This window comes from Pandoraea anapnoica, assembly GCF_902459765.1.
Classification (GTDB): Bacteria; Pseudomonadota; Gammaproteobacteria; order Burkholderiales; family Burkholderiaceae; genus Pandoraea; species Pandoraea anapnoica.
In genome coordinates, this window is sequence record NZ_CABPSP010000001.1 from 169,928 (window position 1) to 283,192 (window position 113,265).

At 63.6% G+C, this 113,265-nt stretch carries 109 protein-coding genes and 1 pseudogene (2 of these 110 only partly in view); 49 read left to right on the plus strand and 61 right to left on the minus strand.

What is annotated here, in order from left to right:
- The 12 genes from PAN31117_RS00820 to PAN31117_RS00870 form a co-directional block, all read right to left on the minus strand.
- Positions 1–248: the 5' end (the start) of a hypothetical protein gene (locus PAN31117_RS00820; protein ID WP_150736531.1), read on the minus strand. 1,978 nt of this gene lie to the left of the window's left edge; the window shows 248 of its 2,226 coding nt (coding positions 1–248); its start codon is at positions 246–248; its stop codon lies off the left edge, out of view.
- Positions 249–346: 98 nt separating this feature from the next.
- Positions 347–523: a hypothetical protein gene (locus PAN31117_RS26990; RefSeq protein ID WP_174990741.1), complete on the minus strand. Its 177-nt coding sequence runs from the start codon at positions 521–523 to the stop codon at positions 347–349.
- 213 nt (positions 524–736) lie between these two features.
- Complete coding sequence (locus tag PAN31117_RS00825) at positions 737–2,797, minus strand: hypothetical protein (RefSeq protein WP_150736532.1); 2,061 nt, start codon at positions 2,795–2,797, stop codon at positions 737–739.
- Between the two features lie 208 nt (positions 2,798–3,005).
- Complete coding sequence (locus tag PAN31117_RS00830) at positions 3,006–3,953, minus strand: NAD(P)H-dependent flavin oxidoreductase (RefSeq protein ID WP_150664043.1); 948 nt, start codon at positions 3,951–3,953, stop codon at positions 3,006–3,008.
- Between the two features lie 402 nt (positions 3,954–4,355).
- Positions 4,356–5,279 carry an MBL fold metallo-hydrolase gene (locus PAN31117_RS00835; protein ID WP_150736533.1) on the minus strand — a complete coding sequence of 308 codons (924 nt, stop codon included), beginning with the start codon at positions 5,277–5,279 and terminating at the stop codon, positions 4,356–4,358.
- 50 nt (positions 5,280–5,329) lie between these two features.
- Complete coding sequence (locus tag PAN31117_RS00840) at positions 5,330–5,761, minus strand: MaoC family dehydratase (protein ID WP_150736534.1); 432 nt, start codon at positions 5,759–5,761, stop codon at positions 5,330–5,332.
- 59 nt (positions 5,762–5,820) lie between these two features.
- Positions 5,821–6,063 (minus strand): DUF1289 domain-containing protein, encoded by a 243-nt coding sequence (locus PAN31117_RS00845; RefSeq protein WP_150736535.1) that lies wholly within the window; start codon positions 6,061–6,063, stop codon positions 5,821–5,823.
- Positions 6,064–6,096: 33 nt separating this feature from the next.
- Complete coding sequence (locus PAN31117_RS00850) at positions 6,097–6,534, minus strand: thioesterase family protein (protein WP_150736536.1); 438 nt, start codon at positions 6,532–6,534, stop codon at positions 6,097–6,099.
- Between the two features lie 50 nt (positions 6,535–6,584).
- Positions 6,585–7,103, minus strand: a complete 519-nt coding sequence (locus tag PAN31117_RS00855) for a YbaK/EbsC family protein (protein WP_150736537.1) — start codon at positions 7,101–7,103, stop codon at positions 6,585–6,587.
- Positions 7,104–7,145: 42 nt separating this feature from the next.
- Positions 7,146–8,081, minus strand: a complete 936-nt coding sequence (locus tag PAN31117_RS00860) for a hydroxymethylglutaryl-CoA lyase (protein ID WP_150736538.1) — start codon at positions 8,079–8,081, stop codon at positions 7,146–7,148.
- A 92-nt stretch (positions 8,082–8,173) separates the two neighbouring features.
- On the minus strand, positions 8,174–9,118 hold the full coding sequence (locus PAN31117_RS00865) for a 2-hydroxyacid dehydrogenase (protein ID WP_150736539.1): 945 nt from the start codon (positions 9,116–9,118) through the stop codon (positions 8,174–8,176).
- 127 nt (positions 9,119–9,245) lie between these two features.
- Positions 9,246–9,797: a YaeQ family protein gene (locus PAN31117_RS00870; RefSeq protein WP_150736540.1), complete on the minus strand. Its 552-nt coding sequence runs from the start codon at positions 9,795–9,797 to the stop codon at positions 9,246–9,248.
- A gap of 246 nt (positions 9,798–10,043) precedes the next feature.
- On the opposite strand from PAN31117_RS00870, the gene PAN31117_RS00875 reads away from it, so the two are divergent.
- The gene (locus PAN31117_RS00875; RefSeq protein ID WP_039395148.1) at positions 10,044–10,880 is read left to right on the plus strand and encodes an alpha/beta fold hydrolase; all 837 of its coding nucleotides are present in this window, start codon (positions 10,044–10,046) and stop codon (positions 10,878–10,880) included.
- 97 nt (positions 10,881–10,977) lie between these two features.
- Here PAN31117_RS00875 and PAN31117_RS00880 read toward each other — a convergent pair whose 3' ends face one another.
- From PAN31117_RS00880 to PAN31117_RS00890, 3 genes are all read right to left on the minus strand, one after another.
- Positions 10,978–11,361 (minus strand): helix-turn-helix domain-containing protein, encoded by a 384-nt coding sequence (locus PAN31117_RS00880; protein WP_150736541.1) that lies wholly within the window; start codon positions 11,359–11,361, stop codon positions 10,978–10,980.
- 604 nt (positions 11,362–11,965) lie between these two features.
- A complete protein-coding gene (locus PAN31117_RS27670) occupies positions 11,966–12,700 on the minus strand; it encodes a helix-turn-helix domain-containing protein (protein WP_281349084.1) in 735 nt (244 codons plus the stop codon).
- A 128-nt stretch (positions 12,701–12,828) separates the two neighbouring features.
- Entirely contained in the window at positions 12,829–13,752 is a 924-nt protein-coding gene (locus PAN31117_RS00890; RefSeq protein WP_150736542.1) for a DMT family transporter, read from the minus strand.
- 374 nt (positions 13,753–14,126) lie between these two features.
- On the opposite strand from PAN31117_RS00890, the gene PAN31117_RS00895 reads away from it, so the two are divergent.
- The gene (locus PAN31117_RS00895; RefSeq protein ID WP_150736543.1) at positions 14,127–15,395 is read left to right on the plus strand and encodes a diguanylate cyclase; all 1,269 of its coding nucleotides are present in this window, start codon (positions 14,127–14,129) and stop codon (positions 15,393–15,395) included.
- Positions 15,396–15,420: 25 nt separating this feature from the next.
- Here PAN31117_RS00895 and PAN31117_RS00900 read toward each other — a convergent pair whose 3' ends face one another.
- Positions 15,421–15,666 (minus strand): hypothetical protein, encoded by a 246-nt coding sequence (locus PAN31117_RS00900; RefSeq protein ID WP_150736544.1) that lies wholly within the window; start codon positions 15,664–15,666, stop codon positions 15,421–15,423.
- A gap of 699 nt (positions 15,667–16,365) precedes the next feature.
- Between PAN31117_RS00900 and PAN31117_RS00905 the strand changes: the two genes are divergently transcribed.
- Positions 16,366–16,608, plus strand: a complete 243-nt coding sequence (locus PAN31117_RS00905) for a hypothetical protein (RefSeq protein ID WP_150736545.1) — start codon at positions 16,366–16,368, stop codon at positions 16,606–16,608.
- A gap of 180 nt (positions 16,609–16,788) precedes the next feature.
- Here the strand turns inward: PAN31117_RS00905 and PAN31117_RS00910 are convergent, their stop codons facing one another.
- Positions 16,789–18,003: a porin gene (locus PAN31117_RS00910; protein WP_150736904.1), complete on the minus strand. Its 1,215-nt coding sequence runs from the start codon at positions 18,001–18,003 to the stop codon at positions 16,789–16,791.
- A 220-nt stretch (positions 18,004–18,223) separates the two neighbouring features.
- The gene (locus tag PAN31117_RS00915) at positions 18,224–19,132 is read right to left on the minus strand and encodes an NAD(P)-dependent oxidoreductase (RefSeq protein ID WP_150736546.1); all 909 of its coding nucleotides are present in this window, start codon (positions 19,130–19,132) and stop codon (positions 18,224–18,226) included.
- A 209-nt stretch (positions 19,133–19,341) separates the two neighbouring features.
- Between PAN31117_RS00915 and PAN31117_RS00920 the strand changes: the two genes are divergently transcribed.
- Positions 19,342–20,145, plus strand: a complete 804-nt coding sequence (locus tag PAN31117_RS00920; protein WP_150736547.1) for an AraC family transcriptional regulator — start codon at positions 19,342–19,344, stop codon at positions 20,143–20,145.
- Positions 20,146–20,201: 56 nt separating this feature from the next.
- Here the strand turns inward: PAN31117_RS00920 and PAN31117_RS00925 are convergent, their stop codons facing one another.
- The 16 genes and pseudogenes from PAN31117_RS00925 to PAN31117_RS01000 all read right to left on the minus strand — a co-directional run bounded on the left by PAN31117_RS00925 (position 20,202) and on the right by PAN31117_RS01000 (position 38,159).
- Positions 20,202–22,223 (minus strand): acetyl/propionyl/methylcrotonyl-CoA carboxylase subunit alpha, encoded by a 2,022-nt coding sequence (locus PAN31117_RS00925; RefSeq protein WP_150736548.1) that lies wholly within the window; start codon positions 22,221–22,223, stop codon positions 20,202–20,204.
- A gap of 199 nt (positions 22,224–22,422) precedes the next feature.
- Positions 22,423–23,412, minus strand: a pseudogene (gene bioB, locus PAN31117_RS00930) (biotin synthase BioB); the annotation flags it as partial.
- Between the two features lie 147 nt (positions 23,413–23,559).
- Positions 23,560–24,363, minus strand: coding sequence for a dethiobiotin synthase (gene bioD / locus PAN31117_RS00935; RefSeq protein WP_246188859.1), 804 nt, complete (start codon positions 24,361–24,363; stop codon positions 23,560–23,562).
- The gene (gene bioF / locus PAN31117_RS00940) at positions 24,356–25,564 is read right to left on the minus strand and encodes an 8-amino-7-oxononanoate synthase (RefSeq protein WP_150736550.1); all 1,209 of its coding nucleotides are present in this window, start codon (positions 25,562–25,564) and stop codon (positions 24,356–24,358) included. The genes bioD and bioF overlap by 8 nt, the downstream gene beginning before the upstream one ends.
- The gene (gene bioA, locus PAN31117_RS00945; RefSeq protein ID WP_150736551.1) at positions 25,561–26,931 is read right to left on the minus strand and encodes an adenosylmethionine--8-amino-7-oxononanoate transaminase; all 1,371 of its coding nucleotides are present in this window, start codon (positions 26,929–26,931) and stop codon (positions 25,561–25,563) included. Before bioA ends, bioF begins: the two co-directional genes overlap by 4 nt.
- Before the next feature lie 319 nt (positions 26,932–27,250).
- On the minus strand, positions 27,251–28,042 hold the full coding sequence (locus PAN31117_RS00950; RefSeq protein ID WP_150736552.1) for an enoyl-CoA hydratase/isomerase family protein: 792 nt from the start codon (positions 28,040–28,042) through the stop codon (positions 27,251–27,253).
- Positions 28,043–28,074: 32 nt separating this feature from the next.
- Positions 28,075–29,682: a carboxyl transferase domain-containing protein gene (locus PAN31117_RS00955; RefSeq protein WP_150575285.1), complete on the minus strand. Its 1,608-nt coding sequence runs from the start codon at positions 29,680–29,682 to the stop codon at positions 28,075–28,077.
- An 86-nt stretch (positions 29,683–29,768) separates the two neighbouring features.
- On the minus strand, positions 29,769–30,176 hold the full coding sequence (locus PAN31117_RS00960; protein WP_150736553.1) for a YchJ family protein: 408 nt from the start codon (positions 30,174–30,176) through the stop codon (positions 29,769–29,771).
- Between the two features lie 29 nt (positions 30,177–30,205).
- Entirely contained in the window at positions 30,206–30,811 is a 606-nt protein-coding gene (locus tag PAN31117_RS00965) for a 2-hydroxychromene-2-carboxylate isomerase (protein ID WP_150736554.1), read from the minus strand.
- A gap of 104 nt (positions 30,812–30,915) precedes the next feature.
- Positions 30,916–31,593 carry an SDR family oxidoreductase gene (locus PAN31117_RS00970; RefSeq protein ID WP_150736555.1) on the minus strand — a complete coding sequence of 226 codons (678 nt, stop codon included), beginning with the start codon at positions 31,591–31,593 and terminating at the stop codon, positions 30,916–30,918.
- Positions 31,594–31,678: 85 nt separating this feature from the next.
- Positions 31,679–32,863, minus strand: coding sequence for an acetyl-CoA C-acetyltransferase (locus PAN31117_RS00975; protein ID WP_246188860.1), 1,185 nt, complete (start codon positions 32,861–32,863; stop codon positions 31,679–31,681).
- A gap of 141 nt (positions 32,864–33,004) precedes the next feature.
- Positions 33,005–33,685: a carbonate dehydratase gene (gene can, locus PAN31117_RS00980; RefSeq protein WP_150736557.1), complete on the minus strand. Its 681-nt coding sequence runs from the start codon at positions 33,683–33,685 to the stop codon at positions 33,005–33,007.
- A gap of 63 nt (positions 33,686–33,748) precedes the next feature.
- Positions 33,749–35,578 carry a bifunctional isocitrate dehydrogenase kinase/phosphatase gene (aceK, locus tag PAN31117_RS00985; protein WP_150736558.1) on the minus strand — a complete coding sequence of 610 codons (1,830 nt, stop codon included), beginning with the start codon at positions 35,576–35,578 and terminating at the stop codon, positions 33,749–33,751.
- A 94-nt stretch (positions 35,579–35,672) separates the two neighbouring features.
- On the minus strand, positions 35,673–36,854 hold the full coding sequence (locus tag PAN31117_RS00990; protein WP_039395188.1) for an isovaleryl-CoA dehydrogenase: 1,182 nt from the start codon (positions 36,852–36,854) through the stop codon (positions 35,673–35,675).
- Positions 36,855–36,982: 128 nt separating this feature from the next.
- Positions 36,983–37,456 (minus strand): PaaI family thioesterase, encoded by a 474-nt coding sequence (locus PAN31117_RS00995; protein WP_150736559.1) that lies wholly within the window; start codon positions 37,454–37,456, stop codon positions 36,983–36,985.
- A gap of 268 nt (positions 37,457–37,724) precedes the next feature.
- Positions 37,725–38,159 carry a MerR family transcriptional regulator gene (locus PAN31117_RS01000; protein ID WP_150736906.1) on the minus strand — a complete coding sequence of 145 codons (435 nt, stop codon included), beginning with the start codon at positions 38,157–38,159 and terminating at the stop codon, positions 37,725–37,727.
- Positions 38,160–38,313: 154 nt separating this feature from the next.
- Here PAN31117_RS01000 and PAN31117_RS01005 point away from each other — a divergent pair, with 154 nt between their 5' ends.
- On the plus strand, positions 38,314–39,396 hold the full coding sequence (locus tag PAN31117_RS01005; RefSeq protein ID WP_150736560.1) for an MBL fold metallo-hydrolase: 1,083 nt from the start codon (positions 38,314–38,316) through the stop codon (positions 39,394–39,396).
- A 116-nt stretch (positions 39,397–39,512) separates the two neighbouring features.
- Here the strand turns inward: PAN31117_RS01005 and PAN31117_RS01010 are convergent, their stop codons facing one another.
- From PAN31117_RS01010 to argS, 6 genes are all read right to left on the minus strand, one after another.
- Positions 39,513–40,832, minus strand: coding sequence for an MFS transporter (locus PAN31117_RS01010; RefSeq protein ID WP_150736561.1), 1,320 nt, complete (start codon positions 40,830–40,832; stop codon positions 39,513–39,515).
- A gap of 229 nt (positions 40,833–41,061) precedes the next feature.
- Positions 41,062–41,541, minus strand: coding sequence for a hypothetical protein (locus PAN31117_RS01015; RefSeq protein WP_150736562.1), 480 nt, complete (start codon positions 41,539–41,541; stop codon positions 41,062–41,064).
- 90 nt (positions 41,542–41,631) lie between these two features.
- A complete protein-coding gene (locus PAN31117_RS01020) occupies positions 41,632–42,453 on the minus strand; it encodes an SDR family oxidoreductase (protein WP_150736563.1) in 822 nt (273 codons plus the stop codon).
- Between the two features lie 55 nt (positions 42,454–42,508).
- Positions 42,509–43,189: a thiol:disulfide interchange protein DsbA/DsbL gene (locus tag PAN31117_RS01025; protein ID WP_039395208.1), complete on the minus strand. Its 681-nt coding sequence runs from the start codon at positions 43,187–43,189 to the stop codon at positions 42,509–42,511.
- A 279-nt stretch (positions 43,190–43,468) separates the two neighbouring features.
- A complete protein-coding gene (locus tag PAN31117_RS01030) occupies positions 43,469–44,149 on the minus strand; it encodes an SPOR domain-containing protein (protein ID WP_150736564.1) in 681 nt (226 codons plus the stop codon).
- A 60-nt stretch (positions 44,150–44,209) separates the two neighbouring features.
- Positions 44,210–45,973: an arginine--tRNA ligase gene (gene argS, locus PAN31117_RS01035; RefSeq protein ID WP_150736565.1), complete on the minus strand. Its 1,764-nt coding sequence runs from the start codon at positions 45,971–45,973 to the stop codon at positions 44,210–44,212.
- Positions 45,974–46,205: 232 nt separating this feature from the next.
- Between argS and PAN31117_RS01040 the strand changes: the two genes are divergently transcribed.
- Positions 46,206–46,532 (plus strand): DUF1840 domain-containing protein, encoded by a 327-nt coding sequence (locus PAN31117_RS01040; RefSeq protein ID WP_150736566.1) that lies wholly within the window; start codon positions 46,206–46,208, stop codon positions 46,530–46,532.
- A 232-nt stretch (positions 46,533–46,764) separates the two neighbouring features.
- Here PAN31117_RS01040 and PAN31117_RS01045 read toward each other — a convergent pair whose 3' ends face one another.
- From PAN31117_RS01045 to PAN31117_RS01060, 4 genes are all read right to left on the minus strand, one after another.
- The gene (locus PAN31117_RS01045; protein WP_039395219.1) at positions 46,765–47,091 is read right to left on the minus strand and encodes a hypothetical protein; all 327 of its coding nucleotides are present in this window, start codon (positions 47,089–47,091) and stop codon (positions 46,765–46,767) included.
- A 198-nt stretch (positions 47,092–47,289) separates the two neighbouring features.
- A complete protein-coding gene (locus PAN31117_RS01050) occupies positions 47,290–48,009 on the minus strand; it encodes an MgtC/SapB family protein (RefSeq protein ID WP_072633173.1) in 720 nt (239 codons plus the stop codon).
- A gap of 279 nt (positions 48,010–48,288) precedes the next feature.
- The gene (gene metH / locus PAN31117_RS01055) at positions 48,289–50,994 is read right to left on the minus strand and encodes a methionine synthase (protein WP_150736907.1); all 2,706 of its coding nucleotides are present in this window, start codon (positions 50,992–50,994) and stop codon (positions 48,289–48,291) included.
- A gap of 54 nt (positions 50,995–51,048) precedes the next feature.
- On the minus strand, positions 51,049–52,131 hold the full coding sequence (locus PAN31117_RS01060) for a homocysteine S-methyltransferase family protein (protein WP_150736567.1): 1,083 nt from the start codon (positions 52,129–52,131) through the stop codon (positions 51,049–51,051).
- A 145-nt stretch (positions 52,132–52,276) separates the two neighbouring features.
- Between PAN31117_RS01060 and PAN31117_RS01065 the strand changes: the two genes are divergently transcribed.
- Positions 52,277–52,669 carry a rhodanese-like domain-containing protein gene (locus tag PAN31117_RS01065; protein ID WP_039395229.1) on the plus strand — a complete coding sequence of 131 codons (393 nt, stop codon included), beginning with the start codon at positions 52,277–52,279 and terminating at the stop codon, positions 52,667–52,669.
- A gap of 136 nt (positions 52,670–52,805) precedes the next feature.
- Here PAN31117_RS01065 and PAN31117_RS01070 read toward each other — a convergent pair whose 3' ends face one another.
- From PAN31117_RS01070 to PAN31117_RS01085, 4 genes are all read right to left on the minus strand, one after another.
- Complete coding sequence (locus PAN31117_RS01070; protein WP_039395232.1) at positions 52,806–53,063, minus strand: BTH_I0359 family protein; 258 nt, start codon at positions 53,061–53,063, stop codon at positions 52,806–52,808.
- A 196-nt stretch (positions 53,064–53,259) separates the two neighbouring features.
- Entirely contained in the window at positions 53,260–54,054 is a 795-nt protein-coding gene (gene pcaD / locus PAN31117_RS01075) for a 3-oxoadipate enol-lactonase (protein WP_150736568.1), read from the minus strand.
- Positions 54,055–54,330: 276 nt separating this feature from the next.
- Positions 54,331–55,416 carry a DUF3108 domain-containing protein gene (locus PAN31117_RS01080; RefSeq protein ID WP_174990742.1) on the minus strand — a complete coding sequence of 362 codons (1,086 nt, stop codon included), beginning with the start codon at positions 55,414–55,416 and terminating at the stop codon, positions 54,331–54,333.
- Positions 55,417–55,593: 177 nt separating this feature from the next.
- Entirely contained in the window at positions 55,594–56,451 is an 858-nt protein-coding gene (locus PAN31117_RS01085) for an IclR family transcriptional regulator (RefSeq protein WP_150736570.1), read from the minus strand.
- A gap of 178 nt (positions 56,452–56,629) precedes the next feature.
- Between PAN31117_RS01085 and PAN31117_RS01090 the strand changes: the two genes are divergently transcribed.
- The 6 genes from PAN31117_RS01090 (at position 56,630) to PAN31117_RS01120 (ending at position 63,639) form a co-directional block, all read left to right on the plus strand.
- Positions 56,630–57,616 (plus strand): fumarylacetoacetate hydrolase family protein, encoded by a 987-nt coding sequence (locus PAN31117_RS01090; protein WP_150736571.1) that lies wholly within the window; start codon positions 56,630–56,632, stop codon positions 57,614–57,616.
- Positions 57,617–58,174: 558 nt separating this feature from the next.
- Positions 58,175–59,326 carry an ABC transporter substrate-binding protein gene (locus tag PAN31117_RS01100; protein ID WP_039395246.1) on the plus strand — a complete coding sequence of 384 codons (1,152 nt, stop codon included), beginning with the start codon at positions 58,175–58,177 and terminating at the stop codon, positions 59,324–59,326.
- A gap of 146 nt (positions 59,327–59,472) precedes the next feature.
- The gene (locus tag PAN31117_RS01105; RefSeq protein ID WP_150736572.1) at positions 59,473–60,294 is read left to right on the plus strand and encodes an enoyl-CoA hydratase/isomerase family protein; all 822 of its coding nucleotides are present in this window, start codon (positions 59,473–59,475) and stop codon (positions 60,292–60,294) included.
- 87 nt (positions 60,295–60,381) lie between these two features.
- A complete protein-coding gene (locus tag PAN31117_RS01110) occupies positions 60,382–61,359 on the plus strand; it encodes a PhaM family polyhydroxyalkanoate granule multifunctional regulatory protein (RefSeq protein WP_150736573.1) in 978 nt (325 codons plus the stop codon).
- A gap of 79 nt (positions 61,360–61,438) precedes the next feature.
- Positions 61,439–62,725, plus strand: a complete 1,287-nt coding sequence (locus PAN31117_RS01115; RefSeq protein ID WP_150736574.1) for a patatin-like phospholipase family protein — start codon at positions 61,439–61,441, stop codon at positions 62,723–62,725.
- A gap of 62 nt (positions 62,726–62,787) precedes the next feature.
- Entirely contained in the window at positions 62,788–63,639 is an 852-nt protein-coding gene (locus PAN31117_RS01120) for an AraC family transcriptional regulator (protein WP_150736575.1), read from the plus strand.
- Positions 63,640–63,668: 29 nt separating this feature from the next.
- On the opposite strand, the gene PAN31117_RS01125 is transcribed toward PAN31117_RS01120, so the two are convergent.
- The 3 genes from PAN31117_RS01125 to PAN31117_RS01135 all read right to left on the minus strand — a co-directional run bounded on the left by PAN31117_RS01125 (position 63,669) and on the right by PAN31117_RS01135 (position 65,357).
- Positions 63,669–64,256 (minus strand): LysE family translocator, encoded by a 588-nt coding sequence (locus tag PAN31117_RS01125; RefSeq protein WP_150736576.1) that lies wholly within the window; start codon positions 64,254–64,256, stop codon positions 63,669–63,671.
- Between the two features lie 129 nt (positions 64,257–64,385).
- Positions 64,386–64,823, minus strand: a complete 438-nt coding sequence (locus PAN31117_RS01130) for a nuclear transport factor 2 family protein (protein WP_150736577.1) — start codon at positions 64,821–64,823, stop codon at positions 64,386–64,388.
- A 24-nt stretch (positions 64,824–64,847) separates the two neighbouring features.
- Positions 64,848–65,357 (minus strand): chalcone isomerase family protein, encoded by a 510-nt coding sequence (locus tag PAN31117_RS01135; protein ID WP_174990744.1) that lies wholly within the window; start codon positions 65,355–65,357, stop codon positions 64,848–64,850.
- A gap of 812 nt (positions 65,358–66,169) precedes the next feature.
- Here PAN31117_RS01135 and PAN31117_RS01140 point away from each other — a divergent pair.
- The 3 genes from PAN31117_RS01140 (at position 66,170) to PAN31117_RS01150 (ending at position 68,681) form a co-directional block, all read left to right on the plus strand.
- Complete coding sequence (locus PAN31117_RS01140) at positions 66,170–67,042, plus strand: ferritin family protein (protein WP_174555920.1); 873 nt, start codon at positions 66,170–66,172, stop codon at positions 67,040–67,042.
- A gap of 131 nt (positions 67,043–67,173) precedes the next feature.
- Positions 67,174–67,677: a D-glycero-beta-D-manno-heptose 1-phosphate adenylyltransferase gene (rfaE2, locus tag PAN31117_RS01145; RefSeq protein WP_150736579.1), complete on the plus strand. Its 504-nt coding sequence runs from the start codon at positions 67,174–67,176 to the stop codon at positions 67,675–67,677.
- The gene (locus PAN31117_RS01150) at positions 67,674–68,681 is read left to right on the plus strand and encodes an asparaginase (RefSeq protein ID WP_150736580.1); all 1,008 of its coding nucleotides are present in this window, start codon (positions 67,674–67,676) and stop codon (positions 68,679–68,681) included. Before rfaE2 ends, PAN31117_RS01150 begins: the two co-directional genes overlap by 4 nt.
- Positions 68,682–68,718: 37 nt before the next feature.
- Here the strand turns inward: PAN31117_RS01150 and PAN31117_RS01155 are convergent, their stop codons facing one another.
- The 3 genes from PAN31117_RS01155 to PAN31117_RS01165 are packed head-to-tail and all read right to left on the minus strand — an operon-like array spanning position 68,719 to position 71,703.
- Positions 68,719–69,600 carry an SPOR domain-containing protein gene (locus tag PAN31117_RS01155; protein WP_174990746.1) on the minus strand — a complete coding sequence of 294 codons (882 nt, stop codon included), beginning with the start codon at positions 69,598–69,600 and terminating at the stop codon, positions 68,719–68,721.
- Positions 69,572–70,639 (minus strand): type III pantothenate kinase, encoded by a 1,068-nt coding sequence (locus tag PAN31117_RS01160; RefSeq protein WP_174990748.1) that lies wholly within the window; start codon positions 70,637–70,639, stop codon positions 69,572–69,574. The genes PAN31117_RS01155 and PAN31117_RS01160 overlap by 29 nt, the downstream gene beginning before the upstream one ends.
- A 47-nt stretch (positions 70,640–70,686) precedes the next feature.
- Positions 70,687–71,703: a biotin--[acetyl-CoA-carboxylase] ligase gene (locus PAN31117_RS01165; RefSeq protein ID WP_174990750.1), complete on the minus strand. Its 1,017-nt coding sequence runs from the start codon at positions 71,701–71,703 to the stop codon at positions 70,687–70,689.
- Positions 71,704–71,931: 228 nt separating this feature from the next.
- On the opposite strand from PAN31117_RS01165, the gene PAN31117_RS01170 reads away from it, so the two are divergent.
- The 11 genes from PAN31117_RS01170 to PAN31117_RS01220 all read left to right on the plus strand — a co-directional run bounded on the left by PAN31117_RS01170 (position 71,932) and on the right by PAN31117_RS01220 (position 82,528).
- Positions 71,932–73,053, plus strand: coding sequence for an MlaE family ABC transporter permease (locus tag PAN31117_RS01170; RefSeq protein WP_370855708.1), 1,122 nt, complete (start codon positions 71,932–71,934; stop codon positions 73,051–73,053).
- On the plus strand, positions 73,053–73,988 hold the full coding sequence (locus PAN31117_RS01175; RefSeq protein ID WP_246188861.1) for an ABC transporter ATP-binding protein: 936 nt from the start codon (positions 73,053–73,055) through the stop codon (positions 73,986–73,988). The genes PAN31117_RS01170 and PAN31117_RS01175 overlap by 1 nt, the downstream gene beginning before the upstream one ends.
- Positions 73,978–74,943 carry an MlaD family protein gene (locus PAN31117_RS01180; RefSeq protein ID WP_150736584.1) on the plus strand — a complete coding sequence of 322 codons (966 nt, stop codon included), beginning with the start codon at positions 73,978–73,980 and terminating at the stop codon, positions 74,941–74,943. The genes PAN31117_RS01175 and PAN31117_RS01180 overlap by 11 nt, the downstream gene beginning before the upstream one ends.
- On the plus strand, positions 74,940–75,752 hold the full coding sequence (locus PAN31117_RS01185) for an ABC-type transport auxiliary lipoprotein family protein (protein ID WP_246188862.1): 813 nt from the start codon (positions 74,940–74,942) through the stop codon (positions 75,750–75,752). The genes PAN31117_RS01180 and PAN31117_RS01185 overlap by 4 nt, the downstream gene beginning before the upstream one ends.
- Positions 75,753–75,767: 15 nt before the next feature.
- Positions 75,768–76,940 carry a VanZ family protein gene (locus tag PAN31117_RS01190; RefSeq protein ID WP_150736585.1) on the plus strand — a complete coding sequence of 391 codons (1,173 nt, stop codon included), beginning with the start codon at positions 75,768–75,770 and terminating at the stop codon, positions 76,938–76,940.
- A gap of 275 nt (positions 76,941–77,215) precedes the next feature.
- Positions 77,216–78,757, plus strand: a complete 1,542-nt coding sequence (locus PAN31117_RS01195; RefSeq protein WP_150736586.1) for an MFS transporter — start codon at positions 77,216–77,218, stop codon at positions 78,755–78,757.
- A 156-nt stretch (positions 78,758–78,913) separates the two neighbouring features.
- The gene (locus PAN31117_RS01200; protein ID WP_150736587.1) at positions 78,914–79,246 is read left to right on the plus strand and encodes a (2Fe-2S) ferredoxin domain-containing protein; all 333 of its coding nucleotides are present in this window, start codon (positions 78,914–78,916) and stop codon (positions 79,244–79,246) included.
- A 63-nt stretch (positions 79,247–79,309) separates the two neighbouring features.
- Positions 79,310–79,948 carry an alpha/beta hydrolase gene (locus PAN31117_RS01205; RefSeq protein ID WP_150736588.1) on the plus strand — a complete coding sequence of 213 codons (639 nt, stop codon included), beginning with the start codon at positions 79,310–79,312 and terminating at the stop codon, positions 79,946–79,948.
- A gap of 129 nt (positions 79,949–80,077) precedes the next feature.
- Positions 80,078–81,394: a D-alanyl-D-alanine carboxypeptidase family protein gene (locus PAN31117_RS01210; protein WP_442417687.1), complete on the plus strand. Its 1,317-nt coding sequence runs from the start codon at positions 80,078–80,080 to the stop codon at positions 81,392–81,394.
- Positions 81,395–81,413: 19 nt separating this feature from the next.
- Positions 81,414–82,262: a D-amino acid aminotransferase gene (locus PAN31117_RS01215; protein WP_150736589.1), complete on the plus strand. Its 849-nt coding sequence runs from the start codon at positions 81,414–81,416 to the stop codon at positions 82,260–82,262.
- On the plus strand, positions 82,259–82,528 hold the full coding sequence (locus tag PAN31117_RS01220; RefSeq protein ID WP_150736590.1) for an HP0495 family protein: 270 nt from the start codon (positions 82,259–82,261) through the stop codon (positions 82,526–82,528). The genes PAN31117_RS01215 and PAN31117_RS01220 overlap by 4 nt, the downstream gene beginning before the upstream one ends.
- A gap of 89 nt (positions 82,529–82,617) precedes the next feature.
- Here PAN31117_RS01220 and PAN31117_RS01225 read toward each other — a convergent pair whose 3' ends face one another.
- A complete protein-coding gene (locus PAN31117_RS01225; RefSeq protein ID WP_150736591.1) occupies positions 82,618–83,667 on the minus strand; it encodes a transcriptional regulator GcvA in 1,050 nt (349 codons plus the stop codon).
- 100 nt (positions 83,668–83,767) lie between these two features.
- Here PAN31117_RS01225 and PAN31117_RS01230 point away from each other — a divergent pair, with 100 nt between their 5' ends.
- The 12 genes from PAN31117_RS01230 to PAN31117_RS01285 all read left to right on the plus strand — a co-directional run bounded on the left by PAN31117_RS01230 (position 83,768) and on the right by PAN31117_RS01285 (position 97,125).
- Positions 83,768–84,100 (plus strand): DUF2917 domain-containing protein, encoded by a 333-nt coding sequence (locus PAN31117_RS01230; protein ID WP_150575328.1) that lies wholly within the window; start codon positions 83,768–83,770, stop codon positions 84,098–84,100.
- 205 nt (positions 84,101–84,305) lie between these two features.
- Positions 84,306–85,241, plus strand: coding sequence for a DMT family transporter (locus tag PAN31117_RS01235; protein ID WP_150736592.1), 936 nt, complete (start codon positions 84,306–84,308; stop codon positions 85,239–85,241).
- Between the two features lie 109 nt (positions 85,242–85,350).
- Positions 85,351–86,064: a lipoyl(octanoyl) transferase LipB gene (gene lipB, locus PAN31117_RS01240; RefSeq protein ID WP_150736593.1), complete on the plus strand. Its 714-nt coding sequence runs from the start codon at positions 85,351–85,353 to the stop codon at positions 86,062–86,064.
- A 24-nt stretch (positions 86,065–86,088) separates the two neighbouring features.
- Entirely contained in the window at positions 86,089–87,096 is a 1,008-nt protein-coding gene (lipA, locus tag PAN31117_RS01245; protein ID WP_039402093.1) for a lipoyl synthase, read from the plus strand.
- A gap of 456 nt (positions 87,097–87,552) precedes the next feature.
- Positions 87,553–88,437, plus strand: coding sequence for an N-formylglutamate amidohydrolase (locus PAN31117_RS01250; protein WP_150736594.1), 885 nt, complete (start codon positions 87,553–87,555; stop codon positions 88,435–88,437).
- A gap of 1 nt (position 88,438) precedes the next feature.
- Entirely contained in the window at positions 88,439–89,218 is a 780-nt protein-coding gene (locus PAN31117_RS01255) for an IclR family transcriptional regulator (protein WP_046290609.1), read from the plus strand.
- 410 nt (positions 89,219–89,628) lie between these two features.
- Entirely contained in the window at positions 89,629–90,597 is a 969-nt protein-coding gene (locus PAN31117_RS01260; protein ID WP_150736595.1) for an ABC transporter substrate-binding protein, read from the plus strand.
- Between the two features lie 14 nt (positions 90,598–90,611).
- Positions 90,612–91,448 carry an ABC transporter permease gene (locus tag PAN31117_RS01265; protein ID WP_217429624.1) on the plus strand — a complete coding sequence of 279 codons (837 nt, stop codon included), beginning with the start codon at positions 90,612–90,614 and terminating at the stop codon, positions 91,446–91,448.
- A 10-nt stretch (positions 91,449–91,458) separates the two neighbouring features.
- Complete coding sequence (locus PAN31117_RS01270) at positions 91,459–92,253, plus strand: ABC transporter ATP-binding protein (protein ID WP_095178512.1); 795 nt, start codon at positions 91,459–91,461, stop codon at positions 92,251–92,253.
- A gap of 44 nt (positions 92,254–92,297) precedes the next feature.
- Positions 92,298–93,584, plus strand: coding sequence for a dicarboxylate/amino acid:cation symporter (locus PAN31117_RS01275; RefSeq protein WP_150736596.1), 1,287 nt, complete (start codon positions 92,298–92,300; stop codon positions 93,582–93,584).
- Between the two features lie 191 nt (positions 93,585–93,775).
- A complete protein-coding gene (locus PAN31117_RS01280) occupies positions 93,776–95,776 on the plus strand; it encodes a sensor histidine kinase (protein WP_150736597.1) in 2,001 nt (666 codons plus the stop codon).
- Entirely contained in the window at positions 95,776–97,125 is a 1,350-nt protein-coding gene (locus PAN31117_RS01285; RefSeq protein WP_150736912.1) for a sigma-54-dependent transcriptional regulator, read from the plus strand. Before PAN31117_RS01280 ends, PAN31117_RS01285 begins: the two co-directional genes overlap by 1 nt.
- Before the next feature lie 147 nt (positions 97,126–97,272).
- Here the strand turns inward: PAN31117_RS01285 and PAN31117_RS01290 are convergent, their stop codons facing one another.
- Both PAN31117_RS01290 and PAN31117_RS27390 read right to left on the minus strand, forming a co-directional pair.
- Entirely contained in the window at positions 97,273–97,797 is a 525-nt protein-coding gene (locus PAN31117_RS01290; RefSeq protein WP_150736598.1) for a TlpA disulfide reductase family protein, read from the minus strand.
- A 97-nt stretch (positions 97,798–97,894) separates the two neighbouring features.
- Positions 97,895–98,650, minus strand: a complete 756-nt coding sequence (locus PAN31117_RS27390) for a thioredoxin domain-containing protein (protein WP_246188863.1) — start codon at positions 98,648–98,650, stop codon at positions 97,895–97,897.
- 73 nt (positions 98,651–98,723) lie between these two features.
- Here PAN31117_RS27390 and PAN31117_RS01300 point away from each other — a divergent pair, with 73 nt between their 5' ends.
- The gene (locus PAN31117_RS01300; protein WP_150736599.1) at positions 98,724–99,272 is read left to right on the plus strand and encodes a hypothetical protein; all 549 of its coding nucleotides are present in this window, start codon (positions 98,724–98,726) and stop codon (positions 99,270–99,272) included.
- A gap of 144 nt (positions 99,273–99,416) precedes the next feature.
- On the opposite strand, the gene PAN31117_RS01305 is transcribed toward PAN31117_RS01300, so the two are convergent.
- Positions 99,417–100,997, minus strand: coding sequence for a YifB family Mg chelatase-like AAA ATPase (locus PAN31117_RS01305; RefSeq protein ID WP_150736600.1), 1,581 nt, complete (start codon positions 100,995–100,997; stop codon positions 99,417–99,419).
- A 401-nt stretch (positions 100,998–101,398) separates the two neighbouring features.
- On the minus strand, positions 101,399–101,647 hold the full coding sequence (locus PAN31117_RS01310) for an accessory factor UbiK family protein (protein ID WP_150736601.1): 249 nt from the start codon (positions 101,645–101,647) through the stop codon (positions 101,399–101,401).
- A gap of 395 nt (positions 101,648–102,042) precedes the next feature.
- Between PAN31117_RS01310 and PAN31117_RS01315 the strand changes: the two genes are divergently transcribed.
- From PAN31117_RS01315 to ptsP, 9 genes are all read left to right on the plus strand, one after another.
- Positions 102,043–102,888 carry a TorF family putative porin gene (locus PAN31117_RS01315; RefSeq protein WP_150736602.1) on the plus strand — a complete coding sequence of 282 codons (846 nt, stop codon included), beginning with the start codon at positions 102,043–102,045 and terminating at the stop codon, positions 102,886–102,888.
- A gap of 13 nt (positions 102,889–102,901) precedes the next feature.
- The gene (locus PAN31117_RS01320) at positions 102,902–103,240 is read left to right on the plus strand and encodes a P-II family nitrogen regulator (protein ID WP_010804740.1); all 339 of its coding nucleotides are present in this window, start codon (positions 102,902–102,904) and stop codon (positions 103,238–103,240) included.
- A gap of 25 nt (positions 103,241–103,265) precedes the next feature.
- Positions 103,266–104,792, plus strand: coding sequence for an ammonium transporter (gene amt, locus PAN31117_RS01325; RefSeq protein ID WP_150736603.1), 1,527 nt, complete (start codon positions 103,266–103,268; stop codon positions 104,790–104,792).
- 475 nt (positions 104,793–105,267) lie between these two features.
- Positions 105,268–106,557 (plus strand): glutamate--cysteine ligase, encoded by a 1,290-nt coding sequence (gene gshA / locus PAN31117_RS01330; protein WP_039395348.1) that lies wholly within the window; start codon positions 105,268–105,270, stop codon positions 106,555–106,557.
- A 503-nt stretch (positions 106,558–107,060) separates the two neighbouring features.
- On the plus strand, positions 107,061–108,320 hold the full coding sequence (locus tag PAN31117_RS01335) for a helix-turn-helix transcriptional regulator (RefSeq protein ID WP_150736604.1): 1,260 nt from the start codon (positions 107,061–107,063) through the stop codon (positions 108,318–108,320).
- A 59-nt stretch (positions 108,321–108,379) separates the two neighbouring features.
- A complete protein-coding gene (gshB, locus tag PAN31117_RS01340) occupies positions 108,380–109,318 on the plus strand; it encodes a glutathione synthase (protein ID WP_150736605.1) in 939 nt (312 codons plus the stop codon).
- Positions 109,319–109,552: 234 nt separating this feature from the next.
- Positions 109,553–109,966 (plus strand): PTS sugar transporter subunit IIA, encoded by a 414-nt coding sequence (locus tag PAN31117_RS01345; RefSeq protein WP_046290624.1) that lies wholly within the window; start codon positions 109,553–109,555, stop codon positions 109,964–109,966.
- 3 nt (positions 109,967–109,969) lie between these two features.
- Positions 109,970–110,239 carry an HPr family phosphocarrier protein gene (locus tag PAN31117_RS01350; protein WP_046290625.1) on the plus strand — a complete coding sequence of 90 codons (270 nt, stop codon included), beginning with the start codon at positions 109,970–109,972 and terminating at the stop codon, positions 110,237–110,239.
- A 69-nt stretch (positions 110,240–110,308) separates the two neighbouring features.
- On the plus strand, positions 110,309–112,045 hold the full coding sequence (gene ptsP, locus PAN31117_RS01355) for a phosphoenolpyruvate--protein phosphotransferase (RefSeq protein WP_150736606.1): 1,737 nt from the start codon (positions 110,309–110,311) through the stop codon (positions 112,043–112,045).
- A gap of 142 nt (positions 112,046–112,187) precedes the next feature.
- On the opposite strand, the gene PAN31117_RS01360 is transcribed toward ptsP, so the two are convergent.
- Complete coding sequence (locus PAN31117_RS01360) at positions 112,188–112,940, minus strand: HesA/MoeB/ThiF family protein (protein ID WP_150736607.1); 753 nt, start codon at positions 112,938–112,940, stop codon at positions 112,188–112,190.
- A gap of 70 nt (positions 112,941–113,010) precedes the next feature.
- A protein-coding gene (locus PAN31117_RS01365; RefSeq protein ID WP_150736608.1) for a S41 family peptidase crosses the window boundary here: on the minus strand, positions 113,011–113,265 show its 3' portion. The gene runs 1,302 nt beyond the window's last position; only the last 255 of its 1,557 coding nucleotides appear in the window; the start codon falls outside the window, past its right edge; it ends in the stop codon at positions 113,011–113,013.

Consider the following 113,265-nt stretch of genomic DNA (forward strand, 5'->3'; position numbering starts at 1 on the left):
GGCGTGGACGAGGCTGCGGTTTTGCGTCGCGGGCGGTCCTGCATCAGAGGCGAATGAGTTTGCGATGTGCGCAACGTATGCGATTGCGTCGTGAGGCGCGCCAGAGCGAAAGCAGTGCTGAAGGGTTGTTCCGTTTGCACATGCACACGGGTGTCTGCGCGCGTCGACGCCTTGCGATGCTGCACGGCGTGCGAGAGCGAATAAGCGGGAGCCACGGCGGTGGCGCGACGATAGGAGGCATAAGGCATAGCAGCGTCTCCGAAGGTGCGTCCTGTCACGACGCGCGACGAGTACGAATGGGGAAATCGAACGGTTCGCGTCGCGTGACGACGCAGGCATTCACTTTTTAGCGTTCCGGCACGCCTGCCGCCGACAGCTCGTCCGGTGACGATGGCGTGTCCGCTTCGTGTCTGAGACCGTCGACATCCGGCGCATGCACATCTGCCGGGGCCGGACGACGAATCACGATGCTGACGTAGTGGGGTGTGAAGTGCCGGGGACTGTGATGCAAGGCGTGCGGCATGGCGTCCTCTCTCGAAGTGGTGGGCCACCGGTTTCGGCAAACGCGCTGCGCCGCGTCATTCCGGTGGCCCGGGAGAACAAGACTGCCATCGCACCGATGTGCCGGGCTTGCGCATCGGTCGGAACGGTTATCGTTTTTGGATGATCATTATTTCGGATAGCGATGTAAATGCGGGTTACGCGCGAAGCGTTTCATCCCGCCTAAACGCTCGCGTCACGTTGTACGGGCGGTCAGACTTCCCCCGCTTCCCGAACCGCCGGAGTCTTTCGATCCCTGAGATCCTTGAGATCCGCTTGACCCCTGTGAGCCATGCGAGCCACGGGATCCGCTCGGGTTCGGCCGCTGTGCGAGTGCACGATCGCGAGGTGCCGGGTATGGGCGCGTCAGCGAGACCCGGAAAGGCCTCCCGGGCCGGTGTCCAGTGTCGGACAACGCTATATCCAGCTCGCTCATCAGTTCCTCGATGCAGTCCGTATCGACGAACGAGGAGGCTTTGACCCGGCTCCATGGGTCGAGAAGAACGGTGGAGTCGCGCGTCAGGAACAGCGCCGCAGTGAAGCGCTCTCCACTGATGCCGTCGACGTAGCCCGCGACCGGTGGTTGCGGCGTCGACAGATCGAGAAGATCGATGAAATGATCCGACTCGGTATAGAGCACCATGACGTGCGCGGGCTGACTCCTGGGTTGCACCGTCAAGATGCGGATGTGATGACTGGGTACACCACGCGCAAGCAGGTAGTGAAACAGAATCTCGGCGTTCTCCTGACAGAACGCTTCCGGGCTGAGGTCGTAGGTGCCGGTGTCGACATAGGCGTCGTAGTGAATCGCCGTGATCTCGGCCGCTTCGCGTTGTTGCTCGAAAAGCGTCGCGTACGGATCGAGACGCATGAGCTGCGGGACCAGAATCTTCCGGTGGCCGACGATGGAGTTGTCGCGAAACGGACGCAGATCTTCTCGATTCGTGCGCATCAGATGCAGATGGCTGAGATCGCGATAGGCGAGCTGAATGGAGTCCCGCACGTCGCGGTCGGGAATGTGGCGAATCGCATCGGCGATCTGGTTCTGACTCATCGCAACGCTGTCGGGCGTCGACTCCCGGCTTGGACCGCACCCGCCACCGCATAGCCGCAGCGGCGCTTGTGTCTGCCATCTGCCGGTCTGCGGGTCGTACGTCACGGGCACCTGCGCGCGGGTGCCGCGCGGAGCGTCGACCAGCCAGTGATTCGCATGCGGCGACTTGGTCAGACGATAGAACCCGGCCTCTCCGCCGAGATAGTGGCGAGCACCGACGACGAACAACTGGGGATGTGATGCGTCGGGGTGTGCCCCGGTCGGGAGCACCTGCTCGTATCCGCGGAGATGGTCGCGTTCGCCTTCGATGCGAGGTTCGTCGAGGCCCTCCCCGACACTTGCGTCAGCGGGCGCGGCCGCAACGACGTCGTCTTCGGCTCCGGCTTCGACGTCGAGGACCTCGTGAACCGACGCGGAGCGCTCAACGACCATCACTTCCGAAGCCACGAGACCTGCCGAGGGATCATTCGTGCGCGTCGGCATTGACACGCCTAATGCGCGTGGGTGGCTCATCTGGATCAAGGCACCGATGCGTTCGGCATTCGTAGGTTTGCCCTCGGCCGCATCGGCTGCCGCTTCCGCCATATAGCCGCCGAGACGCGCGCTTTGTACCGATGGAATCAACGCCGTCACCATGTCGATGAAGCTGCCGACGTCCTTCACGGTTTCCAGCGTTTCCCGGTCGAGCTCTTCGCCAGCGACGAGGACATGCATCTCGTTGATCACCCGCCCAAGATTCTGGAACGGCGCGCTCGATGCGCCGAAGGCGCGCATCACTTGAGGCAATGAGTAGTCGGACTTGATGGCGGCACGAGGTGCGGGAACGCGTTGCATGTCTTCCAACGCGCCTGTGGCGATATCGGAGGCATGGAGTGCGGTGTCATCGGAATGGACGTCGACTGGGCGATGCTTGTCTTTTGAAAGAGGAAGCCCCGGTCCCGCCAGCGTGTGCTGCGCGAGATTGGCGACGACCGTCAGCGCGAACACTGTCTGCCAGCGCGCAGCGGAGGATGCGCTGCCCGGCGTGTTTCGGCACGGACCATTCGCCGGGGTGACGTGCGCACGCGGCGAGGCGCGCGTCCCGCGAAAATGATGCGGAAACTCATGCGCGCCGAAGCGGCTGCTCTGGCGACGGTTTGCGGTAGGGGAGAGTCTGTAGCAGGGCGCGGAACCGATCGCGCGATGGTGTGGCACATGCGACATGGGAAGGCCTCCGTAGAGCATATAAGGCGGGCCGTGCATGTGTTCTCGACGACAGTGTCATGCGCCAGCCCTGGGGGAGGAGATTGCCACTGGCATGCGTGCGAATGCTTGCGTTTCGTTGGGTCGCGCTGTCGGTTCTGCGAAATTGCGAGGGGATGTCGAGGCTGTTATACGACGCGAGACGAAAGCCGCCTCGCGCCGTGACACATCAGCCCGCCAGACGCTTGCGCGTGTCGTCGTACTCCTGCTTCAGGCGCGCAACGATGTCGGCCGCCGGACGCACGTCGTCCATCAATCCCACCCCCTGACCCGCACCCCAGATGTCCTTCCACGCTTTTGCCTTGGAGAAGTTCATCGCGGTCTTGTCGGCCGTGGGAAGGTTTTCGGGATCGAGACCTGCATTCAGAATGCTCTGGCGGATGTAGTTGCCAGACACGCCGGTGAAGAGGTTCGTGTAGACGATGTCGTTGGCGCTGGCGTCGACGATGGCCTGCTTGTAGGTGTCGCTCGCGTTCGCCTCGGTGGACGCGATGAAGCGCGTGCCGATGTAGGCGAGGTCTGCGCCCATCGCTTGCGCGGCGAGAATCGAACCGCCGTTGGCAATCGAGCCGGAGAGCACGATGGGGCCGTCGAAGATCTTGCGCACTTCGCCCACGAGCGCGAACGGCGAGAGCATGCCCGCATGTCCGCCCGCCCCGGCAGCCACCAGAATCAGGCCATCCACACCGGCTTCGAGCGCCTTGTTGGCGTGACGCAGATTGATGACGTCGTGCAGCACGATGCCGCCGTAGCTGTGCACGGCGTCGAGCACTTCCTTGGGCGGCGCACGCAGGCTCGTGATGAAGATCGGCACCCGATGTTCGACGCACACCCGCACATCGTGCTCAAGCCGTTGATTCGACTGATGCACGATCTGGTTGACGGCGAGCGGGCCGACGACGGCATCGGGGTTCGCGGCCTTGTACGACGCGAGCTCTTCGGTGATGCGCGACAACCAGTCTTCGAGAATCTGCGGCTCGCGCGCGTTGAGCGCCGGGAACGAGCCGACGATACCGGCCTTGCATTGCGCGAGCACCAGTTCCGGGTAGCTCACGATGAACATCGGCGACGCCACGACAGGCAACGCCAGGTTTTGCAGAATCTTGGGAAGGGCCATGAAGTCTCCTGAGGCAGGACGTTCGGTGCGCGCTCGCCGGGACGTGATACTCGGGACGTGGCATGGCCGTCACGGCAATTTCGCGAACGATCGTTCGATTATAGGGGGATTCGGACGTCGCCCGGTGAGCGGTCACTCGAAGAAAGCTTCGGTTCCGATACGCTCATTGCTGCCCTATCAGGGAAAGTCCTCTTGGGTCGACGCCTTGTGCTGACTACGATAAAGACGCGTGCCAGGGGACACCGGTAGCCGGTGTCGCAGGACGAGCGCCGCGTTAGCGACCGCAGCGTTCGTCCGGCACGTCACGTCCTCAAACGCCGCTTGCCGTCACTGGCGAGTGGCGTTATTTTTTTGCCGCCGGAAAGGGACCTGCAATGCCGTCACACGCAGACGCGCACCCGCTTACACAGCGTGCAACGTGTCCGTCTCGGTGTCGTAGCGCAGCGCACCGGCCTTGGCCAGTTCCGCGACGAGCGTGTCGAGTAACGCAGGCCATCCGGAAGGCGGGGCGAGCATCGCCGCCGCATTGCGCCAGGCGCGCGCGGTGTCGAGCGTCGCCTTGAGCGTTGCACCCGTCATCCGGCCTTCCGCCATCAACTTGAACACGATGAGTACCTTCAGCGCGTTGCGGGCGTTGCGGGCGGGATCGCTTTGCAGATAGTCGAGACGTCCGCGCGCGGCAGCGAGTGCACCGTCGATGTCGTCGAACGGCTTGCCGTGTCCGGGAATCACCAGCGAGACGTCGAACTGCTCGATGAGGTCGAGCACGGCGGCCTGCTCGGTGAATCCCGACTCGCCGTCGAGTTCCGGGAAGATCACGCCGAAGCCGCGCTCCCAGAGCGCGTCGCCGGAGATGAGAATGCCGTCGGCGGCGTTGTAGAGCATCAGCGCGTGCGGATCGTGTCCCGGCGCGCCGAGCACCAGCCATTCGTGCTCGCCGAGCGGCACGGTGTCGCCCGGCGAGAGCGTGTCGTCGAACGTAAAGCGCGCGCATTGCTGGCCGGTCGCGTCGAACGACAGGCGGCGCTCGTCCCAGTGACGCACGGGATCGGCCTCGGCGGCGGGCACCCATGTGCGGCAGCCATAGCGGGCCTGCAAGGCCGCGTTGCCGCCGCAGTGGTCCGAGTGCAGATGCGTGTTGATGAGGCGGGCGAGCGTCCGGCCTTCGGGCAGCGCGTGCGCCACGAGGGCCAGCGTTTGTTCCGAATGACTGACGTAGCCGCTATCGACGAGCGCGGGCTCGTCGCCGAGGAACAGCACATTGTTCGATGAGAGCCAGCCGCGCTCGAACACGCGCAACCCGGCGGGCAGGGTAAGCGAGGTCATTGGGCGTATCTCGTTAGGCGATGGGGATGTTCTTTCGCTTGCGTCAGCGATCAGGTCGGTTTGGCGCAGACGAGAATCTTTGCCGTGGCCGCGATCACCGTCTCGCCGTGCTGATTCACGGCCTCGCCGTCGAGCGACACGATGTCGCCTGCCAGCTTCTCCTTCCACAAACTGTCGGTGACCGTCCAGCGCACGGTGATGTCGTCGCCCGCGTGCACGGCGCGGCGCAGCTTCATGTCGAACTCCAGGCCGAGCGGTTGCGCCGTCTTCGAGTAGTGCGTGGCGAGGAGTGCTGCGAGATACGACATCTGCTGCGTGCCCGACGAGATCAGTCCCCCGAAACGCGGATCGGCTGCGGCGTACTCGGCGTCGAGATGCAGCGGATTGAAATCGTGCGCGAGCGCGGAGAATTCGCGAATCGAATCCGGCGAGAAGTGATGGCTGGCGGAGAACGTCTCGCCGACGGCAACGATTTTTCCCATGAGTAATGACGATAGTTGGGCAGAAATTGCGTGAGTGGTGGCGCGTATCGCGATAAGGGCTACGCGTCGCCGACGCCCGGTTTGTTCACGACCACGCGACGATGCATCTCGGGCGGCGCTTCATGCTCCGCACGGCGCGCGGGTAGTAGCGACCAGACGAGGCGTTTGGCGTCGTCCGCCATTGTCGACCACGCGGCGATCTCGTCGAGGGTGCGCCAGCAGCCCGAGCACCAGCCCGTCGCAGGATTCATGCGGCAGATGTTGGTGCAGGGCGACGGGACAGGGGAGTCGAACGAGGTCATAAGCGTGGGGGGCGAGCGCGTGGGGAGACGGCTTCAGATGGGCAGGCCGAGCTTGGCCGCTTTCTCGCGCAATTTGCCGTGAAAGCGCTCCTGATCGACGATCACGCGCTCATGCGTGCCCGAACTGATCTTGTCGAGACCGTCCCAGGCCGCGACTTCGAAGCGCAGCGTGCGCCCGTCGACGTCGATCAGCTTGCCCCGGATGCGCAACATGTCGCCTGCCGGTGTTGCCGCCAGATGCGTGAAGGAGACGAGCGTGCCGAGCGACTGCTCGCGCGGCCAGTCCAGATAGGGACGGATCGCCTGAAGACACGCACATTCCAGAATGCCCGCGAGATAGCCCGTGGCCAGCACCGCAGGCATGTCGCGGCAGAGTTCGACATCGTCGTAGAGTTCGGGGACCACGGCCTTCTTCGGCACGCGATACGTCCACTCGAATGTCAGGCCCGGCACAAGTTCGGGGCTCGGCATGGCAGGTCTCCTTGTTCTTGTGAGCGGTGACGGTGCGTCGACCGCTACGGTCAGCTTCGCAGCGCGACGTCGACGACCGGTGCGCCCGTCATCGCCACCAACTGCTGCGGCGTGAGGTTAAACACCGCGTGCGGGTGGCCAGCGGCGGCCCACAGGCTCGCGAGCTTCAGCAGGTCTTCGTCGATCAGCGTGACGGGCGAGACGACATGCCCGATAGGGCTCACGCCGCCAATCGAGTAACCGGTCTTCTCCTTGACGAAGCGTGCGTCGGCGCGGGCGAGTTCGCCCACTTGCGCGGCAACCTTCTTCTCGTCCACGCGGTTGATGCCGCTGGCAATGACGAGCACCGGGGTGTCGTCGGCCGCGCGACGGAAGATGATCGACTTGGCGATCTGTGCGACTTCGCAGCCGAGGCCTGCGGCCGCTTCTGCCGACGTCTTGCCGGTGGCGGGCAGCAGCACGATCGGCTGGTCGTGGCCCATGCCCGCGAGCAGCCGCGCGACGTGGCGCGCACCTTCGGGCAGTTGATGTTCGTCGGCGGATTCAGGGATCTGTGGCGTGTCGCTCATGGTCGGGGCGGTCGGGGCCGTGGGGGGCTTCAGGGGGCAGCGTTAATTAGTCGAGGCAGCGGCGTCTTTCAGTTTCGCGAGCATGGCGCGGCCCACGCGCGAGGCGTTCGGGCGGCCGATGGCTTGCGAAATGAAGTCGCCCGTATGCACGACTGCTTCGAGATCGATGCCCGTCTCGATGTCCAGTCCTTGCAGCAAATACAGCACGTCTTCCGTCGCGACGTTGCCGGTCGCGCCCTTGGCGTACGGACAGCCACCGAGACCGGCGACGGACGAATGGAAGATCGAGATGCCCGAGAGCAGCGCGGCGTAGATGTTCGCCGTGGCCTGACCGTAAGTGTCGTGGAAGTGACCCGACAGACGCTCAATGGGGAACACCTTCGCGCAGGCGTCCATGACTTCGCGCGTGCGGGTAGGCGTGCCGACGCCGATGGTGTCGGCAATGTCGATCTCGTCGCAACCGAGCGCCGCGAGTCGCTTGACGACGTCGACCACGCTCGCGACCGGCACTTCACCCTGATACGGGCAGCCGAGTGCGCACGAGATGCTGCCGCGCAGACGCAGCCCCGCGTCTTTGGCCGCGCGAGCGACCGGCTCGAATCGCGCGATGCTTTCTTCGATGGAGCAGTTGATGTTGCGTTGCGAGAAGGCTTCGCTCGCGGCGGCGAAGATCACCACTTCGTTCGCCTTCGCGGCGACAGCGCCTTCGAAGCCGCGCATGTTCGGTGTGAGCACCGAATAGATCGTGCCCGGGCGACGCGTGATGCCCGCCATGACTTCGGCCCCGTCGGCCATCTGCGGCACCCATTTCGGCGAGACGAACGACGTCGCCTCGATGTTGGCGAAGCCCGCGGCTGAGAGACGGTCGATCAGCGCGATCTTGATGTCCGTGGCGACGGGCTGCTTTTCGTTTTGCAGGCCGTCGCGCGGGCCGACTTCAACCACTTTCACACGTTGCGGCAGATGAGATGCGGACATGGGGATCGGTCTCCTCTAATTCGTCTGGTGGGGATCGGCCGCGACGCGCCGGGCGGCGGCTCAGTCGTTTGTTGGTTCGCTTGTTCGTTTGCTCAATAGCCGCGCGTCAGGTCGACGATGCCGGTAATGGCTTCGCCGCGTGACATCGCGGCAATCTTTCCTGCGATCTGCGCGACGGTCTCGTCACGTAGCGTCAGCGCCGAGATGTGCGGCGTGACGGTGACCTTCGGGGCGCGCCAGAACGGATGTTCGGCTGGCAACGGCTCGGTGCGGAAGACGTCGAGCGTAGCACCGGCGATCTGGCCGCTGTCGAGGGCGGCCAGCAGGTCGTCGTCGACCAGATGCGCGCCGCGCGCCACGTTGATCAGGTAGGCACCCTGCGCGAGTTTCGCGAACAGGTCGGCGTTCAGCACATCCACCGTTTGCGGCGTGAGCGGCAGCAGGTTGACAAGAATGCGTGCGCCCGACACGCAGGCGTCGAAGCCTGCATCGCCGTGATAGAGGGTGATGCCCGTGTCGTCGTGACGTTCGCTGCGGCTCCACGCGCGCACGGGAAACCCGAACGTCTTCAGCGCTTTGGCCACGTGTGCGCCGAGGGTGCCGTAACCCAATACCGCGACGGGGAAGTCGGCGAGTCGGTTCGGTTTCTGGAATTTCCACTGGCCCTCGGTTTGCTGCGTCTGGAAGTCGTCGAGGCGGCGGAAGTATCGCAATGCGGCGGCGCTGACGTATTGCGCCATCTGGTCGGCCATGCCCGCATCTTCGAGGCGCACGAGCGGAACGCCCGGCGGCAGACGGTGCGCACTCTCGCCGCGCGCACCGAGCACGCCGTCGACGCCCGCCCCCATGTTGAAGATCGCTTTCAGACGCTCACGGGCTTGCAGGACTTCGGCGTTCGGCTTCCACAAGACGATGTAGTCGGCGGGGGCAGTGTCGCCCGGCTGCCAGCCGCGGATGTTGGCCTGCGGCAGATGCTCGGCGAGGCCGGTTTCATAGGCGGCGGTCTTGCCGTCCGGAGAGAAGATCAGGATGTCCATGAGGTGCGCGGCAGGCGTGGGTGGACGCGTGCCGTCGCAACAGCTGCGTTCACTCGATTTACGTTAACGTCAAGTGTAACGCAGCTTCGGCTCGCCCATGTATTGGGGCGAGGCCTGAGCCGGAGGCTCAGTTGCGGGCGGCCGCGCGCAGGGTTTCGAGCTTCACCGCGAAATTGTGGCTGTCGTCTGCGACCCAGACTTCGCCGTCCTGAATCGTGCATTGCAGGCGCATCGTGCGCGAGGCCAGCGCCGTCAGGGCTTCGGCGGATTCGTCGTCGAGCATCCGCACGGTGAGGTTCGACAGCCGGTTGACCTCCTTCTCGGTAGTTTGCCACCACACGGCGGCGGGCTTGCCGCCGTAGGCAATCACGTCAACGTGCTCGGCACGGCCTGCTGCTTTGACCAGACGACGGGCGTCCGGCTGGCCGACATCGATCCAGCGAACGATATCGCCACCGAAATCGTGCTCCCACAGGTCTGGCTCGTCGGCCGTTGAAATGCCCTTGCCGAACGAGAGACGTTCGCCCGCATACAACATGAACGCGAGCACGCGCACCATCATGCGCTCGTCGGTTTCCGACGGATGACGGGCAATCGTGAGGTTGTGGGATGCGTAGTAGTGACGGTCGAGGTCGGTGATTTGCACCTCGGCCTTATAGATAGTGGCTTTGAGCGCCATGCCGGGAAACCGCAGGATTGAAGAAAGTCGCAAGCATACACCAGGCGGTGCGGCGCGCTGTGTCAGGCGCGAGAGGGCCTTCGCGGGGCCGTTGAACGTAGCCAGGGCGCGTTTCGTCGCGTTTGGGCGCGTCGCCATCGAGGTCCGGTGGCACGCCTCCGACCGGCCCCTTAGCCCGTGGCGCGCCGCAGCAAAGGGGCCGCAAGCTCGGTATACTGGCGCCTTCGTCTTACCTGATGTATCGCCATGCCGGTTCCTGCACCGCAAACGATCGACGTCAACGGCTACCCGATGGCCTACGTCGAAACTCCCGCCCCCGCCGATGCTGTCGGCGCGCCGCTAGTGCTGGTTCACGGATCGCTCTGCGACTACCGATACTTCAAGCCGAACATGGCCCCGCTGGGGCAACGTCGGCGCGTCATCTCGGTCAGCCTGCGTCACTATTTCCCGGAAGCCTGGAATGGCCACGACGGTGAGTTCTCCGGTGAGCAACACGCCGAGGACCTTGCGGCCTTTATTACGGCGCTCGGTGTCGGCCCCGTTCATGTGCTGGGCCATTCGCGCGGCGGCTATGTCGCGCTGCGCACCGCGTTGCTCGCACCCGACACCGTCCGCTCGCTGATCCTCGCCGACCCGGGCGTGGAAATCAGCGGCGGCCCGGTGCAGATTCCGCTCGACAGCGAGCGCGGCAATTTCCGTGAAGCGGCATTGAAAGCCATCGAAGCGGGCGATATCGACGGCGGTCTCGCACTGTTTATCGATACGGTGAGCGGTCCGGACACGTGGCGTCGCATGGTGCCGTGGTTCAAACAGATGGTGCGCGACAATGCGCGCACGCTGATCGGACAAGTCGCCGAGCCGCGCACGCCGTTGCCGATCGATGCCCTCGGCGCACTCCACGCGCCGGTGCTGCTGATGGGCGGTGCCGAGAGTCCCGCGCCGTATCCGGACGTGCTCAACGCGCTGGCGTACGCGATGCCCGAAGCCCGTCGCATGGTGATTCAAGATGCGTCGCACGGCATGAACCTCGCCAATCCGATCGCCTTTCACCGCGCGGTCGACGCCTTCCTCGGCACCGACTGATCGCGCGAGCGCAGCGTCGGGTCCGGCGTCGTTCCCTGGCGCTGCCGCCCGCGCCTCGCCTGTCATGTGCGCTCGCTGCCGGGCGCGTCCTTCGATCTCATTCGTCACGCAACAAACCGTGGCCCAGCCGCAGGCTCAGAGTGCGGACCAGGTCGGCCATCCATGCCTGATCGCGATCGGACAACTTCTGCATGGCACGATTGAGCGACGGATACGGATCGCAGGGGACCGACACGCTCGCGCCGATGTCCGCCGTCATGCCGTTCGACGCGTCGAACGCCAGCAACTCATGTGGGGGTAGCCCCAACGTGTCGGCGAGAATGCAGATGTTGCGCAGCGAGATATTGCGTTTGCCGCGCTCGACACCACTCAGATAGGAACGTGCGAGACCGCTCTCCAGCGCAAGCTTGTCCTGCGCCCAGTTGTACTTCTTGCGCAAACCGGCGAGATGTCTGCCGAATCGAAATAAATTGGTGTCCATAAAAAAGTTTCCTTGTTCGGGACGAGAAGATTGGAACAAAAATCCGGCATCGGGGACGGTGCCTCGGGTGTCCATCGTTTGTGAGGCACGAACTACCGGGAGCGTCGCGCAGATTTTTTGCGGACTTTCGGAGAAGGCACAACGAGTGCAGACGTCCCGACGGTGGTGGCGGCGCTATTTCGCGTACGGCCCACCGCAGCGACGCGCTGTGAGACGCGTTGCCGCCTCCCCGTCAACCAGCGCCGCGCAGTGTGACACTGGTCTGACCGGTAGAAGTAGAGCGGGGATTCTGAAAGGTTCCGCGTTGGGATGTCACTCGATGATGACGAGCTGAGCCGGATATTGTGTCCAGCCTCGTGGAATTGCAGTAGGCGTCGACGCGCTGTCGCTCCTGTCGTCGTTGACGCGCACGTCGCCACGTTCTCTCCGTTCGGTGACGACGCGGTCCGCGCAAGAGCGGCTATTTTTAATAGGTTAACAAGTTACTTTTACGAGACGAATCAGTGCGCGACGCCCCCCGCGTGGCCGGGGGACTTTGCGCGATGTCCTAAGCACTAATGGCGTGGAGATGGCGCACGCTTTCGACCATCCCTCGCTTGCGCCCTCACTCGTGCTCTTCCCTTCTGGCAGGCCAGCGCAGTGGGTTCTCTTGCGCCACGACGTTCGTGCCCGGCGCTGCGGCCGGGCCGGGCGATCGATCCATTTCGCCGTCCTGCCGACGGTCCGGATCGGCGATGCGGCGAGAGACTTCGCTCGCCTGCGCGTCAGCATGCGTCACGTTGGCTTCAGAAGATGCGTCCGAGATTGCGGGGTAGCGGGTTGGCGAGGCGGAGGAGGTCTGATGTCGGACGGGAGATCCGGCGTCCAGGTCCCCACTGCGGTCGGGCGTGTCGCCGTCGAATGCGTCCTCATGCGCGCCGACGGACGCCGCGCCGTGGGAAGACTGTGCGTAGGCGCTCGTGGCTGACGGTGGGGCTGCATGACTCAGGCGTGAGCTGAGACTGCGAATGATCTCCGCGAGCCAGACCTGATCGCGGTTCTCCAGCTTGCACAGTGACCGGCTGATCTGTGGCAGCGGGGTGCGCTCGGACGCCACCGCCGCGTCTTCTGCGTTGCCTGCCGCCTGAGCGAAACGCAGCATTTCGGACGTTGGCACGCCCAGCGTGTCTGCCAACACGCAAATGTTGACGAGGGCGACATTGCGTCTGCCCCGTTCGATACCGCTGACGTACGAGCGTGCCAGACCGCTCTCGAGGGCAAGCTTCTCCTGCGACCAGCCGCGCGCCTTACGCAAGCGGGCCAGATGGTCTCCGAACAGGGCGAGTGGATTGGTTTGCATGGCGAACTCCGTTGACGAGTCACACAGCGTAATCAATCCCCCCGCGCCCTGCGACGTTATATCGCTCTCCTCCCCATGCGTGACGGGCGGGCCTCTATAAAGAGTCGGTGACGTTAATAGCGCAAAATTTATCGGACGCTTCCCAATTCATCCGCCACAACGGGCATGGGTTCACGCGCTTTGCGAATCGGCAGATGCCAGTTTTCGCCAAGCGCCACGCCCGCGAGAATCAGCGCGCCGCCCAGGAGGTGATAACCGGCGAGGTGCTCCCCGAGACCTAAGGCTGCGATCAGCGCTGTGAAGATCGGCACCAGATTGATGACGACGGTCGCGCGACGCGGGCCGATGCGCGCAACGCCGATCATCCAGATGAACGGGGCGGCGATGGACACCGGGATCGTCGCGAAGGCCAGCTCCGGCAGGTTGTCCATCGAAACCCCAGCCTTTTCCGAGATCAGATAGAACGGCAGCAGCGCGACCACGGCAAACATGATTTGTGCATACAGCGACGGCAGTGGCGCGAGTGGCAGATGCCATTTGCGCAGCAATACGCAGTACACGGCGTACGCGAGCATGGCGGCGACCATCATGGCGTCGCCCACACCGATGCCCTGATCGGCAAGATGCAGCAGCGAGCCGTGCCCGACGACCAACAGCACGCCACCGATCGACAGCAAACCGCCGGCCAGCGCCCCGGCCGTGAGGGCGTCGCCCAGCAGCATGACCGCCAGCGCGAGTGTCGTGAGAGGCAGCAGCGCCAGAATGATCCCCATATTGGTGGCACTCGTGTAATGCGCCGCCGAATAGGCGAGCCCCTGATAGATCGCCATGCCCAGCACGCCGAGGGTGGCGTACTGCGCCATATGCGGCACAAATTGACGCCGGGCGCGCCACAACGCGGGCAACGCCAACGGCGTCAGTAGCAACCCGGCGGCGAACCAGCGCAGGAAGGCGATTTCGGCAGGGAAGATGTGACCGACGGCGAGCTTGTTGACGATCACGTTGGCCGACCAGATAAGCACTGCGGTCAGCGGCAGAATGAAATTAGCCATGATGTATGCGATGTACCGGTCTGACGGTGAAACTGTCGGAAAGTCCGACCGGCGGGTGACTTGCGAACTGAGGCAAATTGTCCGCCCTAACGGTGTCCGTCGCATAGCGAATTTCAGACAAACGATAAGGTATTTCGGACGCGGCGTCCGGGGCCACATTGACAATCCTCAACGTCATGCGCTTCGGAGTCGCGCGCCGACGTTGCACGAAGGTAGAATGGCGCCTCCGGGCTCTCGCGGCGACCGTATGCCGATGTGTTCGCACACACGAAGCACAACGCCCGCCCCCACGGTGCGATGGCATCGTGCGTCCATTTCGTAGTCCGTCGTTCTTGATTCGTGGTCCGTGGTTCGTGAGGGTCGATCGGAGCAGCATGGTGTCAGTGAGTCAGCAAGACAGCAACGCGCGCGCCGACGGCTCGCCACAACGCCGAGGGACGCGGGCCGTCGCTTCGGCATCTTCCGCTGCCGGTATCGATCCCGCCGTCGCGGGCAAGGGCAAGCGTTTCGTACGGCGCATCTATCGCCTGCGGACCATCGGTCTGGGCATCGGATTCGTCTGCGTCGCAGGCGTCTTCTATCGACTCGATCCGCCCACGCCGCTGTGGCTGTGGGCGCTGGTGTTCTTCCACGGTTTCGTCTGGCCGCATCTGGCCTGCGTCCTTGCGCTGTCGCGCCCGGTCCCATACCGCGCCGAGCGCGCGAATCTGATGATCGATGCGGCATTCGGTGGTTTCTGGGTCGCCGCGATGCAGTTCAATCTGCTGCCGAGCGTCGTCGTCCTCGCGATGATGTCGATGGATAACATTGGCGCGGGCGGCGTACGCCTTTTCCTTCAGGGGCTGCTGGCCAATGTCGTTGGCGGACTGATCGGGATCGCCTTGCTTGGATTCGTCTGGGCACCCGCGTCCGATACCTTCAACGTCATCACGAGTTTGCCGATGGTGATTCTGTATCCTGTCGCGCTCGGCAAGGTGACGTATGACCTCGCGCAGAAGTTGTCGCAGCGCTCGCGGGAAATGGAGTATCTGTCGCGACACGATGGCCTGACGGGCCTGCTCAATCGACGCGCGTGGGAGCAGAGGCTGGCCGACATTCACGAGCATTGCGCACACACGGGGCAACCGGCGTGTCTGGTGCTGATGGATCTGGATCACTTCAAGCGCATCAACGACACGCTTGGTCACGCCGCTGGTGACTCGGCGCTACGGCGCTTTGCCGGACTACTGCGTCAACGTCTGCGGGAGATCGACGCGGTCGGGCGGTATGGCGGGGAAGAGTTCGGTGCCGTGCTGGTGAACACCGGCGAAGTCGCGGGACGCGATCTGATGCATCGGCTGCTCGCCGATTTGCGCGCCCGCGTGGCGCAGGCAGAAGCGCAAATGCGGCAAGACGAAGCGCTGCGAGTGTCGCTCACGGATTGCACGGTGAGTATCGGGCTGGTGCCGTTTTCGAGCGCTTTCGATACCCCGCAGGCGTGGCTTCAGCAAGCCGATCGCGCGTTGTATCGGGCCAAACGTCAGGGGCGCGACGGTATGGTGGTGCTTGACGCCGGTGCCTTCGGCATGTCTGGCGCAGGGGCTGCGCCGGATCGCGAAGATGCTCCCGGCGGTACACGCGCCCAAGATACCAAAGGCGCCTAGCCCTTAGCGACTCGGGCTCGGCGACTCAGCGCGTGCACAGGCGTGCGAGCGCACCGCGCAGCGCCGCAGGCAGACCGGCGGCGAAATTGAACGGACGGGCAAGTGCGGCCAGACCCTCGCCATTGAGCACGCGAGCGCCCTCCAGATGCGTGGCCAGCACGCAGAAATCTTCACGGCGCATGCCCACACGCTGACACGCGTGATCGAGTTGCTTGAGGTCGTTCGGATGCAGGCTGATGGTGAGGGTAATGCGCTCTGGGTCGGTGTTCATGACTTTCAATTTTCTCTTTTTCGATACATCGGGCATGACGCGCGGGTAGGCGCATGCCAAGCGCCCGCGCGATAACGCGGGCGAGCCGGATCCGACTGCGTGGGATCGGGCCTGTGGGGCGCACATGGCGGACACGTCGAGCGAACGAAACGTCTTCAGGGTAAAGACGATTTCGGTCCGCCGATGCGCGCGATGTCTGATCGTGGCGTCGGGCTGTTTTAGTAACGCGTGGGCAATACGAGGCTGTGGGCGCGCAATCCGCCGCCTGAGTGCTGCGCGGGCGGCGGTACGGCACTAACGCGTGGGAGCGATGCCTCGTAACAGCAGGGAGGGATGACTCTCCATCCGGCCATCGCACAAGCGCCGGAATACAGCATGAGTACTGCGGGACTGCGAATTGCAACTACGGGTATTGCTTAGGTATTGCTTGAATATTGCAGGGTACTGCGGTGATGCGAGACCTTCTGAACTACAGGACTGCGATTGATGCGTGTACAGCGATGCAGACTTCTAACTACCGATACTGCGACTTGCTGAACGGCTACTGCGGATAAAGCGGAACGACGAGAACTACAAGACTTCCGAACTGCGACTGCTACCACCTGCTGCAAGACGACGCTGAATTACGCGGCGTCCTTAAACTGAATGCGGGGGCACGGCGTGACACGGTGGCTACGGCGATAGCGCAACACGCGGTCCATGTGCGCTGCCGAGGCGGTGCGCATCGCACGGCGGTGCAACTGCTTCACTCGCGCTGCCGACACCGAAACGGCCAATGCCGCGACAACCAACCAACTGACGAAAACCACAACACTTCTCCCCGTTGAGTGCAGCGCCGAGACGATCCGGGATGAACCGGTACGCATCGAATTCGGAGGGAAATCAAAAAGCGTGGTGAGCGCCGGTCGCAACTGCATGAAACTTCAATGGAGTGAATTCTAAATAGATTCCCGAATAGGGTAAACCCTTAAAATCGTAAATAGTGTATTTTTTTAGACGAATCAATACGAAATTCCAAACGCTCGTTTTAATTTGAGTGCCATTGATTCCAAGGGAAAATCGACCCAAACCCGCATGCCTTCACGGGTTCGGGGCGAATGCCGATGGGCCGGAGGCGGACGATCAGAAGCTGTGCTTCAGCCCCATGCCCAGCAACAACTGGGTGCGGGCACCGGCGTCGATGCCATAGGAGCCTACCGAGGCCGTCGCTTCCACGGCTTGTCCCTGATTCAGGGTTTTGCCGACCGCTTGCTGATAGCCGCCAATCACATAAGTGGACGTGCGCTTGGACAATGCATAGGTGACGCCCGCATTGAACTGGTTGTAATGCGCACCGAGGGTACCGTCGGCACGCATGCGCGTGTAGCTGTAGCCGATACCGGTATTGATAGCTGGCGTAAGCGCATAGGTGGCGAACGCATTCACGCTGTCGAATTTCGCCGTGCCGGTGAACATCGACATGGCATCGCTCGCGTACTGAGCGTTCGAGAACGTCACGCCGAGAATCGCCGGACCGATCGCGTACTTACCGCCCACCCGCGCAATGCTCACCTTGCTTGCTGTGCGGAAACCGGCGTTGATCGGCGAGTTGAACAGCGAACCTGCGCTGCTCGTCCATTCGCGATACGGCCAGTCACCGTTGGTGAAGGGGTTCCCGCGATTGCTGCCGCCATCTGCGAAGAAGTAACCGGCCGCGAGAGCCACCGGCCCATTGCTGTAGGCCCCCGCGAGGCCGTATGCGCGGCCCGCGCCCGTCTTCCCTGCGACGTTGCCGGTCGCATACATCCCTTCGAATTGCAGACCACCGAAATTCGGCGTGGCGTAACGGATCGAGTTGTTGATGCGTGCGCCGTTGTCGTAGTTGTCGACGTCGCCGGGCGTGGCGAAGAAGCCGCCGAAGTAGCCGTCTGCGGTCAGACCCTGCACGAGATTGACGACCGGATCGTACTGACGGCCGATCGTCACTTCGCCCCATTCGCTGCTGCGCAGGCCGACGATGGCCTTGCGCCCGAATGCGAGGCCGCCGTTGCCCATCGATCCGTTGACGGCATTGAAACCGCTTTCGATCTGGAACAGCGCCGAGAGGCCGTTCCCCAGCGACTCTGTGCCGCGCAGGCCCCAGCGGCTGCCGCCGATGATGTTGCTCGTGATGCCGGTGAACGACTCGGGGCCATTGGCGACCGCTGTGTGATTGGCGTGCACGATACCGGAGTCGATCGTGCCGTAGAGCGTGACGTCGCTTTGTGCGCTGACGCCGGACGGCAGTGCGAGCAACGCGAGCGTCGCGGCGAGCGCGACGGTGCGCAAGCCGGTGTTCAGGTGTGGACGTTGGTTCATGATGTCGAGCGCGTTGGCGCGCATGGTTGAAATCGACATCGAGAATATTGGCGAACACCTATTCGGATTCCTTATGAAAATTCCGAATCCCCGGAGATCCGCATGGCAGCGACCGGCGTCCGAGGCCGCTGCCCGATTTTCTAGGAACCCTCCTTAGGAACCTTGTGCAAACACCGCGATAAGCGTGCTGACGAAGTTCCCGCTGGACGCGTAGCTAACGTCACGATTCGTCGCGGTCTTCGCCCTGACCTCGCGGCAAACCCGCGCGGCGCAAGGCGACGCGCGAAAGCGCGGCCCAGTCGAGCTGCCCCTCATCGTGCGCGAGGCTGTCGAGGTGGCTGTCGCGCAGCACGCTGGCGAACGGCATGGGAACGTTCGCGGCTTCACTGGCGAGCAACGCCAGGCGCACGTCCTTCGCGCCGAGCGCGAGCTTGAAGCCAGCCGGTTCGAACACTTGCTTCGAAATCGCCCCGCCGTATCCGGTGTAGGCGGGCGTATTGAAAACCGTCGACGTGACCATCTCGAGGAAGTCGCTGCCTGCGACCCCGTGACCTTGCGCGAGCGCGGCCGCCTCGCTCATCGACTCGATGGCGCTGGCGATCATGAAGTTCGACGCGAGCTTCACGACGTTCGCCTGTTCGGGCGTGTCGCCGAACCGCCAGGTGCGCTGACCGAGCACGTCGAACAGCGGCTGGACCGTATCGATGACGCACGCTTCGCCCGCTACCAGCACGTTGAGCTTCCCGGCCTCGGCCACATTCACGCGTCCCAACACCGGTGCTGCCAGATATCGCAGGCCCAGCGTTTCGCACTGCGCGCGCATCTCTCGGGCGAAGTCGAGCGAGACGGTGGCCATGTTCACCACAATGGCACCGCGCGTGAGCGCGTGGAGCGCGCCACCGTCGCATAGCACCGTGCGCGAGGTGTCGTCGTCGGCCAACATGGCGATCAGCACGTCGACACCCAGCGCTGCCTGTGCGGGGCTCGCCGTCGGCGTGGCACCCTCAACCGCGAGGGCGTCCACGGGGCCGCGCGAACGGTTCCACACACGCAGCGAGTAGCCTGCCTTCAACAGATTGCGCGCCATCGGGGCGCCCATTGTGCCGAGTCCGAGAAATCCGATATTCATACGTTCTCCTGATGCAAAGGAATGCGTTGCAGCGCGTGATGCCAACGGCCTCCCGGCCGAACGAGTCCATCGAGTGCCCACCGGGGCGACGCGCGTCAGCCAGCAGCATGACACCGGAAGCGAGTTTTCGCAGATGAGACCGGCGAACGGTAAGATGGACGCCATCGACCCGCACGGGCAGGCTGCCCCTCAACGTCTACGCCCTCACCATGACCGTTCGCTACAACTGGCCGACCTTCAAGACGCTGCCGTACCCGGTCTACTTCCGCTACGACGAGTTCGACGCGCAGACCGCCTGGGTGCCGCATCGTCACGACTGGGGCACGTTCAGCTACGTGGCGAACGGCGTCATGCAGATCGAGATCGAGGGCACGCGCTTTCTCTCGCCGCCGCAATACGCCGTGTGGGTGCCGCCGAAGGCGACGCACGCGAGCTTCAACGCGGACGCCGTCATCTACCGATCCGTGTACATCGATGCCTCGCTCGCCAGCGGCCTCCCGGCGAAAGCGGCGACATTGCGCATCAGCGGCTTGCTGCGCGCGATCCTGCTGGACTTCGCGGAGCGCGGCGTCGCGTGCCCGCAGACCGACGCCGACCGTCGGCTTGCGCAGGTGCTCATCGACCAGATCGCGCTGGCCCCGGCGGAGCCGCGCTTCTTGCCGCAGGCGAGATCGCCGTCGCTGGTGCGCGTGCTGGATGCGTTACAGAGCGAACCAGCCGACAACCGCACACTCGCCGCGTGGGCGAAAACGATGTCGATGACGGAGCGCACGCTGGCGCGTCACTGTCTGACGGAGCTGGGGATGACGCTGGGGCAATGGCGACAGCGCATGCGCTTTCTGCGAGCCATCGAGGGACTGGAGGCGGGACGGACGGTGAAGTCGATCGCGTTCGATCTGGGCTACGCCACACCGTCGGCGTTCATCGAAATGTTTACGCGCCAGTCGGGACTGACGCCGGAGCAGTTCCGGCGTCAGACGATCCTCAGCGCGTGCGCGCACGATTCAGCGTGATTTCGGCGTAATACCGGGCCTTCGTGCGCGACGCAGGACTTACGTCGCGATAAAACTCACCGCTTGAACGCCAGCAACTGCGCCCCTTCCGGCACCTGATCGCCTACGGCGTACAGGACTTCTTCGATCTCGCCATCGGCCGGTGCGCTGATGGTGTGTTCCATCTTCATCGCTTCCATCACGAGCAGCGGTGCGCCTTTCTCGACCTTGGTACCCGGCACCGCGAGTACCGCGATGACCTTGCCCGGCATCGGTGCGGTCAGACGGCCTTCGCCGCCTTCCTGCGCGCCTGCCTGTGCGAGCGGATCGTGCCAGCGCAGCGTCCACGACTGGCCGTCGGCGAAGACGTGGGCCGTCTCGTGTTCGAAGTCGACGTGGCCTTGCACGCGGCGCTCGCCGAGCGTCACGCGGTACACGCCCGCGTCGTGGGCATACCGGTAAGGGAACGTTTGCCCGTCGACGGTCAGCGTGCTGGCCTGCGCGCCGCTCGTGAGCACGACGTCAAGGCGCGTTTCGCCATGATCGAACGAGAGCGTGCGCTGATAGTCGCCGTTCAGCCGCCAGCCCGTCGCGAGTTGCCACGGCGAGTGACGGTCGATGCTGTCCTGATACTTACGGAAGCCGACGACCGTCTCGCGCGCGAGTTGTGCGGCGACGGCCAGTGCGAGCGTCGAGGCGGGCACCGGCGCGGCGGCCGGGAACAGCGTGTCGCGATGGCGTTCGATGAGGCCTGTGTCGAGATCGGCCCCGGCGAACGGTTCGCTTGCCACGAGACGTCCCAGGAACGCGATGTTCGTCTGCACGCCGACCACGCGGTACTGGCCCAGCGCACGACGCATGCGCGCGAGCGCTTCGTCACGGTCCTGCCCCCACACGATCAGCTTGGCGATCATCGGGTCGTAGAACGGGGAGATGGCGTCGCCCTCGCGCACGCCCGAGTCGATCCGCACGCCCGCCGGGGACGTCGTACCGCCGATCTCGAACTGCACCGCTGCGGGCGGACGCAGCGTCGTAAGCGTGCCTGTAGAAGGCAGGAAGTTGTTGTCCGGATTCTCGGCGTAGATACGCGCTTCGAGTGCGTGGCCGTGAATGCGCAGCTCGTCCTGCTTGCGCGGCAGCACCTCGCCAGCGGCCACGCGCAGTTGCCATTCGACCAGATCGAGGCCGGTGATCATTTCGGTGACGGGGTGTTCGACCTGAAGACGCGTATTCATCTCCATGAAGTAGAACGAGCCGTCCTGGTTGGCGATGAACTCGACGGTGCCCGCACCGACGTAGCCCACGGCGCGTGCAGCATTGCACGCCGCTTCGCCCATCGCACGGCGACGCGCTTCGGTCATGCCCGGCGCAGGCGCTTCTTCCAGCACTTTCTGGTGGCGACGCTGCACCGAGCAATCGCGCTCGAACAGATAGACGCAGTTGCCGTGCGTGTCGGCGAACACCTGAATTTCGATGTGACGCGGACGCGTCAAATACTTCTCCACGAGCACGCGCTCGTCGCCGAAGCTGCTCGCGGCTTCGCGCTGGCACGAGGCGAGCGCGGCGCGGAATTCCTCGCTGCGCTCGACCACACGCATGCCCTTGCCACCCCCACCGGCGCTGGCCTTGAGCAGCACCGGATAGCCGATCTCGTCGGCGCGCGCGTGGAGGAAGGCGGCGTCCTGATTGTCGCCGTGATAGCCCGGCACGAGCGGCACGGCCGCGCCTTCCATCAGCGTCTTGGCGGCGCTCTTGCTGCCCATTGCGTGAATTGCACCGACCGGCGGGCCAATGAAGACGATGCCCGCCTCATGGCAGGCGGCCGCGAACGCTTCGTTTTCTGACAGGAAGCCGTAGCCCGGATGGATCGCCTGCGCGCCCGTGGCCTTGGCGGCCGCGATGATGGCGTCGATGCGCAGGTAGCTTTCGCGCGCGGCCGCACCGCCTACGTGCACCGCTTCGTCGCACACGGCCACATGCCTGGCGTGCGCATCGGCGTCGGAATAGACGGCGACCGTGCGGATGCCCAGCCGTGCGGCTGTGGCCGCCACGCGGCAGGCGATTTCGCCGCGGTTGGCGATAAGGATTTTGTCGAACATGTTGCCTCCGGAAAATGATCGATTTGGGCGGCATCGATGGCCAACGTCCCCGCTTGTGACGGAGCGTCAGCGCACTGACACCATTCTCTTTGCTATTCAGCTTTGCCGCCACACCGGATCGTCTTGTGCGATCTGATCGATGTGGCGGCTTTCATCCTTAAACATCATCCACGCCTGCGCGGCGACCGCGTTGCTCCGCTTAGTGGGTCGCGCAGGGCTTCAAGGCGTCGCAATCGCTCGCGTCGCCAGCATTCTCCGCACCGAGCTTCTCTTCGGTCGACGTACGCATGCCGAGGCGCGCGAGCAGCGCGCGGTCGGCTTCGGCCTGCGGGTTCTGCGTCACAAGCAGCTTCTCGCCGTAGAACATCGAGTTCGCCCCGGCGAGGAAGCACAGCGATTGCAGCGAGTCGTCCATCATTTCGCGCCCGGCCGACAGACGCACCATCGCGCGCGGCATCGTGATACGTGCCACGGCGATCATGCGCACGAAGTCGAACGGATCGACGCTCTCGTTGTTCTCCAGCGGCGTGCCCTCGACCTTCATCAGGTTGTTGATGGGCACCGATTCCGGATACGGCGACATGTTCGCGAGCTGCGCGATCAGACCGGCGCGTTCACGGCGCGTCTCGCCCAGACCGACGATGCCGCCGCAGCACACTTTGAGACCGGCATCGCGCACGCGGGCGAGCGTGTCGAGACGGTCCTGATACGTGCGCGTGGTGATGATCTGACCGTAGAACTCGGGGGACGTGTCGAGGTTGTGGTTGTAGTAATCGAGACCCGCGTCGCGCAATTGCTGCGCCTGCCCGTCGCGCAGCATGCCGAGCGTCACGCACGTCTCAAGACCCAGCGCCTTCACGCTGCGTACCATCTCGCCCACGGCATCGACCTGATGCGGCTTCGGGCTGCGCCATGCGGCACCCATACAGAAGCGCGTGGCACCCGCTTCCTTGGCGCGTTGCGCCGCCGCGACCACTTCCTCAACGGGCATCAGCTTCTCGGCTTCCACGCCGGTGTCGTAGCGCGCCGACTGCGGGCAGTACGAGCAGTCTTCCGGGCAACCGCCGGTCTTGATCGAGAGCAGCGTCGAGAGCTGGACGGCGTTGGCGTCGAAATGCTCGCGGTGCACTTGTTGCGCGCGGAAGATCAGGTCGTTGAACGGCAGGGCGAACAGCGCTTCGATGTCGGCGACGGTCCAGGGCGTGTCGTTACGGCGCAGGGCTTCGTCGTGGCCGTGAGCGGCAGTGTGGGCGTGAACTTGCATGGTGAGATTCCTTGAATTCTGTGTGTTCGGTGTTGGCGCGGTATCGGTGCGATGTCGGTGCGTGGATCGCGCTCAGGGGGCGGTGTGTGGGCGAGGGCCGGACGACGTCTGCGCAGTGCGATGCAGTGCGGTGTCGACCAGCGGCGCAATGTCGAGGTAGCCGGATGCGGTCGCCGCGTCGGGGTGCGGCAGATGCGGCACGCGTCCCAGTAGCGGTGCGCCCAGTCGCGCAGCAATCGCATCGACGTTGGCATCCACATGACGCATGTCCGGATCGACGTGGTTAGCAATCCATCCCGCAATCGTGAGACCGCGCGACGTAATCGCCTCGGCCGTCAGCAGCGCATGGCTGATGCAGCCCAGGCGCAGGCCGACGACGAGGATCACCGGCAGGCCGAGCTGACGCGCCAGATCGGCGGTGTCGGGCGCGCTGGCGTCGGGGCCGAGCGGCACGCGAAAGCCGCCGACGCCTTCGACGATAACGAGGTCTGCGCGCGCGGCGACCCGCGCATAGCCTGCCCGGATTACGCTGCAATCGAGGTCGATACCCTCGGCGGCGGCGGCGATGTGTGGCGCGGTCGCGTCCTTGAGCACATACGGGCAGTACCAGTCGTCGGGCAGCTTCAGATTGCTCGCGTCGTGCAACTGCTCCACGTCTTCATTGACGAAACGACCGTTGTGTTCCGACGCGCCTGCGGCCACTGACTTCAACCCGGCGCACACCAGCCCGCGACGCGCAGCGGCATGCAGCAACGCCGACGAGACTAGCGTCTTGCCGATCTCGGTGTCGGTGCCCGTGACGAAGAAGGCGTGACGCGCGGGCGTCGCACGCTCGGTCGGGGCATTGGCGGCGGTGATGAGGTTGCGTTCAGCCATGCGCTTGCTCCGTCCAGTCGTTGTCGAGTTGATTGATGGCGCGGGTCAGGCGCGCGACGTCGTCGGCCGTATGCGCGGTGCTGAGCGTGAGGCGCAGGCGCGACGTGCCCGGTGCGACCGTCGGCGGACGAATCGCGGGCACCCACAATCCGGCCTCGGCCAGCCCGGCCTGCGCATGCAGTGCGGCCGCGTTCTCGCCGAGGATGATCGGCTGCACGCCCGTGGGCGAGACCATGTGATGCCAGTGCTTGAGCGTCAGCGAGTCGCGCAGTTGCGCAATGCGCGCCTGCAACGTCGCGCGACGTTCGCGGCCTTCGTCGCCCGCGATGATCGAGAGACTGGTGAGCAACGCATGCGCCTGCGAGGGCGCGGCCGCCGTCGTGAAGATGTACGGACGGGCGCGATTGATCAGCCACTCGATCACGCTGCGATTGGCCGCGACGAACGCGCCACCGACACCGGCAGCCTTTCCGAGCGTGCCGATGATCACGAGGTTCGGCGAGCGCATGTCGAAGTGTTCGAACACGCCGCGTCCGTTCTCGCCGATCACGCCGAAGCCATGTGCGTCGTCCACGATGAGCCACGCGTTATGGCGCTCGGCGAGCGCGAGCAACTGCGGCAGCGGCGCGATATCGCCATCCATCGAGAACACGCCGTCGGTGACGATCAGCTTCGTCTCGGCAGTGCTGGCTTCGAGCAGGGCGGCGAGGGCGTCAACGTCGCCGTGCGGATAGACGTGAGTCTTCGCGCGCGAGAGCCGCGCACCGTCGATCAGCGAGGCGTGGTTGAGCGCTTCGGAGAAGATCTCCGAGTCCTTGTTGGCGAGCGCGGAGATCGTCGCCAGATTGGCCATGTAGCCGGTGCAGAAGTACAGCGCGCGCCCGTCGATCAGATGCGGCGACATGAACTCGGCGAGCGCGTCTTCGAGTTCCGCGTGCGCCTGCGAATGGCCGCTGATGAGGTGCGAGGCGCCGCTGCCTGCGCCGTAGCGCTGCGCACCTTCGATGAGCGCTTCGACGACCTTCGGGTGTGCCGCCAGCCCGAGATAGTCGTTGCTCGCGAAGGCGAGGACGTCGCGGCCGTCGGCGCTTAGATGCGGCTGGCACGGCGTGCTTACCACGCGATGACGGCGACGCAGGTGCTGACGGTCGATCTCGGCGAGCCCGGCGTCGAGGCGGTCAAGCAGGGGATGGGTCGTCATGCCGACACCTCCTCTTGCATCGATGCATCGAAGGCGGCGAGCGTTTGCGTGGCCAGCCAGTCGATTGTGCCGTCGTCGAGTACGTAAGGGGGCATCAAGTACACCGTCGAGCCGATAGGGCGCAGCAGCACGCCACGCGCGCGTGCTTCGGTGTAGAAGCGCTTCGCGAAGACACCCGCCGCGCCGGGGGTGTCCGGCAACACGGCGTCGAACGCCCAGATCATGCCGCGATGACGGAAATGCTTCGCGCGCGGATCGTCGGCCAGCGGTGCGAGGGCTTGCGTCAGACGCGCCGCGCGCACGGTATTTCTCGCGAGGACGTCGTCGTCCGCAAAGATGTCGAGCGTGGCCAGCGCGGCACGGCACGCCAGCGGATTGCCGGTGTACGAGTGCGAGTGCAGGAAGCCACGCGCGGTGTCGTCGTCGTAGAAGGCGTCGTAGATCGCGTCGCGCGAGAGCACGAGCGAGAGCGGCAGATAGCCGCCGCTGATGCCCTTGGAGAGCGTCAGCAGATCGGGCCAGATACCGGCCTGCTCGCTGGCGAAGAACGTGCCGGTGCGGCCACAACCGACGGCGATTTCGTCCGCGATCATGTGTGCGCCGTGCTTGTCGCAGAGCGCGCGTACGAGGCGCAGGTATTCGGGATCGTGCATCGCCATGCCCGCGGCGCATTGCACGAGCGGCTCGACGATGACGGCGGCGATGCGTCCTTCGCGTTGCGTGAGCAGCGTGTCGAGTTCGTCTGCGGCACGACGCGCGACATCCACGGCCGTCTCGCCATCGCGCGCATGACGGGCATCGGGCGACGCTACGACGTGCGCATGTCGCAACAGCGGATCGTAGGCGTCACGGAACAGGGCAACGTCGGTAACGGCCAGCGCACCGAGCGTTTCGCCGTGGTAGCCGTTGCGCACGCAGACGAATTCGCATTTGTCGCTGTGGCCCTGATTGCGCCATGCGTGAAAGCTCATCTTCAGCGCGATCTCGACGGCCGACGCACCGTCGGACGCGAAGAACGCGTGGCCGAGCACGCCGCCGGTCAATGCCGACAGGCGTTCGGACAAGGACACGACGGGCTCATGCGTGAAGCCTGCGAGCATCGCGTGTTCGAGGCGGCCCAACTGATCGATCAGCGCCGCATTGATGCGCGGGTTCGCGTGGCCGAACAGATTGACCCACCACGAACTGATCGCATCGAGGTAGCGTTCGCCGCCGGTATCGACGAGCCATGGCCCTTCGCCGTGAGACAGCGCGACGAGGGGCAGCTTTGCCTGTTGCTTCATCTGCGTGCAGGGGTGCCAGACCTGTCGCAGACTGCGCGCGGCGAGATCGCCGGGACCATTGGGGGGGCGCGGGGAGGCGTCCATCTTTGACTCCTTGGAGGGCCGTGACGGGCGATGAGCCGGGCGAGATGCCCGACGCTCGTCGTCCGTCTGGCTGGCCGGTGCGGGGCATTGCGCGCTGCGCTGCTGCACGTGGCCGGAGGTGGGGGATGGGCGCATGGTAGGCAAAGCGATTTGGCAGGGCAATAGGCGGATTTGGTGCGAAAACTCGCTGTTTTGTGAGCCGTAAAGAGACGTTATCGACAATTTCGTAAAACCCGCCGATAACGTTCCGGCATCTCCGCCGTCACCCCTTCCAAAAAAATTTTGTAACCGTCGAAATGGAGGATTTCCGTGCGTTCGCTCAGGACGCGTCGCGCCACGACGGCGAGCGCTTCTCCAGGAACGAACGCACCCCTTCACGACCCTCGTCGGAGGCCCGGATCTTCGCGATGCGCTCGGCCGTGTCGGCGATGGCCGTCTCGTCGATGGCGCGCACGGCGAAGTCCTGCACAAGGCGCTTGCACTCTTTCACCGCGTTCGGGCTGTTGTCAACGAGTGCCTTCGCCAGTGCGCCGATGGTGCTGTCGAGCGTATCGGCGGTAACGACTTCATGTACCAGGCCGAGACGCTGCGCCGTGGTGGCAGTGAAGCGTTCCGCCGTCACGAAGTAGCGGCGCGACGCCTGCTCGCCCAGCGCGCGAATCACATATGGGCCGATGGTGGCGGGAATCAGACCGAGCTTGGCTTCGGACAGGCAGAAGTGCGCCGTGTCGACGGCGACCACGATGTCCGCCACGGCCGCGAGGCCGACACCGCCTGCGTACGTGTCGCCCTGCACGCGCGCGATCACCGGCTTCGGGCAGCGATAGATCGTGCTGAGCATGACGGCGAGCGTCATGGCGTCGGCGCGGTTCTCGGTGTCCGAGTAACCGGCCATCTTCTTCATCCAGTTCAGATCGGCGCCTGCGCAGAACGCGACGCCTTCAGCGGCGAGCACGATGGCGCGCACGTCGTCGTTCGTCGCCAGCGCGCGAAACGTGCCGGTCAGTTCTTCGATGACGGTTTCGTTGAACGCGTTGCGCACGTCCGGACGGTTGAGCGTGACGGTGGCGACGTGGGCGTCGACACTGAGCTTGAGCGTAGCGAGTTGCATGACGGAATTCCTCGATGGACCGGTGTGGGCGATTACATGCGGAAAAGGCCGAAGCGCGTTTCCGGAATCGGCGCATTGAGCGCGGCCGACAGGCCGAGACCGAGCACTGTGCGCGTGTCTGCCGGATCGATCACGCCGTCGTCCCACAGGCGCGCGCTCGCGTAGAACGGATGTCCCTGACGTTCATACTGATCGCGGATCGGCTGCTTGAAGGCGTCTTCTTCTTCCGCGCTCCACTGCCCACCCTTGCCTTCGATGCCATCGCGTTTGACCGTGGCCAGCACCGACGCGGCCTGCTCACCGCCCATCACCGAGATGCGCGCGTTCGGCCACATCCACAGGAAACGCGGCGAGTAAGCGCGACCGCACATGCCGTAGTTACCGGCGCCGAACGAGCCGCCGATGATGACGGTAAACTTCGGCACGTTCGCGGTGGCGACGGCCGTCACCATCTTCGCGCCGTGCTTGGCGATGCCTTCGTTTTCGTACTTGCGCCCGACCATGAAGCCCGTGATGTTCTGCAAGAAGATCAGCGGGATCTTGCGCTGGCAGCACAGTTCGATGAAGTGCGCGCCCTTTTGCGCGGACTCGGAGAACAGAATGCCGTTGTTCGCCACGATGCCGACCGGATAGCCCCAGAGATGCGCGAAGCCGCACACCAGCGTGGTGCCGTAGCGCGCCTTGAATTCGTCGAACTCGGAGCCGTCGACCAGACGCGCGATCACTTCGCGCACGTCGAACGGTTTCTTCGTGTCGGCGGGGATCACGCCGTACAGTTCACGCGCGTCGTACTTCGGTTCGACGGGTGTCTTCGTGGCGACGGTCGCTGGCTTGCGACGATTGAGGTTCGCGGCGATGCTGCGCGCGATGGATAGCGCGTGTGCGTCGTTCTGCGCGAAGTGGTCGGCGACACCCGACAGGCGCGTGTGGACGTCCGCACCGCCGAGATCCTCGGCGCTGACTTCTTCGCCCGTGGCAGCCTTCACCAGCGGTGGGCCGCCGAGGAAAATCGTGCCTTGTTCCTTGACGATGATCGACTCGTCGCTCATGGCGGGCACATACGCGCCGCCGGCGGTGCACGAGCCCATCACCACGGCGATCTGCGGAATGCCCTGCGCCGACATCTGAGCCTGGTTATAGAAGATGCGGCCGAAGTGATCGCGATCGGGGAAGACGTCGTCCTGATTGGGCAGGTTCGCGCCGCCCGAGTCGACCAGATAGATGCACGGCAGATGGTTCTGCTCGGCGATCTCCTGCGCGCGCAGGTGCTTCTTGACCGTCATCGGGTAGTACGTGCCGCCCTTGACTGTGGCGTCGTTACAGACGATCACGCATTCCTGACCGGACACGCGGCCGATGCCCGTGATGATGCCCGCGCCCGGTGCGTCATCGTGATACATGCCGGTCGCGGCGAGTTGCGAGAGTTCGAGAAACGGCGAACCCGGATCGAGCAGTTGTTGCACGCGATCGCGCGGCAGCAGCTTGCCACGGCCTGTGTGCTTCTTGCGTGCAGCCTCACCGCCGCCACCGGCCAGTTGCGCGATACGGGCGCGCAGTTCGTCGACTACGGTCTGCATGGCGGACGCGTTGCGTGCAAAGTCTTCGCCGCGCGGGTTGAGTTTGCTTTCGAGAATCGGCATGTGACGAAATCCGGTGGAGTGTGAGTTTTAGTTGAGTGCTTGTGCTTGGCGACGTGGCGAGCGATGTACTGAATGTCGTCGCGAGATCAGTCGAACAGGTCGCCGTCGATGTAGCGCCAGCGGCCGTCGTCGGTGCGCTCGAAGCGACTGCGTTCGTGCAGTCGGTGGGCGCGTCCGCCTACCTTGTACCGGGCGACAAATTCGACTTCGGCATGGTGTTCGTCGCGTTGCAGATGCGCTTTGACCTGAAGGCCGAGCCACTGCGGGGCGTCGCCGAAATCGAGCGTCGCGGGACGCGTGCGTGCCGCCCACGTGTCGAGCAGATACGGCGCGTTCTGGCGCACGAACGCCGTGTAGCGCGAGCGCATCAGCGCTTCCGCCGTGGGCGGAATCTCGCCGTGTTCGAGGTAACGCGCGCAGCAATCCTCGAACGCGAGGCCGCCGCACGGGCAGCCTTCACGGTCCTTGTCTTGCGGCGATTGGGGGCTTGCCATCGTATGTCGTGCCTTGTGGTGTTTCAGTGTCAGATCTTGCCGTGTTTCAGACAGGCCTCGACCTGCGCGAAACGGTCGAAACCCCAGAACGGTTCGCCGTCCACGATCACGAACGGCGAGCCGAACACGCCGCGCGCCATCGCCAGATCGATCTCGGCTTTGAGATGGTCCTTGGCGGCGGGCGAGTGCATGCCGATGTCGAGGGCCGCACCGTCGATGCCGAGCGCTTCGCCGAGCCGCACCAGTTCTGCCGGGTCGCCGATGTTCACGTCGTCGACGTAGAGCGCGCGGAAGATCGACTTCGCGAACTCTGCCGACAAGTCGCCACCGCGATGGTCCTGCACCCACAACACGGCGCGCTCGGCGGCTTGTGTGGGGATCGGGAAATGCGTCGGCCGCTTGTAGTCGATGCCGTGAAATCGCGCCGTGCGCGCCACGTCGTTCTTCAGATACTCCGTTTTGATCGGATGCTGCACCGGTGCGCCCGTGCCGTTCACCTTGTAGACGATGTCGAGCAGGATCGGATGCCACGCGACGCCACGCCCATTGCGCGAAGCGATGTCGTCGATGCAGGTGCTCGCAAAATACCCATACGGGGATGCGAAGTCGAAATAAAAATCGATGGCGGACGTCATGTTGGCTCCGTTTCCGAGTGACGTTTCTGGCCCGCGAATCAAAAGATACGGCGGTGTGGCAACAGCGTCTTATAGGTGTTACAGGTGCTACGGTACTGCGTGATTTACCAGGGGAACGGTGTGCCGTCGTAGTTGTAAAAGCCGCCGTTGTGCGTCGCGCGCTCGCCCGGGGCGCGGGCCAGCACGCGGCGCATCCCGGCCACGCTCGTCTCTACGTCGATGTCGGCGTTCTCGCCGCCCATGTCGGTGCGCACCCAGCCCGGGTGCATGGCGACGCACGTAGCGCGCTGAGCTTCGAGCGACACCGCCTTGACGACCGAATTCACGGCGGCTTTACTCGCGCGATATAACCAACTGCCGTTCGACTCCATCAATTCGACGCTGCCCATGCGGCTCGACAGGAAACCGAAGCTGCCGCCCGCCGCTTCCACAAAAGGCAAGACGAGCGGTGCGACTTGCATCGCACCAAGTACGTTGGTGTGGAACACGCGGTCGAATTCGTCCTTCGTGATCGGCGCGAGACCGGTCGTGCGTTCGGAGTTCACACCGGCGTTGTAGACGGCAACGTCGAGCTCCACGCCGTCGAGTTGCCACGACAGGCCGGACAACGATTCCACGCGCGTGACGTCAAGCTTCAGGGCTTCGGCATCCAGCGCGCGCAGGGCGGCCAGTCCGTCTTCGTTGCGTGCGGTGGCGAACACGCGCCAGCCATCTTCGCGATACTGCCGTACGAATTCCATGCCGATGCCGCGTGAGGCACCGATGATGAGCGCTGTTTTCATGACGTCGATGTGTCTCCGTAGTAACGGTGAACCGGCGTTGGACGCCGGCGTGAGTTCAGACGCGTGGGCCGGTCGAACGAGTCAGTCAGACGAGTTCGATGGCCATCGCCGTCGCTTCGCCGCCACCGATACACAGGCTCGCCACGCCACGCTTGCCGCCGGTCTTGCGCAGTGCGCCGATCAGCGTGACGAGAATGCGTGCGCCGGACGCGCCGATCGGATGGCCGAGCGCACACGCGCCGCCGTGAATGTTGACCTTGCCGTGCGGCAGATCGAATTCGTGCATCGCGGCCATCGCGACGACGGCGAACGCTTCGTTGATCTCGAACAGATCGACGTCGGCCGTCGACCAGCCGGTCTTCTCGAACAGCTTGCGCATCGCGCCGACCGGGGCGGTCGTGAACAGGCCCGGTTGTTGCGCGAAGGTGCTGTGACCGGCGATGCGGGCGAGAGGCGTGAGACCGAGGCGTTTGGCCGTCGATTCGCGCATGAGTACGAGCGCGGCAGCGCCGTCGGAGATCGACGACGAGTTGGCGGCCGTGACCGTGCCGTCCTTGCGGAAGGCGGCCTTGAGCGTCGGGATCTTTTCGGGATTGGCCTTGAACGGTTGCTCGTCCTGCTCGACGACGGTGTCGCCCTTGCGGCCGGGCACCGTCACAGCGGTGATTTCCCACGCGAAAGAGCCGTCTTTCGTGGCGTTCTGCGCGCGTTCGAGAGAGGCAATGGCGAAGGCGTCCTGCGCTTCGCGGGTGAATGCGTAACGGTCGGCGCACTCCTCGGCGAAGGTGCCCATCAGGCGACCTTTGTCGTAAGCGTCTTCCAGACCGTCGAAGAACATGTGGTCGATGACCTGACCGTGACCCATGCGCATACCGGCGCGCGCCTTGGGCAGGAGATAAGGCGCGTTGCTCATGCTTTCCATGCCGCCAGCGACGATCACGTCGGCACTACCGGCAACGAGCATGTCGTGCGCGAACATCGCGGCACGCATGCCGGAGCCGCACATCTTGTTGACGGTGGTGGCGCCGGCTGCGAGCGGCAGACCGGCACCGAGCGAGGCCTGACGCGCAGGTGCCTGCCCCTGACCGGCGGGTAGCACGCAGCCCATGACGACTTCGTCGACCTGCTCCGGTTTCAGGCCGGCGCGTTCGACAGCCGCGCGAATAGCGGCGGCACCGAGTTGGGGCGCGGCGACATCGCCGAATACCCCTTGCAGGCCGCCCATCGGTGTGCGGGCAGCGGAAACGATGACGATCGGGTCTTGTTGCATGGCAATCTCCATAAAAGGGGTTGCGTGGCTGACGCTGCGTCCTGACAGACCGGTGCGTCAGCCACGAATATCCAATGCTTCAATCTTCCGTCGTCCACGCGCCCGCTTGCGCGCCTGAGTGGCCTGGGTTCGCCTAAGCGATCAGGTGCGTGGATGACGTAATTCGGCCATCGCTTCCACGCAGCGATCATAGATACGCGGCAGGGATTCGAGGCTGTTCACCGACATGCGCAGGTCGCGCACCAGACCGTCGCGCAGGCCGTACACCCAGCCGTGCACCGTGACCGGTTGGTTGCGGGCCCAGGCGTCGCGCAGGACGGTGGTGTGACAAATATTCACGACCTGTTCGATGGCGTTCAACTCGCACAGGCGATCGTGACGGGCGTCACGCGAGGGCAGCGCGTCGATCTGGTCGACGTGGCGCTCGTAGACGTCGCGCACGTGGCGCAGCCAGTTATCGACGAGGCCCATCTTTGCACCGTCGAGCGCTGCGCCCACGCCGCCGCAGCCGTAGTGGCCGACGACCATGATGTGACGCACTTTCAGCACTTCGACGGCGAACTGCAAAACCGACAGGCAGTTCAGGTCGCTGTGCACCACCACGTTCGCAATATTGCGGTGGACGAACACTTCGCCCGGCGCCAGTCCGGTGATCTGGTTCGCGGGCACGCGCGAATCCGAGCAGCCGATCCAGAGGTATTCCGGGGTCTGAAGCTTGGCCAGACGCTCGAAAAACGCGGGATCTTCCGCGTTCACGCTGGCAACCCAGGCGCGGTTGTTATCGAGCAGATGGATGAGAGGTTGGTCTTTGTCTTCGGTCATGATCGTGTCATCCGGCGGGCATGTCGTGAGCTGGGAAGCGTCAATGGCGAGGAGGTTCGGCGCTCAGGCGACTGCCGCGCGAGGCGGAGCGTCTGAAGCACCCGAATCCGTGGTGCCGCGAGCGGCACCGTAGCGATTGACGAAACGCAGCGAGACATCGTACGGATAGAAGTCGTGCATCTGTCCGGCTCGCACCCGATCCTGAAAGCCTTGCCACAGGTCGGGATCGAAGAAATCCGGATGATGCTGGCTCAGATAGCGCCGCACGCGTGCATCTCCCGTCAGAAACGTCTCAAACGTCTGCGGAAACACGTCGTGCGGGCCTACACGGTACCAGACTTCCCCCGACATCGCCTCCTCTTCGTTACGCGGTTCCGGCACTCGACGGATGTGGCAATCCGTCAGGTATTCCAGTTCGTCGTAATCGTAGAAAACCACCCGGCCGTGACGCGTCACACCGAAATTCTTGTACAGCATGTCGCCCGGAAACACGTTCGCCGCCATCAGCTCCTTGATCGCATTGCCGTATTCGAGCATCGCGTGGTCCACCTGGGCGTCCGAGGCAGATTGCAGCCACAGATTGAGCGGCGTCATGCGCCGCTCGATGTAGCAGTGGCGGATCACCAGCGCGTCGCCGTCGAATTCGAGCAGCGAGGGCACTTCGGTACGGAGCTGGGCGAGCAGGGCGTCGTCGAAGCGCGAGAGCGGGAAGGCAACGCTGGAGAACTCCAGCGTGTCGGCCATCCTGCCCACGCGATCATGCTGCTTGACCATCAGATACTTCGCTTTCACCTGCTCGCGTGTCGTCTCCTTGGGTGGCGCGAAGCGCTCGCGAATCAGCTTGAAGACGTATGGATACGAGGGCAGCGTAAACACAAGCATCACCAGTCCGGGAATGCCCGGTGCGCTCACGAACTTGTCGCTCGAATGCTTCAGGTGATGCAGGAAATCGCGATAGAACAGATTCTTGCCGTGTTTCTGCAAGCCGACCGACGTATAGATCTCGGCCTTCGGCTTTCCCGGCATGATCGTGCGCAAAAACTGCACGTAGGCCGACGGCACCTCCATGTCGACCATGAAATACGCATGCGAGAAGCTGAACATCACGCGCAGTTGCTCGCCGCGCAGCAGGGCGGTGTCGAGCGTCAGCTTGCCGTGGGCGTCGTGGATGATCGGGACGGCGAACGGCGTCGTTGTGTCGCCGTTCACGATGCGTCCCACGATATACGCCGCCTTGTTGCGGAAGAACAGCGACGCCAGCACGTGAATCTGGAAATTCGGCGCAGCCTGGAACTCGGTGAACGTGCCGAACGCTTCTTCGATGGCGCGCATCACATAGCCCACGTCGCGCGATAGATCGGCGAACGGGCGCCTAAGCTGGAAATTCGTGACGATGCGCGCGAGCGTGGCGGCCATGCCGTCCTGCGCGGGATAGTAGACGCGATACGTCGGCTTCGCGGCGGGCGCGTCGTTCTCGATGTACTCCGTCGCCACGGCGGGGCGCACGAAGATGAAGCGGTTATTGAAGTACGAACGGTGCAGGATCTTGCAGCACACCGAGTTGAAAAACGTTTCGGCGAGTTCCGGCTGGCGGTGTTCTGTGAGCAAGCCGATGTAGTGCAGCTTCACTTGCTGCCAGACATCGTCGTCGAGCGACTGCGCGTCGAACTCGTCTTCCAACGTCACGATGCATTCGCGCACGCGTTCGTCGTAATAGGCGATGCGGTCGCGCTGAAGCTTCTGGATGCCCATGAAGTCACCGGCTTCGAAACATGCCTGCGCCGCGACACACACCTCGCGGAAGATGCGGTAATGCTTGTCGAAGCCGTCCAGCAGCGTGCGGGCGACGTCGAAAGCAAACTGCGACGACAGGAGTTTCGGGAAGTGATTCATACCGGTCAGGACAGGCGCAGGGCGATGCTTGTGAAGATTGTAGCGCCGCTGCCTGCGCCTGCATGTCCGTCAGTTTCGTGGGCTTTCCTTGTTATTACATCGTTTCCGAGAACAGTTCGCGGCCGATCAGCATGCGGCGGATCTCCGACGTGCCTGCGCCGATCTCATACAGCTTGGCGTCGCGCCACAGACGACCGACCGGATACTCGTTGATATAGCCGTTGCCGCCGAGAATCTGGATCGCTTCACCAGCCATCCACGTCGCCTTTTCGGCCGTGTAGAGAATCACGCCCGCGCAATCCTTGCGCACCTGACGCACGTGATCGCTGCCCAGCGATTCCAGCTGACGGCCCACGGCGTACAGATACGCGCGGCTTGCCTGAAGGATCGTGTACATGTCGGCGACCTTGCCTTGAATCAACTGGAATTCGCCGATGGACTGACCGAACTGCTTGCGGTCGTGGATGTACGGCACGACCACGTCCATGGCGGCTTGCATGATGCCGATAGGACCACCTGCGAGCACGGCGCGCTCATAGTCCAGACCGCTCATCAGCACCTTCACGCCGCCGCCGACCTGACCCAGCACGTTTTCTTCCGGCACTTCCACGTTCTCGAACACCAGTTCGCCCGTGTGCGAGCCACGCATGCCGAGCTTGTCGAGTTTTTGCGCGACCGAGAAGCCCTTCATGCCTTTCTCGACGATGAACGCGGTCATGCCGCGTGCGCCGGCTTCGATGTCCGTCTTACCGTAGACCACCAGCGTGTCGCAGTCCGGGCCGTTCGTGATCCACATCTTCGTGCCGTTGAGCACGTAGCGGTCGCCGCGCTTCTCGGCGCGCAGCTTCATGCTGACGACATCCGATCCGGCGTTCGGCTCGCTCATCGCGAGGGCGCCCACGTGCTCGCCCGACACCAGCTTCGGCAGATACTTCGCCTTTTGGGCGGCCGTGCCGTTGCGGTGAATCTGGTTCACGCACAGGTTCGAGTGCGCGCCGTACGACAGACCGATCGAGGCGGAAGCACGCGAGATTTCTTCCATCGCGATCATGTGGGCCAGATAGCCCATGTTCGCGCCGCCGTACTCTTCGGAGACCGTCATGCCGAGCACGCCGAGGTCGCCCATCTTGCGCCAGAGGTCCATCGGGAACTGGTCGGTGCGATCCACTTCGGCGGCGCGCGGGGCGATCTCCTTCGATGCGAAGTTCGCGACCGATTCGCGCAGCATGTCCAGGTCTTCGCCGAGCATGAAATTGAGGCCGGGCAACGTCGTCATGACACAGTCTCCAGTGGTGGCGCGTGGCGGTTGGCCCGCGCGTATGTTCGATGGTGCTTGCAGGTGCTTGCAGGTGCTGGGTAAGCGGTGGTGAAGCGGTACTGCGGCTGTCGTTCGTCTGGCGGACGTCAGTGTGACGGACTCGCGGCCAGCACGAACAGCGTTTGTTGCATGAGGGCGCAGAGCGTCCATTTCCCGTTATCGACGGCGAACAGTTCGGCGGTGGCGACGATGAGTGTGCGTCCGGATTTGACGACCTGACCGCGTCCGACCAGTGTATCGCCCTTGCCGGGCGCGAGAATGTTCAGTTTGTATTCGGCGGTGACCAGTTCCTGATCGGGCGAGATGCGTGTGTAGCCCGCGTAACCGCCTGCCGAATCGGCGATGGCGCCGATGACACCGCCGTGGAAATAGCCGAGCTGCTGATTCACTTTGTCGGAGAATGGCAGCGAAATCTCGCAAAAACCGTCGGCGATATGCGTGAGTTGTGCGCCCCAGTGGGTCATGACGCCTTGTTTGTCGAAGCTGGCGCGGATTTTCGCGTCGACGGCGGGGTCGATGGGGGCGGCATGAACAGCATGAGACGAGGGGACGTTGTGCATGATCGTCAGGGCGCGAGCGGCTGGAAAGCCAGATTCGCAGATACTACTTAACGTTTACGTAAACGTAAAGTAAGGGCTTTCCTGAGTCGGGGAAAAGCACTGGGAGCGCAGCCAAACGGGTGGTGTGTGGGGAAATAGATGCGCGGGGATTGGTGCTGCCCTGACGCAGTGACTTTCAGGTGGAACGGAGTCAGGGGAGTGCCGATTCCCGCGGCCCTGGGGGTGAGGCAGGGCTGGGGGAGGTTGGAGTGGGATGCGGTGTTAAGAGTTAGTGAGAAGCCGCTGCCGCCTTAACCCGTCGAGCGGAGGGCGGCGCGGTTTCCCCTGCAGCCTCAAGCAAAGCGAGGCATTGCGCTTCGTGCTGGGAGACTTCGTCGAGCGTGGCGTGGAGGTCTTCGAGTTGCTGCTCCAGCACCTGACGGTGTTGAGCGAGCGTGTCGAGAAACACCTTCAGCTGCGGCACAGTATCCTTGGGCGACTCGTAGAGATCGAGAATCGTCTTGATCTCGGAGAGCGTGAGGCCGAGGCGTTTGCCGCGCAGCGTGAGCTTCAGGCGCGTGCGGTCCTGTCCGGTGTAGACGCGGTGACGTCCGCCGGGGCCTTCACGGGCGGGCGTGAGCAGACCCTGATCCTCATAAAAGCGGATCGCGCGGGGCGTGATGTCGAACTCGCGGGCGAGGTCGGTGATCGTGTATGTGAGCATCGGATCGGCAGGGGATCGGATTGGCAAGTTTAAGCGGGTGCTTACCATTGCAGATAGAATTGCCGTTTACGTTAGCGTCAACTTGCATCGTATGCAATCGGTGATGGCGTCAACCTGACAACAAGAGAACAAGCCCATCTGGAGCGTGGCCCCCGTGAATGCCCTTGAACAGCAACTGAACTATCCCCTTGGCGATTTCCTGCCCGACGGCGGCACTGTGCACGAAGTCGTGCCGGGCGTCTTCTGGGTGCGCATGCCGCTGCCGTTCGTGCTCGATCACATCAACCTGTGGCTGCTGCGCGATGAAGTCGATGGGGTGAAGGGCTGGACGGTCGTCGATTGCGGGATCACGCATCCGCAGATCAAAGCGTACTGGGAGCAGGTGTTCGACAGCGCGCTCGGCGGCGAGCCGGTGCTGCGTGTGGTCGTCACGCACTGCCACCCGGATCACCTCGGCCTTGCGCACTGGATCTGCAAGGGCGGCGACAAACAGCGCTGGCAAGCGCGGCTCGCCATGTCGCTCGGCGACTATGCGTGGGGACGTCTCATGTCCGAGGGCGATAACAACAATGCCGCCAACGCTGGCGGCGAGTTTGCCGTCGCGCACTTCATCGCACATGGTCTCGCTGACGAGGCCATGATCGACCAGATTCGCAATCGCAAGTCGTACTTCAGCGACCTCGTGCCCGAAGTGCCGTCGCGCTACTTCCGTCTCAAGGATGGCGACGCGCTGCGCATCGGCGGCAGCGACTGGCGTCTGATCGCGGGCTATGGTCACTCGCCCGAGCATATGGCGCTATACTCCGAGCAGCACAACGTGCTGATCTCCGGCGACATGGTGCTGCCACGCATCTCTACCAACGTCAGCGTCTTCGATATCGAGCCGGAAGCCAACTCGCTACAACTGTTCCTCGACTCACTGGGCGTCTATCTGGATCTGCCCGCCGACTGCCTCGTGCTGCCGTCGCACGGCCGACCCTTTACAGGTTTGCACACGCGCATTCGCCAGCTTCGCGACCATCATGCGGCGCGCTTGCAGGAAGTGCGCGATGCGTGTGCGAAGTCACCGCAAAGCGCGGGCGATATCGTGCCCATCATGTTTCATCGCAAGCTCGATGCGCATCAGACCACCTTCGCAATGGGCGAAGCACTGGCGCACTTGCATATGCTCTGGCGCTCGGGTGAGCTTAAGCGTGAGCGCGATGTCCACGGCGTATGGCGTTTCTCGCCTGTGTAGGGGGCACGTCGCCCTAAGTGGATGACTTAGGCACGTCGCTAAGAAGACAAAAACGCCCCGGAGACGGCAGCCTCCGGGGCGTTTTGCATCGTATGGCGAGCGTGTCGCCAAAGCACTCAGGCGTGCTGCGTCGAGGCTTGCATGTCGCGTCCCTCGCGACCGAGCAGACCGTACGTCACGAGACTGATCGCGACGGTCATCAGAATGTAGTACGCCGGGGCGAGCGGATTCTGCGTCACCTTGATGAGGTACGTGATCCAGAACGGCGCGAGGCCGCCGAAGAGCATCACCGAAACGTTGTAAAGAATCGAGACGCCCGTCGAGCGCACGCCGACCGGGAACACTTCCGTGACGGCCGTCGGGAACGCACCCCACACAAAGCCCATGCACACCGCCGGCAGAATCTGCGCGAGCAGCAGATTGCCCATCGACGGTGAGCCGTGCAAACGCGTGAACATCCAGAACGACGTCAGACCATAGAGCAGCACGAACAACAGGATCAGCGGCTTGCGGCCGACACGATCCGAAATCCATCCTGTGAGCGGGCAGAGCGCGGCGATCAGCATTGCGGCGATGAACGTCGACAGACTGGCGGAACCTTGCGTCAGACCGAGTTGCTTGACGGCGTAAATCGGTGTGTAGATGAGTGTGACGTAGAACGACGTCGTGGCCGCCACCGTCAGACCGAAACCGGCGATCAGCGAACGATAGTGCTTCGAAAAGACGTCGGCGAGCGGCGTGCGACGGGTCGGTTCGCGCGTCGCGGCGTAGGCCAGAAACTCAGGCGATTCCGTCATGCGGCGCCGAATGTAGAAGCCCACCGGCCCGATCAGAATCCCGAACAGGAACGGCAGACGCCAGCCCCACGATTCGAGCGCTTCTTTCGAAAGCCCCGTCGTGAGTACGTACGCGCACAACCCGGCGAGCGCTACGGCCAGCGCCTGTGAGCACATCTGGAAACTGCCGTAGAAGCCGCGCAGATTCGGCGGCGAGAACTCGATGAGCATGGCCGTCGAGCCACCGAATTCACCGCCCGCCGAGAAGCCCTGAATCACGCGGGCCAGCAAGATCAGCAACGGCGCCGCGAAGCCGATGGTCGCGTAGGTCGGCGCAATACCGATCAGACCCGTGCCGAGCGCCATGAGCAGCACCATGACCGATAGCGCCGACTTGCGGCCCGCGCGGTCGGCGTACAGACCGAAGGCCAGCCCACCGATGGGGCGGAAGAAGAACGCCACGCCAAGCGACGCCACGCTCGCGAGCAGCGACGTCGTATCGTTATCCGCAGGGAAGAAGAGTTTCGCGATGACCACCGCGAAGAGACCGTAAACCGTGAAGTCGAACCACTCGAACGCGTTGCCCAGCGTAGAGCCGATCACCGCTTTGCGTCGCAGCGCCGGATCGATGACCGGCGTGCCGGCGGGGGTTGTCTGCATGTGCCTCTCCTGCTTGGTTGGGAGTGCCGCAGTCGGATCGGTATGGACCGGCGCATCGCCGTCTGCACACGCGTCCGCTCTATGGCGGCGAATCCGGTTTAACGTCGTGTATACCTCTGTTCAAGTTACACGAACACTCTAACGCAGGTTTGGAATGCACCACAACGGGTCAAAATTACGACCGAATCTTGCGTGAGACGACGTGTTTCACGCATGGAATGCGATAACGTCAGCGATTCCCCCGGCTGCCTTTCCATCGATAGTCGCGCTGACCGATCCAGCCCCAGGTGCCGGTGGACGGATCGAATTCGTAGCCTTCCCGATACTCGGTCGTGTAACAGCCGCCCTTCTCGAGATAGCAGCGTTCGCGCAGGAAGTGCGCGGCGTCACGCGACGAACGGGGTTGCGCCGGAACGATGACGATCGGTGCAGGCTGCACGATGACGGGCGCGGGTCGAACGATGGCAGGGGCAGGCGCCACGATGACGGGGGCGGGGTGAACCACTGCGGGGGCCGGCGTCACGATGACAGGCGCAGGTTGAACGATGGCCAGTGCCGGGCCGACGATGACGGGCGCAGGCCGGACGTATGACGATGGCGGTCCGAAGACCTGCCAGTTGCCCGGATCCATCGCAGCGCAGCCAGTCAGGATCGCTGCGGCCGTGAATCCGGCGAGAAGCAATGTGACGCGAGAGAGGACGACATTCATGGGGGCACCGCGCGTTAGGAATGCGGGGCACTCTAACGCGCGGGGTCGTGCAATTCCCCGCTTCGTCCTGCATTTTGGGGGATGTCCGAGTCAGCTTTCCCGGTCTTTAGCCGCCTCGCGTGCTTGTCGTTGCGCCATCGTCGGCTTGCGCGGAGCGCGGGCAAACAACATGTCGTAAAGCCAGCGCGGCAGGCATCGCATTACAAAGGCCACAACGCCCATCTGCCAAGGCAGCACAGCGAAGCGCTTGCGACGTGCAATGGCCGCCGCCGCCTTGCGCGCGAACTTGTCCGAGTCCATCAGGAACGGCATCGGGAACGGATTGCCCTCGGTCATTGGCGTGCGGATGTAGCCCGGCGCAATCGTCACGACAGCCACCTTGTCCGCGCGCAGTTCGACGCGCAGGCTTTCGAGATATGTCATCGCCGCCGCCTTGGAAGCGCTGTACGCGCCGTGCCCCGGCAGACCGCGCACACCGGCCACGCTACCGATGCCCACGAGCGTGCCGCGCTTGCGCTGACGCATCGGACCCACGAAGGGGCTGAATGTCGCGACCATCGCCGTCCAGTTGGTGTCCATGACGGAGGCGAAGTGCGGCAGATCCTCGGGGTCTTCCGTGTTCACGCCGTGGCTGATGCCGGCGTTGGCGATCACGATGTCCGGCACGCCGTGACGTGCCATGAAGTCGCCCGCCGCAGCGCGCAGTGCGAGGGCGTCGCGCACGTCGAGCGCGTAGCAATGCACGGCATGCGGGTGCGGCAACGTGGCGGCGAGATCGGTGAGCTTGTCGCCACGGCGTCCGACGAGCCCGAGAATCGCGCCCTGCGCCGCGTAGTAACGGGCGAGCGCCTGCCCCAGCCCGCTGGACGCGCCGGTGATGAATACCTTCGGTGATGTCGTATGTGCTGCCATTGTCGCCATAGAACGCAAAAGCCCGGCCGGGGCCGGGCTTCAGGAGCCGCGAAGCTTACATCTTCTTCGCGCGGATCTGATTGATGATCGAGTCGGCCGTCTTGAGCGCCGCATCGAACGTTTGCTGCTCGGTCGTCGCCGGTTTGCCCTGCTTTTGCAGCGCGTCGCCCGACGTGGCCGGGGAGACGAGGTACTTGCCCTGGATCGCGATCGTCGGCACGCCGTCGATCTTGTAGTCTTGCCAGGTCTTGTTGGCCGTCTTCACACCGTTATCGACGCCGAAGCTCTTGTACGTGTCGAGGTACTTTTGCTTGTCGACGCCCAGCGTTGCCAGGAAATCCGCTTGCTGGTCGGCCGTCAGCAGGTAGTTGTGCTTGACGTGGATTTCGTTGAAGACCTTCGGCGTGAGTTCGGCGTCCTTACCCATGGCCACGAGCGCGAGATACATGCGCGTATGCGGCTCGAAACGGCTCTGGAAGGCGACCGGCACGCGCTTGAACACGACGTCCTTGCCCTGCGCCTTGACCCACTTCTCCAGCGACGGCTCCAGCGCATTGCAATGCGGGCAGCCATACCAGAAGAACTCGGTCACTTCGATCTTGCCCGGACCCGCCGTCAGCGGTTGCTGCGAAATCGTCAGATAGTCGGTCCCCGCGACCGGTGCTTCAGGCGACGCCGAGGCGACACCCGAGAGGAAACCGAAAGAAATCAGAACGGCACCAAGAAGTTTTTTCATGATCTTTGTATAGGAGTGAGTCCAACACGCCGGTTTGTCCATCATCGGTGAGCGGCGCGCCAGCAAAACCATATCCCGGATTCAGCCAAATTAGCTAGTGCGTATGACCGGCGATGTGCTGCCGGGTTCAACGCGCCGTGAGCGACGGCTGCGTCGGTCCATCATGATGCGGGCTTTTGCGAATCCCTGCCGGGCGGCGCTGCGCCGGCGTTCGGGGAGTGCCCATGCGGTGCGGCAGAAACAAAAGGCGTTGCCTTTGTCGGGCAACGCCTTTCGCGTTCATTGCTTCGTGAAGCGGATCACTGCCGTGTCGTACCCGCCATCCTGCAGGCGTTGACGCACGTGATTCATTTCGTCGAGCTTGCCGTACGGGCCGAGGCGCACGCGGTAGAGCGTGAGACCGTTGGCGTCGCGCTGCGTGACCTTTGCTTCGAAGCCCGAGAGGGCCAGCTTGGCGCGCAGTTGCTCGGCGTCCGTTTGCGACTTGAACGCGCCGACTTGCAGGTAGTAACCCGTGCTGGCGTTATCCGTGGCGCTCGCGGGCGGCGTGGTCGGCGGCGCGACCGGCACCGTCGACTTACCGTTGAGAATGTCGGCTGGCGAGGGCTTCGTCGGCGCAGGCGCGGTCGGGGCCGTCGGTGCGGAGGCGGTCGGCGGCGTGACCGGGTTACCCGGCACGAGCGGCGATGTTTCGGCAGCCGAGGGCGTCTCCGGCGCGGTCGGACCCGACGCGGCGCCCGGCAGCGGCGTGCGCGGCTGGAGCGACTTGTTCGGGTCCGGCGCCTGTGCAGCCGGCGAATTGTCGGCCGGACGCGGCGGCGTCTTTTCGACGAACGGGGTTGGCGTCTTCGTAATGTAGAGCGCGACGACGACGGCAACGGCCAGCCCAACGATCAGGCCGAGCACGATGCCCAGAAAAGTACCGCCCCGCTGGCGGGGTGGTCGACGTGTGTTTGCCATCGAGTCGATTCCGTCCTTACAGAGTTCCGATGCGTTTGCCGTTCGGAGTGGTTGGATAACTTACATCTTGGCCGGGGCCGACACGCCCAGCACGGCAAGCCCGTTGCGCAGCACCTGGCGCGTCGCCGCGAGCAGCGCCAGACGCGCATGCTTCACGGTCTCGTCGTCGACCAGCACGCGATCCGAGTTGTAGAAGGAGTGGAACGCGCCGGCCAGATCCCGCAGATAGAAGGCCACGGCGTGCGGCGCAAGTTCCTCGGCGGCACGCGTGAGCATGTCCGGGTACTCGGCGAGCAGTTGCAGCAGCGCGAGCGCGCGTTCGCTGTCGAGCGGCGCGAGGTCGGTGTTTGCCAGCGACGCTTCGTCACCGGCCCACTGCGTGAGGATCGAGCAGATGCGCGCGTGGGCGTACTGCACGTAGTACACCGGATTTTCGTCGTTCTGCTTGAGCGCGAGATCCACGTCGAACACGAATTCCGTGTCCGCTTTGCGCGAAATTAGGAAAAATCGCACGGCGTCGCGACCACGGCGCAGCGCGTCTTCACGCTCGACGGGGTCCGTCACCGGCGTTTCTGCAGTAATGCCGCCCGACCATTCGATCAGATCGCGCACCGTCACGTAGCTGCCTGCTCGCTTGGAGATCTTCACCTCCTCGCCATTGCGCATGACGGTGACCATCTTGTGCAGCACGTAGTCGGGGTAACCCTTCGGAATACCGATGCCCAGTGCTTGCAGACCGGCGCGCACACGCGCGATGGTGCCGTGATGGTCCGAGCCCTGCACGTTGATGACCTGATGGAAGCCACGGTCCCACTTGCGGGTGTGATAAGCGACATCCGGCACGAAGTACGTGTAGGTGCCATCGGACTTGCGCATCACGCGGTCCTTGTCGTCGCCGTAATCGGTCGTGCGCAGCCACAGCGCGCCTTCCTGTTCGTACGTGACACCAGCATCGATGAGCGCCTGCACCGTGCGCTCGACGCTGCCGTCGGCATACAGGGACGATTCGAGGTAGTACTGATCGAAGATGACGCCGAACGTTTGCAGATCGATGTCCTGCTCGCGACGCAGATAGGCCACGGCGAAGGCGCGGATCGAGTCGATGTCTTCGACACTGCCGCTGCCGGTGACGGGCGCGCCGTCGGAGGCCTGCACCGTCTTGCCAGCGAGGAAGTCCTGCGCAATGTCGCCGATGTAGTCGCCGTTGTAGGCCGATTCCGGCCATTCGGAGTCGCCCGGCTTGAAGCCACGGGCGCGTGCTTGCACGGAGGTGGCGAGCGTCTGAATCTGCACGCCGGCGTCGTTGTAGTAGAACTCGCGATGCACCGGGCGGCCTTGCGTGCCGAGCAGTGCCGAGATCGTGTCGCCGAGCGCGGCCTGACGACCGTGACCCACGTGCAGCGGGCCGGTCGGGTTGGCCGAGACGAACTCGACGAGTACCGGGTCGGCTTCGTTGCTGGCGGCGCGACGGCCGAAGGCAGCGCCTTCGGTCAGGATCGCGCGCGCGACCGATTGCTTGGCGGCATTGGCAAGACGCAGGTTGATGAAGCCGGGACCGGCGATTTCGACGGCGTCGACGAGGCCCTTGGCGCGGGCGTCGGCGAGGATTGCGTCGGCAATCTTTTGGGCCAGTTCGCGCGGATTGGCGCGCAACGGCTTGGCGAGCTGCATGGCCACGTTACAGGCCAGATCGCCGTGGGCGGCCACTTTGGGGCGTTCGAGCAGGATGACGGGCGCGGCAGGCGCGGTGCCGTCTGCGGGCATCAAACCGGCGACGACGTCGCCGATCAGCGCGACGAGAGCATTCTTTTGTGCGGGTAGCATTGGCGGGTGTTTCGGGTGCGTCCGGACGCGTCCGGACAGGCAATTGAATCGTCAGCAACGGATTTTAACAGGTGTATGATGAAGTCACGGTGCCCGCCGATACCCCTCATTGCGTAACAGGCTCACTCAGGTCACACTCGGGTGCCACGCAAGCGACACATGGCCATCAGGCAGACGACAGGCCGTGAAGGTTCGGGGCGGCGGTGGTGATAACTCGAAAAGGGAGCCAAACATGCTGGTAACGTTTAAGGCGCACGCATCGCCCACGATCAACATGCTCGAGAATCTCGCGCAATTGCTGCTGGGTATCGTCGGTAAGAAGCTCGGCGAGCGCGGCGCGATCGGAGCGGACGAAACAGGCGACGCCATCGCCAAGCTAGAAGCCGCGATTGCGGCGGACAAAGCCGTCGCCGACAAGGAAAGCGAAGGCAAGAAGTCCGAGGACCGCGACGAAGACAATCGTCTGCGCCTCTCGCAACGCGCCTACCCGCTGCTGAACATGCTCAAGGAAGCGCACGCCGAAGGCAGTGCGGTGATGTGGGAAGTGAGCGCTAGATAGTCGTCTGGTGTCGCAGGCAGCATCGCCTGGACCAGGTACGAAAAAAGCAGGCCGCGAATCGCGAGCCTGCTTTTTTTTGCTGCGGGAAACGATCGGACCAGGCCGCCCCCGGGCGAGGGGTTTGAATCAGGCCGCAAGGGCCTGAGCAGCGGCGGCGCGGGTGCCGGTCCGTGCGACGCGACGCCTGAGACTACGACGTCAGCGCTCGACGTGGATCCCGCGAAATTGCCGGTTATTGGGCCTTGCCCGGTGCGTTATCCGGCGCGTTGGTCGCACCGTTGCCGGTGTTGCCGTTGTTCGGCGTCTTCTTGGTGCTGTGACGCGGCTTCTGGGCCTTCGAGTTCGGGTGCGGGTCCGACGGCGTCATCGTTTGAGCGCCCGGCGTCGGGGCTGCCTGACGCGCATTCGGGTTCGCCTGGCTAGGCATCGGGGCCGACGGGTCCGTTGTCGTGCCGCCGCCAGGACCGGCAGCGCCACCGCCCGCAGAGCCTTGAGCGAAACTCAGTGCCGAAGCACCGGCGAGGGTCAGGGCAGCAACCGAAATAATCAGCTTCTTCATCAGATGGACTCCTTTGCTTTGCGTTGCACTGGGTAGGAACGTCTTTCGTGCAGGCATCACTTGCGTTAGTGAGATTCCAGTCTAAGAAGCTGCGACGTGCGGTGCTGTAAGGGTTTGTAATTGAATGTAATTCGGCTTTTTCCTAGGCCATTTCCCGCGCACATGCGCGGGAGACGTCCCATCAAATTCGCCTATTAGTTAGTCATCCGAACGACTCGACCAGAACACCTGATTCACGCCGGGCAGCGTTTCGAGATGGTCGGTGAGGGCGTCGAGTTCGCCCGCCTTGACGGCCGTCGGCAACAGCAGCGCTTCGATCTCGACTTCCGCTTCACCGAACGGATGGATGTCGAGCGCACGCACCGGATAGTTTGACGCTTCGAGCCACGCTTCCACCTTGTCGAGCACTTCGCGCTGCGTAGTGCGAGCGCAGATGACGGACAACGCATAGGTGGCTTCCGATGTCGCCTCGTTAATCGGCGCGCGGTTGATGCGATTCACGACGGGACGCAGCAGCGTGTTGGCGGCCAGCACGAAGAACGCCACGACAACCGCTTCGACGATCAGACTCGCCCCGGCAGCGGCCCCCACGGCGGCCGAGCCCCACAGCGTGGCGGCGGTGTTCAGACCGCGCACCGACGCGCCGTCTTTCATGATCGCGCCCGCGCCGAGGAAGCCGACGCCCGACACCACGTACGCAATCACGCGCGTATCGCCCGGCATGAGTCGCATCGACAGGTCGACGAAGGCCGCCGCACCGACGGCTACAAGGACGTTGGTACGCAAACCTGCCGTACGCTGACGCACTTGCCGTTCCACGCCAATGATGGTGCCGAGCACGAACGCGACGGCGAGCGAGATGAGCGTGTTGAGCAGCGGGAGGAGATGGAAATTCTGGATGCTGTGGAGTGCTTGCATGGAACGTCTCGACTTGAGGCGGCTGACATGGGCGAAGAGCAACGCGTCAAACCGCCTGCCGACGGTGGTCGGCGGGCATGTTGCGCCGCCGCATTATGGCATCCGGATCTGACGGACGGAAGTCACCCCACCGAGCGGGTGTTCAGCAGGTGGGCTGCGGCACTGGGGACGACGCGGGGGAAGCCTAACGGAAGCGCTATGGAAGCAGGGGGGATGCGGTGAATCCGGTCGGTCATCGGGCGTCGCGCACGACGATGACCGACCGTGATGACAATCGCGTTACGACAGTTGCGGTGCCAGCAGACGCCGCGCCGTCGCTTCGTCCACGCCGGTTCGTTCCATGAAGTCTTCGACCTGATCGGCGCCGATCTTGCCGACGCTGAAGTACGTGCTGTCCGGATGCGACAGATAGAAGCCCGAGACGCTCGCCGCCGGCAGCATGGCGAGCGATTCCGTCACGCTCATGCCGATTTCATGCGCTTGCAGATAGTGGAACATCGGCCCCTTGACCGAGTGCTCGGGGCAGGCCGGGTAGCCGGGTGCGGGGCGGATGCCGACGTACTCTTCCTTGATGAGCGCATCGTTGTCGAGCTGTTCGTCGCTCACGTAGCCCCAGAAGTCGCGGCGCACGCGCGCGTGCATACATTCGGCGAACGCCTCGGCAAGACGGTCGGCCAGCGCCTTGAGCATGATCGCGCTGTAGTCGTCGTGCGTGGCGAGGAATCCGGCTTCCTTGGCGTCGACACCCAGCCCTGCCGTCACGGCAAACACACCGATGTAGTCGGCCACACCGCTGTCCTTGGGGGCGACGAAGTCCGCCAGCGAGCGGTTCGGGCGACGCACGCCGTCCACCACCGGGCGCTCGGTCTGCTGACGCAGGTTGTGCCACGTGAACGCCACTTCCGAGCGCGACTCGTCCGTGTAGATCTCGATGTCGTCGTCGTTCACGACGTTCGCGGGCAGCATCGCGATCACACCGTTGGCGGTCAGCCAGCGGCCCTTGATCAGGCGATCGAGCATCTCACGACCGTCGGCGAACACGCGTTGCGCCGACTCGCCGACGATCTCGTCCTTGAGAATCGCCGGATACGGACCGGCGAGGTCCCACGTCTGGAAGAACGGACCCCAGTCGATGAATTCGGCAAGCTCGGCCAGATCGTAATTCTTGAACACGCGCCGACCGATGAACTTCGGCTTGGGCGGCACGTAGCTCGACCAGTCGATCTTGTACTTGTTCTCGCGCGCGGTCGCGAGCGAGACCATCGGCGTGGCCTTGCGGTTCGCGTGCTGCTGACGCACGCGTTCGTAATCCGTCTTCACGTCTGCGAGATAGCGCTCGGCCGCTTCGTCGGAGAGCAGATTCGACGCCACGGACACGGAGCGCGACGCGTCCGGCACGTAGATCACCGGACCTTCGTAGTTCGGTGCGATCTTCACGGCCGTGTGCACGCGCGAGGTCGTGGCACCGCCGATGAGCAGCGGAATGTTGCGCAAACGGAAGTAATCGTCGCGCTGCATTTCTGCGGCGACGTAAGCCATCTCTTCGAGACTCGGCGTGATCAGGCCCGACAGACCGATGATGTCCGCGCCTTCTTCCTTCGCCTTGGCGAGGATTTCGGCGCACGGCACCATCACACCCATGTTGACGACTTCGAAGTTATTGCACTGAAGTACCACGGTGACGATGTTCTTGCCGATATCGTGCACGTCGCCCTTGACCGTGGCGATCACGATCTTGCCCTTGGAGCGGACGTCTTCACCGGCGGCGGCCATGCGCGCCTTCTCTTCTTCGATGAACGGCACCAGATGCGCCACGGCCTGCTTCATCACGCGGGCGCTCTTCACGACCTGCGGCAGGAACATCTTGCCCGCGCCGAACAGATCGCCCACGACGTTCATGCCGTCCATGAGCGGGCCTTCGATCACCTGAATCGGGCGGCCGCCCGCGTCGGCGATCTTCTGACGCACTTCCTCGGTGTCTTCGACGATGAAGGTCGTAATGCCGTGCACCAGCGCGTGGGCGAGGCGTGCCTCGACCGGCTGATTGCGCCACTCCAGATTCTCTTCGCGCTTGGCCGCGCCGCCCTTGAAGCGGTCGGCGATTTCCAGCAGACGCTCGGTGCTGTCTTCGCGACGATTGAGCACTACGTCTTCCACGCGTTCGCGCAGCTCGGGATCGAGGTTCTCGTACACGCCGAGCTGACCGGCGTTGACGATGCCCATGTCCATGCCCGCCTGAATCGCGTGGTACAGGAACACGGTGTGAATCGCTTCGCGCACGAGGTCGTTGCCGCGGAACGAGAACGAGACGTTCGACACGCCGCCGCTGATCTTCGCGCCGGGCAGGTGCTCCTTGATCCAGCGCGTGGCGTTGATGAAGTCGACCGCGTAGTTGTTGTGTTCCTCGATGCCGGTGGCCACCGCGAAGATGTTCGGGTCGAAGATGATGTCTTCGGGCGGGAAGCCCACTTCGTCGACCAGCACACGATAGCTGCGCTGGCAGATTTCCGTCTTGCGAGCGTAAGTGTCGGCTTGCCCCTGCTCGTCGAACGCCATCACGACGGCGGCAGCGCCGTAGCGGCGGATGCGCTTCGCGTGGTGCACGAACGCTTCGTGGCCTTCCTTGAGCGAGATCGAGTTGACGATGGCCTTGCCCTGCACGCACTTCAGACCCGCTTCGATCACTTCCCACTTCGACGAGTCGATCATGATCGGCACGCGCGCGATATCCGGCTCGGACGCGATCAGGTTCATGAAGCGAACCATCGCGGCCTTGGAGTCGAGCATGGCCTCGTCCATGTTGATGTCGATGACCTGCGCACCGTTCTCGACCTGCTGGCGGGCGACCGCGAGCGCTTCGTCGAACTGGCCGTTCAGGATCATGCGCGCGAACGCTTTCGAACCGGTGACGTTGGTCCGCTCACCGACGTTTACGAAAAGCGTGCCCTCGCCGATGTTGAAAGGCTCAAGGCCGGACAGGCGCATCGGCGGGACCGGCGCGGCGAAAGACGTTTGGCTCATGGGGCAATCCGTTCTGTATTAGATGTTCGCGTCGGCGTCATTGCGGTACTGCGAGGGCCAGCGGCGCGGCTTGACGTCCGACAATGCGCGGGCGATCTCGGCGATATGCTCCGGCGTCGTGCCGCAGCAGCCGCCCGCCAGATTCACCAGACCCGCCTGCGCGAACTCCCGCAGCAGGCCGGACGTGACGTCGGGTGTCTCATCGAAGCCCGTGTCGCTCATCGGGTTGGGCAGACCGGCGTTCGGATAGACCGACACATATGTGTTGCACAGCTTGGCCAACTCGGCGATGTACGGACGCATGAGCGTCGCGCCGAGCGCACAGTTCAGGCCGAACGTGAGGGGCCGGGCGTGACGCAGCGAATTCCAGAACGCCTCGACCGTCTGGCCGGACAGAATGCGCCCGGAGGCGTCCGTCACTGTGCCGGAGATCATGATCGGCAGAATCTCGCCGGTGTCCTCGAACAGTTCGTCGATGGCGAAGAGCGCGGCCTTGGCATTGAGCGTGTCAAAGATGGTTTCGACGAGGAACAGATCCACGCCGCCTTCCATCAGCGATTTCGCCTGTGCGTAGTACGCGTCGCGCAACTGATCGAAGTCGACATTGCGTGCGCCGGGGTCGTTCACATCCGGGCTGATGCTCGCGGTCTTGGGCGTCGGGCCGACGGCGCCGGCGGCGAAGCGCGGCTTGTCCGGCGTGCTGTAAGCCGCGCAGGCTTCGCGCGCGAGACGCGCCGACTCGCGGTTCATCTCGTCGGCCAGGTCTTCCATGTGGTAGTCGCCCTGCGCGATCGTCGTCGCCCCGAAGGTGTTCGTCTCGATGATGTCGGCGCCGGCGGCCAGATACTTGCCGTGGATTTCGCTGATGACGTCCGGGCGTGTGAGCGAGAGCAACTCGTTGTTGCCCTTCACGTCGTGCGCGAAGTCGGCAAAACGTTCGCCACGGTACTGCGCTTCGTTCAGCTTGTACTGCTGAATCATCGTCCCCATCGCGCCGTCCAGAATCAGAATGCGCTTCTCAAGCAGTGCGGGCAGCGCCTGAGCGCGCGTGTATTGCAGTGCTGATCGTGCGATCGAGGCGGGTGGGGTTGCGGTGGTCATGACGGACGTCGTCCTGGGGTGGCCGGAAAACCTATAATTGTAATGGTTTTCGTGCGTATCGCCTTGCGCCGCCGCCGGATGAGCGGGGCCTGTCGGACGATTCGCGATTTTTCCGCCAACTTCTTGCCAGTGTTTGCCCAACGACATGGAATTCCTGCTCCCGAGCGCCGCACACAAGTTCCTGCAAGCCAACGCCAACGCGCTGTTCGTCGATTGCCGCAGCGAAATCGAGCATCTGTTCGTGGGGCACCCGGTGGGGGCGATTCACGTGGCCTGGAACGACGGCCCGGACTGGGAAGTCAACCCGCACTTCGTACAGAGCGTGCGCAAGCTGGCGGGGGCGGGCGGTGAGCGCCCTGTGATGCTGATCTGCCGCAGCGGCAACCGCAGCACGGCGGCTGGCGAAGCGCTGGAGGCGGCCGGTTTCCTGAACGTCTACGGGGTGTTGCACGGCTTCGAGGGCGATCTGGACGCCTCGCATCACCGAAACGCCGTGAACGGCTGGCGGTTCGACGGTCTGCCGTGGCAGCAGTGTTGAGCGGAACGTCGCGATGAGGTTGTGGCCCTAGACCTGCCGGACCGCCAAACCCTGACATCGCGTCAGTTTCTCGGGCTATGAAAAAACCCTCGCCTTGGCGAGGGTTTTTCGTGGGCACTACCGAACGGAGTCGGTATCAGTGGAGCACAACCGGGTTTGTCATGAAGGTGTCGAACTGTCCGAGGAATTCATCGACTTCGTCCTCTGAGGGTTCGCTGGCGATCAACTTCTGCACTTCTTCACGGAATTGCCGGGCAAGCGAGCCGTCGAGGAAAATCTCGCGGCCGGCGGATTTGTCCACGATTTCATAGCCGCCGGCGGACAGCGAGTGATTGCCGTTATCCGCGGCAAACTCAACGACACAGTAGTTCGGGCTGTTGTAAATCATGAGCATGGCAACTCTCCTGGTGTTCCTGCATGGTCCTGAGTAACCCACATAGGGGCGACGCGGCGCGATTTCAAGAGGCAACGCCCCATGATTCGCTTATCGGCACACCGGCTGACGAATTCAATGGTTTTGGCCCTCCTTTTGTAAAGGTCACGCGACAAGTCCTGCAAGTACCCCCTGCAAGTCGTTCATTTTGCAGGGTTCAGACGTTAGAGGCGGCCCCGAGCAAAAACGTTGCAAGGGCGTTCGTTACGAACTGTTTCTGCTCGACGATCGACAGATGGGCCGCATCCGGCACGATCTCCAACTGCGCGCCTGCAATACCGTTGGCGATCCGGCGCGCCACGGCGGGCGGCGTCGACGGGTCGTTTTCCCCGACCAGCACCAGCGTCGGCACGTCGATCTCGGACAGGCGTGCTCGCACGTCGAACGCCGCGAGCGCCTCACAGGACGCCGCGAACCCCTCCGGGGAGGCATGCGCGACGAGGGCGCGGATACGCTCGGCTTGCGCGGGGTGATGCTTGCGAAAGCGCGCGCCCAGCCAGCGTTCCAGGGTACCGGCCGCCAAATCCTTCATGCCGTGCGCGCGCGCCGTCGCCGCGCGCTCCAGAAACGTCCTGGCATCGGCGGCGTCGTAACCGGCCGTGGTATCGATCAGCGTCAGGCTGGCGATGCGCTCGGGGGCGTCCAGCGCCACTTGCTGAGCCACCGCGCCCCCCATCGAGATGCCGACGAAATGCGTCGAGGGGATCTCCAGCGAATTGAGCAGAGCGGTCGCATCGGCGGCCAGTTGTTCGATGGAGTACGGGCCGTGCGTGATATCGCTGCGGCCGTGGCCACGGCTGTCGTATCGGAGTACCCGGAAGTGGGCCGTCAGATCGGGGACGAGCTCGTCCCAGACGGTGAGATCTGCACCCAAAGGGTGTGCCAGCGTGAGCCACGGACCGTGGCCGTCCACCGCGTAATGGATCGATGCTCCGTTGGCGCTGACTTTCATGGGCGGCCCCCTGGGTTCGTCGATGCGTTGCGAGGCGGTGTCGATGCACTGGGATGTTTCCGATTATGTCAGGAACACCGCAATCGTGCAGACCGTTTCGTCGTAGTTGGGCAACACTTCGCTGCACACCCGCATGCAGCCTGAATCACTCGAAATTCTAAGGAATTTTGCGTCGATTTTCGAGACGGAAAACCCTGTCACGAGGGGGGCAATACGGTGGGATACGGCGCGCTGACAGCATTCGCGGTGTCTGGTCGATTTCGTCTCAGCCCTTTCTCACGGGGCCGATTTCTCCGTGAATATCAGCTCGAACTCGTTGCCGGACGGCTCCGTCTGTTTTACCCGCACCGGCAGCCAGTCGAGCGATGGCGCGAGCCAGATATCCACACGCCGCTCGTCGCCCGCCTTGCGCGGCAGACGCGTGAAGTGGCGCGTCTCGACGTATCCGTTGCGCGTGGCCATCGTCTCGCTGCCGACGTACTGCACCGGCCACACCTCGCTGCTGTCGGTGTCGACCACGGTGAACTCGTGCATCACGCCGACCTGGGTATAGCGCTCGGGATTGCCTCGCGCGTAGCTCGCCAGCTGCATCATCACGCTGAACCGGTCCTGTGCGCCGGGGGCAAGGGGCACCGACTGGCCGGAGCGGGAGAAGTGGAGTGTGGGTGTGGCGTCACGGTGGAAATCGGTGATGTATTCCGCGCGACGCCCGCGTTTTTCCACATAACGGGACGGCGCGATGCCGTTCGCGTCGTAGCCACCTTCGCTGATGAACTCGAACGTGCCGAAGAAGATGATCGGCACGGCTACGCGTAGCGTGTAATGCCCGTTCTCGTTGACCCAGTGGAGCTGCCCTGTCTGGTTGCGCACGCCGTTCATGAGCGCGTCGTAGGTCAGCGTGACGGAGGGCGGCGGATCGAACTTGTCGCCATTCGCCGCGGCGGCCGTGAGCGGCACGCCGGGTGCGGCTGCGGCGTCCGACGTCTTCGCGCCGGGCGTATCGCCCTCGCCCGCCACCGTCTCCGACGCGGCCAGAGGGCCCGGCGTATCCGTCGCGACCGGGGCGGCGAGCGTGTCCGGCGGCGCAGGGGCAGGCGGATGCTTTTTGACGACCGGTTTGGGTTTGGGCGGCGGCGGTGCTGGCGGTTCAGGCGGCGTGACCGGCTTGAGCGGAATCAGCGTGATTGGAATGCTGGGGATCGGCGTGTCGTCGAGCGTCGTGCGATGGACGGCGACCCAAAGCGCGATGAGCACGTGTACGACGAACACTGCCGCCAGCACGCCGACCCATAGCCCCCAGCGTCTGCCCTTTCGACCGGTGCCTGACGGCCCGCCGGGCGTTTGCCCAAAGGCGTCAGTCATGCCCGGGGCCGCCGACGAATCGGGGACCGCAGGCATGTCGGTTGTCGCTTGAGGAGGCGTACCAGGGGGCGGCAAAGACACGAGATGGAATTGATCGGAACGTCGGAGGCTCAGGATCTCATATTGCGATGAACTGAGTTCGACAGTCCCCGCTGCCTGCCGTTCATCCTTCAACTTTCAGCGCTTTCCCCCGGGGGCCTGCGCGTGTCCGAGGTCGGCGGAGAGATTCTGGGCGAGCGTGCGCAAGGCCGTGTCGATGGGGCCACCCCAGCGTGCGTCGAAGCGACTTTCGGGGCCGAGCGCCATGAGACCCATCACGAGTTGTCCCGTCGCGTCGAACACCGGCATGCAGAACGCATTGACGGACGGCAGGACTGTGCCTTCGACGCGCGCCGCCCGATGCGCGCGCACATCGTCGAGCACCGCTTCGTACTCCGCGCGCGTTGCGGGCAGATGATGACGCGACGCATGTTGCAAGGCGGTGAGTGCGGCGTCGATGAGCGGGGCGGTCTGACGCTCGGGGAGATAGGCGGCGAAGAGCCGACCGGCAGCCGATTCGAGCATGGGCATCACGTCGCCCAGACGCAATGGCACACGCATCGGGAACGTCGATTCGAGCCAGTGCACCACGGTCGGCCCCTGATTGCCCCAGACGGCCAGTCCCACGGTCTGATCGATGGCGTCGCGCAGTTCCGACATGGCGAAGCGCGCGGCCTTGAAGGCGTCGATGCGTGCGAGGTGCGCGAGTCCCATGCGCAACGTGAAGGGGCCGAGGTCGTAACGTCCGCTGACCGGGTCCTGAACAATGAGTCCGAGCCGTTGAAAGCTCACGAGGTAGCGGTGCGCTTTGGCGGGGTTCATGCCAGCCGCGTGCGCGAGGTCGCGCAACATCATGGCGTTCGACGCTTCGGTGAGGACCTCAATCAGACGGAAGCCCACCTCGATGGACTGGATGCCCGAGCGGGTCTTCTCCTCGTCGGGGGCTGCGCTGCCGCCGTCCTTCTCGCTCTCGTTGTGATGTTCAGGCGCTGTCATGTGTCTCTTGAATAGTTGTCATGGCCGCTTGCCGGGGCACGGCTCGACCCGTGCCCGGTCGATGCCCTCAGGTAGAATCGTCGGCGTCAAGCGACATTCTATCGGGCCAAAATCGCCGGGCCTCAAAATGGAATCCGCTTGATCCGAATCCGCTGAAACTGCCTGCAGACGCCACCACATGAAACTCGCAACCCGTAAGGACGGCACGCGTGACGGTCAACTGATCGTCGTCTCACGCGACCTGTCGACCGCCTGCATCGCCGACGCCATCGCCCCCACGCTGCAACGCGTGCTCGACGACTGGACGTTCTACGCGCCGCAACTGCACTCGCTCTATACCGAACTCAATCACGGCCGCGCGCGCAACACCTTCGCGTTCGATCCGGCCGACTGCATGGCGCCGTTGCCGCGTGCGTATCAATGGGCCGACGGTTCGGCCTATGTGAATCACGTCGAGCTGGTGCGAAAGGCACGCGGCGCAGAAATGCCGCCGGAATTCTGGACCGATCCGCTCATGTATCAGGGCGGCAGCGACGACTTCATCGGGCCGACGGACGACATCGTCTGTGCTTCGGAAGACTTCGGCATCGACTTCGAAGCCGAGGTTGCCGTAGTGACGTCGGACGTGCCGATGGGCGCGAGCCCGGCGCGTGCGCTCGAAGGCGTGCGTCTGCTCATGCTGGTCAACGACGTGAGCCTGCGTAACCTGATCCCGGCCGAACTCGCCAAGGGCTTCGGGTTCTTCCAGAGCAAACCGGCCAGCGCGTTCTCGCCGGTCGCCATTACGCCTGACGAGTTGGGGGATGCCTGGCGCGATGGTCGTGTGCATCGTCCGCTGACGGTGAAGTGGAACGACAAGAAGTTCGGCGCACCGGAGTGCGGCGAAGACATGGTGTTCGACTTCGGCCAGTTGGTTGCGCACGTGTGCAAGACGCGTAACGCGCGCGCCGGGACGATCGTCGGTTCGGGCACGATCTCGAACAAGGATCGTAGCCGTGGCAGCGCGTGCATCGCTGAGAAGCGCATGCTCGAGACCATCGAGAAGGGCGCGCCCGAGACCGCATTCATGCGTTACGGCGACCGTGTGCGCATCGAGATGTTCGACGCGCAGGGCAAGACGATCTTCGGGGCGATCGATCAGTCTGTGGCACCGCTGGACGAGTAATCGTAGTCCGAACGGTACAGGCAACGGGTACGGCTGACCGCGCGGACGGGAAAAGTAAAGATGGCTGCAAGCCATATCCGGTGTGACTTCGCGGGGTGTCGGACGATACGTCCATAGGGTGAACCCGGATATGGCGGGGAATTCTGCCTCCGCTATTCTTTGTCTCCTTGAGTCGGTGCGCATGCCTGGCAGGTTCGCGCACCGGCCGTTACTTTCGCCGGCGCGGCGCGAGGTGTCCGTCCCGGGGCATCCGCGTTCCAAAAATCAAGCGCTGGCGTGGGCCTGTTCACCCGAATATCGGGCTCGTATTGCCCGGCCAAAGGGGCGAGCGCAAGGAATGAGCCGAAGCGAATATCGGGAATATTCGTGAGGGTCATGACGCGGCGATCGCCCCTTTGGTTTGGCAACCCGAAGGGAACGTGTCCTACCGGCCGTCTGGCGGCGTTGTCCGCAGCTTGCTTGGAGTGACCAAGCAAGCTGCGAACCTTGCCAGCCGACCGGTGGAACACGTTCACGAGCCCGGTATTCGGGTGAACAGGCCCTAACCAGGAGAATTCCATGCGAAACCCCGTGCGCACTGCCCTGCTGGGTGCGATGTTGCTGGCGTTGGCCGGCGGCGCTGCCGCTCAGGTCAAGATTGGTGTGAACATCTCGCTCACCGGTCCGGCGGCCTCCCTCGGCCTGCCCGCGCGCGACACTGTCGCTATGCTGCCGAAGGAAATCGGCGGACAGAAGGTCGACTGGATCGTGCTGGACGACGCGTCGGACACCACGACCGCCGTTCAGAACACCAAGAAGCTCATCTCCGAAAATCACGTCGACGCCATCATCGGCTCGTCGATCACGCCGAACACGCTGGCGATGCTCGATGTGATCGCTGCTGGCACCACGCCGACGATCTCGCTCGCCTCGTCCGCCCGCATCATCGAGCCGGTCGACGCCAAGCGCTACTGGATGTTCAAGACCCCGCAGACCGACGCGCAGATGGCCTCCGCTATCGTGGCCCACGCTTCCCGTCACGGGGTGAAGAAGATGGCCTTCATCGGCCAGGGTGACGCGCTCGGCGAGGCTTTCTATGACGAAGTCGCCAAGTTCGCCAAGGTGAACCACATCGAGATGGTCGCGAGCGAGCGCTTCGCACGCACCGACCCGAGCGTCACCGGTCAGATCCTGAAGATCATGGCGACCAACCCTGACGCCGTCGTCGTGGGCGCCGCAGGCACCCCGGCAGCGCTGCCGCCGAAGGCACTCGCCGAGCGCGGCTACAAGGGCCTCGTGTATCACAACCATGGCGTGGGCAATAACGACTTCCTGCGCGTGTGCGGCAAGGACTGCAACAACACGTACCTACCGGCCAGCCCGGTGCTCGTGGCGGCGCAACTGCCGAACGATCATCCGGCCAAGGCGGTCGCGCTCGACTACATCAAGAAGTTCGACGCCAAGTACGGTGCGGGCAAGGTGGCGGCCTTCGGTTCGTACGCCTGGGACGCAGGTATCCTGCTTGAGCGCGCGATTCCGATTGCGTTGAAGACGGCCAAGCCGGGCACGCCGGAATTCCGCAAGGCGTTGCGCGACGCGCTGGAAACGACCAAGGACGTGCACGTCACGAACGGCATCACCAATATGAGCCCGACCGATCACCTCGGCCTCGACCAGCGCGCCCGCGTGATGGTCAAGATCGAAAACGGCAAGTGGGTGATCGCCCCCTAATCGCCGAAACTTCCGAATGCGGGGCGTCATGTCCGTCCTGCATCGACCTCGTATTTGACCTGTTGACCGTCGGCGGCGCTGGCATGTCCGGTGCCGCTGTTTCCCATCCCCGCCTGTGCGGGGATATTTTTTTGGAGCGGTAAGCCATGTCGCAAGACCCGTATCAACACTACCAGTCGCTGCAATTCAAGCGGCATCCGAACGGCGTGCTCGAACTCATCATGGGCGCCGGGGCGAACAAGAGCGGTCTGTCTACGGCCGACCATCGCATGCATCAGGAACTGGCCGACGTGTGGCGCGACATCGACCGCGACGCCGAGACGCGCGCCGTCGTGATTCGCGGTGAGGGCAAGGGCTTTTCCGGTGGCGGCGATCTGTCGCTCGTCGAAGACATGGCCGACGACTTCGCCGTGCGTGCGCGGGTGTGGCGCGAGGCGCGCGATCTCGTCTACAACGTGATCAATTGCAGCAAGCCCATCGTCTCCGCGATGCACGGTCCGGCGGTCGGCGCGGGGCTGGTGGCGGGCTTGCTCGCCGACATCTCGATTGCCGCGAAAACGGCGCGCATCATCGACGGACATACGCGTCTGGGTGTGGCAGCGGGCGACCATGCCGCCATCGTCTGGCCGCTGCTTTGCGGCATGGCGAAAGCGAAGTACTACCTGCTGCTGTGCGAACCGGTGACGGGCGAGGAGGCCGAACGCATCGGACTCGTGTCGCTCACCGTGGACGAGGCGGACTTGTTGCCGAAGGCGTTCGAAGTGGCGGACAAGCTCGCGCGCGGCTCCAGCACGGCGATTCGCTGGACGAAATACGCACTGAACAACTGGCTGCGCAGCGCCGGACCGGCGTTCGACGCGTCGCTGGCGCTCGAATTCATGGGTTTTTCAGGGCCGGACGTGCGCGAGGGGCTGGCGTCGCTGCGGGATCGCCGCGCGCCGGACTTCGGTGGCGACGCCCCGTTTTGACACACCTCTGGCGCAAGCTCGGCGTATGATCGATAGCGATACGCCCTGTGTGCTTCACCTGCCGTCCGTGCCCGACTGGAGACTGTAATGAGCGATTCGACGAGTGCCATGCCTAACGGCTTCGACATTCTCAAGAAGATGTGGGAGGCGTTCAGTCCGCCCGCGACATTCACCTCGCCGCTAACGCAGTTGATGCAAAGCGCCGCGCCGTTGCTCGATCCCGACGAAATCGAAAATCGCATTGCCGAGATGCGTGCGGTGGAACAGTGGCTCACGCTCAACCTGAACGTGTTGCGCTCGACGATTCAGGCCTTCGAAGTGCAGCGCGCCACGTACGCGACGCTGCGCGCGTTCGGCACTGGCAACTTCGGTGCGACGGACGCTTCGGGCACGACCGACACCGGCGCGTCCCCGTTCGGACAGGCGGCCGCTGCCAACCTCTGGCGTTCGCCGTTTGCCGCCGCCGAGCCAGCGCAGGACGTCGAGCCGGAGCCGCTGGCGAGTGCGCCCGAACCTGAACCGCAGGCCGAGCCGGAAGCGGTGGCGGACGCCGGTGCAGAGAATGAAGCCGGTGGGTCGGCATCGCCATTCGGGCAGGCGAGCAGCGCTTACGGCGCGCTCGACCCGTCGATGTGGTTCAACGCCATGCGCGCGCAGTTCGACCAGATTGCCGCTGCTGCGCAGGCGGCAGGCGTCTCGGCCGCACAGATGACCGAAGCCGCGGCAGCGCAAATGTCCGACGCAGCGGCCAAGGCAACGAAGGCGACGAAGGCCGCGGCACCGTCCTCAGCGAAGGCATCGGACAAGACGGCAGCTCCCGCAAAGCGCTCCGCAGCGGGAACGAAGACGGCATCCAAGACGGCGGCTAAACGCGCACCGGCCAGCAAGAAGACGCCCGCTAAATCGGCGACTAAATCCGCTGCGGCCAAGACGTCGGCTAAGACATCCGCTAAAACGCCGGGACGCACCTCGTCGGCAGCAACCGAGGGCGACACCCCGGCGCAGGCATCGGCCAAGGGGCGTGCGTCGGGCAGCACAGGGAAGCAATCCGCCTGGAAGTGGTAGGGCGCGCGACTTCGGTCGCATGTCCGGACGGCTGACGGCGGGGGAAGAATAACGACAGCGAAGGCAGAGGAGGGCCCCCATGATCTCAGGCGAACGTACCGGTCTCGTCCTGATGGGCGGAGGCGCACGCGCCGCGTATCAGGTCGGCGTGCTCGCGGCGATTGCCGCGATACAACGCGAGGTCTTGCCGTCGCGGCGGGCGATCCCGTTTCCGATTGTCTGCGGGACGTCGGCGGGCGCGATCAATGCCGCTGCACTTGCTTCGCATGCAGACGATTTCCAGCACTGCGTCATGAAGCTCGACGCCGTCTGGCGTCAGTTCCACGCCGGTCAGGTGTTTCGCGCCGATTCGCTGGGCATGGCGGGCACCGGTGCTCGCTGGCTCGCTGCCCTCTCTCTCGGCTGGGCCTTGCGTCGCTCGCCGCGCTCGTTGTTCGACTGGTCCCCGCTGGCGGATATGCTGCGCCAAGCGATTCGTCTGGACCGGTTACCGGACGTTTTCGCCTCCGGTGCGCTCGAAGCGTTGTCGGTGACCGCGTTGTCGTACTCCTCGGGCAAGCACGTCACCTTCTACCAAAGCGCCGAGCCGATTCAGGCGTGGAAGCGCTCGTTACGGCTCGCACGCGCTGTGCCGCTGACCATCGAGCACCTGCTGGCATCGAGCGCGATCCCGTTCCTCTTTCCGGCCATCGAACTCGATCTCGACGGACAGCCCGAGTATTTCGGCGACGGCTCGATGCGTCAGATCGCGCCGCTCAGTCCGCCGATTCATCTGGGGGCTTCGCGTGTGCTGATCATCGGGGCGTCGCACGGACAGTACGGACTCGATAGCAGCGGCGAGCGCATCGGCGGTTATCCGAGCCTCGCGCAGATCGGCGGGCAGGCGCTGGCGAGCGTGTTCATCGACGGGTTGTCGGCGGATCTGGAGCGTCTGCAACACATCAACAATGTGCTGCGATACGTGCCGGAGGCACAGCGCGAGTCAAGCGGATGGCGTCCCATCGAGACGCTGCTGATTTCCCCGAGCCAGCGTCTGGAGCCGATTGCGGCACGACATCTGAAGCAACTGCCGCGCGCCGTTCGCACAATGCTGGGCGCGATCGGCGCGGATGCCGAGCGGGGTGCGGCGTTTGCGAGTTACTTGCTTTTCGAGGCGTCCTACACGCAGGAGCTGATCGCGCTCGGCGAAGCGGATGCGTACGCGCAGCGCGACGCGATTGCCGCGTGGCTGGTGGCCGAAGCCGATGGCACGAGCCCGCTCGACGACGTCGAAGCCGGCGCGGTCGGCGGCGCCGCGCCACCGGCCAACTCACCGCTGTCGATCGATACCGATACCGTGGCGGGTACCGGAAAACCGGCGGCATGAGGCGCATGGACGCCACGTCTCCCACGTCCCGCTATCATTGCGGTCTTCACTGAGTCGCGCGTATGTCGAAATCGTCCCGTTCCGCTGTCGCATGCCCCTATCCGTCGACGTTCTGGCGCGACCCGGCATTACCGTTCATCGAAGCCCGCGAAGTGCTCGACGGGCGACGCGTGTGCTACGCGCTGCACAGTCACGAGACGTTTTCCATCGGCGCGGTGACGGGCGGTCGCAGTACCTATCTGAATGGACACGCGCGTGAGACGGTGGGGCGCGGCAGCGTCGTCGTGATGAACCCCGACGCGGTACACGCGTGCAATCCCATCGGCGACGAGGCATGGGCCTATCGCATGCTATTCGTCGACACGACGTGGTTGGGCGATCTTCAACGCGAACTGGGGTTTGCGCACGGGCAGGATCTGCAGCTTTTCGACCCGATGTCGTCGACCGACCCCGCGCTGTATGACGGGCTGAACCGGCTTTACGACGTTTGCACCGACGCGTCGCGCGATCGGCTGGAGCGCGAGAGCGTCGTGCAACAGTTTTTCATCGATGTGCACGAGCGGTTGAATCCCGCCCCGAAGCCGATGCACGACGACTCGCACAAACTGCGCGACGCCGCCGACTTCATTCGCGCGCATTGCTGCGAAGCGTTGACGCTCGCACAGATCAGTGCGGCGGCAGGCTTGTCGGCGTCGTATCTCACGCGGGCATTTCGCGCGCAGTTCGGCCTCACGCCGCACGCGTTTCTCATGAATCAGCGCATTCAGTACGCGCGGGCGCGTCTGCGGCGCGGACATGCCATCGCCGAAGTCGCGCTCGATGCGGGCTTTGCCGATCAGGCGCATTTCCAGCGCACGTTCAAGCAGTTTCTCGCCGCGACGCCAGGGCATTATCGCGAGTCGCGTGTGGCCTGAGGGTCATCCCACCGCTACATCCCACTGCCTCATCCCGCCGCGACCAGATACACGGCACTTCCCGCCAGCAGCACGGCCATCACGCGATTGAGTCGTCGCACGCGCTTCGGATCGCGCATGTGATGCCGCAGCATCGCGCCCGCCGCCGCCCAACATCCGACCGACAACCAGCAAATGACGAAGTAGATCGCGGCGAATTGCCAGATGCGTGTGGGCTCTCCGCCTGTGTAAGCGCCCATGCCCGCGAGCGCCGCGAGCCACGCTTTCGGGTTGAGCCACTGCATGACGGCACCGTGCGACAGGGTCGGGCCGCGTTGCGTGCTGGCGTCGCCGAGTTCACCGTTGTCGACGGCGAGCTTGTACGCCATGTATAGCAGGAAGGCCACGCCGAACCATTGAATCGCATGCAGGAGTCCCGGTACGCGTTGCAGTAGTTCGTACACGCCGAAACCCACTGCGACGAGCAGCGCGACGAAGCCGACGGTCGCGCCCGTCACGTGACGCAAACTCGGCATGAGCCCATAGCGCGCGCCCGCGCCGAGCGCTACGACGTTCACGGGGCCGGGCGTGATGGAGGCTGCCAGCGCGAACGCGGCCATTGAATAGAAAACGGTCATCGGAATCCTTATTGCGAACAAGTTCACAAATCCACGTCCGCCAGATGACGGCGTGTGTGAGGTTCCGACTGTAGGTGGAGGCTTGCGCGGTGTATTGAAGAAAACTGCTCTATGCAGGGCGGTGGCGGCTCAAAGAAACATGCGCTCACGCAGCCAACGTATCAAACGTCCCAGAAACGGGAGTTTGAGATAGACGTCTTCAGTCGCATCCCAATAGTCCCGCTGATAGGCGACACGACCATCGACCGCGAGCCGAAGATGCGACGCGCCATGGATGATTTGTTCGTCGTCGAGCCAGCGTTTGGCGTGAAAGTGGAGGTTCCAGACGAGTACCGCCTGGTTGTGCTGGAGCAGTTGCGCCGTGACTTCGAAGCGCGGCACGTCGAGGCGCTCGAACAGATGCATGAGCAGCGACGCGACTTCGGCCGCGCTGCGGACTTCGTGCAGCGGTGTCTTAACGTAGACGTTGGGGGTGTAGAACTCCCCCAGATTCCCGACGCTCTGGCGCGTCAACGTCTCGAAGTAGTGGGTCAGGCGCGTGAGCGCGGCGGCGTGATCGATGTCCATAGGCACGCGTGTCCGGGCGCGGGCTCAGCGGACGTCGCTGATCAGTTCCGCGCGAAGGTCGGGCGCGCTGGTGCGCGGGTCCAGCCAGATGGCGAAGAATGCGCGTCCGAAGGCGTCGCCTGCGATCTGACCGATGAGCTTGCCGTCCGAGAAGAAGCGTGTGCCGTCACCCGGCCGGAAGACGCCGGTGAGGTGCTGCCCTGCCGAGACGTCGGGCAAGATGCGCGCAAGTTCTTCGGCCCAGTGCTGGCGCTCGTCGTCGGTCCCCAATTGCAGCTTGCTCATCTCGATGAGGCTGCGTTGTACAAGCGTGTGGGACTTGAAACTTCGCGCGTAGCGCACGTCGAGCACGAGCGGATGCGTGCTCCAGTTGGCGCTGAGGTGGTTGGCGCCGGAGAAGAGGGCTGCGTCGTATAGATGGAAGCCCATTCGCGAGAACGATCCCTGCCCGACGAGATGCGCGGACGGGATTTCCTGCGAGGCGAGTTGTCCGGCGTCGAACGCCAGAGCGCCAGGCGCTGCCGCCACTGCCATCAAAAAACAGGCGGTGCGCAACCAAGCGGCAAAGTGGGGACGATGAACTGCGTGCGCCCGGTTTGCCCGATGTGCTCGAAGTGCCATGCTCGGCTCCCTATCGTTGAAGGGATCAAGGATTAAGTCGAGTCGGTCGGCCCATTGGCGGCGCCCGGCTCGTTCTGCCGGTGCGTCTGCCCGTGATACATGTTGCGTAATTGCGACTGAGAACTATCCTCAAAGTGACGCGTGGCGAGCGGCGGTTGCCGGGCCGCCCTGAGGCGATATCGTCGCAAATTCGGAACGATTGTTTTCAGCGTAGACCATGGGACGCCACCTGCGCAGGCCCGTGGCACAAGGACATACCCTGACACCTCGCCCGAAGTCGACCGCCGGACGACCGGGGCAGGGTAATCATCGACCGCGTGCAACAGTCTTTCAGTAGGTGCGTGTTGGGAAGTCTATTGCCTCCTCAGCTTAGGAGGTTTGCGTGACAATTTGACAGGCGTCAAAATTACGACGCATTACCGTCACGTGAGTGTCAAACGTCACGGTAATAAAAGGGAATTATGTTATGATTCAAGAGTTTGCCCATATTTTAGTGGGGTCGCTCTAAGCCATTTTGCCAGGATGCGGCCAGTTAACAGGCGTGAACAGGCGTGAAATCGCCGTCCTTATGCGACGGCAGGGTTCAAGACGTGGAACCGGACGGCGGGGGCCGACCGAGACCCGCTCACCGTTTTGTCTGTCGAAATTCGGCGTAAACTTTCACAATACTATCTTGAGTCCTGGTGTAAGGTCTCGCGACCTTGGGGGTAATTGAAATGACCGAAATGCTGTATCCCGAACTGTACAAGTCGCTGGAGGCAGTGCGTTGGAACATGGAGAAGGACATTCCGTGGGACAAATTCGACGCAAGCCAACTCACCGACGATCAGGCGCGCACCATCAAGATGAATGCCATCACGGAATGGGCGGCGCTGCCGGCTACCGAGATGTTCCTGCGCGACAACCGTGACGACAGCGATTTCTCCGCCTTCATGAGCGTGTGGTTCTTCGAAGAGCAGAAGCATTCGCTGGTGCTCATGGAGTACCTGCGCCGCTTCCGCCCGGAACTCGTGCCGACCGAAGCCGAGCTGCACGCTGTGCGTTTCCCGTTCGACCCGGCACCGCCGCTTGAGACGCTGATGCTGCACTTCTGCGGCGAAATCCGCCTGAACCATTGGTATCGCCGTGCTGCCGAATGGCACACCGAGCCGGTCATCAAGCACATCTATGAAGTCATTTCGCGCGACGAAGCGCGTCATGGCGGCGCCTACCTGCGCTACATGAAGAAGGCCATGACGACCTTCGGCGACAACGCGCGTGCTGCGTTCGCGAAGATCGGCGTGTTGATGGCTGCAGCGCGTCGCACGGAAAAGCCGCTGCACCCGACCAATCTGCACGTGAACAAGGAACTGTTCCCGAACGATACGGTGCAGTCGCGTCTGCCGGAGCCGGAATGGCTCGAACACTGGCTCGACGAGCAAATCAAGTTCGACGACAGCTGGGAAAAGAAGGTGGTCGAGCGCATTCTGCACAACATGTCGCTGCTGTTCGAGCGCACGTTCGCGACGGCGCAGGACCTGAACCGTTACCGCAAGGAAATCACGGTCCGCCTCGCGGCCGTGACCGCACCAGCACCGGCCGTCGCGGCGTCTGCGTAATCGAAAACGCAGGTAGACTTTGCGGTATCAGCAAGAAAGGGGCTTCGGCCCCTTTTTTGTTTGGGGCGGTAGGGCTCGTGGGACAATAGTGGCCATCTTCGCGAATAGCGCGTCCACTTCGATCGAGCGTCATGTCAACTCCCCAAGTCATTCCTCCGGCCGATTTCGAGGCCAAGATCCTCTCGCGCGAAGCGCTGGCCGCGCTGGCGCCGACGCTGCCGCACCCGCTGGTGTTCACCAATGGCGTCTTCGACATTCTGCATCGTGGTCATGTGACCTATCTGGCGCAAGCGCGCGCGCTCGGCGAATGTCTGATCGTCGGCGTGAATACGGACGCTTCGGTGCGCACCCTGGGTAAGGGCGACGATCGCCCCATCAACAACGAGAATGATCGTGCGGCCTTGCTCGCGGCGTTGCAAAGCGTCGACTATGTGGTGACGTTCGGTGAAACGACGCCCGAAGCGCTGATCGCAGCGGTGCGCCCCGACATTCTGGTGAAGGGGGGCGATTACGACATGGACAAGCTGCCCGAGTCTGCGCTGGTGCGCGGCTGGGGCGGCAAGGCAGTGGCCATTCCGTTCGAACATCAGCGCTCGACGACGTCGCTGCTCAAGAAAGTGCGGGCCCAATCATGAGTCTCGCCCCTCTCGTTGAAGTCACGCGCGGCGCCAACGGTGTCGATACCGTCGAGTGCATCCATTATGGTTCGGTCGCTGTCGTCGACGCGCAAGGGCGCTTGCGCTATGCCGCAGGCGATCCGTCGTTCCTCACGTTCTCGCGCTCTACGCTAAAGCCGTTTCAGGCACTGCCTTTCGTGGAAGGCGACGGCGTGGCGCACTTCGGTCTGACACAACCCGAGCTAGCGTTGCTGTGCGCGAGCCATTCCGGCGAGTCATTTCACGTCGACGGGGTGAAAAGCCTGTTGAGCAAAGCCGGGTGCGACGAACATCACTTGCAGTGCGGATGTCACGTGCCGACGTTTTATTCCGCCACAGGCAAACGTGCACCCGCCGATCTGAAACCGACACCGCTGCACCATAACTGCTCGGGCAAACACGCGGGCTTCCTCGCGTACTGCGCGCAACACGGCTTGCCTCTCGACACCTATCTCGATCCCTCACACCCGTTGCAGCAGCGCATTCGCGCACGTGTGGGCGACGTTGTCGGCGTTGCGGGCGATGCGCTGCCGCTGGGCATCGACGGTTGCTCCGCACCGAACTACGCGTTGCCGCTCGACAAGCTGGCAGCGGCCTACGCGCGTCTCGCGGCGAGTGACGACGCGGCGCTCTCGACGCTGTTCGACGCGATGACGCAGCAGCCGGAGATGGTGTCGGGGACTGCACGCAACGACCTTGCGTTCATGCGCATGGCGCCCGGCGACTGGGTGGCGAAGATCGGCGCTGACGGTGTGCAGACCATCGGTGTTCGCTCCGCTGGCCTGGGCATCGCCATCAAGGTGGTCGACGGCAACATGCGTGCGCTTTACACCGCAGCGGTAGCCGTCCTCAAAGCGCTGGGTCTCGTCGATGCACCGGAAGCTACGGGGCTGGCCCCGTGGGTGTCGCCCGTCGTCAAGAACGCACGTGGTACGCAAACCGGCGTTGTGCGGGCTGTCGTTGACTTGAAGCGGGTGAGTTGACGGGCTGACGAGCTGACGAACGGCGAGCGGAGGCCTGCTAATGCACTCCGGCGGGTGGACTTCCCGCCGGTGCCGGACATGCTTTCACCAGTTGTGCCGACCATTGCTGCGTGACGACGCCACGCACCTGCGTTGCCGCGTTCGCATTGATACCGGCAATGCGGTAGATGATCCGGCTCTTGGCATTCGGCCTTTCGCTCAATTGCGGCGTCAGGCCTTTCTTTTGTGCGGTCGCCATCAGACGCGTCGCGCGATCCTTGTCGTTGAACAGCCCGAGCGAGACAACGATATTCGAACCTTCGTCGTTGAGCAGGAAGTATTCGGTCACGCCTGCCGAGCGCAATTGCGCCACCTGTTTGTCCGCAGCGGCCTTGTTCGGCGCCGGATCGAGATGCACCCAGTAACGCTTGTCGACAGCGACCGACTGGATGTCGCCCTGACCGGCGGGCAGCGCGGCGAGCAGCAGGCCGCGCGCCTGTTGTGCGTCGTTTGCGGCAAACGGGCCGATATCGAGGCAAGAAGACGTTGCGGCGACTGCGGCCGCCTGAGCCGTGCTGGCATCGCTCGCGACGACGCTTGGCGTAGCCGCAGCCACCGCCTGAGTCGCAGCCGTTGCGGCTGCGGATGATGCGGCGGCGTCAGGAGACGCGGCATTTCCGCTTGCGTTGTCCGGCGCTTCTGCCACCACCGCCGAAGCACGTGCCGGTGCCCCGCCACTGATGTCCGCGCCCGTCAGCCGGATGTGCGTGGGGTCGAGTTGCGTCTTGACGCGAGCCGGTTCGCGGCCGGTTTCCGGCAGCACGTCACGCCATTTCAGCCAGCCCAACTGCACGGCCGCAAATGCTGCGTTTGCCGCGAGAAACATGACGAGCAACAACGCGCGCAACATCTCAAACGCCTCCTCGTGCTTGTCCGGCATCGCGTGAAACCTCTGCCGGGGTATGGGGCTCGGGGGCGATTGCCGCCGACGATTTAGCCGCGTGTAACGCGACTTCATAGAGTCCTGTCGGCACGAGCTGATCGTGCTCGGTAAAGGGCAGTACGAGCGTTTGTGCGAGCGCATGACGCGCCCCGCCGGAAAGCACGCAGCGCACGGGTGCGCCGAGCTGTGCTTCGAGCTGTGCGTAGCTGCGTTCGACGAGACCGGCCTGAGCGGCAGCGCATCCGCGAAGAATGGCCTCGGCCGTGCTGCGTGCGAATGCCTGGCCACCCGAAGGCATCGTGGCGTCGAGCGTTGGCAACTGCGCGGTGCCCTGCGCGAGCGATTGCAGCATCAGGGCTGGGCCCGGGGCAATCAGCCCACCGAGATAGTCGCCATCGCCGCGCAACGCTTCGATGGTCGTGGCAGTACCCAGTGTCACGATCAGGAGGTGTTCGCCCGGCCATGCGGCATGCGCACCGATCAGGCTGGCCCAGCGGTCGCTGCCGAGCTGCGAAGGCGTGTGATAGCCGTTGCGCACGCCCGCCCGCGCGTCGCTCGCGCGCAGTACCTGAAGCCAGTCGGACGACGCCATGCCCCACAACGTCTGCAACGTCATACGGACGGCCTGTTCGGCGGCATCGCCCGCGACATTGGTGAGCCAGACGCCAGCGGGTGCCGGGCAGATGAATCCGTCGTGCTGCCCGCCCTGCCCGATGGCGAGCGGCGCAGCGTTGGGAGCGAAGTGCCGACCTTCGGTCTGGCTCCCGTTGCCATCAGCATCTGGTGTTGAAGAAGCATCCGCCTCCAGTGCCGACCAGCCTGCGCGAATTTGTGTGGCTAGCGTGCGCCACTCGGCGTGATCTACCGCGCCGCTGGCGAGGAAAGACGGCGATGCGGCGCGCCAATTTGCCGGTCGTACAGCCGGTGCCAATGCCCACTTGATGCGGCTGTTCCCTGCGTCGACCAACAGCCATGGGGCAGCACTGCCATTGACGCTGCCGCTCGATGCGGCAGGCATGCCGTCCGTGCCCTGCATACTTGCAGATCTCGGTGATGCTGACGACGCTTTACGGGGCGCGGACATCAGCGGCCTCCCTGCGTTCCGGGAAGCGTCGCTGCGGTAGACGGATCGAGCAACCGCACCGAGACTTCGCCGCTGGCGATTGTGCGCTCGCCTTCGGTCGTCGCGACACGCAGACAGCCCTGCGAATCGACGCCGAGTGCTACACCGTGCAACACGTCGCGTCCGTGTTCGATCACACGAATCGACGATCCGCCGTAGGCGTGCATCGCTTCCCAGTCTTCGCGGAACGCGTCGAAGCGCTGCGCGTCGAAACGCGCCAGCATAGCCGCAAGTCGCTGAACCAAGGCGACGAGGACCGACGACATATCCGGATCCACGAGGACCGATTCGAGCGCAGCGGGCGGCGTGGCAGGGACCGCTTGCGTGGCGGTGCTGGGCGCGGCTGCCGTTGCGCTCTGAACCGCCGCGCTGTCGATGCGCGTCGCCACATCGCCCGCATGACGAAGATTGACGCCAATGCCGATGACGACGCCGATGCGCCCCGGCCCTGCCGGGACCGTCTCGATCAGAATGCCCGCGAGCTTGCCGCCGCGCAGCAGGACGTCGTTGGGCCATTTGAGGCCGAGCGCCTGCGGGGCGGATACCGGCAGATCCGACAATCCCTCTACGACCGCGACGCCTGTTGCCAGCGACAATCCGGCCAGTTGTGCCGGACCACCGGACATTACATAAGCCAGAGAGAACGTCAGGCTGTCGCCCGGCAAGCTCTGCCATGCGCGCCCGCGTTGGCCGCGACCGGCGGTCTGATGTATGGCGGCGCGAACCATCGGCGCAGACGAAGGGTCTTCACGAAGGCGCGCGAGCAGGTCGAGATTGGTGGAGCCCGTGGTGTCCACGACTTCGATCCGCCAGTCGCGGCACACCGCCGCCAGACGCGAGCGAATGCGCTCACCGTCGAGCTGACGCGCGGCGGTGTCGTGGACGGACGTTGCGCCCGCGCTGGCGCGGCTTTCCGGCGAACCGGACGCCATGGCGTCGAGCGGAGCGGTGGGCGAAGAAGGTGCGGCGTTATTCATGGCTGCTATTGTAGCGGCGAGGTTGGCGCCGCGCCGGTCTGTCCTGCGTCGAAGGCCGTATTTCGGCATTATCCGAGGCGCGCGTCGGACAATTCCGGCAGGTTTTCAGCCGCTGCCGGGTTGCCATCGTATGGCCGCGCCTGTACCGTACAATGACCGCGTTTTGCCGCGCATTTTGCCGGATCCATGCCGGATTTCGGCGAGTTTGTTGTCAGGAGATCCCCAGTTTTGAACCTCGATGCCGTACCCACTCTCGAGCTGACCACCTCGGCGCAAGGCCCGGTGGTCATGCTGCGCGGTCTGTGGACGGCGTTGGCGCTTTCTCAGCGCAAGAAGACGCTCATCGGGCTGGTGCGTGCGTTGCCTCACGGCGAGCTGGCGTGGGACCTCACTTGTGTGGAGCGCCTCGATCACGTTGGCGCGCAAGCCCTTTGGCGTTACTGGCAACGCAAGTACCCTCAGCGTATCGCGCTGACCGCCACACAGCGCGCGCTGTTCGATCACCTGGCCGAATTCGACCGCACGCGTCAGAGTCCTGTACCGAAGCGCCGCGTCGATCCCGTGAGCCAACTGGGCTATTCGCTCTTCACCCTTGGAGAGCATCTGCGCGACGGCGTCTCGATGTTCGGTCGATTCGTGATCGACCTCGGCCGTGTCGTTCGCCATCCGTCGCGCGCGCCATGGCTGGAGATGTCAGCGAACATCTACAGTGCCGGGGCGAAGGCACTCGGCATTACAGCGATGGTCGCGTTCCTGATCGGCATCGTTCTGTCCTATCTGTCAGCTCAACAACTGAAGTTGTATGGGGCAAGTACGTTTATCGTCAATATTCTCGGCCTGTCGGTGATCCGGGAATTGGGGCCAGTGCTTTCCGCGATTCTCGTCGCGGGGCGCTCAGGGTCGGCGATCACGGCGCAACTGGGTGTGATGCGCGTGACCGAAGAACTGGATGCCATGCGCGTGATGGACATCCCGCACGGTTTGCGACTCGTGTTGCCGAAGGTCATCGCGCTGGCCATCGCCATGCCGTTGCTCGTGATGTGGACGAACATTGTCGCGCTGCTCGGCGGCGCCATCGCCGCGAAGTACGAACTCGGCATCGGACTGCATTATTTCTTCACGACGCTGCCCAATGCCGTTCGTATTGCGAACTTGTGGATCGGTCTGGGGAAGGGCGTCGTCTTCGGCATGCTGATTGCGTTGGTGGCATGTCACTTCGGCATGCGCGTTAAACCCAACACACAAAGCCTTGGCGAGGGCACGACACAATCAGTCGTCACGTCGATCACCGTGGTGATTCTGGCGGATGCCGTCTTCGCCATCCTCTTTCGCAACGTGGGGATCGGCTGATGAGCGAACCTATCGTGCGCGATACTGCCAACACCGCTGCGGTCTCGTCGCCGCTGGCCCAGAGCGATGTGCTGTTCGGCGCGTCGGCCGGGTGCCCGCCGGTGTCGTCGACGTTACCGGGCGAAGCCGAGCCGGTCATCGAAGTTCGCGATCTCACGAAGCGCTACGGCACACACACGATTCACGAACATCTGGACCTCACCGTGCGTCAAAGCGAGATCATTGCGCTGGTCGGCGGGTCGGGGTCGGGCAAGACCACGCTGATTCGGCAGATCATCGGTCTCGAAGGGCCAACCAGCGGCCATATCAGCATCTTCGGACACGACATCACGATGATCGACCGGCGCACGGCGCATCTGCTGCGCCGTCGCTCGGGCATGTTGTTTCAGCGCGGCGCGCTGTTTTCCGCGATGACGGTGTTCGACAACATCGCGCAACCGCTGCGCGAGCTGCATACACTCTCGGAAGATTTGATTCGCGATGTGGTGATGTACAAGCTGGAGATGGTCGGGTTGTCGGGGCGCATGGCCAATCGCATGCCGTCGGAATTGTCGGGCGGCATGATCAAACGTGTCGGCATTGCGCGCGCCATCGCACTGGAGCCGGAGCTGCTGTTCCTCGACGAACCGACGGCCGGGCTCGATCCGCAGGCGTCGGACGAGTTCGTGGACATGGTGCGTGGCCTTCACCGCTCGCTCGGCCTGACGGTCGTAATGGTCACCCACGATCTCGACACGGTGATGATGCTGGCGACCCGTGTGGCGGTGCTGGCCGATCGCAAGGTGCTCGTGAACGCGCCGGTCGAAGATGTGGTGCGTGTCGATCACCCGTTCATTCACAGCTTCTTCCTCGGTGAGCGCGGTAGACGCGCGTTGCTGGCTTTGCCTGCGGCACGGCGCGCCAAGATTTCGGAGTTACTCGACGATGGAAAATAAATCGCACGCTTTCATGGCGGGCCTCTTCACACTGGCATTGCTCGCTGCCGTCGCCGCTTCGGTGTACTGGTTCAATCGCGACAACCGCGTTCGTGTGCCTTACGACCTGGTCTCGCGCACCAACGTGACGGGCCTCAATCCGGAGTCGGCCGTGCGTTATCGCGGTCTGGGCGTCGGCAAGGTCGAGTCGATCAAGTTTGATCCCCGCACGCCGGGTCAGATCCTGATTCGCATCCTCGTGAACGAAGGCACGCCGATGACCAAGTCGACGTTCGCCACGCTCAGTTATCAGGGCGTGACGGGGCTGGCCTTCGTGCAACTCGATGACGATGGGCATGACCGCACGTTGCTGTCTTCGTCCGAGACACAGGTCGCGCAATTGCGTTTGCGTCCGAGCTTCGTCGACGAGCTTCAGCGGCGTGGCAACAATCTCGTGCACCAGCTAGAGGAAGCGACGTCGTCGGTCAACAAGTTGCTCGATCCCGAGAATCGGCAGGCGATCGTCGATTCGATCAATAGTGTGAAGACCGCCGCCCAGAGCGTGAACCGTGTGGCGACGCAACTCGAACCGGTTACCAAACAACTGCCGGAAACCGTGCGCGAACTGAATGGAACGCTCGCTGGGGCGCATCGTCTGACGAATCAACTGACGGATCCGCAGGGACCGCTGGTGCGTAATCTGGATAGCGTGGGACGGGCGGCGGATCAGGCGGCATCGAGCCTTGCGGCGTTCCAGGGCACGATGCAGACGTTCGAAGGTTCGCTGCAACAGGAAGCGCTGCCGCGTCTGAATCGTCTGTCGGACGATCTGCGCTTCACGTCGCAGGCGGTGGGGCAAGCCGCAGAGACGATCAACCGCAATCCGCGCGCATTGCTCTTCGGCACGTCGCCGCCGCCGCCGGGGCCGGGTGAAGCCGGTTTCGCGTGGCCGAGTGGGGCCGGGGCAGGTCAATGATGCGCGACACCGTCACGCAAGGGGATATCGAGATGAATAACGGTAAGAGCGGTTTCGTCACGTGGCTGTTCGGTATTGGGGCCGCGCTCGGGACCGCGGCGCTGGTCGCCGGATGCGCCGCACCGACACCGTCGGGTGCATTGGCGCGCTTCGATCTTGGTCCGCCGACGATTCCTGCGTCGGCTGTGGCCGGTGCGAATGGTGCTGCCGGTGCCAACGCCCCCGCCGCGGATGTCGCGGCCACCGGTGCGCAGCAACTGTCGCCGCTCAAGGTCGTGGTTAGCGCACCGAGCTGGCTCGACTCGGACATGATCTATTACCGCTTGCCCGCCAGCGAGGGCGATCAGGCGCGCGTGTATGCGAACAGCCGCTGGCTTGCGTCGCCCGCGAGGCTCTTTGGCGATCGTCTGCGTGCGGCACTGTCCGTCGACCGTGCGGTGCTCGCCGCGGGCGACCCGGCGGCGGCCCCCGCGCTGCGCGTCGAGCTTGAAGAGTTCGCGCAGTACTTCGACAGCACGTCGGCCAGTCATGGCGTGGTGCAGGTCCGTGCGACGCTGTTCGACGGGCCGAAGCTGCTTGCGCAGACGACGTTGCGCTCCCAAGCCCCCGCCGCCACGGCGGATGCTGCCGGTGGCGCGCGTGCGCTGGCCACTGCGAGCGATGCGGTGCAGAAGCAGTTGATCCAGTGGCTCGCCGGACGTGTGCCGACCCCTTCGGCAACAACGCGTGCGCCTGCGCAGTCGCGTGCGTTGCCCGCCACGTCTTCGGCAGGTTCGTCGCCGGTGAGCGCTTCGGCGCCGTCGCGATAGCGGGTCGTCTCGCCGATGCCCGAGCAAGAAGTCAAACCCTGGCAACGACGCGCTTCTCCGCTTACGCGTCAGGCGCTGCTGTGCCTGATTCTGCTGATGGCCTACGCCAGCCTTTATCCGTTTGAGTTTCAGCGGGCGGCGGTCGGGCCGTTCGACTACCTGTTCGCGCCGCTGCCCCGTTGGATGACGATGTTCGATGTCGTCACCAACGTGCTGGGCTACATCCCACTGGGTGTGCTGACCGTATGGGCGTTGCATCCGGCATGGCGCGGCACGCGCGCGGTGTTCGCGGCGTTCGTGCTGGGCACGCTGCTCTCATGCGGCATGGAGGCGTTGCAGACGTATCTACCCACGCGCGTGGCGTCGAATGTCGATCTCGCGACGAATGCGCTGGGCGCGCTCATTGGCGGTGCGATTGCCGTACCGCTCACCAGCCCGTTGCTCGATCGCGGATGGCTCCGTCATTTGCGCTTCGCGTGGTTCGAGCGTCATGCGAGCCTGCTGCTCGTGTTGCTGGCGCTGTGGCCGTGGGCGCAGGCGTACCCGCAGCAGTTTCTCTTTGGCGACGGCGACCTTGTCCGGCAAATCTGGCTCTGGCAGGACCCGGATATCACCGATCTGGTCCTCGACTGGGTGCCGAAGCTCGGGGAATTGCAGGACTATCTGTCGGCGCTGGATGCCGTTGCGAGCCACGCCCTGTGGGAGACGGTCGTGACGGCGAGCGGCACGATTCTCGCGGGGTTGCTCGCGACGCTGGCCATGCGTCGCACGGCACCGCGTGTGCCGCTGCTGTGCGCGATGTTCATCAGCGCTTTCGCGATCAAGGCGATTGCGGCCGCATGGCAGTTCTCGCCTTCGCAGGCGTTCGACTGGGTGACCGCAGGCGCAATTTACGGATTGGTCGTCGGCGCGCTCGTGCTGATCGTCGCCGGGCGCGGGCCGCGTTTTCTGCGGGGCGCCGTTGCGCTCGCGGCGCTGGTCGTCCTGCTCGTCTTCGTCAATCTTCTGCCTGCGAATCCCTACTACGAGGCGGCGCTTCAGTCATGGCGTCAGGGGCAGTACGTGCACTTCAACGTGCTGGCTCGCTGGCTCGCATGGACTTGGCCGTATCTCGTGCTGATCTACCTACTCGCGATGTTCGACCCGAGCCATCGCGGTCCGGCGCGTCGCGGAGGCAAGCCGGACTGACGCCGACGCGCGCCCGGAAATTCGGCATTTTTTGCAGGCGCGTCGATGCACCCGCCGGAACGGCGAAATGTCCGTCAAGGCCCGTCCGGTAAGCGTTTTCGGTTGATTTCCCCGCGCCATTGTTTCCAAATTGGAAATAGCGTATTGGCCGTCTGCCCATTGGTGAGGCCACCCTCGACTCCTAAACTCTCATGTAAGGCGTACTGACACTGGGTGCGCCACGACCGCCCGGCATCTACAGGCAGATCCCGGGCGGTTTTCATTGGGGAGCGAAGATGAGTACCTGGGGATTGATGTTTGCGCACAAGACACGGCAGCGCGTGCTGATGGCTGTGATCGCGGCGGCCACCGGCATCGAGATGCTGGAGAACGGCATGTTCGTGTTCGCGTCGTCGCATATCGCGGGCGGCGTCGGCGCAGCCCCGGAAGAGTACGCCTTCGTTTCTACGCTCTACGCCGTCGCCGGCATTCTCGTCATTCTCAAGCAACGCTGGCTCGCGTCGCGTCTGGGCTATCGCGCGTTTCTGACCGGTGCGCTCACGCTCATGGCTTTCGGCGCATGGCTGTGTGGCATGGCACACAACCCGGTGGAGCTTGCTGTGGCGCGCTTTGTGCTCGGACTCGGGGCGGGGTCGCTGTTCACGGCGAGCCGCATTCTGATCAACCTGTGTTTCGCGCCCGAACTGCGGCTGCGTGCGCTGCTGTTCTTCACCTATGGCTTCTTCGGTGCGCAGATCTCCGCGCCCTTGCTGGCGAGCTATCTCGTCGATCATTTCCTGTGGTCGTCGGTGTTCTTCGCCGTCGTGCCGATTGCGCTCGCCGGGGCACTGGCGTCGTGGCTCGTCATTCCGGATTTTCGCGAACGTCTGCGCGACGAAGGTGAATTCGAAATGCGCGGCATCGTGTTCTTCGCGGCGGGCGTGCTGTTTGTCGAAGTCATGATGCAGCGCTCGCGCTTCGACTTCTTCTCCAGCCCGCTGCATCTGCTCGAACTCTGTCTGGTCGGGGCGATCTGCGCCATCGGCTATATGTGGCATCAGTACTCGCATCACAAGCCGCTGATCGACTTCCGCGTGCTCGTGCGCAACCCCGTGTATGTACTCGGGCTGGGCGGGTACGCGGTGTACTACTTCTTCTCGTATTCGACGTCTTACCTGTTCCCGATCTATATGCAGCAGGGGCTGAACTGGAGCGTCGAGCACACGGGATATTTGCAAGCGGTGGCGTCGGTGACGAGTCTCGTCGTGGCCGTGATTTACACGATGGCGCGCCCGAAGTTCGTGAAGCTCAAACCGTTCGTGCTGCTCGGCTATCTGTGCCTGCTCGGCTACGCGTTCTTGCTGTCGCAGAGCTATCAAGGCGTGTCGAGTCAGTGGCTGATTCTGCCGATGGTGCTGAGCGGTCTTGGCGGCGTGTTCGCGATGATTCCGATTGCCGAGATGACGTTTCGCGGCATGGACGAGTACGTCTTCCAGCATGGCTATCAGACGAAGAACATCGTGCGTCAGTTGGTGAGTTCGATGTCGGTGTCCGTCATGGCCGTACTCATGCAGGACCGTCAGGCCGTCTTCATGCATCAACTGACGCCCGCGATGACGCCGCTGAACCCGGCCTACAACGCGGCCGTCTCGCAGGCGCAGCAGACGTTCGGCGCAAGTGTCGATGCGACGACGGCGGCGCACATGGCGTCGGCGTGGGTGGGCAATCTCGCGTCGCAACAGGCACTGGTGCTCTCGTGTGTGAACGTATTCTTCGGCTTCGCATGTCTGGCTGCCTTCTGTGCCTTGTTCATGGCGGTGCAGCGGCGTCTTCGCTGATCGGTGTCCGGCTGTCCCGGAATCTTCATTTCCTCATCTCTTCGGTGCCGGGCGCTGAGTGCGCCCGCCGGGGCCGTCCGCAATGCCTGAGCAGGTCGGTTAGAATGCCCGCAACACGTCGTTACGTTGCCCATTCCCCCACATAAAAGCACCGACATGGCCACCACCCAGTCGCAGTACTACAAGCATCACGTGTTCTTCTGTCTCAACCAGCGCGAAGCGGGCGCCGACCGTCCGTCGTGCGCGAACTGCAACGCGCAGTCGATGCAGGAATACGCCAAGAAGAAGGTCAAGCAACTCGGTCTGGCCGGTCCCGGTCAGGTGCGTGTGAACAAGGCCGGATGCCTGGACCGCTGCGAGCTGGGGCCGGTCGTCGTGATCTATCCCGAAGGGACCTGGTACACGTATATCGACGAGACCGATATCGACGAAATCGTCGAGAAGCACCTGGCGAAAGGCGAGATCGTCGAGCGCCTGCTGATCGACTGATCGACTGACCGGCCGCATTGTCGACGCATGCATGCGGCTTCGCACTCCAGACCTACTTCGCTCATGAACGCTCAGACTGAACGCTTCACCATCGACGGCCCGGTCGGCGCCATCGAAATCGCTATCGACCGCCCGGCCGGTGGGTCGGAAAATCTGCGCGGCATCACCCTCGTCGCGCATCCGCATCCGCTGTTCGGCGGCTCGCTCGACAACAAGGTGGCGCAAACGCTCGCGCGTGCTTTCGTCCAGCTCGGTTACGCCGTGGTGCGTCCGAACTTCCGTGGCGTGGGTAAGAGCGAAGGCGAACACGACAAAGGCATCGGCGAGCGCGACGACCTGATGGCCGTCATCGCCTGGATGCGTCAGCAGCCGGGATGGGAAACCCAACCGCTCGCACTCGCGGGCTTCTCTTTCGGCACGTTCGTGCTTTCGCACGTGGCCAAGGCGCTCGAAGCCGCAGGCACGCCTGCCCAACGTCTGGTGTTCGTCGGCACGGCTGCAAGCAACTGGGACGTGGCCACGGTGCCTGCCGACACGCTCGTCATCCACGGCGAGAAGGACGACACGGTTCCGCTGCAATCGGTGCTGGACTGGGCGCGTCCGCAAACCTTGCCCGTCGTGGTAATCCCCGGTGGCGAACACTTTTTCCACGGCCTGTTACCGCTGCTGAAACAGATCGTGGTCGATGCGTGGCGTCATTGATACATCTGGCCCGAATTTCGGGCCGTTTCGTCTGACAGCGACCTGCTTCGCTGGGGACGTCGGATGGCGACGGGTATAATTCGCCTCTGAACCTTGTCGTGCCGTGTCGGGTCTATTTCTCCGGACGGCATGGCTCCGGCGCTCCGGTGCCGCCGTCTTCTTCGCCGTGCCGCGCTCGCCAAAGCGTGGGTTGCACGGCGCCTTCAAGCGCAGATGCCTCTGAGTTTTGCTTCGCTCACTTCGTTTTTCTCATCGCCAATGAAATTCAACGCTTCGCTGTCCCGTGCCGCCGCCGCCGCGGCGATTGTCGCTTGTGGCTCGCTTGCTACGCTTCCCGCTCGTGCTCAACAGATTCCGCCGCCGCCGATGTCGGCCAAGGCGTGGACGATTGTCGACGTCACCAGCGGTCAGGTGCTCGCCGCCGGTGACCCGGATGCCCGCGTGGAGCCGGCTTCGCTCACGAAGATCATGACGACGTATCTGGTCTTCGAAGCCCTTCGCGACAAGCGCATCTCGATGGACCAGACCGTCATTCCGGGCGAGTCGGTTCGCAAGGTGGGTCGTGACGAATCGCGTATGTTCATTGAAGCCGGCAAGCCGGTCTCGGTGCGCGATCTGGTCTCGGGCATGATCATCCAGTCAGGTAACGACGCCTCCATCGCGCTGGCCGAACTCGTCGGCGGCTCGCAGCCGGGCTTCGTCGAGCTGATGAACCGCGCTGCGCAGCGCATGGGTCTGAAGAACACCCATTACACGAACGTCGACGGTCTGACCGACCCGCAGCACTACACGACGGTCGCCGACATCGCCACGCTGTCGACGCACATGATTCAGGACTTCCCCGAGTACTACAAGATTTACTCGGAGAAGAGCTTCACGTACAACAACATCCGCCAGCCGAACCGTAACCGTCTGCTGTCGCTCGACCCGACGGTCGATGGCCTGAAGACCGGCCACACCAAGGAAGCGGGCTACTGCCTCGTGTCGACGGCGTCGCGTCCGTTGCCGGGCGCAGCGGGCGTGAACCGTCGTGTGTTGTCGGTGGTTGTGGGCGAGCCGACCGAACGCGCGCGCGTGCAGGACAGCCTCTCGGCGCTGAACTACGGCTATCAGAACTTCGACACGCTGCGCGTGTACGGTGCGAATCAGGTCGTGGCCACGCCCAAGGTCTGGAAGGGCAAGGACAGTGAGCTGAAGATCGGCGTGAAGAAGGACACCTTCATCACCGTGCCCAAGGGCATGGCCGACAAGATCAAGCCGCAGCTCGAACTGCGCGAGCCGCTGATTGCACCGATCGCCAACGGCGCGCAGGTCGGCACCGTCAAGGTCATGGCCGATGGCAAGCAACTGGCCGAATTCCCGGTCGTGGCGCTGGCCGACGTGGCGCAGGCCAGCTTCATCGGCCGTGCATGGGACGCCCTGCGTCTGATGTTCGTGAAGAAGTAACCGGGAAGCCATCCGCATCATGAACAACCCCACCGTCTGGCTCAATGGCGAACTGATTGCGCTTGCCGACGCGAAGATTTCCGTCCTCGACCGAGGTTTCCTCTTCGGGGACGGGATCTACGAAGTCGTGCCGGTCTACCATGGCAAGCCGTTCCGTCTTGCGCAGCATCTCGACCGCCTTGAGCGCAGTCTCGCGGAAATCCGCATCGCAAACCCGTACACGCGTGCCGAATGGGAGGCGCTCTTCGCGCGTCTGTCGGCCACGTGTTCGGCCGATCCGCACAGCGTCTACGTGCAGGTCACGCGCGGTGTCGCGCCGCGTCAGCACACGTTCCCGAAGGACATCACGCCGACCGTGTTCGGCATCGCCACGCCGCTTACGCTGCCGAGCCGCGAGAAGGTGGAGCAGGGCGTCGGCGCGGTCACGCATGAAGACCGTCGCTGGCTGAACTGCCACATCAAGTCGACGTCGCTGCTGGGCAACGTGCTGATGGCGCAATACGCGGCCGATCACGAGGTGCAGGAGACGATCCAGTTCCGCGACGGGCTGCTGACCGAAGCGTCGTCGAGCAACGTGTGGGTGATCAAGCACGGTGCAATGGCCGCGCCGCAGCGTGATAATCGGATTCTCGAAGGCATTCGCTACGGCGCGCTCGAATCGTTCGCGCAGGAATGCGGTATCGCGTTCGAGGAGCGTGCGGTGAGCGAAGCGGAAGTGCGCGACGCCGACGAACTGCTGATTACGTCTGCCACGAAGGAAGTGCTGGCCGTTGTCTCGCTCGACGGCAAGCCGGTGGGCGACGGCAAGCCGGGTCCCGTCTTCCGCGCGCTTTATGCGGCGTATCAACGCGCCAAGGAGGCACTATGACGGAAGAGAAGAAGAGCCTGATCGAGTTTCCGTGCGACTTCCCCATCAAGGTGATGGGGCATGCGCAGGACGGCTTTGCGCAGGCCATCGTGGAGTTGCTGCGCGAGTTCGATGCGCAGTTCGACGCGGCGACCGTGGAAATGCGTCCGTCCAGCACGGGCAAGTATCTCGGTCTGACCGTCACGGTGCGCGCGCATTCGCAGGCGCACCTCGACGACATCTACCGCAAGCTGACGGCGCATCCGATGGTGAAGGTGGTGCTGTAAGCGACGCAGTATCGATGCGCGCCTGAGGGTGCCTCGGGCGCGCGTCCACCGATCAAACTCTCCGGCATTTCCGGCCTGAACCTGAATGATCAGGCATGCGTCGGCGCACCGTCGTCGGGCAGCTTCGCCGGATCGAGACCCAGTTGGGCATCGGTCGCCATTTCTCCCATTTCGCCAGCCGTCGCGGCCATCCCGGCCGCCAGCGCAGCGCGACTCGGCTGCGTCGGACGCCGCCGTGTGTCCTTCACCAGCTCGAACGCCGCGACTTCCTCCAGAAACCACGTTCTGAACGCCTGTACGCGTTTCGTCTCCAGCGCACCCAGCGGACACACGAAGAAGTAATCCCATTCGCAAGGTGTATCGACGTCGGACAGCCGCACGAGGCGTCCCGCCATGATGTCGCCGACCGCGAGCGAACGACGCACCAGCGCCACCCCCTGACCGACAATGGCGGCCTGCGAGAGCATGCCGGAATCCTCGTACATCATTCCTTGCATCGGCTCGGGGATATCGAAGCCTGCGCACGCGAACCACGGGGCCCACGGCTCATCTTGCGAGCGCAGCAGCGTGCTGTGGCGAAATTCGTCGGCGCTCTGCGGCAGCTTGCCGTCGTTATAGGACGGACTGCACGCGGGGAAGAAGACGTCGTCGAGCACCTTCTCGATATGCAGCCCCGGCCAGTTGCCCTTACCCATGCGCAGGGCGACGTCGACATCGTCGCGCTCGAAATCGGTCAGTTGTGCGCTGCATCGCAACTCCACTTCCAGTTCCGGATGTCGATCGATGAAGCGGCCGATGCGCGGCGTCAGCCAGCGACTGGCGAACGACGGCATGGTGGTGAGCACCAGACGCCGCTCGCTGCGCGTGCCCGCTTGCAGCTTGCGCGTGGCCTGCGCAATGTCGGTGAGGGCGGCGCGGATCGACGCGGCGTACTGACGTCCCGCCGGTGTGATGCTGATGCGCTTGCCGTTGCGGGCGAACAGCGTGGTGCCCAGCTCCTGCTCCAGCGCGCGAATCTGATGGCTGATCGCGCCGTGCGTGACGAACAACTCTTCCGCCGCACGGGAAAAGCTCTCCAGGCGGGCAGCCGCCTCGAAGGCGCGCAAGGCGCTCAGGTTGGGAAGTCTCCGAAGGTCCATGTGAGCTCTATTCGCAAGGCCGTGAAAATATGTCGTTTGGTACGGCGCCCGCCAGTCCCTATGATTCAGTCATTGTCTCGCACTGAGTGGGGGTCGTAAAATGCAAAACAATTTGACAAAGGTTCAGTACTTCTACGGTCTTCGCCCGGGCGAAGTGATCACGCTCGATCTGCACCATGAGCATACGCTCGTCGCACGTGGCTCGTCGGTCTGGGTGACACGTGCTGGCGATCCGCGCGATTACTGGCTCACGCCGGGGCAGCGTCTGGCCGTCGAGCCGGGACGCCGTTACTGGGTATCTGCCGACGAGACGGCCGAGGCCGAACTGGAGCGCGAAGTCTCCCGTCGCTTTCCGGTGATGCGCCTGCTTCGCAAGTGGCTGGCTGGCCGTCGGGCAGCGCGTGAAGCGAATTCCTGCACCTGCGCCGCCTGATATCACTGGCAATCCGATCGATATGCCGGGCCCCGGCCCGTGAAATCCACGCGCTCAATGGCGACAGTCGCCGGACGAGCGCGTGTTTCGTTTGGGCCGAGGAAGTTCGAACCTCGGTTCTGTTAATTGAATTCACAACAAGACGCGCAATAATCGAATCAAAATTACAGCGATAACGCGTCGAAACAAGAGAAGTCGTCCCCCGATGAGCCAAGCTTCGCCCCCTGCCCCGATGCCATCCTCCGTTACACCGAACCCGCAAGCCGATGAACGCCTTGGGCGTTTGCTGATGATCGCGGCGATGGTGATCTCCGGCACGATCGGCTACTTCGTGCTGATGTCGGGCCAGCCCGCGCTCAATGTGGTGTTTTTCCGCTGCCTGATCGGTGCGCTCAGCCTGTGCGGCTGGTGTGCGCTTCGCGGTTACTGGCGCGGATTGCGCATGACGCGCTGGCAGGTGGTGAACGTGACGCTTGGGGCCATCACGCTCGTCTCGAACTGGTACTTCCTGTTTACGGCTTACCGGTTGACCTCGGTCGGTATTACGACCGTCGTCTATAACGTCCAGCCGTTTCTGCTGGTGCTCGCCAGCGTGATCGTCACGCGCGAGCGGCCGTCGCTGGCCACGCTCGGCTGTCTGGGTGTGGCGTTCGCCGGGCTGGTGATCCTGGCCGAGCCGGGGGGCGTGCATGGCGCGGGTTACCTGATCGGTGTGGCGAGTGCGCTGGCCGCTGCGTCGCTTTACGCCGCGACCACGCTTTTCACCAAGAAGCTGGCCGGGACGATTCGTCCCGAGATCATTGCCGCGCTGCACATGGTCATCGGCGCGGTCGTTTTTGTCTGGATGGCGGACTTCCACCATTTGCCGTCGGCACCGCGCGAGGTCGGCGCCATCGTCACGCTGGGCCTTTTCCACACGACGTTCATGTATTTGTTGCTCTACGGGGCGTTTCAGAAAGCATCGACGTCGAGTCTGGCGGTGTTCGGCTTCGTCTACCCCGTGGTGGCCGTGGCGGTGGACTTTCTGGCGTTCGGCATCGTGCTGCACCCGACGCAGTGGCTGGGCGGCGTGATGATTTTGCTCGCGGCCGGGTGGTATGCCCGGGGTCTGGGCGCAGCACCTGTCCGAAAGGCGGCCTGAGCCTGCGGATCTGACGCCGGTGACCGTTGCGGCCGGGCAACACCGGGCGCAGCGCCTTGCCGGGCGTGGCTTCGAGCAAGACTGGCGTGGTTTCGCTAAAATTGCGTCCATGACCTCCCCGATCGAAGTTTGCTGGCGCGGCATAGAAGACTACGCCACCTCGTTCGACGCCATGCGCGCGTACACCGATGCGCGTGGCTCGCACGGCCCCGACCAGCTCTGGATCGTCCAGCATCCGCCCGTCTACACGCTCGGACTCGCTGGCGATCCCGCTCACCTGCTCGTTGCCAACACCGGTATCCCGCTCGTCAAAGTCGACCGCGGTGGCCAGATCACGTATCACGGCCCCGGTCAGGTGGTGATCTATCTGCTCGTGGACCTGCGACGCCGCAAGCTCGGTGTGCGCGAAATGGTGCGTCTGATCGAGCAGGCGGTGATCGACACCCTTGCAGCGTATAATCTCGACGTTGAGCGCCATGCCGGCGCGCCAGGTATCTATGTGAGCCCGGGCGATGGCACTGTGGCGCATGCCGGCGCGAAGATCGCTGCGCTCGGGTTGAAAATCCGCAACGGATGCAGTTATCACGGCGTTTCGCTCAATGTCGCGATGGATCTGCACCCGTTCGACTGGATCAATCCGTGCGGTTACGCCGGTTTGCAAACCGTAGACATGGCCACGCTTGGCGTGGCTCCCCGCTGGGATGAAGTGGCCGCGCGACTGGCGCAGCAACTCGGTCATCACCTCGAACAGCACCCCGCGACGACAGTTGCCGCGCCGCAGGCCGATACGAATTCGGCCGCCAGCGCAGACGCCGCCGCCTGATTGGACGCCTGGAAAGCCCCCATCATGACCACCGTGACTCAGAACGACAGCACGAACAAAGAAGTTCGCACGATCGACGGCGATTACGACGCCACCGCGAAGCAGAAGTCGCAAGCCAAGACGGCGCGCATTCCGATCAAGATCGTGCCGATCGAGCGCCTGAAGAAGCCGGACTGGATTCGCGTGAAGGCGGCCACTCATACTTCCCGTTTCTACGAGATCAAGCAGATCCTGCGCGAACACAATCTGCACACGGTCTGTGAAGAAGCGAGCTGCCCGAACATCGGCGAGTGCTTCGGCAAGGGCACGGCCACGTTCATGATCATGGGCGACAAGTGCACGCGCCGTTGCCCGTTCTGCGACGTCGGCCACGGCCGCCCGGATCCGCTGGACGTCGATGAGCCGCTGAACCTCGCGAAGACGATCGCCGCGATGCGTCTGAAGTACGTCGTGATTACCAGCGTGGACCGTGACGACCTGCGCGACGGCGGTGCTCAGCACTTCGTCGATTGCATCCGCCATGTGCGTGAGCTGTCGCCGTCGACCCGCATCGAAATCCTGACGCCGGACTTCCGCGCGCGTCTCGACCGCGCACTGGGCATTCTCAATGCCGCACCACCCGACGTGATGAACCACAACCTCGAAACGGTGCCGCGTCTGTATAAGGAAGCGCGTCCCGGCTCGGACTACCAGCACTCGCTCACGCTCCTCAAGGAGTTCAAGGCGCAGCATCCGGACGTGTCGACGAAGTCGGGCCTGATGGTCGGTCTGGGTGAGACGGATGAAGAAATTCTTCAGGTGATGCGCGACATGCGTGCGCACAATGTCGACATGCTGACGATCGGTCAGTACCTGCAACCGTCGGAACACCACCTGCCGGTGCGTCGTTACGTGACGCCCGACACGTTCAAGATGTTCGAGGAAGAAGCGTACAAGATGGGCTTCACCCATGCGGCCGTTGGCGCAATGGTGCGTTCGAGCTATCACGCCGATGTGCAGGCGCACGAAGCAGGCGTGGCCGACGCTATCTGAGCGGATTCCTTCCGGCACCCGTCCGGACGGAAGCATCACGAAAACGGATCGTCGAAAGGCGGTCCGTTTTTTTTCGTCCTTACCATCTCTGCGTTCGGGCATTTAACGAACGCACCGCTGCCGTCGACCGTTAGCTGGACACCAATACTCGATTACGGCACGTCACAAGTCGCGCTCGGTTCAGTAGCCGATACGCACCACTGGCATCCCCGGATGCCGACTAACGCGTCCGAATGCCTACGATACGCGCCGCCATTTGCAACGATCGTCGCCGAACGGCCTGCGTTACTCCAATCCGACAGCTTCATCTCCCTCGAAATATGTTGTAACAACCGTCACCTTGTGGCGCTGGGTGCGTTGTTCCAGAATATTGAAACTTTGTTTTGCTTGGCAAAACACTGCGCTCATCATGGTTATTGGGCGAGCGGATGTTCCGGATGCACGCCAGGAGGCAGCATGTCCCGTCAGGTCACTGAGGGCCGATTTTTCGTTGAAGCACCGCAAGGTGGCGCATTGCGCCACGGGGGGCACTTGCCTCTGGTGATCGACGCGCCTCACAGCGGCCATGTGTTCCCGCCGGACTTCGACACGATTGCCCCGACAGCCGCGATCCTCGCCTGCGGCGACGCCCACGTCGACGAACTCTGGTCCGTCGCGACGCATCACGGCGCGACGCTCGTGGCCGCGCTTTTCCCGCGCGCCTATATCGACCCGAATCGCGCCGAGCACGACATCGACCCCGAACTGTTGGCGAGCCTGTGGCCGCACGATGCGCGTCCGCAAGGCTATAGCGAGCGTGGCGTCGGTTTGTTGCACAGGTTTGCCGCCCCTAACGTACCGCTCTACGACCGACGTCTGACGGTGGCCGAAGTCGAGCGACGGATTCACGACTACTACCTGCCGTACCGCCATGCGTTGCGCGATGCGCTCGATTCCGCATGGCAGCGTCACGGCGTGGTCTGGCATCTCGACTGTCATTCGATGCGTTCGCGCGGCGGGGCGCTCGATCCCGATGCTGGCATGGCGCGCCCCGACGTACTCGTGAGCGACGGCGACGGCACTACCGCAGACCCTGCGTTTTCGCGTTGGGTGATCGCCGAATTCACGCGTCTCGGATTTCGTACGGCCTACAACGTGCCGTATCGGGGAGGCGATCTGGTGCGTCATTTTGGATGCCCCGCCGAGCGGCGTCACAGCGTGCAGATCGAACTGAATCAGGCGCTTTATCTGAATGAATCTAGCGGAGAAAAGCATGACGGCTTTTCGACGCTGCAATCTCAACTTGGCCAATTTGCGGCGGCGCTTGCCGCCTATGCCGAACAACATAGCGAGGAAGTTTGAGATGGACTACACAGTCGCTTCGGTCGACACAGCGCTTTCGCTGCTGTCGCTGGTTGGGGAGTGCCCCGGCCTGGGTGTGACGGAACTGGCGCAGCGCGCCGGCCTGAACAAGTCGCGGGCGTTTCGTCTGCTGGCGACGCTGGAACAGCACCGGTGGGTGGTTCGCGAGGGCAGTCCGGTGACCTATGTGCTGGGTGCGCAGGCATTGGTGCTCGGCGTGGCAGGTCATGAACAGGTCAACCTCGTGAAGGTCGCCCATCGTCACCTGCAGGCGCTCAACCGTGCGCTCAACGAGAACATCCAGTTGCGCGTGCGCGACGGTCTCGAATCGCTGTGCGTCGCGCGCGTGGAATCGACGCATGAGTTGCGCGTACATGGCGTGGTCGGCAATCGTCGCCCGTTGTACGTCGGTGCGTCGGGCCGCGTGCTGCTGGCCTTCGCGTCGGACGACGTCCGTGCGCAGGTGCTGGGTCGTCCCCGCAAGCGCTTCACGGCGGGCACGCTGATCGAGCGCGACGAACTGGCGGCCGAACTGCTGAACGTGCGCCGTCAGGATTGCGCGGTGAGCTTTGGCGAACTCGCGCCGGAAGCCGTCTCGGTCGCGGTGCCGGTGCGCGATGCGTCGGGCGAAGTGATTGCCTCGCTGTCGGCCTCGGGCCCATCGTCGCGCATGACGCGTGCATTGCTGCCCGATATCTCGTCGCGCCTGTCGGCCTGTGCCGCAGAGATTTCGGCCGCACTGGGTTATCACACGCCGGTCCCGGAAGCGCTATCCGCCTAGTGCGCTGAGCGCACCCGGCGGCAAGCGGGAGCCATTGACATTGCCCGACTCCGCCGGAATCCGAACCTCCCATCGAAGGCCCTGCCGCCACAGGCAGGGGCTTTCAAGGGAGGGTTTGTTTCTTTCAATGGTCCGTTGTGATGCATCGAACCTCAGGCTCATCCGGCCTGATCGCGTGAAATCTCCCAATTTCACCGTATTTTCTGGAAATCCAGAAACTATCTGTGCTTGCTTTCCGGTTTTCCGTATAAGCGACCATCGGGTTTTCCACAGCTTCCCACAATAAAATCAATCACTTGTAACGCTGGCATAAGTATTGCTTTCTAACGCACGTGCTGCCGCCGTTTCCGAATTCCTGTTGGAAATCCGGAAACCCAGAGCAAGCCGTTCTAATAAAGAGAGGAGACCTTATGTTCAAGCATTGCCTTGCCGCCGCTGCGCTGTGTGCAGCTTCGCTACACGCTTTTGCCGACGACCTCGTGCGTCTGGGGAACCTGAAGTTCGCCCACTACGGCGCTGTGTCGTATATGAAAGTGATTGGACCGAAGTACGGCCTGAAGATCGAGGAACGGATGTTCGCCAAGGGTGTGGACATCATGCCGGCCATCGTGGCCGGTCAGATCGACGTGTCGGCAAGCGCGCTTGACGCCGCTATCGCAGGTCGCGCTCAGGGCGCACCGATTTACGCGGTGGCCGGTTTCGCCAAGGGGGGCGTGCGTATCGTGGCCAAGAAGGGTTTGCCGATCACTAAGATCGCCGATCTCAAGGGCCGCAAAGTGGGCGTGGCCCGTGGCGGTGCGCAGGAACTGATTCTGTACGCGGAACTGGCCAAGGCCGGTCTGACGTGGTCGGATCAGCCGGGCAAAGACGTGCAGATCCTCTTCATGGCTTACGCCGACCTGAATCAGGCGGTCGCTGCAGGTAGCATCGACGCAATGTGCCAGTCGGAGCCGCAAGCGTCGCAAGCCATCAACAAGGGCTTTGGTGTTGAAGTGCTCAAACCGTACGACACGCCGATCGGCGAGCCGGTGCGTGCGCTCGTGATCACCGAGAAGCTCTACAAGGAAAAGCCGGACGTGGCCCAACGTCTGATGTACGCCTTCGTCGAAGCGACCGACTACTTCATCAAGAACCCGAAAGCGGCCGAGAAGTTCGTTCGCGAAGACATGTTCAAGAATCAGATCACCGAACAGGACTTCACGGACGCTATCGGCAACTCGCCGTATAGCTACGACCTGACGCTGTCGCACGTGCAACTCACGACCGACCTGATGAAGAAGTACGGCGTGGGCAAGTTGCAGGATCCGGTGCCGAAGGCTGAAGACTGGGTCAAGCTCGACCTGCTCGCCAAGGCGAAAGCCAAGCTGAACATCAAGTAAGGCGAGGCGAACGGATGTCTGCAGTGCTCTCCCATTCGGGTGCTTCACGCGCCGCGCGTATGCTGCGCGGCGTGCTGATTCCGGTCGCGGTCGTGGTGATCTGGCAGATCGTCACCGGCATCGGCTGGATCAACCCCATCATTCTCCCGTCGCCGCTCGCTGTCGTGACCAAGTGGTGGCAATACCTCAAACCGACCGTGGCGATGGCCGAAGGCTTCGGTGCGTGGCTCGAATCGAGCGAATTGCTCATGGACGCCACGCATAGCCTTTACCGCGTGATCATGGGCTTCATCGTGGGTGCAGGCATTGCGCTGCCGCTCGGTCTGCTCATGGGCACGAGCACGCGTGTCTACGGCCTGTTCAATCCGCTGGTGCAAGTGGTGCGTCCGATTCCCCCGATCGCGTACATTCCGCTGGCCATTCTCTGGTTCGGTCTGGGCAATCCCCCCGCGTTCTTCCTGATCGCCCTGGGCGCGTTCTTCCCGGTGCTGATGAACACGATTGCCGGTGTGCGTCACGTCGACGGCATCTATCTGCGTGCCGCGCGAAATCTCGGCGCGGGTCAGCTCACGATCTTCCGTCGCGTGATTCTGCCGGCGGCTACGCCCTACATCCTGTCGGGCGTGCGTATCGGTATCGGCACGGCGTTCATCGTCGTGATCGTGGCCGAGATGATCGCCGTGAACAACGGGCTGGGTTATCGCATTCTGGAAGCGCGCGAGTACATGTGGTCGGACAAGATCATCGCCGGGATGCTGACCATCGGTCTGCTCGGCCTGGTGATCGACCTCGGCATGGATCGTCTCAACAACCACCTGCTCAAGTGGCACCGTGGTCTGGAAACCAAGTGAGGCGACTGACATGCTGATTCAAATCGATCACGTCAACAAACAGTTCCCGATTCCCGGCGGCGTCGTCGACGCGCTCAAGGACATCGACCTGAACATCAACGCGGGCGAGTTCGTCTGCCTGCTCGGCCCGTCGGGTTGCGGCAAGTCGACGCTGCTCAACGCGCTCGCAGGCTTCGTGCAACCGACTTCGGGGGCGATTCGCATTGACGGTCGTGCCGACGCCGCCGCCGAGCCGGGCCCGGATCGCGGCATGGTGTTCCAGGAGTACGCACTGTTCCCGTGGATGACCGTGGCGCAGAACGTCGCGTTCGGTCTCGAAATCAAGGGTATGAAGCGCGCTGAGATCAACGAGCGCGTGAACTTGCTGCTCGGCAAGCTCAACCTGCGCGAGTTTCGCGACCGCTATCCGCGCGATCTCTCGGGTGGCATGCGTCAACGCGTGGCGATTGCCCGCGTGCTCGCGCTCGACAGCCCGATCATGCTCATGGACGAGCCGTTCGGTGCGCTCGACGCCCTCACGCGCCGCACGTTGCAGGACGAGCTGCTGCGCATTTGGGAGGAATTCAGGAAGACGATCATTTTCGTCACTCACAGCATCGAGGAGTCGATCTATCTGGCCGACCGGGTCGTCGTCATGACGTACCGGCCGGGCACGGTCAAGCGGGACGTGGTCATCGAACTACCCCGTCCGCGCGACACGGCAGGCAGCGAATTCAATGAATTGAAGAAGGAGCTGGCCCAGATGGTGATGGAGGAGCAAATGCGCTTTGCGCAAAGCGAGATTCGCGGCGTCACCGCGGATTAATAAGAAGGGCGGTGGCTTGCCCCGCCGCCTGAAGAGGAAACAACATGCAAACCCAGACCAAAAAACCCTTTTACCGCATCCTGTACGTGCAGGTGCTGTTTGCCATTGTCGTCGGCATTCTGCTTGGGCACTTCCGGCCCGAACTCGCCGTCGAGATGAAACCGCTTGGCGACGCGTTCATCAAGCTCATCAAGATGATCATCGGTCCGGTGATCTTCTGTACGGTCGTGACCGGTATCGCCGGTATGGAAGACATGAAGAAGGTCGGCCGCGTTGGCGGCAAGGCGCTGATCTACTTCGAAGTCGTCTCGACGCTCGCACTCGTGATCGGCCTGATCGCCACGCACGTGCTCAAGCCGGGCGCTGGCTTCAACGTCGACATCAACTCGCTCGATCCGAAGGCTATCGCCGGCTACGCCGCGAAAGCCGCGCACGGCGACACGTTCACCGACTTCCTGCTGCACCTGATTCCGAACACGATCACCGACGCGTTCGCCAAGGGTGAAATCCTTCAGATCCTCGTGATCGCTATCCTGTTCGGCGCAGCGCTTGGCGCCATCGGTGAGCGTGGCCGCGTGGTGACGAGCTGGATCGACAGCGTGTCGGGTGTGCTCTTCCGCGTTGTGCACATCATCACCAAGGTCGCTCCGCTGGGCGCGTTCGGCGCCATGGCGTTCACCATCGGCAAGTACGGTATCGCTTCGCTGGTGCCGCTCGCCAAGCTGATGGGCACGTTCTACCTGACGTCGTTCCTGTTCGTGATCGTCGTGCTGGGTCTGATCGCCAAGTTCACCGGCTTCTCGATTTTCCGCTTCCTCGCGTACATCAAGGAAGAGCTGCTGATCGTGCTGGGTACGAGCTCGTCGGAAGCTGCGCTGCCGCACCTGATGGAGAAGATGGAAAAGGCCGGTTGCTCGAAGTCGGTGGTGGGTCTCGTGATCCCGACCGGTTACTCGTTCAACCTTGACGGCACGAACATCTACATGACGATGGCCGTGCTGTTCATCGCACAAGCGACGAACATCGACCTGACCTGGGGCCAACAGCTTACGCTGCTCGCCGTGGCGATGCTGACCTCGAAGGGTGCTTCGGGCGTGACCGGCGCAGGCTTCATCACGCTGGCTGCAACGCTGGCCGTGATCCCGACGATTCCGGTCGCCGGGATGGTGCTGATTCTCGGTATCGACCGTTTCATGAGCGAATGCCGTGCGCTGACGAACATCGTCGGCAACGGCGTTGCGACCATCGTCGTGTCGGCCTGGGAGAAGGAACTGGACCGCAAGAAGCTGGCCGAAGCCATGTCGGGCAAGCAAGGTCCGGAGCTGGCCTGACGGCCAGCGGCAGGGGCGGGCGGTGCTGCGCGTGATGTGTCTCGCGCGACATTGCCAACCGGTTCGCCGGGTCCCTGCCAACCTGTATCGACCGTACGTTCGCCACCGGGCGGCGCGGCACAGGCACAATAGCGCCTGAGCTTCGCCGCCCGGTGGTCCTTTGAGCATCTCACGCAACACCCTGTGCCCCAATGGCCACCCCGCACGACAACACGATCCGCGCCCGCCACGCCCGCGGCAGTCACGCACCCCAAGGTGCCGCTGCGCCCGTGAGCCGTGAGGACGCAGTGGGCAATCGGCGCGACGAAGTCCCCATCGATCTCGAGAGGGCTGTCCCGATGCGCCGTTGGTCATGGATCGTCGCCATGTTGCTGGCGAGTGTCCTGTTTTGCTGGTTGACGTACGCCCTGAGCTGGCAGCGGGGTGTGGCCGACCTGCGCGTGAACGCCGGCGCGCGCGTCGAACGTTACGCAGGCAGCCTGCGCAGCACTGTCGACCGCTACGAATTTCTTCCGTATCTGCTCTCGCTGCATCCGTACGTGCACGACCTGTTGCTCAATCCGAAAGACAAGGCCGTCGTGCAGCGTGCCAACGATTATCTGTTCGACGTCAATCAACGCGCCAAGGCATCGGCAGCGTATGTGATCAACGCGAACGGTCTGGCACTCGCCGCAAGCAACTGGCGCGAGAAGGCCACGTTCGTCGGACAGGAGTATCGCTTCCGTCCGTATTTCATCGACGCCATCAAAGGCGCTTTCGGCCGCTTTTACGGCGTGGGGACCACCTCCGGCGAGCCGGGGTATTTCGTCTCCCAGCCGATTCTCGTCGACGGACAGATCCAAGGCGTGGTCGTGGTGAAGCTAAACCTGGAGTGGTTCCAGCGCGCGGGGGCGGACGCCTCCGAGCCCGTTGTCGTGGCGGATGACCACGGCGTGATCTTTCTGTCGTCCGAGCCGCGCTGGCAGTATCGTTCGCTCTCGCCGCTTGCCCCTGCCGTGAAGGCGGCGCTCGATAGCACGCGCCAGTATTACAACCAGAACGTCACGCCGCTCGCCTGGAGCGAGGACGAACGTCTCGACGCCGACGGCGAGGTCGTGACGGTGCATGATGGCAGAGGCGCGGGAAAGAACCGGCGCTTTCTCGCCGTGCAACGCAAGCTGGGCGAGCCGGACTGGACGCTCATGTACTTCGCGCCACTCGATCAGGTGATCGCCAATGCACGGATCGCGGCCGTGGCCGCGGCGTGTCTGGCGGCGTTCACTTGTTTGCTGGGCGTGGCGTGGAATCAGCGGCGTCAGCGTGTGCGCGACATGCTCAAGAGCCGCGAGCTGTTGCAGTCCGCGTATGCCGAACTGGGCGAGCGGGTCGCCGAGCGCACGGCCGATCTGCAATCCGCCAACGAGCGTCTGCAAACGGAAGTGCAGGAGCGCTCGCGCACCGAACACGAATTGCGCGAGGCGCAGAGCGAACTCGTGCAGGCATCGAAACTCGTGGCGCTGGGGCAGATGGCCGCCGGTATCACGCATGAGCTCAACCAGCCGCTCTCGGCGCTGCGCAGTTTCTCGGACAATACGCGCGTGCTGATCGAGCGCCGGGAGTACGACGCCGCGCAGGAGAACCTCGAAGCCATCGCGTCGCTCACCGACCGCATGGGCAAGATCACCGGGCAACTGCGTCTCTTTGCGGGGCGCGCGCGGCGTGGTGACATGGAGGCTTCGGTGCAGAGAGCGCTGGACAATACGCTGATGCTGCTGCGGGTACGTCTGGCAGGCATTCATGTGACGACCACCTTCGCGCGCGGCCTTGAAGATGTGCAGGTCGCTTGCGAGGGCTTGCGCCTTGAGCAGGTGTTGATCAATCTGGTAGGTAACGCCATCGACGCCGTGGTGGGGGCTGCTAACCCGCAAGCCTCGCCGTCGATATGGATCGATGTGGACGCGGACGACCTGTGGGCGCGCATTTACGTGCGCGACAACGGGCCGGGCATTTCGGAGGCACATATGCCGCGTCTGTTCGAGCCGTTTTTCAGTACCAAGGAGGGCGGTCAGGGCATGGGGCTCGGACTCGCAATTTCGTCATCCATCGCACAAGAGAACGGCGGCCAGTTGGTCGCCCGCAACGTTCCGGGCGGTGGGGCTGAATTTCTCGTGACGCTGCGCCGCGTGCAACGCACCGGCGCGACAATCGCATGATGTACAAGAACCTCCAGATCCTATTTGTCGAAGACGACGAACTCGTGCGGCGTGCCACGCTGCAAAGTCTGCAACTCGCCGGGCTCGATGCCTTCGGGCTTGCTTCGGCTGAAGCAGCGCGTGAGCGCATCACGCCGGACTTCGCCGGCATTGTCGTGTCGGACATTCGTCTGATCGGCATGAGCGGGCTCGAATTGCTCGCGCATTTGCGTCAGCACGCGCCGGAAGTGCCGGTCATTCTTGTCACCGGTCACGGCGATATCTCGATGGCGGTGCAAGCCATTCGCGACGGCGCTTATGACTTCATCGAGAAGCCCTTCGCACCGGACCGTCTGATCGAGTCGGCCAAGCGCGCGCTGGAAACGCGCAAGCTCATGCTGGAGAATCAGGCGCTGCGCCGTGAGCTGGCGGAGCAGGGCGGACGCGTCTCGCGCATCATCGGGCGCAGCCCGTCGATGGAGACGCTGCGCACGCTCATCGCCAACGTCGCCATGACGGATGCCCCGGTGCTCATCAACGGCGACACTGGCACCGGCAAGGAGCTGGTCGCCCGCAGTCTGCACGAGTTGTCGCGTCGCCGCGATGCACCCTTCGTCGCGCTGAACTGCGGGGCACTGCCCGAAGCGATCTTCGAGAGTGAGATGTTCGGCCATGAGGTCGGTGCATTTACCGGGGCGGCGAAACGTCGTATCGGTAAGCTGGAGCATGCGTCGGGCGGCACGTTGTTTCTCGACGAGATCGAGAGCATGCCCCCCGCGTTGCAGGTGAAGTTGCTGCGCGTTCTGCAGGACGGCGTGCTGGAGCGACTCGGATCGAACCAGTCGATTCGCGTGGATTGCCGCGTGGTGGCAGCCGCCAAGGGTGATATGGAGGCGCTCGTGCGCGAGGGGACGTTCCGTCGCGACCTCTACTACCGTTTGAATGTGGTAACGCTGGCGCTGCCGCCGCTGCGTGAGCGTCGTGAAGACATTCTGCCGCTGTTCGAACATTTCATGCTCGATTCGGCCGTGCGTTACGGACGCCCCGCGCCGGTGGTGTCGGACCGGATGCGTCAGGAGTTGCTGCAGTCGGACTGGCCGGGCAACGTGCGCGAGTTGCGCAACGCGGCCGACCGTCTCGTGCTGGGTGTGGCGAGCGCGCCAGAAGGAGAGTCGCTTGCACCGCTGCCGCTCAAGGAGCAGGTGGAACGGTTCGAGCGGGCTGTGCTTCAGGAGGCGCTGGAACACAGCAAGGGCAATGTGGCGGCAACGGCCGAAGCGTTACATGTGCCGAAGGCGACGCTTTACGAAAAGCTCAAACGCTATGGCCTGCATACGCGCGGACATGGCGAGGGTGGCGACGGGCGCTGACGGTTGCGCGTTGTGCCTCGTGCGTCGTGCGTCGTGCGATGGTAACGAGGCGAGTACGCAATGGTTCGGGCATTCGAGCGCTAATGTGATTGGGAAAACAAAAAGCGCCCTGCGGGGCGCTTTCTTGTTGGCAGCTTATGTCGAGCGTCAGGCTTGCTTTGCCAGTGCCGTCTCGATCAGCTTGTTGAGTTCGGCGTATTCCGGCTCGCCGACGTATTGCTTGAGCACCTTGCCGTTGCGATCCACGACGAACGTCGTCGGCGTGAGCTGAACGTTGCCGTATTGCTTGGCCACGCTGCCGTCGGAGTCCATGGCGACCTTGAACGGCAACTGACGTGACTGCGCGTAGTTCATCACGTACATCGGCGGGTCGTAGCTCATGGCCACTGCGACAAACTCCAGTCCCTGGCCTTTGTACTTCTCATACGTCTTCACCATCGTCGGCATTTCCTTCATGCACGTGACGCAGCTCGTCGCCCAGAAGTTGACCAGATAAACCTTGCCCTTGAGTTGTTCGGTGTCGAGCTTCTGACCCGAGAGCAGGGTGAACGTCGCTTCAGGCGCACGCTTCTGACCGGCGAACGTGAAGTATGCGGCAATCGCCACGGCGGCGATAACCACGACGGCGAGGATCTTGCCGAGAGGAGACTTGCGGGAGGTCGTAGCGCTCATGACACAGCCGTGTGGGTAATGGAGTTCGGGTGGGGGCAGAGATCCGCCATTTTGACGTCGATCCGCCCTCGATTTGCCAACGATTCTACTCTGAATCTCAGCGCGTCGTGGTGCCGCTGCCAGGGTGCAGACGTGTGCGTCCGCGTGCAATGGCGTCGTCCAGATACGCACCGTAGAAGTCCGGCAGACCTGCGCCGATCAACGGGTCTGCGACAGGGCGTCCGCTGGTATCGAGGAACAAAACCGTCGGTGACACCTTGACGCCATGGGCACGCGCCCACGCAATGCCGGTGGTCGTCGTGCCATCGAAATCGCGTACGGGCGTCGTGCTGTCCATGCCGATTTCGCGCACTTCGTACTTGCCGCTGCGCACGAGCGGGGCCAACTCGCGTTGACGGATCGGGCCGCAATAGACGCAGTCCCGCAGCGACACGAGGACGATCAGCGGCGCGTCGAGCGAGGCCGCGCGACGCGCGTGCGCCGCGAAGTCCGTCGCCATCGGTACTGCCGCCTGCTGTTTGGCCGCTGTCTTGCTGTCGAGCGGTTTTGCCGCCGCACCCTCATGCGGATAGGTGACGCCGGTTGCTTGCGCGAGAACCAACGTCGAGGCGGAGGACGTCGGGTGTCCCACAGACTGGTCGAAACCGTCGTCAGCGCTTTGCGTGCCCGGTGATGCGAAACATGCGACCGGCGCGATGATCGGTAGTGTGATCACAGTGCTGGCGATCAGAGATTTCAGCAGCCGTGCGAGTCCCATCGCCCGCGGCGAAGCAGCCGGGGCCGTTGGGGCGGACGAGGTAAGGGACGTGGGAGCGCAGGCGTGTGTCATGCCGCCGATGATACCGGGAACCACGCCCTGCCGTTTTTCCTGCCGCACCGCATGGCGGATAATGGCGGCTTCCCTTTCTCCGACTCCTCCGACGTCTATGAACCGCGTTGTCCGTGTCTGCGTCCTGCTTGCTGCGTCTGTCACGACCATCGTGATGGCCGCGTGCTCCCCTCGCTACGATTGGCGTGAGGTCCACGACAAGGATGGCGCGTACGCCGTGACCTATCCCGCCAAGCCCACGCAAGACGAGCGCGAGGTAAAGTTCGCCTCCGGGCCGCTGCCGATGCGCATGCAGGCCGCGCGCGTCGACGCTGCACTCTTCGCGGTGGGCGTGGTCACGCTTCCCAGCGATGACGCGACGCTGCGCCAGACCGTCGTTGACGAACTGCAACATGGCTTGCTTGCCAATGTGAACGAGCGCCAGGTGACGCCCTCGCAAGTGATGGTGCGTCAGGCGGGCGATGCACCCTCGCTTCCCGGCATGGCGGTCTCCGCGCAGGGCATGGCGAGCGACAAAGCCGAACGCTACGTCTCCGCCCGTTTTGTCGGACGTGGCAACCACGTCTATCAGGTTGTCGTCATGGGGACGAAGGCCCCCGGCAAGGAACAAGTCGACCAGTTTCTGGACTCGTTCACGCTTGAGTGAAGTGACGCCCCCGAGTCCTGGTCACGGCGCCCCGAGTTACGGGCGAGGAACAGGTCGCCCCGTTTCCTGACTCGTTCACGCTTACGCTGGGGGCACCTCCTTCAAGTCTTCCGTCTGCGCTTGGCTGCGAGTGGGTATCGGTACTCACCCCGGTGCCTCGCGATACTGCACCGCCTCGGCAATGTGAGACGCATCGATTGCGTCGCACCCGGCGAGGTCCGCGACGGTGCGTGCCACGCGCAACACACGGTGATAGGTGCGTGCCGACCAATGGTGTTGCGTCACCGCACGGTGCAGCACCTCCTGCGCCGCAGGTTGCAATGGACATTGCGCTTCAAGCGCGCGATTCGACAGACCGCAGTTCAACTGCCCCTGACGCGATAGCTGGCGTGTCTGCGCTTGTCTCACGCGCATGGCCACGACTTCGCTGCGCTCGCCGGTGGCGGGGGCGGCGAACGTTTCCGCACTGAGTGCGGGCACTTCCACATGCAGGTCGATGCGATCTAGCAATGGTCCCGATAGACGATTGCGGTAACGTGCCACCGCGTCGCTCGTGCACCGGCAGGTGCGTGACGGATGCCCCAGATCGCCGCACGGGCACGGGTTCATCGCCGCTACCAATTGGAATGCGGCGGGAAAAGTCGCGTGACCCCCTGCGCGTGAAATCGTGACGTGCCCCAGTTCCAGCGGTTCACGCAACACTTCCAGGACGCGACGCTGAAACTCGGGCAATTCGTCCAGGAACAACACGCCGCGATGCGCCAAACTGATTTCACCCGGACGCGGCGTACTCCCGCCCCCCACAAGGGCCGCTGCCGAAGCCGTGTGATGAGGCGCGCGAAAAGGACGGCGTCCCCAATGCCGCATGTCAAAGCCCTGCGCGCTCAGGCTCGCGAGCGTTGCTGCTTCCACGGCCTGCGATTTGGACAGCGACGGCAACAGGCCGACCAGCCGTGTCGCCAGCATCGATTTGCCGGTGCCGGGTGGCCCGTAAAGCAAAAGATGATGGCCGCCCGCCGCCGCCACTTCCAGCGCCCGTTTGGCGTGCTCCTGTCCTTTGATGTCGATCATGTCGGCGATGTCGCTGCCAGAGGGCGCTGCGTCCTGCGCGCTGACACGCGCGACGTCGCTGTCGAATCCCGCGTTGTCGGCTGTCTTGCCGCCAGGCGACCCCGGCACGACGGCACGTGCGAGCGGTATCGCGACATCCGGTTCCGCGAGGTGGGCGCAGACGTCGAGCAACGCGCGCGCGCCATACACCGTGGCTTCCTCCACCAGCGCCGCTTCCTGCGCACTTCCGGCAGGAAGTACCAGCGCGCGTGACGATGGCTCCGACGCGATCGCGCTCGCCATCGCCAGCCCGCCGCGAATCGGGCGCAACTCGCCGGTCAGCGACAGCTCTCCCGCGAACTCGTGCTTGCGCAGCCCGGCCTCCGGCAACTGACCGCTCGCCGCCAGAATGCCGAGTGCAATCGGTAGATCGAAACAGCCCGACGCCTTCGGCAGATCGGCCGGGGCCAGATTGATAGTGATGCGTCGCGCGGGGAATTCAAACCGACTGTTCTGCAACGCTGAGCGCACCCGCTCCCGGCTTTCCTTCACTTCGGTATCGGGCAGCCCCACCAGCGACAGTCCCGGCAACCCATTCGCCAGATGGACTTCGACCGTCACCGGACGCGCCGACATCCCCGTGATCGCGCGGCTGCTCACCACTGCCAATGACATGACATCCCCTCCGACGGCGCAGATCGCGCCGATTTCAAATCGCAACGCGCCAGACGTGTTGCCTCGATGTCGTCGATGGTCGCCCTTGAGCACGGCCATGCGCAATGCCATATCCGCGCAAATGCGTGGCCGCGAAGCGATTTGGGATGGGAGGTGACGCGTGTCCGGAATCGGCCGTCAGTCGGCTAAGAAAATTCCGATAAGCGTTCGCGAATCCACTAGGTGCGAGCGCGCAAGCCGGGAGAAGGCAACTGACGTTTGAAGCCGGAGGGGGAGGAGACGGAAGGCGGAGATGTTAGAAGCAGGGGGCGCGGAAAATTGCGGAACACAAACCGCCTGGCACGCGCACGGGCGAGCGCGTTCCCATGTAACAAGGAGCGCTTTCGCGCCCCTTTAGATCGTCAGTCTTGCGCTTCGCTGCGCTGGCTTTCGAGCTCTGCCACGCGCTTTTCCAGCGCTTCGAGCTTTTCGCGTGTGCGAGCGAGCACTTGCGCCTGCACGTCGAATTCCTCGCGCGTCACCAGATCGAGTTTGGTGAAGCCCTGGCCCAGCAGGCTTTTGACGTTGCGCTCGATATCCTTGGCGGGCGATTGCTTGAGCATCTCGCTCACCTTGGCTTGCATGTCTTGCAGGATCTCGTTCGGTTTCATAAGCCTTCCTCTCGTCGTTTCTGTGCACCGATGTGGTGCCTGCACCGTCAACGTGCTTCGTCGTGCCGGCCAGACCGGTGCAACGTGGTGCATTCCGGCGCGGCCCCTCAATGTTGGCGCAACTCTAACACCGTTTTTTGCGCCCAGCCACTCAGGCGACCCGGCCGGCGGTGGCCGCGTGCGCCTTTGACATGATTTACCGCGCTTTGTTGTTCCTGGCCTGTCGTTTGCGCACCTCACGCCCCCGGAATTTTGCCAATTTTTTATCCCGAAATTCGTATCTTGCGCGTCGCAGCATATGCGGTCGAAGGACCTGGCACGGGAGTTGCTACACCCAGTTCGGAACCTGCCGCACGCTGTACCAAGACGTAGAACGTCAACTTAAGGGGAAAGTGATGAGAAAAGTGTCAACTGCGATGGCTGGCTTTGTGTTCTTTGGTGCAATGGCGGCGTCTGCCGGCGCATTTGCGCAAGCGGCCGCTGAGGGCGCCGCACCGGCAGCAGCACCCGCAGCACCACCGGCCGACGCAGCCGCAGCTGCTGCCGAACCGCTGACGATTACCGCCAACGTCGGTCTGTTCTCGGATTACCGCTTCCGCGGCATCTCGCAAACGGCCAAGCGTCCGGCGATTCAGGGTGGCTTCGATATTGCGCACGAGTCGGGTCTGTATGCCGGCGTGTGGGCGTCGAACATCAGCTGGATTTCGGACGGTAATTCCGCCGTCAGCGCACCCATCGAGATGGATTTCTATGGTGGATGGAAGAAGGAAATCATTCCCGACTGGACCATCGATTTCGGTGGTTTGCAGTACTACTACCCGGGCACTTATCCGTCCGGCCAGTTTTACGCACGTCCGCATACGTTCGAGTTGTATGCCGCAGTGGGCTGGAAAACCGTAACGCTGAAGTATTCGCACTCGCTGACCCGTCTGTTCGGTCTTACGAGCCCTGACGGTCAGGACACGACCAACAGCGGCTATCTCGATCTGACGGGCACCTACGACATCGGCTTCTGGGGTCTCTCGGCCGTGGGACACGTGGGTCACCAGTGGGTGCACAACTTCAGCGCCGCAAGTTACACCGACTGGAAGATCGGCCTGTCGAAGGATCTGGGCAAGAACTTCAGCGTGTCGGTCTCCTACGTCGATACGAACGCTGACGAAAAGTACTACACCGCCGCGAATTCCGGCAAAGTGCTTTCCAAGGCGACGGTCGTCGTAGGGTTGTCGAAGACATTCTAAGGAGCGACTCATCATGAAACTGATTACCGCAATTGTGAAACCCTTCAAGCTCGACGAGGTGCGTGAAGCCCTCTCGAACATCGGCGTGGCAGGGATTACGGTGACCGAAGTCAAAGGCTTCGGCCGCCAGAAGGGCCATACCGAACTGTATCGGGGCGCAGAGTACGTCGTCGACTTTCTGCCGAAGGTGAAGATCGAGGCGGTAATCGGCGACGCCTTGCTCGATCAGGCGATCGACGCCATCGAGCAGGCGGCCCGCACCGGCAAGATCGGCGACGGCAAGATTTTCGTGTCCAACGTCGAGCACGTGGTCCGTATCCGTACTGGGGAGACCGGCGAAGACGCGCTGTAAAGGTCCCACATAAGAGACAACAATCATGAAAAAACTACTTGCCAAACTCCTGCTCGCCGCCGCCTTCACGGGTGTCGTGGGCCTCGGCGCCAGCGCCGCGCTGGCTCAGGACGCCTCGGCGCCTGTCGCCGCTTCGGAATCCGCAGCACCCGCTCCCGCAGCGGCCGCCGCAACGCCTGCGGCCGCACCGGCACCTGCGGCACAAGCCGCTGCGCCGGCCGCCCCTGCGGCCGCGCCCGTGCCGCCGAACAAGGGCGACACGGCCTGGTTGCTGACCTGCACCGCGTTCGTGATTCTCATGACGCTGCCCGGTCTGGGCCTGTTCTACGGCGGTCTGGTCCGCTCGAAGAACATGCTCTCCGTGCTGATGCAATGTTTCATCATCTTCTCGCTGGTGGTCGTGCTCTGGGCGATCTATGGCTATAGCATCGCGTTCACCGAAGGCGGGGCGTTCTTCGGCGGCTTCGATCGCTTGTTCCTCAAGGGAATGACGCCGGACTCGGTGGCGGCCACGTTCAGTAAGGGCGTGAATGTGCCGGAGTACGCGTACATGGCGTTCCAGGCTGCGTTTGCCGCGATTACCTGCGCACTGATCGTCGGTGCTTTCGCGGAACGGGCCAAGTTCTCGGCCGTGCTGCTGTTCACCGTCATCTGGTTCACGTTCTCGTACCTGCCGATGGCGCACATGGTCTGGTTCTGGGCCGGTCCGGACGCGTACATCGACGCGGCGGCGGCTGACGCAGCCAACGCACACGCCGGCTGGCTGTTCCAGAAGGGCGCGCTCGACTACGCTGGCGGCACCGTGGTGCACATCAATGCGGCTATCGCAGGGCTTGTGGGTTCGTACATGGTTGGCAAGCGCGTCGGTTTCGGTAAGGAAGCCTTCAAGCCGCACTCGCTCACGATGACGATGATCGGCGCGTCGCTGCTCTGGTTCGGCTGGTTCGGCTTTAACGCCGGTTCGGGTCTGGAAGCGAACGGCGGTGCTGCACTTGCCTTCGTCAACACGTTGCTCGCTACCGCTGCTGCCACGCTTTCGTGGACGGCCGGTGAGTGGATTGGCAAGGGCAAGCCGTCGATGCTGGGTGGCGCATCGGGTGCCGTGGCCGGTCTGGTGGCGGTGACGCCGGCAGCGGGCTTCATCGGCCCGATGGGATCGATCGTGCTCGGCTTGCTCGCCGGTGTGATCTGCCTGTGGGGTGTGAACGGGCTGAAGCGCCTGCTCAAGGCCGACGATGCGCTCGACGTGTTCGGCGTGCACGGCGTGGGCGGTATGCTCGGCGCGATTCTGACGGGCGTGTTCGCTTCGCCGTCGCTCGGCGGCACGGGGATCTACGACTACGTTGCCAACAAGGTGGCACCGGATTACTCGATTGCGGGGCAGGTCTGGATTCAGTTCCAGGGCGTGCTGACCACGCTCGTGTGGTCGGGGGTCGTCGCCTTCATCGCCTTCAAGATCGCCGACATCGTGCTGGGTCTGCGTGTGCCGGAAGACGAAGAGCGCGAAGGTCTGGACATCACCTCGCACGGCGAATCGGCGTATCACAACTGAAGCAACAACTCAGGCAATTGATTTCGCCTGAATTACATCTGTCTCATCGCACCGTTTAGCCCCGGCTTCCGTCCGGGGAAACCCCGGGAACGTCAGCGGGTCGGCAAGGACTCGCCGACAAAGGCCAGACGGCCCGTCCCGGGCGACGCGAGAGGAGTTGCCGGAAGCCGGTCGGACAGCCGGCGCCGGCATTGCGCGGGCACCCAGGCGGTGCCCGTTTTTTTCGGCGTGGCCGGAAATCGCGCCCGTGCTTGTGATTTTCGGTTTTGCCCCCATGTCTTCTCACCGCGGCATCGCGCCGCGCTCCCCATAAACGTTGCCGACGCATGCTCGTACGCCGGAAATCGTCGTCTTATCGACGGTTTTACTGCGCGGCTGGCCTCGCGTCCCGGTGCCCCTTCCCCGGGCATGGCGAACGCGGGGGGCGCTGAGCGTATGCTCTACAATCGATATTCCATCTGGATATGAGAGAAGCATGGTTCCGCATCTCGTCACGGCCCTGAAAGGCCCCTTGCTCGACCTGGAAAAGAAGATTCTCGATGCGACGCCCGCCATCGAGCGCTGGTTCCGGCTTGAGTGGCAGGAACATACGCCGCCGTTCTACTGTTCGGTCGACCTGCGAAATGCCGGCTTCAAGCTCGCTCCCGTCGACACCAATCTCTTCCCCGGTGGCTTCAATAATCTGGCACCCGAAGTGTTGCCGCTCGCCGTGCAGGCCGCGATGGCCGCCATCGAGAAGATTTGCCCCGATGCGAAGAACCTGCTGCTGATCCCCGAACGCCATACGCGGAACTCGTTCTATTTGCAGAACATTGCGCGGCTGTCGACGATCATGCGTCACGCCGGGCTGAATGTGCGCCTGGGCAGCGTTTCGGATGACATTACCGAGCCGACGACCATCGAGTTGCCGGACGGGCAGCACGTCGTGATCGAGCCGCTGGAGCGCACGCCGCGCCGTCTGGGTCTCAAGAACTTCGATCCCTGCTCGATTCTGCTCAATAACGATTTGTCGGCCGGCATCCCGCCGATTCTCGAAAATCTGCATGAGCAATATCTGCTGCCGCCGCTGCACGCCGGCTGGGCGGTGCGTCGCAAGAGCCAGCACTTTTCGGCCTACGACGATATCGTCAAGAAATTCGCCAAAATGATCGACGTCGATCAATGGATGCTCAATCCGTACTTCGCGAAGTGCGAGGGCGTCGATTTCGACGAGGGCGTCGGTGTGGAGAAGCTTGCCGATACCGTCGACGCAGTGCTTAAGAAGATCAACAAGAAGTATCGCGAGTACGGGATCACCGAGAAGCCGTTCGTCGTCATCAAGGCCGATGCCGGGACGTATGGCATGGGAGTGATGATGGTGCACGACGCTGCCGAGCTCAAAAACCTGAATCGCCGTGATCGCACCAAGATGAGCGTGGTGAAGGAGGGGCTCGAAGTGCACGACTTCATCGTGCAGGAAGGCGTCTACACGTTCGAGCGTATCAACGAAGCGGTCGCGGAGCCGGTCGTCTACATGATCGATCGCTACGTGGTGGGCGGCTTCTACCGTGTCCATACCGGGCGCGGCACCGACGAAAACCTCAACGCCCCCGGCATGCACTTCGTGCCGCTTGCGTTCGAGCATACGGCGCTGCCGGATGTCCACGCGAAGCCGGGTGCTGCACCGCCGAATCGCTTCTATATGTACGGTGTGGTGGCGCGTCTGGCGCTGCTGGCGGCGTCGGTCGAACTGGAACGCACTGATCCGGATCCCGAAACATATTGATCGACCCCGACCGGTGTCGCGCAAGGCGACACGTTGCGCGGCGAGTGACAACTCGCTGCGCGCTATCGGTTTCGGCGGGGTTCGGCATCGCTTTGAGAAGTTTCTGAATTTGACGTGAGACGACGTTCGCTCGGCGACGGTCTTGGACGCCTCCCGTCCCGAGAGGCGAAAAGAAAAAGACGCCCGGCTGGCCCCCCGACTAGCCGGGCGTCACATTTACCGGTCGCCTCATGCAACGACCGGAAATCGGGGCTTCCCTGGGCGGTTCACCCCGCAAACTGGCTTCCTGCGCATCCCCTTCACGTGCTGGATCGGTGTACTGTGCCGATCCGTCCCGGTTCGCGTCAGCAATGGAGCGATGATGCGACCGTTTGACGCAACAAACATCCCCCGAATGGGGGATGTTCGTCGGTGTTCATGTGGAATAGGAAATTTCCCCGGAATCAACTTTGATTGGGAGACGCATGGAAGTGCAGGGGGACTTGCGCGCGTGCCTTCGCCAAATGCATCAATTACCGGTCTCCACACTCGGCTACCTGCCGCTGTGGCTGGAGACGTTGCGCGTGTGGCTCTCGGCCGACAGCGTTGCCGCGCTCTGGTGTCATGCGCAAGACGGTGTGAGTCCGGTGAGCGATCCGTCAGGTGTGGCAAACGTTACGTGTGGGTACGCCCCGCAAGCACCGTTATCGGCGTGTGAGCGGTTGGCGTCAACCGGTTGGGCGATGCCGTCTGCAGCAGAGTTGCGACTGTCGCCGATTCAGTCGCTGCACCACGGTGGCGTGCTGTTCGGGCACGCGCGCAAGCGTTCCGACGTGACGCGACGGTCGTCGTTGCCGAGCCATCTTGACCGTCCGCCGGAGCTTGATGCGTGTTTGGCCGATGGCGATGTGCTCGATGCTTACCTGCTGCCTGCGAGTCGCGTGGCCGACGAACGCCTGCAACCGACGCCTTCTCACGGGGCCGAAGAGGCCAGTCCGGCGGGGCAGACGCCTCCCCTCGGCGCGTTGCGGCTACTCGTGTCGCGCAGCCGGACGCGACTGGCGTTCAGCGCGCGAGAAGTCGCAGCGTTCGAGACGGTGGCCGCCGAGTTTGCCAAAGCACCGGCACGTCCACATTTCCCGCCGCTCCCCTCTCTCGCGAGCGCGATGCTGCCTGCCGCCGAGGGGCAGGCGATGCAGGACGGGGCGGGGACTGTCTGTGCCGACGTATCGGGCACGCTCGTGTGGCACCGGCGTCAGCCCGAGTGGGCCGATCCGGGCGCGTTGGCACTTATGCGCCGCGTCTGGCAACTGGTGCCGGGGCGTGCATGGCCTGACGCTTACGTGGTCGTGCAGGCATGCCAGCGGCTGGCCGACGAGTTGACGCTGTATCCCTGCGGTATGTCCGGCACGGCCGTCTCGGGGGCGCAAATCGGTACCACATTACCGGTGCCGGGCGGCACGTTGCATCTGCATGCCACCCATCTTTGCGGCATGGGCGGGCGCGCCACAGAGCGCGTGCGCATCTCCCTGCATCTCGCCGTGCCGCCCGCCATCCGCCTGTTGGCGCGGTTGTGGGACACGGCGCTGACACCCGTGCAGCGGGAGATCGTGATGCGCTTGCTGGCGGGGCAGTCGCGTACGCAGACGCGCGAAGCGTGCGCGATTGGCGTGCAGACGCTCAAGACGCATCTGTCGCTCATGCGGGCCCGGCTGGATCCGGTGCGCGACGCGTCGCTGCTCCTCGGACTGCGCAGCGGCAAAACGACGCCTCGGCTAGAATAGACGCCTGTCGCCGCAGCTTGCGGTGTGTGCATCCGAACCCCCAAGACTCCCGCCGATCGATGCAGATTCTCTTTATCGCCGACCCGCTCGACCAGTTCAAGATTTACAAAGACACCACGTTCTCGATGATGCGCGAGGGCGCACGTCGCGGGCACCGCATTTTTGCGTGCGAGCCGCACGAGTTGGCATGGCAAGGCGCTACGGTCGATGCGCGCGTGAAAGAGATTCGTCTGACGGGCGACGCCGACGCCTGGTACGAAGTCGTCGATAAGCGCGTGGCGGCGCTCACCGAGTTCGACGCGGTGATCATGCGCAAGGATCCGCCGTTCGACATGGAGTACATCAACTCCACGTGGCTGCTTGAGATTGCCGAGCGCGCTGGCGCTCGCGTGTTCAACAAGCCGAGCGCGATTCGCGATCATTCCGAAAAGCTGGCGATCGCCGAATTCGGGCAGTTCGTAGCGCCCACGCTGGTCACACGCGACGCCGCACGTCTGCGCGCGTTTCACGCCGAACATGGCGACGTCATCTATAAGCCGCTCGACGGTATGGGTGGCACGGGCGTATTCCGTATCGGTTCGGACGAGCGCAACCTCGGCTCCGTTATCGAAATGCTTGGCGAGAACGGTGCACGTTCGGTGATGGCGCAGCGTTTCATTCCCGACATCAAGCTGGGTGACAAGCGCGTGCTGGTGATCGGTGGAAAGGTGGTGCCGTATTCGCTCGCCCGTATTCCGCAAGGCACCGAAGTGCGAGGCAACCTCGCAGCCGGTGGCGTGGGTGAGGCGCGGGAACTGACGCCACGCGATCGCGAGATCGCCGAGACGCTGGCGCCGATCCTGTGGCAACGCGGTCTGCTGCTCGTGGGGCTCGACGTCATTGGCGACTACCTGACGGAAGTGAACGTCACGAGTCCGACGTGCTTCCAGGAAATCACCGATCAGACCGGCTTCGACGTGCCGAAGATGTTCATCGACGCGCTGGAACTGGCGGTCTGAGACGTCTGGATCGTGGCAACGCGCGGCGACGCGCGGAATTGCCGCACAGAACTTGCGTTATTTGGACCGGCCCTGCGGAGAACCCGCTTGGGACGGTCCCTAACCCGATGAAATTTCAGGGTTAATTCGGGATTTTGGCGCGCCTGCTAAAATAAGAATCCCAAAATCGACAGGTTCGCGTTCGTCGTTGTGTTTGTATCCCGAACATCCACGGCGCCCGGCGTGCCTAGCATCATGGCTGGAATTCTGATCATTGCCCACGCACCGCTCGCTTCGGCGCTTCGCGAGTGCGTTTCGCACATCTACGGCGGTTGTCCGTCGCGCATCGGCGCGATCGACGTAGTCCCCGACCAGGACACGGCGGCGCTCGTAGACGTCGCAAAGGAACGCCTCGCGCAATTGCGCGAAGAGAACGGCGTGCTGGTCCTCACCGACTTGTTTGGCGCAACGCCGTCGAATGTGGCGGCACAACTGGTGGGGCCGAAAGTGCGCGTGCTCGCGGGGGTCAACCTGTCGATGCTCATCAAAGCGGTGTGCTACCGCTCGGTGCCGCTCGATACGCTGGCGGAGAAGGTGCTTTCGGGCGGATCTAAAGGTATTCTGGAAGTCGGCGCGGGTGCGCCGGCCACACACACTACGTCACACTGAAACATGCTTCGACAAGAAACGACGATCGTAAATAAATTGGGCTTACATGCCCGGGCATCCGCAAAGCTGACGCAACTGGCGGCGAAATTTCAGAGTGAGGTCTGGCTGACCCGGAACGGTCGGCGTATCAACGCGAAGAGCATCATGGGCGTCATGATGCTGGCGGCCGGCATCGGCTCGACGGTGGAAGTCGAGACCGAAGGCTCGGATGAGGCTCAGGCCATGAAGGAAATCCTCGACCTCATCGCGAACAAGTTCGGCGAAGGGGAATAAGGCGTCTCGAACGACAGCAACACACACAGAATTCGGTCGAATCACCGCCTCTGAACTGGGGAGACTTCCTTGTCTTTCACCCTACACGGCATTCCCGTTTCCCGCGGCATCGCGATCGGACGCGCTTATTTGCTCGCGCCCGCTACGCTCGATGTCCCGCACTACCTGCTCGATCCCAGCCAGATCGATGACGAAGTCGCGCGCTTCCAAAGCGCTCAGGCGACTGTCCAGCAGGAACTCGACACACTCAAGGAAGAACTGCCCGATGACGCGCCCGGCGAGATGGGCGCGTTTCTCGATGTTCACTCCCTGATTCTGAACGACACGCTGCTGGTCGACGCCGTCGTCAAACTCATTCGCGAGCGTCGCTACAACGCGGAGTGGGCGCTGACGACGCAACTCGAAGTGCTCGTCGCGCGCTTTGAGGACATCGAAGACGAGTATCTGCGCGAGCGTCGCGCCGACATCGAACAAGTCACGGAGCGTGTGCTCAAGGCACTGGCCGGCGCGCCCGGCATTCGCCACGTCGTGGCCGAGACGCCGCGCGACGACATGATCGTCGTGGCCCGCGACATCGCCCCGGCGGACATGCTGCAATTCAAATCGCAGACGTTCAAGGGGTTCGTCACGGACCTCGGCGGCAAGACGTCGCATACCGCCATCGTTGCCCGAAGTCTCGGCATTCCGGCTGCGGTCGGCGTGGCGCAGGCGAGTCTGCTCGTCAAGCAAGACGACGTCATCATCATCGACGGCGATCACGGCATCGTCATCGTCGACCCGGCGCCGATCGTGCTCGAAGAGTACAGCTACCGACAAAGCGAGCGCGCGCTGGAAGAGCGTCGCTTGCAGCGCCTGAAGCACTCCCCGGCGCAAACCATTGACGGCACGCCCATCGAGCTGTTCGCCAACATCGAATTGCCGGAAGACGCCAAGACGGCCGTCGACGCGGGCGCGGTCGGCGTGGGCCTGTTTCGCACCGAGTTCCTCTTCATGAATGAGGAGGAAGCGCCGGAGGAAGAGGCTCAGTTCGAGGCGTACAAGCGCGCGGTGGAGGCGATGCACGGTCTGCCGCTCACGATCCGGACCATCGACGTGGGGGCCGACAAGCCGCTCGACAGCCACGAGACGTACGAAACCGCGCCGAACCCAGCGTTGGGACTGCGCGCGATTCGCTGGAGTCTGTCGGAGCCGCGCATGTTCCTCACGCAATTGCGCGCGATTCTGCGAGCATCGGCGTTCGGCAAGGTGCAGATTCTGTTCCCGATGCTGGCCCACGCGCAGGAAATCGATCAGACGCTCGAACTCGTGCGCGAAGCGAAAGCGCAGCTCGACGCCGCCGGTCTGCTCTACGACCCGAACGTGAAGCTCGGCGCGATGATCGAGGTGCCGGCCGCCGCCCTCACCGTGCCCATGTTCCTGAAGCGGCTCGACTTCCTGTCCATCGGCACGAACGACCTGATTCAGTACACGCTGGCGATCGACCGCGCCGACAATGCCGTCGCGCATTTGTACGACCCGTTGCACCCGGCGGTCTTGCGCCTCATCGCCATGACGATTCGCGAGGCGCACGCGTTCGGTGTGCCGGTCGCCGTCTGCGGTGAAATGGCGGGAGATCCGACGGCGACGCGTCTGCTGCTCGGCATGGGGTTGCGCGAGTTTTCGATGCACCCGAGTCAGTTGCTTCAGGTCAAGCAGGAGATTCTGCGCGCGCATCTGCCGGATCTGGAGCGGCCGGTGCAGGAACTGCTCGCGGCGACCGAGCCTGAGGAAATGCAGGCCGCGCTGGCGAGACTTGCGGTGGCCTGATCGGCCGACGTGCGTCGCACAACGCAAAAGCGGACGCTCCCGTGAGGAAGCGTCCGCTTTTGCTTTTTCGCTGATCGATGGTGAGGCGCGAGGCCGAAATTTAGGACGACGCCGGACGCGTCCTCAGCCATTCCCCAAGCAATTAGTGCCGCTGTCCGCAGACTTTACATTCCGGATTGCGGGCGCAATGCATGGTGTGCCAACTCATCTTGCGGCCGTCGAGCATCTGAAGACGGCCCACCAGCGGCGTGCCGATGCCGGTGATCAGCTTGATAGCCTCGGCGGCCTGCATGCTGCCGATGATGCCGACGAGCGGTGCGAGCACGCCCATCGTGGCGCAGGCTTGCTCGGGGAACGGTTCGTCCGCAGGGAAGATGCACTCATAGCAGGGCGACGCGTCGTTGCGCACGTCGAATACGCTGATCTGCCCATCGAAGCGCAGCGCGGCTCCCGAGACCAACGGCACACCGGCAGCGACGCAGGCGCGGTTGACGGCGTGACGCGTAGCGAAGTTGTCCGAGCCGTCGAGCACGACGGTGGCACCGCGCGCGAGTGTCGTCAGGCGGGCTTCGTCCACGCGTTCGTTGACGACGTCGACGACCACGCCCGGGTTGATGCGCGCGATGCGCTCGCGACCGGATTCAACCTTCGGCTGTCCGACGCTCTGCGTATCGTGAAGAATCTGGCGTTGCAGGTTGGTGAGATCGACGGTGTCGTCGTCGATCAGCGTGATGTGTCCGACGCCTGACGCTGCGAGATAGAGCGCCGCAGGCGAGCCGAGACCGCCCGCGCCGACGATGACCGCGTGCGCGGCAAGCAGACGCTCCTGACCCTCGATACCGAGTTCGTCGAGCAGGATATGGCGGGAGTAACGCAGCAGCTGATCGTCGTTCATCGCAAAACGGAAAGGGATAAAAAAACCGTGCCGGCTTTCGCGGGCACGGTTTGTAGTGTAAAGCCGTTGCTTATTTCTTGTCCGCAGGCTTGGCCGGCACGACGGTGTCCGTCTTCGCATCCGTCTTGGCACCGGCAGCCGGTGCTGCGGCCTTCGAGGCGTCCTTCGGCAGCGGGCCGGCGTTGGCTTCGAGACGTGACTTCGTGCGCTGGACCGGCTCGCCCTTGATCTGGTGAACGGCCTGCTGGAGCATGAAGTCGTCGGCGCTACCCAGATCCGGCAGACGTTCTTCGCGCTCCTTCTTGCGCTCGTCCGGCGTCTTCTT

Coding starts and splice junctions, on each gene's coding strand:
- PAN31117_RS01320 (WP_010804740.1), top strand. CDS start 102,902: ATGAAACTGATTACCGCAATTGTGAAACCCTTCAAGCTCGACGAGGTG.
- PAN31117_RS01000 (WP_150736906.1), bottom strand. CDS start 38,159: ATGCTCACATACACGATCACCGACCTCGCCCGCGAGTTCGACATCACG.
- PAN31117_RS01125 (WP_150736576.1), bottom strand. CDS start 64,256: ATGACCGTTTTCTATTCAATGGCCGCGTTCGCGCTGGCAGCCTCCATC.
- PAN31117_RS01230 (WP_150575328.1), top strand. CDS start 83,768: ATGCAAAACAATTTGACAAAGGTTCAGTACTTCTACGGTCTTCGCCCG.
- PAN31117_RS01360 (WP_150736607.1), bottom strand. CDS start 112,940: ATGAACGACGATCAGCTGCTGCGTTACTCCCGCCATATCCTGCTCGAC.
- PAN31117_RS01070 (WP_039395232.1), bottom strand. CDS start 53,063: ATGCTCATGATTTACAACAGCCCGAACTACTGTGTCGTTGAGTTTGCC.
- PAN31117_RS01220 (WP_150736590.1), top strand. CDS start 82,259: ATGACGGAAGAGAAGAAGAGCCTGATCGAGTTTCCGTGCGACTTCCCC.
- PAN31117_RS00915 (WP_150736546.1), bottom strand. CDS start 19,132: ATGAATATCGGATTTCTCGGACTCGGCACAATGGGCGCCCCGATGGCG.
- rfaE2 (WP_150736579.1), top strand. CDS start 67,174: ATGTCAACTCCCCAAGTCATTCCTCCGGCCGATTTCGAGGCCAAGATC.
- PAN31117_RS00960 (WP_150736553.1), bottom strand. CDS start 30,176: ATGGCAAGCCCCCAATCGCCGCAAGACAAGGACCGTGAAGGCTGCCCG.
- PAN31117_RS01025 (WP_039395208.1), bottom strand. CDS start 43,189: ATGAAAAAACTTCTTGGTGCCGTTCTGATTTCTTTCGGTTTCCTCTCG.
- PAN31117_RS01020 (WP_150736563.1), bottom strand. CDS start 42,453: ATGGCAGCACATACGACATCACCGAAGGTATTCATCACCGGCGCGTCC.
- PAN31117_RS00970 (WP_150736555.1), bottom strand. CDS start 31,593: ATGAAAACAGCGCTCATCATCGGTGCCTCACGCGGCATCGGCATGGAA.
- PAN31117_RS01290 (WP_150736598.1), bottom strand. CDS start 97,797: ATGAGCGCTACGACCTCCCGCAAGTCTCCTCTCGGCAAGATCCTCGCC.
- lipB (WP_150736593.1), top strand. CDS start 85,351: ATGACCTCCCCGATCGAAGTTTGCTGGCGCGGCATAGAAGACTACGCC.
- argS (WP_150736565.1), bottom strand. CDS start 45,973: ATGCTACCCGCACAAAAGAATGCTCTCGTCGCGCTGATCGGCGACGTC.
- PAN31117_RS01250 (WP_150736594.1), top strand. CDS start 87,553: ATGTCCCGTCAGGTCACTGAGGGCCGATTTTTCGTTGAAGCACCGCAA.
- PAN31117_RS01195 (WP_150736586.1), top strand. CDS start 77,216: ATGAGTACCTGGGGATTGATGTTTGCGCACAAGACACGGCAGCGCGTG.
- PAN31117_RS01285 (WP_150736912.1), top strand. CDS start 95,776: ATGTACAAGAACCTCCAGATCCTATTTGTCGAAGACGACGAACTCGTG.
- gshB (WP_150736605.1), top strand. CDS start 108,380: ATGCAGATTCTCTTTATCGCCGACCCGCTCGACCAGTTCAAGATTTAC.
- PAN31117_RS00975 (WP_246188860.1), bottom strand. CDS start 32,863: ATGCAACAAGACCCGATCGTCATCGTTTCCGCTGCCCGCACACCGATG.
- PAN31117_RS01175 (WP_246188861.1), top strand. CDS start 73,053: ATGAGCGAACCTATCGTGCGCGATACTGCCAACACCGCTGCGGTCTCG.
- PAN31117_RS00990 (WP_039395188.1), bottom strand. CDS start 36,854: ATGACGACGTTGCCCGGCCTCAATTTCATGCTCGGCGAAGACCTGGAC.
- PAN31117_RS01130 (WP_150736577.1), bottom strand. CDS start 64,823: ATGGACATCGATCACGCCGCCGCGCTCACGCGCCTGACCCACTACTTC.
- PAN31117_RS01110 (WP_150736573.1), top strand. CDS start 60,382: ATGAGCGATTCGACGAGTGCCATGCCTAACGGCTTCGACATTCTCAAG.
- PAN31117_RS01275 (WP_150736596.1), top strand. CDS start 92,298: ATGCAAACCCAGACCAAAAAACCCTTTTACCGCATCCTGTACGTGCAG.
- PAN31117_RS00910 (WP_150736904.1), bottom strand. CDS start 18,003: ATGAACCAACGTCCACACCTGAACACCGGCTTGCGCACCGTCGCGCTC.
- PAN31117_RS00965 (WP_150736554.1), bottom strand. CDS start 30,811: ATGACGTCCGCCATCGATTTTTATTTCGACTTCGCATCCCCGTATGGG.
- PAN31117_RS00890 (WP_150736542.1), bottom strand. CDS start 13,752: ATGGCTAATTTCATTCTGCCGCTGACCGCAGTGCTTATCTGGTCGGCC.
- PAN31117_RS00900 (WP_150736544.1), bottom strand. CDS start 15,666: ATGAACACCGACCCAGAGCGCATTACCCTCACCATCAGCCTGCATCCG.
- aceK (WP_150736558.1), bottom strand. CDS start 35,578: ATGAATCACTTCCCGAAACTCCTGTCGTCGCAGTTTGCTTTCGACGTC.
- lipA (WP_039402093.1), top strand. CDS start 86,089: ATGACCACCGTGACTCAGAACGACAGCACGAACAAAGAAGTTCGCACG.
- PAN31117_RS00870 (WP_150736540.1), bottom strand. CDS start 9,797: ATGGCGCTCAAAGCCACTATCTATAAGGCCGAGGTGCAAATCACCGAC.
- PAN31117_RS01160 (WP_174990748.1), bottom strand. CDS start 70,639: ATGCAGGGCACGGACGGCATGCCTGCCGCATCGAGCGGCAGCGTCAAT.
- PAN31117_RS01255 (WP_046290609.1), top strand. CDS start 88,439: ATGGACTACACAGTCGCTTCGGTCGACACAGCGCTTTCGCTGCTGTCG.
- gshA (WP_039395348.1), top strand. CDS start 105,268: ATGGTTCCGCATCTCGTCACGGCCCTGAAAGGCCCCTTGCTCGACCTG.
- PAN31117_RS01350 (WP_046290625.1), top strand. CDS start 109,970: ATGCTTCGACAAGAAACGACGATCGTAAATAAATTGGGCTTACATGCC.
- PAN31117_RS01085 (WP_150736570.1), bottom strand. CDS start 56,451: ATGACAGCGCCTGAACATCACAACGAGAGCGAGAAGGACGGCGGCAGC.
- amt (WP_150736603.1), top strand. CDS start 103,266: ATGAAAAAACTACTTGCCAAACTCCTGCTCGCCGCCGCCTTCACGGGT.
- PAN31117_RS01270 (WP_095178512.1), top strand. CDS start 91,459: ATGCTGATTCAAATCGATCACGTCAACAAACAGTTCCCGATTCCCGGC.
- PAN31117_RS01040 (WP_150736566.1), top strand. CDS start 46,206: ATGCTGGTAACGTTTAAGGCGCACGCATCGCCCACGATCAACATGCTC.
- PAN31117_RS01225 (WP_150736591.1), bottom strand. CDS start 83,667: ATGGACCTTCGGAGACTTCCCAACCTGAGCGCCTTGCGCGCCTTCGAG.
- PAN31117_RS00865 (WP_150736539.1), bottom strand. CDS start 9,118: ATGGACATCCTGATCTTCTCTCCGGACGGCAAGACCGCCGCCTATGAA.
- PAN31117_RS01265 (WP_217429624.1), top strand. CDS start 90,612: ATGTCTGCAGTGCTCTCCCATTCGGGTGCTTCACGCGCCGCGCGTATG.
- PAN31117_RS01135 (WP_174990744.1), bottom strand. CDS start 65,357: ATGGCAGTGGCGGCAGCGCCTGGCGCTCTGGCGTTCGACGCCGGACAA.
- PAN31117_RS01015 (WP_150736562.1), bottom strand. CDS start 41,541: ATGAATGTCGTCCTCTCTCGCGTCACATTGCTTCTCGCCGGATTCACG.
- PAN31117_RS01010 (WP_150736561.1), bottom strand. CDS start 40,832: ATGCAGACAACCCCCGCCGGCACGCCGGTCATCGATCCGGCGCTGCGA.
- PAN31117_RS01280 (WP_150736597.1), top strand. CDS start 93,776: ATGGCCACCCCGCACGACAACACGATCCGCGCCCGCCACGCCCGCGGC.
- PAN31117_RS00835 (WP_150736533.1), bottom strand. CDS start 5,279: ATGACCTCGCTTACCCTGCCCGCCGGGTTGCGCGTGTTCGAGCGCGGC.
- PAN31117_RS01315 (WP_150736602.1), top strand. CDS start 102,043: ATGAGAAAAGTGTCAACTGCGATGGCTGGCTTTGTGTTCTTTGGTGCA.
- PAN31117_RS00875 (WP_039395148.1), top strand. CDS start 10,044: ATGCCGGTTCCTGCACCGCAAACGATCGACGTCAACGGCTACCCGATG.
- bioF (WP_150736550.1), bottom strand. CDS start 25,564: ATGACGACCCATCCCCTGCTTGACCGCCTCGACGCCGGGCTCGCCGAG.
- PAN31117_RS01210 (WP_442417687.1), top strand. CDS start 80,078: ATGGCTCCGGCGCTCCGGTGCCGCCGTCTTCTTCGCCGTGCCGCGCTC.
- PAN31117_RS00895 (WP_150736543.1), top strand. CDS start 14,127: ATGGTGTCAGTGAGTCAGCAAGACAGCAACGCGCGCGCCGACGGCTCG.
- PAN31117_RS00840 (WP_150736534.1), bottom strand. CDS start 5,761: ATGGGAAAAATCGTTGCCGTCGGCGAGACGTTCTCCGCCAGCCATCAC.
- can (WP_150736557.1), bottom strand. CDS start 33,685: ATGACCGAAGACAAAGACCAACCTCTCATCCATCTGCTCGATAACAAC.
- PAN31117_RS01205 (WP_150736588.1), top strand. CDS start 79,310: ATGAACGCTCAGACTGAACGCTTCACCATCGACGGCCCGGTCGGCGCC.
- PAN31117_RS00925 (WP_150736548.1), bottom strand. CDS start 22,223: ATGTTCGACAAAATCCTTATCGCCAACCGCGGCGAAATCGCCTGCCGC.
- PAN31117_RS00860 (WP_150736538.1), bottom strand. CDS start 8,081: ATGTCCGCATCTCATCTGCCGCAACGTGTGAAAGTGGTTGAAGTCGGC.
- PAN31117_RS01300 (WP_150736599.1), top strand. CDS start 98,724: ATGAACCGCGTTGTCCGTGTCTGCGTCCTGCTTGCTGCGTCTGTCACG.
- PAN31117_RS01050 (WP_072633173.1), bottom strand. CDS start 48,009: ATGCAAGCACTCCACAGCATCCAGAATTTCCATCTCCTCCCGCTGCTC.
- PAN31117_RS01080 (WP_174990742.1), bottom strand. CDS start 55,416: ATGACTGACGCCTTTGGGCAAACGCCCGGCGGGCCGTCAGGCACCGGT.
- bioD (WP_246188859.1), bottom strand. CDS start 24,363: ATGGCTGAACGCAACCTCATCACCGCCGCCAATGCCCCGACCGAGCGT.
- PAN31117_RS01200 (WP_150736587.1), top strand. CDS start 78,914: ATGGCCACCACCCAGTCGCAGTACTACAAGCATCACGTGTTCTTCTGT.
- PAN31117_RS01140 (WP_174555920.1), top strand. CDS start 66,170: ATGCTGTATCCCGAACTGTACAAGTCGCTGGAGGCAGTGCGTTGGAAC.
- PAN31117_RS00995 (WP_150736559.1), bottom strand. CDS start 37,456: ATGCACAACGTCCCCTCGTCTCATGCTGTTCATGCCGCCCCCATCGAC.
- PAN31117_RS01100 (WP_039395246.1), top strand. CDS start 58,175: ATGCGAAACCCCGTGCGCACTGCCCTGCTGGGTGCGATGTTGCTGGCG.
- PAN31117_RS01345 (WP_046290624.1), top strand. CDS start 109,553: ATGGCTGGAATTCTGATCATTGCCCACGCACCGCTCGCTTCGGCGCTT.
- PAN31117_RS01090 (WP_150736571.1), top strand. CDS start 56,630: ATGAAACTCGCAACCCGTAAGGACGGCACGCGTGACGGTCAACTGATC.
- PAN31117_RS00880 (WP_150736541.1), bottom strand. CDS start 11,361: ATGGACACCAATTTATTTCGATTCGGCAGACATCTCGCCGGTTTGCGC.
- PAN31117_RS01065 (WP_039395229.1), top strand. CDS start 52,277: ATGGAATTCCTGCTCCCGAGCGCCGCACACAAGTTCCTGCAAGCCAAC.
- PAN31117_RS00950 (WP_150736552.1), bottom strand. CDS start 28,042: ATGCAACTCGCTACGCTCAAGCTCAGTGTCGACGCCCACGTCGCCACC.
- PAN31117_RS01260 (WP_150736595.1), top strand. CDS start 89,629: ATGTTCAAGCATTGCCTTGCCGCCGCTGCGCTGTGTGCAGCTTCGCTA.
- PAN31117_RS26990 (WP_174990741.1), bottom strand. CDS start 523: ATGCCGCACGCCTTGCATCACAGTCCCCGGCACTTCACACCCCACTAC.
- metH (WP_150736907.1), bottom strand. CDS start 50,994: ATGCGCCTGTCCGGCCTTGAGCCTTTCAACATCGGCGAGGGCACGCTT.
- PAN31117_RS00845 (WP_150736535.1), bottom strand. CDS start 6,063: ATGACCTCGTTCGACTCCCCTGTCCCGTCGCCCTGCACCAACATCTGC.
- PAN31117_RS00920 (WP_150736547.1), top strand. CDS start 19,342: ATGACCGTTCGCTACAACTGGCCGACCTTCAAGACGCTGCCGTACCCG.
- PAN31117_RS01150 (WP_150736580.1), top strand. CDS start 67,674: ATGAGTCTCGCCCCTCTCGTTGAAGTCACGCGCGGCGCCAACGGTGTC.
- PAN31117_RS01305 (WP_150736600.1), bottom strand. CDS start 100,997: ATGTCATTGGCAGTGGTGAGCAGCCGCGCGATCACGGGGATGTCGGCG.
- PAN31117_RS00825 (WP_150736532.1), bottom strand. CDS start 2,797: ATGTCGCATGTGCCACACCATCGCGCGATCGGTTCCGCGCCCTGCTAC.
- PAN31117_RS01335 (WP_150736604.1), top strand. CDS start 107,061: ATGCATCAATTACCGGTCTCCACACTCGGCTACCTGCCGCTGTGGCTG.
- pcaD (WP_150736568.1), bottom strand. CDS start 54,054: ATGAAAGTCAGCGCCAACGGAGCATCGATCCATTACGCGGTGGACGGC.
- PAN31117_RS01060 (WP_150736567.1), bottom strand. CDS start 52,131: ATGACCACCGCAACCCCACCCGCCTCGATCGCACGATCAGCACTGCAA.
- bioA (WP_150736551.1), bottom strand. CDS start 26,931: ATGGACGCCTCCCCGCGCCCCCCCAATGGTCCCGGCGATCTCGCCGCG.
- PAN31117_RS01030 (WP_150736564.1), bottom strand. CDS start 44,149: ATGGCAAACACACGTCGACCACCCCGCCAGCGGGGCGGTACTTTTCTG.
- PAN31117_RS01115 (WP_150736574.1), top strand. CDS start 61,439: ATGATCTCAGGCGAACGTACCGGTCTCGTCCTGATGGGCGGAGGCGCA.
- PAN31117_RS00855 (WP_150736537.1), bottom strand. CDS start 7,103: ATGAGCGACACGCCACAGATCCCTGAATCCGCCGACGAACATCAACTG.
- PAN31117_RS00830 (WP_150664043.1), bottom strand. CDS start 3,953: ATGGCCCTTCCCAAGATTCTGCAAAACCTGGCGTTGCCTGTCGTGGCG.
- PAN31117_RS01045 (WP_039395219.1), bottom strand. CDS start 47,091: ATGAAGAAGCTGATTATTTCGGTTGCTGCCCTGACCCTCGCCGGTGCT.
- PAN31117_RS01310 (WP_150736601.1), bottom strand. CDS start 101,647: ATGAAACCGAACGAGATCCTGCAAGACATGCAAGCCAAGGTGAGCGAG.
- PAN31117_RS01120 (WP_150736575.1), top strand. CDS start 62,788: ATGTCGAAATCGTCCCGTTCCGCTGTCGCATGCCCCTATCCGTCGACG.
- PAN31117_RS00905 (WP_150736545.1), top strand. CDS start 16,366: ATGTGCGCTGCCGAGGCGGTGCGCATCGCACGGCGGTGCAACTGCTTC.
- PAN31117_RS01185 (WP_246188862.1), top strand. CDS start 74,940: ATGATGCGCGACACCGTCACGCAAGGGGATATCGAGATGAATAACGGT.
- PAN31117_RS00955 (WP_150575285.1), bottom strand. CDS start 29,682: ATGCCGATTCTCGAAAGCAAACTCAACCCGCGCGGCGAAGACTTTGCA.
- PAN31117_RS01190 (WP_150736585.1), top strand. CDS start 75,768: ATGCCCGAGCAAGAAGTCAAACCCTGGCAACGACGCGCTTCTCCGCTT.
- PAN31117_RS01215 (WP_150736589.1), top strand. CDS start 81,414: ATGAACAACCCCACCGTCTGGCTCAATGGCGAACTGATTGCGCTTGCC.
- PAN31117_RS00850 (WP_150736536.1), bottom strand. CDS start 6,534: ATGCCGAGCCCCGAACTTGTGCCGGGCCTGACATTCGAGTGGACGTAT.
- PAN31117_RS01165 (WP_174990750.1), bottom strand. CDS start 71,703: ATGAATAACGCCGCACCTTCTTCGCCCACCGCTCCGCTCGACGCCATG.
- PAN31117_RS01105 (WP_150736572.1), top strand. CDS start 59,473: ATGTCGCAAGACCCGTATCAACACTACCAGTCGCTGCAATTCAAGCGG.
- PAN31117_RS01155 (WP_174990746.1), bottom strand. CDS start 69,600: ATGCCGGACAAGCACGAGGAGGCGTTTGAGATGTTGCGCGCGTTGTTG.
- PAN31117_RS01180 (WP_150736584.1), top strand. CDS start 73,978: ATGGAAAATAAATCGCACGCTTTCATGGCGGGCCTCTTCACACTGGCA.
- PAN31117_RS01235 (WP_150736592.1), top strand. CDS start 84,306: ATGAGCCAAGCTTCGCCCCCTGCCCCGATGCCATCCTCCGTTACACCG.
- PAN31117_RS27670 (WP_281349084.1), bottom strand. CDS start 12,700: ATGCAAACCAATCCACTCGCCCTGTTCGGAGACCATCTGGCCCGCTTG.